Annotated in this window: 117 protein-coding genes, 1 tRNA gene and 1 pseudogene (2 of these 119 cut by a window edge); 108 read left to right on the forward strand and 11 right to left on the reverse strand. The window is 50.8% G+C overall.

Annotated features, from left to right (window positions below; genetic code table 11):
- Positions 1 to 347 carry the final stretch of an aldo/keto reductase gene (locus tag NSU14_RS10875; RefSeq protein ID WP_340944760.1) on the forward strand. Its footprint begins 637 nt before the window's first position, so only the last 347 of its 984 coding nucleotides appear in the window; its start codon lies beyond the left edge, outside the window; the stop codon is at positions 345 to 347.
- 121 nt (positions 348 to 468) lie between these two features.
- On the opposite strand, the gene NSU14_RS10880 is transcribed toward NSU14_RS10875, so the two are convergent.
- Positions 469 to 699: a hypothetical protein gene (locus NSU14_RS10880; protein WP_042138207.1), complete on the reverse strand. Its 231-nt coding sequence runs from the start codon at positions 697 to 699 to the stop codon at positions 469 to 471.
- A gap of 240 nt (positions 700 to 939) precedes the next feature.
- On the opposite strand from NSU14_RS10880, the gene NSU14_RS10885 reads away from it, so the two are divergent.
- Together NSU14_RS10885 and NSU14_RS10890 are read left to right on the forward strand one after the other, a co-directional pair.
- Positions 940 to 1779 carry a DegV family protein gene (locus NSU14_RS10885; RefSeq protein ID WP_042138205.1) on the forward strand — a complete coding sequence of 280 codons (840 nt, stop codon included), beginning with the start codon at positions 940 to 942 and terminating at the stop codon, positions 1777 to 1779.
- A 201-nt stretch (positions 1780 to 1980) separates the two neighbouring features.
- On the forward strand, positions 1981 to 2334 hold the full coding sequence (locus tag NSU14_RS10890) for a hypothetical protein (protein WP_042138203.1): 354 nt from the start codon (positions 1981 to 1983) through the stop codon (positions 2332 to 2334).
- A gap of 278 nt (positions 2335 to 2612) precedes the next feature.
- On the opposite strand, the gene NSU14_RS10895 is transcribed toward NSU14_RS10890, so the two are convergent.
- The 6 genes from NSU14_RS10895 to NSU14_RS10920 all read right to left on the reverse strand — a co-directional run bounded on the left by NSU14_RS10895 (position 2613) and on the right by NSU14_RS10920 (position 6081).
- Positions 2613 to 2915: a hypothetical protein gene (locus tag NSU14_RS10895; protein ID WP_340944763.1), complete on the reverse strand. Its 303-nt coding sequence runs from the start codon at positions 2913 to 2915 to the stop codon at positions 2613 to 2615.
- The gene (locus NSU14_RS10900) at positions 2905 to 3546 is read right to left on the reverse strand and encodes a hypothetical protein (RefSeq protein ID WP_340944766.1); all 642 of its coding nucleotides are present in this window, start codon (positions 3544 to 3546) and stop codon (positions 2905 to 2907) included. Before NSU14_RS10900 ends, NSU14_RS10895 begins: the two co-directional genes overlap by 11 nt.
- A 219-nt stretch (positions 3547 to 3765) precedes the next feature.
- Entirely contained in the window at positions 3766 to 3984 is a 219-nt protein-coding gene (locus NSU14_RS10905) for a hypothetical protein (RefSeq protein WP_042138200.1), read from the reverse strand.
- Between the two features lie 548 nt (positions 3985 to 4532).
- Positions 4533 to 4820, reverse strand: coding sequence for a YxcD family protein (locus NSU14_RS10910; protein ID WP_042138197.1), 288 nt, complete (start codon positions 4818 to 4820; stop codon positions 4533 to 4535).
- On the reverse strand, positions 4820 to 5245 hold the full coding sequence (locus tag NSU14_RS10915) for a membrane protein (RefSeq protein WP_039309423.1): 426 nt from the start codon (positions 5243 to 5245) through the stop codon (positions 4820 to 4822). Before NSU14_RS10915 ends, NSU14_RS10910 begins: the two co-directional genes overlap by 1 nt.
- A 257-nt stretch (positions 5246 to 5502) precedes the next feature.
- Positions 5503 to 6081 (reverse strand): beta-class carbonic anhydrase, encoded by a 579-nt coding sequence (locus NSU14_RS10920; protein ID WP_340944768.1) that lies wholly within the window; start codon positions 6079 to 6081, stop codon positions 5503 to 5505.
- 276 nt (positions 6082 to 6357) lie between these two features.
- Between NSU14_RS10920 and NSU14_RS10925 the strand changes: the two genes are divergently transcribed.
- The 9 genes from NSU14_RS10925 to NSU14_RS10965 all read left to right on the forward strand — a co-directional run bounded on the left by NSU14_RS10925 (position 6358) and on the right by NSU14_RS10965 (position 13875).
- Positions 6358 to 7875: a carboxypeptidase M32 gene (locus tag NSU14_RS10925; protein ID WP_340944770.1), complete on the forward strand. Its 1518-nt coding sequence runs from the start codon at positions 6358 to 6360 to the stop codon at positions 7873 to 7875.
- A 93-nt stretch (positions 7876 to 7968) separates the two neighbouring features.
- Positions 7969 to 8616, forward strand: coding sequence for a PAQR family membrane homeostasis protein TrhA (gene trhA, locus NSU14_RS10930; protein WP_039309379.1), 648 nt, complete (start codon positions 7969 to 7971; stop codon positions 8614 to 8616).
- A gap of 148 nt (positions 8617 to 8764) precedes the next feature.
- Positions 8765 to 9121 (forward strand): putative DNA-binding protein, encoded by a 357-nt coding sequence (locus NSU14_RS10935; protein WP_039309377.1) that lies wholly within the window; start codon positions 8765 to 8767, stop codon positions 9119 to 9121.
- Between the two features lie 21 nt (positions 9122 to 9142).
- A complete protein-coding gene (ffh, locus tag NSU14_RS10940) occupies positions 9143 to 10531 on the forward strand; it encodes a signal recognition particle protein (RefSeq protein ID WP_042138192.1) in 1389 nt (462 codons plus the stop codon).
- A gap of 409 nt (positions 10532 to 10940) precedes the next feature.
- Entirely contained in the window at positions 10941 to 11213 is a 273-nt protein-coding gene (rpsP, locus tag NSU14_RS10945; RefSeq protein ID WP_019910363.1) for a 30S ribosomal protein S16, read from the forward strand.
- A gap of 22 nt (positions 11214 to 11235) precedes the next feature.
- On the forward strand, positions 11236 to 11466 hold the full coding sequence (locus NSU14_RS10950) for a KH domain-containing protein (protein ID WP_019910364.1): 231 nt from the start codon (positions 11236 to 11238) through the stop codon (positions 11464 to 11466).
- Between the two features lie 93 nt (positions 11467 to 11559).
- On the forward strand, positions 11560 to 12084 hold the full coding sequence (gene rimM, locus NSU14_RS10955) for a ribosome maturation factor RimM (protein WP_039309371.1): 525 nt from the start codon (positions 11560 to 11562) through the stop codon (positions 12082 to 12084).
- Positions 12084 to 12872, forward strand: a complete 789-nt coding sequence (trmD, locus tag NSU14_RS10960; RefSeq protein WP_340948923.1) for a tRNA (guanosine(37)-N1)-methyltransferase TrmD — start codon at positions 12084 to 12086, stop codon at positions 12870 to 12872. Before rimM ends, trmD begins: the two co-directional genes overlap by 1 nt.
- 924 nt (positions 12873 to 13796) lie before the next feature.
- A tRNA-Pro gene (locus NSU14_RS10965) sits at positions 13797 to 13875 on the forward strand.
- A 67-nt stretch (positions 13876 to 13942) separates the two neighbouring features.
- Here NSU14_RS10965 and NSU14_RS10970 read toward each other — a convergent pair.
- Entirely contained in the window at positions 13943 to 14137 is a 195-nt protein-coding gene (locus tag NSU14_RS10970) for a hypothetical protein (protein WP_039309369.1), read from the reverse strand.
- Positions 14138 to 14366: 229 nt separating this feature from the next.
- On the opposite strand from NSU14_RS10970, the gene NSU14_RS10975 reads away from it, so the two are divergent.
- Positions 14367 to 14624 carry a hypothetical protein gene (locus tag NSU14_RS10975; protein ID WP_042138189.1) on the forward strand — a complete coding sequence of 86 codons (258 nt, stop codon included), beginning with the start codon at positions 14367 to 14369 and terminating at the stop codon, positions 14622 to 14624.
- 52 nt (positions 14625 to 14676) lie between these two features.
- Here the strand turns inward: NSU14_RS10975 and NSU14_RS10980 are convergent, their stop codons facing one another.
- Positions 14677 to 15627 (reverse strand): hypothetical protein, encoded by a 951-nt coding sequence (locus NSU14_RS10980; protein ID WP_340944774.1) that lies wholly within the window; start codon positions 15625 to 15627, stop codon positions 14677 to 14679.
- 255 nt (positions 15628 to 15882) lie between these two features.
- On the opposite strand from NSU14_RS10980, the gene NSU14_RS10985 reads away from it, so the two are divergent.
- The 11 genes and pseudogenes from NSU14_RS10985 to NSU14_RS11035 all read left to right on the forward strand — a co-directional run bounded on the left by NSU14_RS10985 (position 15883) and on the right by NSU14_RS11035 (position 25735).
- Positions 15883 to 16203 (forward strand): hypothetical protein, encoded by a 321-nt coding sequence (locus tag NSU14_RS10985; protein ID WP_156118659.1) that lies wholly within the window; start codon positions 15883 to 15885, stop codon positions 16201 to 16203.
- 242 nt (positions 16204 to 16445) lie between these two features.
- Positions 16446 to 16790 (forward strand): 50S ribosomal protein L19, encoded by a 345-nt coding sequence (gene rplS, locus NSU14_RS10990; protein WP_039309361.1) that lies wholly within the window; start codon positions 16446 to 16448, stop codon positions 16788 to 16790.
- Positions 16791 to 16995: 205 nt separating this feature from the next.
- Positions 16996 to 17616: a signal peptidase I gene (gene lepB / locus NSU14_RS10995; RefSeq protein ID WP_076246963.1), complete on the forward strand. Its 621-nt coding sequence runs from the start codon at positions 16996 to 16998 to the stop codon at positions 17614 to 17616.
- A 29-nt stretch (positions 17617 to 17645) separates the two neighbouring features.
- Entirely contained in the window at positions 17646 to 18506 is an 861-nt protein-coding gene (gene ylqF, locus NSU14_RS11000; protein ID WP_039309356.1) for a ribosome biogenesis GTPase YlqF, read from the forward strand.
- 637 nt (positions 18507 to 19143) lie between these two features.
- Positions 19144 to 19755: a ribonuclease HII gene (locus NSU14_RS11005; protein WP_340948925.1), complete on the forward strand. Its 612-nt coding sequence runs from the start codon at positions 19144 to 19146 to the stop codon at positions 19753 to 19755.
- A 68-nt stretch (positions 19756 to 19823) separates the two neighbouring features.
- Positions 19824 to 22028: a DNA ligase gene (locus tag NSU14_RS11010; RefSeq protein WP_340944777.1), complete on the forward strand. Its 2205-nt coding sequence runs from the start codon at positions 19824 to 19826 to the stop codon at positions 22026 to 22028.
- The gene (locus NSU14_RS11015; RefSeq protein WP_039295123.1) at positions 22025 to 22327 is read left to right on the forward strand and encodes an EscU/YscU/HrcU family type III secretion system export apparatus switch protein; all 303 of its coding nucleotides are present in this window, start codon (positions 22025 to 22027) and stop codon (positions 22325 to 22327) included. The genes NSU14_RS11010 and NSU14_RS11015 overlap by 4 nt, the downstream gene beginning before the upstream one ends.
- 17 nt (positions 22328 to 22344) lie before the next feature.
- Entirely contained in the window at positions 22345 to 22710 is a 366-nt protein-coding gene (locus NSU14_RS11020) for a YraN family protein (RefSeq protein WP_340944781.1), read from the forward strand.
- A 133-nt stretch (positions 22711 to 22843) separates the two neighbouring features.
- A complete protein-coding gene (locus NSU14_RS11025; RefSeq protein ID WP_052421921.1) occupies positions 22844 to 23257 on the forward strand; it encodes a hypothetical protein in 414 nt (137 codons plus the stop codon).
- 35 nt (positions 23258 to 23292) lie between these two features.
- Positions 23293 to 23802: a phosphoesterase gene (locus tag NSU14_RS11030; protein ID WP_340944786.1), complete on the forward strand. Its 510-nt coding sequence runs from the start codon at positions 23293 to 23295 to the stop codon at positions 23800 to 23802.
- Positions 23803 to 24015: 213 nt separating this feature from the next.
- Positions 24016 to 25735 (forward strand): annotated as a pseudogene (locus NSU14_RS11035) (YifB family Mg chelatase-like AAA ATPase).
- Between the two features lie 403 nt (positions 25736 to 26138).
- Here NSU14_RS11035 and NSU14_RS11040 read toward each other — a convergent pair.
- Positions 26139 to 26567, reverse strand: a complete 429-nt coding sequence (locus tag NSU14_RS11040) for an organic hydroperoxide resistance protein (RefSeq protein ID WP_039295134.1) — start codon at positions 26565 to 26567, stop codon at positions 26139 to 26141.
- Between the two features lie 148 nt (positions 26568 to 26715).
- Between NSU14_RS11040 and NSU14_RS11045 the strand changes: the two genes are divergently transcribed.
- The 80 genes from NSU14_RS11045 to NSU14_RS11440 all read left to right on the forward strand — a co-directional run bounded on the left by NSU14_RS11045 (position 26716) and on the right by NSU14_RS11440 (position 109283).
- Positions 26716 to 27183, forward strand: coding sequence for a MarR family winged helix-turn-helix transcriptional regulator (locus tag NSU14_RS11045; protein WP_042138172.1), 468 nt, complete (start codon positions 26716 to 26718; stop codon positions 27181 to 27183).
- A 358-nt stretch (positions 27184 to 27541) separates the two neighbouring features.
- Positions 27542 to 28699, forward strand: a complete 1158-nt coding sequence (gene sucC / locus NSU14_RS11050) for an ADP-forming succinate--CoA ligase subunit beta (protein WP_076246949.1) — start codon at positions 27542 to 27544, stop codon at positions 28697 to 28699.
- A 35-nt stretch (positions 28700 to 28734) separates the two neighbouring features.
- Entirely contained in the window at positions 28735 to 29664 is a 930-nt protein-coding gene (gene sucD / locus NSU14_RS11055) for a succinate--CoA ligase subunit alpha (protein ID WP_042138171.1), read from the forward strand.
- Between the two features lie 184 nt (positions 29665 to 29848).
- Positions 29849 to 30967: a DNA-processing protein DprA gene (dprA, locus tag NSU14_RS11060; protein ID WP_340944791.1), complete on the forward strand. Its 1119-nt coding sequence runs from the start codon at positions 29849 to 29851 to the stop codon at positions 30965 to 30967.
- A 99-nt stretch (positions 30968 to 31066) separates the two neighbouring features.
- Entirely contained in the window at positions 31067 to 33163 is a 2097-nt protein-coding gene (gene topA, locus NSU14_RS11065; protein WP_039295145.1) for a type I DNA topoisomerase, read from the forward strand.
- A 23-nt stretch (positions 33164 to 33186) separates the two neighbouring features.
- Entirely contained in the window at positions 33187 to 34566 is a 1380-nt protein-coding gene (trmFO, locus tag NSU14_RS11070; RefSeq protein WP_076246945.1) for an FADH(2)-oxidizing methylenetetrahydrofolate--tRNA-(uracil(54)-C(5))-methyltransferase TrmFO, read from the forward strand.
- A gap of 145 nt (positions 34567 to 34711) precedes the next feature.
- The gene (hslV, locus tag NSU14_RS11075; RefSeq protein WP_039295147.1) at positions 34712 to 35254 is read left to right on the forward strand and encodes an ATP-dependent protease subunit HslV; all 543 of its coding nucleotides are present in this window, start codon (positions 34712 to 34714) and stop codon (positions 35252 to 35254) included.
- Positions 35255 to 35287: 33 nt separating this feature from the next.
- Positions 35288 to 36688: an ATP-dependent protease ATPase subunit HslU gene (gene hslU / locus NSU14_RS11080; RefSeq protein ID WP_076246943.1), complete on the forward strand. Its 1401-nt coding sequence runs from the start codon at positions 35288 to 35290 to the stop codon at positions 36686 to 36688.
- Positions 36689 to 37063: 375 nt separating this feature from the next.
- Complete coding sequence (gene flgB / locus NSU14_RS11085) at positions 37064 to 37471, forward strand: flagellar basal body rod protein FlgB (RefSeq protein ID WP_042138163.1); 408 nt, start codon at positions 37064 to 37066, stop codon at positions 37469 to 37471.
- A 6-nt stretch (positions 37472 to 37477) separates the two neighbouring features.
- Complete coding sequence (gene flgC, locus NSU14_RS11090) at positions 37478 to 37924, forward strand: flagellar basal body rod protein FlgC (protein WP_042138162.1); 447 nt, start codon at positions 37478 to 37480, stop codon at positions 37922 to 37924.
- Positions 37925 to 37948: 24 nt separating this feature from the next.
- Positions 37949 to 38257 carry a flagellar hook-basal body complex protein FliE gene (fliE, locus tag NSU14_RS11095; RefSeq protein ID WP_039295158.1) on the forward strand — a complete coding sequence of 103 codons (309 nt, stop codon included), beginning with the start codon at positions 37949 to 37951 and terminating at the stop codon, positions 38255 to 38257.
- A 34-nt stretch (positions 38258 to 38291) separates the two neighbouring features.
- Positions 38292 to 39881, forward strand: a complete 1590-nt coding sequence (gene fliF, locus NSU14_RS11100; RefSeq protein WP_042138161.1) for a flagellar basal-body MS-ring/collar protein FliF — start codon at positions 38292 to 38294, stop codon at positions 39879 to 39881.
- Between the two features lie 4 nt (positions 39882 to 39885).
- Complete coding sequence (gene fliG, locus NSU14_RS11105; protein ID WP_042138160.1) at positions 39886 to 40902, forward strand: flagellar motor switch protein FliG; 1017 nt, start codon at positions 39886 to 39888, stop codon at positions 40900 to 40902.
- Positions 40895 to 41743: a FliH/SctL family protein gene (locus NSU14_RS11110; protein WP_042138157.1), complete on the forward strand. Its 849-nt coding sequence runs from the start codon at positions 40895 to 40897 to the stop codon at positions 41741 to 41743. Before fliG ends, NSU14_RS11110 begins: the two co-directional genes overlap by 8 nt.
- Positions 41736 to 43049 carry a flagellar protein export ATPase FliI gene (gene fliI, locus NSU14_RS11115; RefSeq protein WP_042141293.1) on the forward strand — a complete coding sequence of 438 codons (1314 nt, stop codon included), beginning with the start codon at positions 41736 to 41738 and terminating at the stop codon, positions 43047 to 43049. Before NSU14_RS11110 ends, fliI begins: the two co-directional genes overlap by 8 nt.
- A gap of 6 nt (positions 43050 to 43055) precedes the next feature.
- On the forward strand, positions 43056 to 43499 hold the full coding sequence (gene fliJ, locus NSU14_RS11120) for a flagellar export protein FliJ (RefSeq protein ID WP_039295167.1): 444 nt from the start codon (positions 43056 to 43058) through the stop codon (positions 43497 to 43499).
- Positions 43500 to 43517: 18 nt separating this feature from the next.
- Positions 43518 to 44474: a magnesium transporter MgtE N-terminal domain-containing protein gene (locus NSU14_RS11125; protein WP_231575158.1), complete on the forward strand. Its 957-nt coding sequence runs from the start codon at positions 43518 to 43520 to the stop codon at positions 44472 to 44474.
- A gap of 22 nt (positions 44475 to 44496) precedes the next feature.
- Complete coding sequence (locus NSU14_RS11130) at positions 44497 to 45957, forward strand: flagellar hook-length control protein FliK (RefSeq protein WP_340944796.1); 1461 nt, start codon at positions 44497 to 44499, stop codon at positions 45955 to 45957.
- Positions 45958 to 45983: 26 nt separating this feature from the next.
- The gene (gene flgD / locus NSU14_RS11135) at positions 45984 to 46469 is read left to right on the forward strand and encodes a flagellar hook assembly protein FlgD (protein ID WP_042138154.1); all 486 of its coding nucleotides are present in this window, start codon (positions 45984 to 45986) and stop codon (positions 46467 to 46469) included.
- A complete protein-coding gene (locus NSU14_RS11140) occupies positions 46466 to 46849 on the forward strand; it encodes a TIGR02530 family flagellar biosynthesis protein (RefSeq protein ID WP_042138152.1) in 384 nt (127 codons plus the stop codon). Before flgD ends, NSU14_RS11140 begins: the two co-directional genes overlap by 4 nt.
- A 124-nt stretch (positions 46850 to 46973) precedes the next feature.
- Entirely contained in the window at positions 46974 to 47792 is an 819-nt protein-coding gene (gene flgG / locus NSU14_RS11145) for a flagellar basal body rod protein FlgG (protein ID WP_039295174.1), read from the forward strand.
- Between the two features lie 122 nt (positions 47793 to 47914).
- Positions 47915 to 48139 (forward strand): flagellar FlbD family protein, encoded by a 225-nt coding sequence (locus tag NSU14_RS11150; protein ID WP_039295177.1) that lies wholly within the window; start codon positions 47915 to 47917, stop codon positions 48137 to 48139.
- Complete coding sequence (locus tag NSU14_RS11155; RefSeq protein WP_039295180.1) at positions 48136 to 48603, forward strand: flagellar basal body-associated FliL family protein; 468 nt, start codon at positions 48136 to 48138, stop codon at positions 48601 to 48603. Before NSU14_RS11150 ends, NSU14_RS11155 begins: the two co-directional genes overlap by 4 nt.
- Before the next feature lie 40 nt (positions 48604 to 48643).
- Positions 48644 to 49642, forward strand: coding sequence for a flagellar motor switch protein FliM (gene fliM / locus NSU14_RS11160; RefSeq protein WP_042138150.1), 999 nt, complete (start codon positions 48644 to 48646; stop codon positions 49640 to 49642).
- On the forward strand, positions 49632 to 50942 hold the full coding sequence (gene fliY, locus NSU14_RS11165) for a flagellar motor switch phosphatase FliY (protein ID WP_076246935.1): 1311 nt from the start codon (positions 49632 to 49634) through the stop codon (positions 50940 to 50942). Before fliM ends, fliY begins: the two co-directional genes overlap by 11 nt.
- 26 nt (positions 50943 to 50968) lie before the next feature.
- A complete protein-coding gene (locus tag NSU14_RS11170) occupies positions 50969 to 51334 on the forward strand; it encodes a response regulator (RefSeq protein ID WP_019910416.1) in 366 nt (121 codons plus the stop codon).
- A gap of 9 nt (positions 51335 to 51343) precedes the next feature.
- Positions 51344 to 51874 carry a flagellar biosynthetic protein FliO gene (locus tag NSU14_RS11175; RefSeq protein WP_039295189.1) on the forward strand — a complete coding sequence of 177 codons (531 nt, stop codon included), beginning with the start codon at positions 51344 to 51346 and terminating at the stop codon, positions 51872 to 51874.
- Entirely contained in the window at positions 51871 to 52635 is a 765-nt protein-coding gene (fliP, locus tag NSU14_RS11180) for a flagellar type III secretion system pore protein FliP (protein ID WP_039295192.1), read from the forward strand. The genes NSU14_RS11175 and fliP overlap by 4 nt, the downstream gene beginning before the upstream one ends.
- Positions 52636 to 52657: 22 nt before the next feature.
- The gene (gene fliQ / locus NSU14_RS11185; protein ID WP_036692523.1) at positions 52658 to 52927 is read left to right on the forward strand and encodes a flagellar biosynthesis protein FliQ; all 270 of its coding nucleotides are present in this window, start codon (positions 52658 to 52660) and stop codon (positions 52925 to 52927) included.
- 4 nt (positions 52928 to 52931) lie between these two features.
- The gene (gene fliR, locus NSU14_RS11190; protein WP_039295194.1) at positions 52932 to 53723 is read left to right on the forward strand and encodes a flagellar biosynthetic protein FliR; all 792 of its coding nucleotides are present in this window, start codon (positions 52932 to 52934) and stop codon (positions 53721 to 53723) included.
- A gap of 22 nt (positions 53724 to 53745) precedes the next feature.
- Positions 53746 to 54840, forward strand: a complete 1095-nt coding sequence (gene flhB / locus NSU14_RS11195; RefSeq protein WP_039295197.1) for a flagellar biosynthesis protein FlhB — start codon at positions 53746 to 53748, stop codon at positions 54838 to 54840.
- Positions 54841 to 54911: 71 nt separating this feature from the next.
- Entirely contained in the window at positions 54912 to 56894 is a 1983-nt protein-coding gene (flhA, locus tag NSU14_RS11200) for a flagellar biosynthesis protein FlhA (protein ID WP_371916295.1), read from the forward strand.
- Positions 56891 to 58303 carry a flagellar biosynthesis protein FlhF gene (flhF, locus tag NSU14_RS11205; protein WP_076246933.1) on the forward strand — a complete coding sequence of 471 codons (1413 nt, stop codon included), beginning with the start codon at positions 56891 to 56893 and terminating at the stop codon, positions 58301 to 58303. Before flhA ends, flhF begins: the two co-directional genes overlap by 4 nt.
- On the forward strand, positions 58300 to 59181 hold the full coding sequence (locus NSU14_RS11210; protein ID WP_042138144.1) for a MinD/ParA family protein: 882 nt from the start codon (positions 58300 to 58302) through the stop codon (positions 59179 to 59181). The genes flhF and NSU14_RS11210 overlap by 4 nt, the downstream gene beginning before the upstream one ends.
- Before the next feature lie 35 nt (positions 59182 to 59216).
- A complete protein-coding gene (locus tag NSU14_RS11215; protein ID WP_076246932.1) occupies positions 59217 to 60632 on the forward strand; it encodes a protein-glutamate methylesterase/protein-glutamine glutaminase in 1416 nt (471 codons plus the stop codon).
- A 34-nt stretch (positions 60633 to 60666) separates the two neighbouring features.
- A complete protein-coding gene (locus tag NSU14_RS11220) occupies positions 60667 to 62751 on the forward strand; it encodes a chemotaxis protein CheA (protein ID WP_076246930.1) in 2085 nt (694 codons plus the stop codon).
- Between the two features lie 27 nt (positions 62752 to 62778).
- The gene (locus NSU14_RS11225) at positions 62779 to 63240 is read left to right on the forward strand and encodes a chemotaxis protein CheW (RefSeq protein ID WP_039295214.1); all 462 of its coding nucleotides are present in this window, start codon (positions 62779 to 62781) and stop codon (positions 63238 to 63240) included.
- Between the two features lie 36 nt (positions 63241 to 63276).
- On the forward strand, positions 63277 to 63870 hold the full coding sequence (locus NSU14_RS11230; RefSeq protein WP_216626453.1) for a chemotaxis protein CheC: 594 nt from the start codon (positions 63277 to 63279) through the stop codon (positions 63868 to 63870).
- Entirely contained in the window at positions 63863 to 64360 is a 498-nt protein-coding gene (locus NSU14_RS11235; RefSeq protein WP_042138138.1) for a chemotaxis protein CheD, read from the forward strand. Before NSU14_RS11230 ends, NSU14_RS11235 begins: the two co-directional genes overlap by 8 nt.
- A 2-nt stretch (positions 64361 to 64362) precedes the next feature.
- On the forward strand, positions 64363 to 64779 hold the full coding sequence (locus NSU14_RS11240) for a hypothetical protein (protein ID WP_042138137.1): 417 nt from the start codon (positions 64363 to 64365) through the stop codon (positions 64777 to 64779).
- 77 nt (positions 64780 to 64856) lie between these two features.
- A complete protein-coding gene (locus NSU14_RS11245; protein WP_042138136.1) occupies positions 64857 to 65645 on the forward strand; it encodes a FliA/WhiG family RNA polymerase sigma factor in 789 nt (262 codons plus the stop codon).
- Between the two features lie 30 nt (positions 65646 to 65675).
- On the forward strand, positions 65676 to 67079 hold the full coding sequence (locus tag NSU14_RS11250; protein ID WP_340944803.1) for a DUF342 domain-containing protein: 1404 nt from the start codon (positions 65676 to 65678) through the stop codon (positions 67077 to 67079).
- Positions 67080 to 67145: 66 nt separating this feature from the next.
- On the forward strand, positions 67146 to 67454 hold the full coding sequence (locus NSU14_RS11255) for a hypothetical protein (protein WP_340944805.1): 309 nt from the start codon (positions 67146 to 67148) through the stop codon (positions 67452 to 67454).
- A 61-nt stretch (positions 67455 to 67515) separates the two neighbouring features.
- Entirely contained in the window at positions 67516 to 68094 is a 579-nt protein-coding gene (locus tag NSU14_RS11260) for a hypothetical protein (RefSeq protein WP_042138129.1), read from the forward strand.
- Positions 68091 to 68726 carry a hypothetical protein gene (locus tag NSU14_RS11265; RefSeq protein ID WP_340944806.1) on the forward strand — a complete coding sequence of 212 codons (636 nt, stop codon included), beginning with the start codon at positions 68091 to 68093 and terminating at the stop codon, positions 68724 to 68726. Before NSU14_RS11260 ends, NSU14_RS11265 begins: the two co-directional genes overlap by 4 nt.
- 197 nt (positions 68727 to 68923) lie before the next feature.
- The gene (rpsB, locus tag NSU14_RS11270; RefSeq protein WP_036692565.1) at positions 68924 to 69625 is read left to right on the forward strand and encodes a 30S ribosomal protein S2; all 702 of its coding nucleotides are present in this window, start codon (positions 68924 to 68926) and stop codon (positions 69623 to 69625) included.
- A 135-nt stretch (positions 69626 to 69760) separates the two neighbouring features.
- On the forward strand, positions 69761 to 70411 hold the full coding sequence (tsf, locus tag NSU14_RS11275) for a translation elongation factor Ts (RefSeq protein WP_039295244.1): 651 nt from the start codon (positions 69761 to 69763) through the stop codon (positions 70409 to 70411).
- Between the two features lie 107 nt (positions 70412 to 70518).
- A complete protein-coding gene (gene pyrH / locus NSU14_RS11280; RefSeq protein WP_039295247.1) occupies positions 70519 to 71247 on the forward strand; it encodes a UMP kinase in 729 nt (242 codons plus the stop codon).
- Complete coding sequence (gene frr / locus NSU14_RS11285) at positions 71247 to 71801, forward strand: ribosome recycling factor (RefSeq protein WP_039295250.1); 555 nt, start codon at positions 71247 to 71249, stop codon at positions 71799 to 71801. Before pyrH ends, frr begins: the two co-directional genes overlap by 1 nt.
- Positions 71802 to 71879: 78 nt before the next feature.
- Positions 71880 to 72647, forward strand: coding sequence for an isoprenyl transferase (locus NSU14_RS11290; RefSeq protein ID WP_039295253.1), 768 nt, complete (start codon positions 71880 to 71882; stop codon positions 72645 to 72647).
- Between the two features lie 21 nt (positions 72648 to 72668).
- A complete protein-coding gene (locus NSU14_RS11295) occupies positions 72669 to 73472 on the forward strand; it encodes a phosphatidate cytidylyltransferase (RefSeq protein WP_042138125.1) in 804 nt (267 codons plus the stop codon).
- A 22-nt stretch (positions 73473 to 73494) separates the two neighbouring features.
- On the forward strand, positions 73495 to 74634 hold the full coding sequence (locus tag NSU14_RS11300) for a 1-deoxy-D-xylulose-5-phosphate reductoisomerase (RefSeq protein ID WP_042138124.1): 1140 nt from the start codon (positions 73495 to 73497) through the stop codon (positions 74632 to 74634).
- A 150-nt stretch (positions 74635 to 74784) separates the two neighbouring features.
- Positions 74785 to 76059 carry an RIP metalloprotease RseP gene (gene rseP, locus NSU14_RS11305; protein WP_042138122.1) on the forward strand — a complete coding sequence of 425 codons (1275 nt, stop codon included), beginning with the start codon at positions 74785 to 74787 and terminating at the stop codon, positions 76057 to 76059.
- A gap of 99 nt (positions 76060 to 76158) precedes the next feature.
- On the forward strand, positions 76159 to 77607 hold the full coding sequence (proS, locus tag NSU14_RS11310) for a proline--tRNA ligase (RefSeq protein WP_340944808.1): 1449 nt from the start codon (positions 76159 to 76161) through the stop codon (positions 77605 to 77607).
- Between the two features lie 160 nt (positions 77608 to 77767).
- Positions 77768 to 82093, forward strand: a complete 4326-nt coding sequence (locus NSU14_RS11315; RefSeq protein ID WP_340944810.1) for a PolC-type DNA polymerase III — start codon at positions 77768 to 77770, stop codon at positions 82091 to 82093.
- Positions 82094 to 82273: 180 nt separating this feature from the next.
- Positions 82274 to 82741 (forward strand): ribosome maturation factor RimP, encoded by a 468-nt coding sequence (gene rimP / locus NSU14_RS11320; RefSeq protein WP_039295269.1) that lies wholly within the window; start codon positions 82274 to 82276, stop codon positions 82739 to 82741.
- A 26-nt stretch (positions 82742 to 82767) separates the two neighbouring features.
- Positions 82768 to 83865 carry a transcription termination factor NusA gene (gene nusA, locus NSU14_RS11325; protein WP_039295270.1) on the forward strand — a complete coding sequence of 366 codons (1098 nt, stop codon included), beginning with the start codon at positions 82768 to 82770 and terminating at the stop codon, positions 83863 to 83865.
- A 30-nt stretch (positions 83866 to 83895) separates the two neighbouring features.
- A complete protein-coding gene (gene rnpM, locus NSU14_RS11330) occupies positions 83896 to 84204 on the forward strand; it encodes an RNase P modulator RnpM (RefSeq protein WP_036692616.1) in 309 nt (102 codons plus the stop codon).
- A complete protein-coding gene (locus tag NSU14_RS11335) occupies positions 84197 to 84520 on the forward strand; it encodes a YlxQ family RNA-binding protein (RefSeq protein ID WP_039295273.1) in 324 nt (107 codons plus the stop codon). The genes rnpM and NSU14_RS11335 overlap by 8 nt, the downstream gene beginning before the upstream one ends.
- Positions 84513 to 87218 (forward strand): translation initiation factor IF-2, encoded by a 2706-nt coding sequence (gene infB / locus NSU14_RS11340; RefSeq protein WP_340948926.1) that lies wholly within the window; start codon positions 84513 to 84515, stop codon positions 87216 to 87218. The genes NSU14_RS11335 and infB overlap by 8 nt, the downstream gene beginning before the upstream one ends.
- 18 nt (positions 87219 to 87236) lie before the next feature.
- Positions 87237 to 87584, forward strand: a complete 348-nt coding sequence (gene rbfA / locus NSU14_RS11345; RefSeq protein ID WP_039294844.1) for a 30S ribosome-binding factor RbfA — start codon at positions 87237 to 87239, stop codon at positions 87582 to 87584.
- A 27-nt stretch (positions 87585 to 87611) separates the two neighbouring features.
- Positions 87612 to 88592 carry a DHH family phosphoesterase gene (locus NSU14_RS11350; protein WP_039294842.1) on the forward strand — a complete coding sequence of 327 codons (981 nt, stop codon included), beginning with the start codon at positions 87612 to 87614 and terminating at the stop codon, positions 88590 to 88592.
- Positions 88589 to 89503 carry a tRNA pseudouridine(55) synthase TruB gene (gene truB, locus NSU14_RS11355; protein WP_042138116.1) on the forward strand — a complete coding sequence of 305 codons (915 nt, stop codon included), beginning with the start codon at positions 88589 to 88591 and terminating at the stop codon, positions 89501 to 89503. Before NSU14_RS11350 ends, truB begins: the two co-directional genes overlap by 4 nt.
- Positions 89504 to 89540: 37 nt before the next feature.
- Complete coding sequence (locus NSU14_RS11360) at positions 89541 to 90488, forward strand: bifunctional riboflavin kinase/FAD synthetase (RefSeq protein ID WP_042138114.1); 948 nt, start codon at positions 89541 to 89543, stop codon at positions 90486 to 90488.
- 150 nt (positions 90489 to 90638) lie between these two features.
- On the forward strand, positions 90639 to 90908 hold the full coding sequence (gene rpsO / locus NSU14_RS11365; protein ID WP_019910460.1) for a 30S ribosomal protein S15: 270 nt from the start codon (positions 90639 to 90641) through the stop codon (positions 90906 to 90908).
- Positions 90909 to 91130: 222 nt separating this feature from the next.
- Entirely contained in the window at positions 91131 to 93233 is a 2103-nt protein-coding gene (pnp, locus tag NSU14_RS11370) for a polyribonucleotide nucleotidyltransferase (RefSeq protein ID WP_039294832.1), read from the forward strand.
- A gap of 257 nt (positions 93234 to 93490) precedes the next feature.
- The gene (locus tag NSU14_RS11375; RefSeq protein ID WP_340944814.1) at positions 93491 to 94477 is read left to right on the forward strand and encodes a polysaccharide deacetylase family protein; all 987 of its coding nucleotides are present in this window, start codon (positions 93491 to 93493) and stop codon (positions 94475 to 94477) included.
- Between the two features lie 79 nt (positions 94478 to 94556).
- Positions 94557 to 95822, forward strand: coding sequence for a M16 family metallopeptidase (locus tag NSU14_RS11380; protein ID WP_042138111.1), 1266 nt, complete (start codon positions 94557 to 94559; stop codon positions 95820 to 95822).
- Positions 95800 to 96246 carry a dUTP diphosphatase gene (gene dut, locus NSU14_RS11385; protein WP_179093590.1) on the forward strand — a complete coding sequence of 149 codons (447 nt, stop codon included), beginning with the start codon at positions 95800 to 95802 and terminating at the stop codon, positions 96244 to 96246. Before NSU14_RS11380 ends, dut begins: the two co-directional genes overlap by 23 nt.
- 426 nt (positions 96247 to 96672) lie before the next feature.
- Positions 96673 to 97569 (forward strand): dipicolinate synthase subunit DpsA, encoded by an 897-nt coding sequence (gene dpsA / locus NSU14_RS11390; protein ID WP_042138106.1) that lies wholly within the window; start codon positions 96673 to 96675, stop codon positions 97567 to 97569.
- Positions 97570 to 98166, forward strand: a complete 597-nt coding sequence (locus NSU14_RS11395) for a dipicolinate synthase subunit B (RefSeq protein ID WP_039294817.1) — start codon at positions 97570 to 97572, stop codon at positions 98164 to 98166.
- A gap of 134 nt (positions 98167 to 98300) precedes the next feature.
- Positions 98301 to 99200, forward strand: coding sequence for a dipicolinate synthase subunit DpsA (gene dpsA / locus NSU14_RS11400; protein ID WP_340944816.1), 900 nt, complete (start codon positions 98301 to 98303; stop codon positions 99198 to 99200).
- A 135-nt stretch (positions 99201 to 99335) separates the two neighbouring features.
- Complete coding sequence (dapG, locus tag NSU14_RS11405) at positions 99336 to 100556, forward strand: aspartate kinase (RefSeq protein ID WP_039294812.1); 1221 nt, start codon at positions 99336 to 99338, stop codon at positions 100554 to 100556.
- Positions 100531 to 101448, forward strand: coding sequence for a 4-hydroxy-tetrahydrodipicolinate synthase (gene dapA, locus NSU14_RS11410; RefSeq protein ID WP_340944817.1), 918 nt, complete (start codon positions 100531 to 100533; stop codon positions 101446 to 101448). Before dapG ends, dapA begins: the two co-directional genes overlap by 26 nt.
- Before the next feature lie 577 nt (positions 101449 to 102025).
- Entirely contained in the window at positions 102026 to 103705 is a 1680-nt protein-coding gene (locus NSU14_RS11415) for a ribonuclease J (RefSeq protein ID WP_039294807.1), read from the forward strand.
- A gap of 166 nt (positions 103706 to 103871) precedes the next feature.
- Positions 103872 to 104369 (forward strand): RNA polymerase sigma factor, encoded by a 498-nt coding sequence (locus NSU14_RS11420; RefSeq protein ID WP_340944819.1) that lies wholly within the window; start codon positions 103872 to 103874, stop codon positions 104367 to 104369.
- Positions 104366 to 105385, forward strand: coding sequence for an anti sigma factor C-terminal domain-containing protein (locus tag NSU14_RS11425; protein WP_340944820.1), 1020 nt, complete (start codon positions 104366 to 104368; stop codon positions 105383 to 105385). Before NSU14_RS11420 ends, NSU14_RS11425 begins: the two co-directional genes overlap by 4 nt.
- 178 nt (positions 105386 to 105563) lie before the next feature.
- Complete coding sequence (locus NSU14_RS11430; protein WP_231575430.1) at positions 105564 to 106298, forward strand: ClpP family protease; 735 nt, start codon at positions 105564 to 105566, stop codon at positions 106296 to 106298.
- Positions 106295 to 106510 (forward strand): YlzJ-like family protein, encoded by a 216-nt coding sequence (locus NSU14_RS11435; protein WP_042138098.1) that lies wholly within the window; start codon positions 106295 to 106297, stop codon positions 106508 to 106510. The genes NSU14_RS11430 and NSU14_RS11435 overlap by 4 nt, the downstream gene beginning before the upstream one ends.
- Positions 106511 to 106604: 94 nt before the next feature.
- Positions 106605 to 109283, forward strand: coding sequence for an FtsK/SpoIIIE family DNA translocase (locus tag NSU14_RS11440; RefSeq protein WP_042138096.1), 2679 nt, complete (start codon positions 106605 to 106607; stop codon positions 109281 to 109283).
- Between the two features lie 74 nt (positions 109284 to 109357).
- Here NSU14_RS11440 and NSU14_RS11445 read toward each other — a convergent pair whose 3' ends face one another.
- On the reverse strand, positions 109358 to 111334 hold the full coding sequence (locus NSU14_RS11445; protein ID WP_340944821.1) for an AraC family transcriptional regulator: 1977 nt from the start codon (positions 111332 to 111334) through the stop codon (positions 109358 to 109360).
- A 173-nt stretch (positions 111335 to 111507) separates the two neighbouring features.
- Between NSU14_RS11445 and sleB the strand changes: the two genes are divergently transcribed.
- From sleB to ymfI, 4 genes are all read left to right on the forward strand, one after another.
- Complete coding sequence (sleB, locus tag NSU14_RS11450) at positions 111508 to 112374, forward strand: spore cortex-lytic enzyme (protein WP_340944822.1); 867 nt, start codon at positions 111508 to 111510, stop codon at positions 112372 to 112374.
- A gap of 184 nt (positions 112375 to 112558) precedes the next feature.
- Positions 112559 to 113839, forward strand: a complete 1281-nt coding sequence (gene yfmF / locus NSU14_RS11455) for an EF-P 5-aminopentanol modification-associated protein YfmF (RefSeq protein ID WP_445670012.1) — start codon at positions 112559 to 112561, stop codon at positions 113837 to 113839.
- Positions 113840 to 113841: 2 nt separating this feature from the next.
- Positions 113842 to 115122, forward strand: a complete 1281-nt coding sequence (gene yfmH, locus NSU14_RS11460) for an EF-P 5-aminopentanol modification-associated protein YfmH (RefSeq protein ID WP_340944823.1) — start codon at positions 113842 to 113844, stop codon at positions 115120 to 115122.
- Positions 115122 to 115343, forward strand: the 5' portion of a protein-coding gene (gene ymfI / locus NSU14_RS11465) for an elongation factor P 5-aminopentanone reductase (RefSeq protein WP_340944824.1). It continues 546 nt past the right edge of the window; only the first 222 of its 768 coding nucleotides appear in the window; its start codon is at positions 115122 to 115124; the stop codon falls past the right edge of the window. Before yfmH ends, ymfI begins: the two co-directional genes overlap by 1 nt.

The following is a 115343-nucleotide window of genomic DNA, read 5'->3' on the forward strand; positions in this document are numbered from 1 at the left end:
TTCAGAGCTTCGAGGATCTGGCCGAGGATGATTACCGCCGCAACTCCCCCCGTTTCCAGGGGGATAATTTCAAGAAGAATCTGGATCTGGTGGAACGCATCAAGCAGATTGCTGCCGGGAAGGGCTGCGAGCCCTCTCAGCTTGCGCTGGCCTGGCTGCTGAAGCTAGGGGAGGACATCGTGCCGATCCCGGGAACGAAACGGACGAAGTATCTGGAAGAGAACGTAGGTGCACTGGACATAGAGCTGACCGCTGAGGAGCTGCAGCAGATTGATGAGGCTGCGCCTCAAGGGGCTGCCTCCGGCATGCGTTATCCGGAGCAGAGTATGCGAAGCTTGAATCTGTAGCAGCTGCACTTAGGGAACCAGCTAAGAGTGTGCGTTGTATGATAAAAGAGGAGCCGCGTAAGGTATGCGGCTCCTCTTTTTTGGATGCGGTAATGTTCAGCTGCTCCCTATAAAGGGCAAGCTACTTATTCCGTTCAGGGTTCTGCGGCTTCACGCGGGCGGGTCTGGATACCCAATTGCTGCGGTTCATCGGCTTCACTGTATCAATCCGCGGATTCGGAGTTTCCTCAGCGCTGATGTTCTCTGCCGCAGCCGTCTCTGCTGTACCTTCGGATTCTACGTTAGCGGGGGTCTTTTTGGACAGGCCGGCACCATTATGTTTGCCTCTGTTCCACACTTTGTTCTTGCTCATCGTTACACTCCATTTCTATTCACTTATGCATAAACCATATCATAAGACGGGAAGTTAAGAAAGAACCTGATGCAGCTAATAATAGTCGCAGAGAGTAACAATCCTTCAGGCAGAATAGTCTGCTGAGCTGTGAAAAATAGCACTAAGCACAAAAAAACGCTTTTGACAAGTTATAAATTGTACTATTGGTTTACATAAAAGGTGACTATACTAGTATAGAATTGAAAGGAGAGCACCCTGATGCCCATCAAGATTATAACGGATAGCGGTTCCGATTTACCCCCAGATTACGTAGAGCAGTACGACATTTCTATTGTCCATTTGCCGGTTCATTTCGGACATGAACTCATGCCTTATGATACGGACGCGAAGACTTTTTATGCGAAGATGCATGAAGCGAAGGAATTGCCGACTACGGCGAGCCCAAGTCCACAGGTATTCCTGGACAATTTCAAACAAGTGGAAGCAGGCACTGATATTATGGTCATCTGCATGTCCTCCAATATCAGCAGTACTTATCAGACCGCAATGATCGCCAAGGAGATGTACGAGGAAGAAGGACATCCGAATGCGATTGAAATTATAGATTCCAAACTTTTTTCAGGCGGACTGACACTGATTGTGGCTATGGCAGCGAAATGGTCGCTGACGGCAGCAAGTCTGGCTGAATTGAAAGATAAAGTGATGCACAAGGTTGAAGAGACCACCGCTTATTTCACACTGGATACTCTGGAGAATGTGATCAAAGGCGGGCGGCTGAGCCGGATCTCCGGTGCCGTGGCTTCTGTACTGAACATTAAGCTGCTGCTGAAGATCAGCGAAGAGGGAACCGTTGAAGTGGTCGAGAAGACCCGTGGACTTCCTAAGGCGCTGAGTCATCTGCTGGCCAAGCTTGATCAGAAGCAGCATGATTATGAACAGGCGGTAATCGCCATAGTCCATAGCAATTGCGAGATGCTGGCGCTGGAAATCAAGGAGCGTATTCTGGAGAAGCATCCCTTCAAAGAAATTTTGCTGTCCACCATGGGACCTGTGATGGGTACATATGCAGGACAGGGCGGAATCGGCGTTGCTTTTTAGGCTGCTGCAGATTTAATGGAGAATAAGTGAATAGCTAAGCCGTATACAAGGACTTTCCGGTGTACGGCTTTTTAGTTTGCTTTGGTATAGAGGCGGAGGAATTACAGCAAGCGGGGTGGAGGGACGGCAGCGGGCTAGGCACCCTGAGCTGGGCATGTGCATAGAATGTAGCAAATCCATTTATACGGAGGTTAAACATTCATGTCGACATATCATAGTGGCCCGCAAACAGCGGTTATCTATCAGGCTGACCCTGCGGTGGTCCAGCATCTGCACGGTGTCCGCGATTCTCTGCACCAGTCCTGCAAGCCTTATTTGAACCATAATGTGAAGGTACAGACCATCGATGGACAGATGCATGAAGGCACCATTGCCGGCATGGACAGCAAACATCTGTACCTCACGGTGACTATAACTACAGAAACGGGACGCGGATACTACAATCCGTATTACAAGCCTTATCCAGGTCCAGGTTATCCGTATCCGGGGCCGGTAAATAATAATGTCATCCTGCCGCTGGTATTATTCGAACTGCTGGCAATTTCGTTAATCTGAGCCGGGTGCGGGCCGGAGAGTTGCCCGGATGCGTGCTTGACCGCTGCGGCTATTGTAATAAGTAGAGTAAGTAGAGGGAATAACCTGCTCATGCAAAAATAACCGGATCAGCATCTTACCGATCCGGTTATTGTGATGCGGTTTCTGCATGTAATAAGCTGCCGGATGATTTATCTGGCAGTTGAAGTGCTGCTGACCGGCTTCAGCGCAGAACCTGATGTGAGGGTGTACTAGAACCCGCAGGATGAAATGCGGTCAAGTTCCAGTGACTGTGCTTCTTATTTGCCGCCTGAATCACCGCTGCTGAGGCTGATGCTATCGGCTTGAGCTGTGCCTGATTTCATTGTGTACTGGATGATGTCGCCTGCCTTTAGTGTGGACAAGGCGATCGTAGCCTCTGTACGCTTGCCATCGGTAAAAGTAATAGAGATAAGCTTCGTATCCGATGTCACCGTAACAACGGTGGTCTCTTCAGAGAAGCTCATCTGCGCACCGCCCTGTCCCTGCGGTCTGCCGCCTTGGCCGCCACCGTACTGGCCACTGCCCTGGCCGCCGCCTCCCGCTCCCGGCTCACCGCTCACTGCCCGGGCTGCCCGAAGGCTCCGCGCCTTGCGGGGCTCCCGCTGGTGCTGCTCCATCCTGCGGAGCAGCGGATGGCGCTTCGGCTGTATACAGAGTAATCTTGCTGCCGCTGATACTCTTGATCTTGCCGAAGCTCATGGCGGCGCCGGGAGTCTTCCCGCCGCTGCCGCCACCATCTGCGGCAGCTGGCTTCGCGCCCGCGGCCGGGGTTGCTGCCGGCTTCGCGCCAGCGGCAGCCCCTGGCTTGTCCGGCGCGCCTGAGGGAGCGCCGCCAGCACTGCCCGGAGCAGCGCCGCCCGCTGCTCCGCCTCCGGCACCCGCAGGCGCGTCGCCCCCGGGTGCTCCGCCTGCAGGCCCGCCGTCTTGGCTTCCGGCGGGCCGTTCACCCGCCTTGCCGTCCTGCGGCGGGGCAGCCTGACCGTCCGGCTGGGCACCCGGAGTCTGCGGCGGCTTCACGTCATCTCCCGGGCCGGGCAGCGGGAGAGGGCTGGCGCTGGCCTCCGGCGCCGCCGTCAGCCCGCCCCCACCGGCAACAAGTCCGCTCTTCAGCTCAATCCTTGACGCAGTTAGCGTACCTTCGGTCAGCGTAACTGTAAGGATATCGCCTGTCTGCAGATCTGCCAGAGGCAAAGCACCGGCGGCTCCTCCAGAAGAGGAGCCGGTTTTTGTGGTGACGGATGGAATTACAAACTTCGTATTCTCATCAACGGTAATGACTACTGTCTCGTCTGTAAACTGAAGAGCGGATGTGGAGGGGGCGCCACTGGCGTTGCTTCCTGTCGCGCCATCGCCCGCTGCAATACCAGAAGTACCCGCTGCATCATCCCCGGCCAGATCAAATTCAGCAACTCAGGGCTCTTGGATACCGCCTGATTGAGCCTTATAGAGCGTAATTTCGTTTCCGCTGATGCTGATGATTTTTCCAGTGAAGCTCTGGGCAGCAGTGGCTTCTGTGCTATCTGGACTGGCTACCGGAATAGTCTCTTCCTGTGCCTTGTTGCCGCAGCCTGACAAGAGCAGTGCAGACAGCAGCGTGCCTGTGCACAGGCATTTTGTTAATCTCGACATGATCTCTGGTCCTCCTAGACATAATGTGAGCCCAAGCCTGAACATATGTATTCGTACAAAGTTGCATCAGGGCTATAGACTCTCAGTTTGTGAGCTTCTGCAGTGCCGTCAAGCTTCGCTCATACCCCGTATCATCAGCTGTGACTTCCCCGGCAAGCAAATGTTCTGAGATAATATACCAGCTGTTCCTGAAAGAAAAATGAAAGGTGCATGCTCGCTGATTCGCTGATAACAGAGGTCTCGCGATTTCTCTCCAGAGCAATGATAGTTGGAAATAAGGCACTTAATTCAACACATATTCCGATAATTACGATTTTGCATATCATTAAGTGTTGTTTCTCCAACTATTCCGGCGATAATAATGACTTCGCCAGTAATAGATGCTGTTTTTCCACTTAGTCGGACCCCAACCCCAACCCCAACCCCAACCCCAACCCCAACCCCAACCCCAACCCCAACCCCAACCCCAACCCCAACCCCAACCCCAACCCCAACCCCAACCCCAAAAAAACCGCCCGCTTAATGCATCAGCGGACGGCGTATGAGTTTTACAAAGTGACAACAGCGGTGATTTCTTCGTCCAGCTCCAGGCGTACATTTTCACGGTAAGCGCGGATGCCGTATTCGCTGTGCAGATAACGCAGAATCGATTCAATCAGATTGGATTCGACCAGGAACTGGCTGCGGCCCTGGACCCAGACCTCTGCGGTATAGCCGGTGTCTTCGTCCCAGCTAAGCTCCACCCGGACTTCCTCCACCCGTACAGCTTTGCGTTCAGCCATATGCAGGCAGATTGCATTGATAATCTCGTCCATACTGAGTACGGTAACACTCATTAGTAGCGCCCGTCTCTTTCCTGCATTCTGCGCCGTTCCTGTCTGCGCCGGAAGAAGGACATGATCATCATAACGACCAGATAAATGGCCAGCATGTTAATGAAGAGGCCGATGATATTGCCGAAAGCGCCCATGCCGGAGAACATTCCGCCGAAGAGGAAGCCGGCGATCCCGCCGATCATCAGGCCTTTCATCAGGCTGCCGCCGCTGAAGAATCCGCGGTTTGCATTCGTTGTGCTTCCGGCTGTGGTGCCTTTGGTGCTATCACTTTGTTTCACATTGTTTGTTGTTGATTTCTTCGGGGTAGTGGTGAATCCCCGGCTTCCCGATTTGAAGCCGCCGCCACGGCGGGCATCTGCAAAGTCAGGAGCAGTTACGGCAAAGAACAGAGTGAAGGCCATGACGATCATCATTACACGTTTCATTGATTTCATTTAGTACGAGAACCTCCCAGAAGTGTGGTAAATACAGACATTCCAGAATCTGCAGCGGACAAAACCATTCTTTTAACGATTAGCATCCGTCTTGTTCACATTAGTTTCTGTGTGTCTGCCCGGTAATACGCAGGTTATCCTCAGGAGGTTTCAATTTTTAATAATCACAAATAGAAATGTTAACTGGCTTCAAGGTTCCGGCAGGCAAAAAAAAGTGCGTGGATCCAGGATCCACGCAAACAGCAGTTTCAGAGAGTTGCCTTATACTCCGCGTATCCATCCGAGACAAGCTCAAGCGCTCCGGTTGCCGGATCGATGATCATGCCGTGAATAGGTACGTTTGGGGGGAGTAAGGGATGGCGCTTGATCAGCTCCACAGTCTGAATTACCCCTTCCTCCACATTGTCAAACCCGCGCAGCCATTTGGTCAGCTTAATTCCCGAATTCTCCAAAGTATCGAGCACCTGCTCCGAAACACCGCGTTCCTTAATAGAATTGATCATCCGGTCCGCATTCAGGGAGGCCATGCCGCATTCATAATGCCCGACGACGATAACTTCATCCGCATCCAGCTCATACAGCGCAACCATTACGCTGCGCATTACGCTTCCGAACGGCTGGGAGATGACGGCTCCGGCATTTTTGATGATTTTGACATCGCCGTTCTTGAAATTCATCGCTTTGGGCAGAAGCTCAACTAACCGGGTATCCATGCAGGTGATGATCAGCATTTTTTTATCCGGAAATCGGCTGGTCAGATAGGCTTCGTATTCTTTTTCCTCAACAAAATGCTTGTTAAATTTCATAATTTCTGTGACCTGACTCATGAGCATGCTGCCTCCTCAAAGTTAAATGATAATAGACTTCTTCTGAAATCCCCTCGTACAGCTCCCCCTTGGGAAGCTTACGCAATAAGTTGTTATCCATTCTACATCTTCTTGCCGCGAACTTAAAGTCAGTAATCAGAATTCCCCGGGTTCACGGTATTCATTAGAATATAAGTATTTCAAATTGAAGATGTCTATTCTGAATTTGATTATAGCCATTAATAAAAGTATCATCAAGAGGAGTGGATAAATTAGACAAGGGCAGGTGCTCAACCAATGGAACAATTGGTCAAAGAAGAGTGGGATAAATTTAAAGAGCTATTATTCAAAATCAGAGGCTATTATGAAGCTATTGGGCTCCTGGGCTGGGATTTGCGTACAGGTGCGCCGCGTAAAGGTGTGGAGATGCGATCAGCCACGCTTGGCATGCTGAGTGCAGAAGCGTTCAAATTGCAGGTATCGGAGGAGATCGGTGCTTTTACCGAATTCTTCAGCCGTCCGGAAGTGATGAGCCAGTTAAGCGATAATGAGAACAAGATCGTGAAGGATACCCGCAAAGAGTACAGCCGCAGTAAGAGCATTCCTTCCAAAAAATTCGAGGAGTACTCTGTCCTGACCGCCCATGCCCAGACCATCTGGGAAGAAGCCAAGGATAACAATGATTTTGCCTCCTTCGAGCCTTACCTGACCAAGATTGTTGAGTTCAAACAGGAGTTTATCGATTATTGGGGAGTAGAAGGCTCACGTTATGATACGCTGCTGGATATGTATGAACCGGATCTGACGGTGGCCAAAGTGGACGACATCTTCAGCCGTCTGCGCAGCCGTCTTGTTCCTCTTGCCGAAGCGATCAGCGCGTCGCCGAACAAGCCGGATACGGAATTCCTGAGTCAGATTTTCCCCAAAGAGCAGCAGGAGAAGTTCGGCCTCTTCCTGCTTGAGCAGATGGGCTACGACTTTGAGGCAGGACGTCTGGATGAAAGTGTGCATCCGTTCGCTACGGGCCTGAATCCCGGCGATGTGCGCATCACAACAAACTATCTGCTGGATAATGTGACCAGTTCGATCTTCAGCTCATTGCATGAGGGCGGACATGCCCTGTACGAGCAGAATTTCGGTGAAGAGATTATTGGTACACCGCTGGCTCAAGGCGCATCCATGGGGATTCACGAGTCCCAGTCCAGACTATGGGAGAATATGATTGGACGCAGCCGGGCTTTTTGGCAACGTTACTACGGCGATTTGCAGCAGCATTTCCCGGAACAGCTTGCTAATGTGGAAATGGAGGATTTCTACCGCGCCATCAACAGTGTAGGCAATTCCTTCATCCGCATCGAAGCCGATGAGCTGACGTACAACCTGCATATTATTGTACGCTACGAAATCGAGAAGCTTATTTTCAATGAAGGGCTTGAAGTGAAGGATCTGCCGAAGACCTGGAACGCGAAGTATCAGGAATATCTCGGCATAACCCCTCCTACGGATGCGCTTGGCGTACTGCAGGATGTTCACTGGTCGGGAGGAGACTTCGGATATTTCGCTTCTTATTCGCTGGGCAACATGTACGCGGCCCAAATGCTCAATACGCTGCGCAAGGAGCTTCCGGAGTTCGAGGAGCTGATTGCTGCCGGAAACCTGCTGCCGATCAAAGAATGGCTCACCGACAAAATCTACCGCTACGGTCAGAGCCTGACACCCTCGCAGATTATCGAGCAGGTAACAGGGGAACCGCTGAACCCGGATTATCTGGCGGATTATCTGGAAGCAAAGTACACTGACCTGTACAAGCTGTAAACGGAGAAGTATTCCTTGCGGCTGCCGTAAGCTGGAAGGACCTCAGGGAAAGAGCTATAATAGAAGGAAACCGCAAATGGAAGGAATAGTGGGATGGCTAATACTCACACTTACAGCCGCAAGGAAGAGGTTGCGAACGCGATTACACACGGGATTGGTGCAGTGTTAAGTATTGCTGCGCTGGTTCTGCTGGTCGTATATGCTGTCCAGAATGGTACGGCCTGGCATGTTGTCAGTTTCTCCATATATGGGGTAACTATGCTGCTGCTGTATTTTAATTCAACAATGGTGCATAGTCTTAGGGACGGCAAGGCGAAGGATTTCTTTGAATTCCTCGACCACTCCTCGATTTATTTGTTTATCGCCGGAACGTATACACCCTTTATGCTGGTGGCGATCCGGGGGCCGCTGGGCTGGACTTTATTCGGGATCGCCTGGGGAGTAGCGGTATTCGGCGTCTTTTTCAAAGCGTTTTTCGTCAAAAAGTTCCTGTTCATGTCGACCATATTCTACATCGCCATGGGCTGGATGATCGTGATCGCCTGGAGCCCTCTGTCTGAGGTTGTGGCCAGCGGCGGCATGACTCTGTTGATGGTAGGCGGTCTGCTGTACACGCTTGGCACAGTTTTTTATGTGTGGCGCGGCTTCCCGTACCATCATGCCATCTGGCATTTGTTCGTGCTTGCAGGGACGATTCTTCACTTCTTCGTTGTATTCTTATACATCCTGCCGATTCACTAAGCAGGCCGGAATTTACCTCCGAAATGCCGGTTTCGGGCAAAGAAAAGGATGACAAGCAAAAAGGCTTGACATCTTTCTTTGTTTTCGGTATCATAAGGGACGTTGTGAAGCTGTAAAGTGTTTTTCCTTGACGAAGGGAGTGCCCTTAATGAGTCAGGAGAATAGGCTCGAGAAAACCAACCGGATCAACCTGCTATTTGCTTTCTACGAACGGCTGCTTACTGACAAGCAGCAAACGTTTCTCAAATATTATTTCCACGATGATTTCTCCCTGGGAGAGATTGCTGCGGAATTTGAAATCAGCCGTCAAGCTGTGTATGAGCATATTAAGCGGGCGGAGCAAGTTCTTGAGAATTATGAAGAGAAGCTTGGACTGCTGTCCAAACATGAAGACCGCAACAGATATTTAGAAGAACTGCGCAGACTGCCGGACAATGGGATGCTGCCTGAGCAATATAAACTGCGGTTCACGGACATCGTGGATCGTTTGCAGAGGTTAGAGTAGCATGAAGGGAGCAAGCCGCATATGGCATTTGAAGGTTTAACCGGAAGATTGCAGAATGTGTTCAGCAAACTGCGCGGCAAAGGGAAAGTATCCGAAGAAGACGTAAACGAAGCCATGCGCGAAGTGCGGCTGGCCCTTCTGGAAGCCGATGTTAACTTCAAAGTCGTCAAGGACTTCGTGTCCAAGGTGAAAGAGAAGTCCGTCGGCAAGGAAGTGATGGACAGCTTCACGCCAGGCATGGTCATTATCGACATCGTTAATAAGGAACTGACTGAGCTGATGGGCGGAAGTCAGGCGAAGCTGGCGAAGTCGAACAAGCCGCCGACCGTCATTATGATGACGGGTCTGCAAGGTGCGGGTAAGACAACCACTTCGGGTAAGCTGGCGAAGCTGCTGCAGAAGGGCAATCACCGCCCGCTGCTCGTAGCGGCTGACATCTACCGTCCTGCGGCGATCAAGCAGCTGCAGGTGCTGGGAGAGCAAATCAAGGTTCCGGTCTTCTCGCTGGGTGATCAGACAAGTCCGGTGGAAATCGCCAGACAAGGTGTTCAGCATGCGAAGGACAATAACCTCGATTATGTCATTATCGATACTGCAGGCCGCCTGCATATTGATGAAGAGCTGATGGAAGAGCTGAAGCAGATACATAACGTCGTAACTCCGGACGAAGTGCTGCTTGTAGTCGATGCCATGACCGGTCAGGATGCCGTGAATGTGGCTGACAGCTTCAACAAGCAGCTGGAGCTTACCGGCGTAGTGCTGACGAAGCTTGATGGTGACACCCGTGGTGGTGCCGCGTTGTCCGTTAAGGCCGTAACCGGCTGCCCGATCAAATTCGCTGCTCTTGGCGAGAAGATCGATGCGCTGGAGCCGTTCCATCCGGAACGTATGGCATCACGGATACTCGGTATGGGCGACATGCTGTCGCTGATCGAGAAGGCTCAGGCCAATATCGATACCGAGAAAGCGAAGGAAATGGAACGTAAGATGCGTAATGCGGAATTTACGTTCGACGATTTCCTGGAGCAGATGGATCAGGTCAAGAAGCTTGGCCCGATCGACCAGATTCTTGATATGCTGCCTGGCATGAACAAAGCCAAAGGCATGAAGGATCTGAAAGTTGACGATAAGCAGATGGGACGCGTCGAAGCCATTGTTCATTCCATGACCAAGGCCGAGAAGGCCCAGCCTGAGATCATCAACCACAACCGCCGCAAGCGTATTGCTGCCGGCAGCGGTACCAACGTCGCCGAGGTTAACCGGCTCATCAAGCAGTTCGATGAAATGCGCAAGATGATGAAGCAGTTCTCCGGCATGATGGGCGGCGGAGGCAAGGGCGGCAAGAAGAACGCCATGAAGCAGCTTAAAGGCCTTGGCGGCAAGGGCGGTATGAAGTTCCCTTTCCGTTGATCTCTATAAGGTTTACCATAGATCAGATATAGTACAACATCAGATGATTGCAAGAGTTTTGATCTTTATAGATCAGACATAGTACAACATCAGATGATCGAGAGTGGTTTTGATCCTAGTCTCTTGATCTCAGTCTCTTGATCTTTTAATCTTTTAATCTCTACCCTGTATCAAGGTAACGCCGCAGTCAAGCGTATCCCGCAGGGAGGAAAAGCGGTCTTATCCCGAACAACCCCAGGCCCTCCAGTCTGAACGCCTACGCCAGTTGCATTTAGCCGGGTGTCCAGAGGGCAGAGCCCTTGGGGCCCTCCCTTGGAAGGGAGGGTTTGGGAGGGATCGAAAAGCCTTGATAAAGGTTTGTCCCAAAGGTTAATAATAATTCCGATATTCTTATAAGGAGGTGAATTTCGTGGCAGTACGTATTCGTTTGAAAAGAATGGGAGCACATAAAGCGCCTTTCTACCGTGTAGTGGTTTCCGATTCCCGGTCCCCTCGTGACGGTCGTTTTATCGAGGAAATCGGTTATTATAATCCGATTGAAGTACCGGCAGTCGTTAAGATTGATGAGGAAAAAGCTCTTAAATGGCTTCAAACAGGTGCACAAGCATCTGATACCGTCCGCAACCTGCTTTCTAAGGCTGGCGTGATGAAGAAGTTCCATGAGCTGAAGCAACAGAAATAATGACTGATTGCGAGGGTCCTCTATGGAAGAATTAGTTGGTGTTATTGCTAAGGCTTTAGTGGATCATCCAGAGGATGTGACCGTACGGACCGTGGAGAAGGATCACCTGATTGTCTATGAGCTCTCCGTACATCCTGATGATGTCGGTAAGGTCATCGGCAAGCAGGGGCGGATCGCCAAAGCGCTTCGTACCGTAGTTACATCTGCAGCAGTCAAGAGCGATAAACGCGTTACCGTAGATATTTTATCTTAAGTGTGCGTACAATGAGGGGCTAGGGATAGTATATCCCGGCTCCTTTTTGTTGAAATATATAGATAGTCGAAACTTGTCAAAGGAGAGGATCACATGACGGAAGAGTTAACAGTAGGCAGACTGGTGAATACCCACGGTATCCGCGGAGAGGTCAAAATCCTGTCGCATACCGATTTCCCGGAAGTGCGCTTTGCACCCGGCAAAAAGCTGCTGCTGATTCCGGCGGACGGAAGCCCGAAATTCGAGGTGACGGTAGAATCCGCGAAAGAACACAAAGGTATGTATATAGCCAAGCTGAAGGGCTATACCAATATTAATGAGGTTGAGAAATATAAGGGCAGTATGCTTAAAGTGCCAAGCGATGACCTGGTGGAACTGCCGGAGAATGAATATTATTTCCACCAAATCGTTGGCTGTGAAGTGTACACCGATGAAGACGCCAGCCAGCCGCTGGGTACAATCACGGAGATTCTGCAGCCTGGTGCCAATGACGTCTGGGTGGTGAAGCCGGCCAAAGGCCAGGATATCCTGATTCCGGTCATCAATGATGTAGTGCTTGACGTGGATATCGAGGCCAAAAAAATCACGGTGCACATTATGGAAGGGCTGCTTCCATGATCCGGATTGATGTGCTGACACTCTTTCCGGAGATGTGTGAAGGTGTATTCGGCACAAGCATACTCGGCAAAGCCCGTGACAAAGGCATCGTATCGCTGAATGCCGTGAACTTCCGTGATTTCTCAGGAAACAAGCATAACAGCGTGGATGATACGCCATATGGCGGAGGCGGGGGGATGGTGCTTAAGCCAGACCCGATCTTTGCGGCGGTTGAGCATGTGCTGGCCGAGACCAGCGCTGAAGCAGGTGCGGCTGAATCCGCTATAGACCCGCCGGCGAAGCCGCGGATAATTCTCATGTGTCCGCAGGGCCAGACGTATAATCAGCAGATCGCCGAGGAGCTGGCGCAGGAGCAGCATCTGATTTTCATCTGCGGGCATTATGAAGGCTATGATGAGCGGATCCGCGAGCATCTGGTGACGGACGAGCTATCGATTGGCGACTATGTACTGACTGGCGGTGAATTGCCCGCCCTGACTGTCATTGACTCGGTCGTGCGGCTGCAGCCGGGGGCGCTGGGTAACGAGACCTCTGCAGTAACCGACTCCTTCAGCACGGGGCTGCTGGAATATCCCCATTATACCCGTCCTGCGGAATTCCGCGGCTGGAAGGTGCCTGATATGCTTCTGAGCGGACATCATGCCAACATTGAGGTATGGCGGCGCGAGCAGGCGCTGCAGCGCACACTTGAGCGCAGACCGGACCTGCTGGAGACAGCAGAGCTTTCGGCGAAAGACAAGCTGACACTGAAGCGGCTGCAGGAGCAGGCAAGCCTGAATAACAAATAAATGAAAATTGGGCCCGGAGAAGAGTCATAGATAGCGTCTTTTTAACGTATATTACGTTAGGGAGGCGTTTTTTGCTATGTGCTGAGAAGTGGAGACTGATCAAATCCATAGAACAAATTAGCAGACACAGAAGATTCACACAAAAAATAAGAGCGGATGTGCGTTAATGCCCTTTTTTTAGGGTAATGAATAGAGGTGCCGCGATCATACATGCAGCTTTAGACGCAGCTAGCTTAATTATCGAAAGGAATGACTGAAAGTGACTACGAATACGCATGAACCCTTCAAGCCAGCCGTGGACACTGTCCACAAGGAGGCGGAGCCGCTCCGCACAGTAAGCGATATTATTGATTTCTATAAGAATCGTAAATCGTAACCCTCTAACTCAAGGAATGAACAAGACCCTGGAAGCAGGTTCCATAGGCTCGGTGATACTGTAGCAGAGCACACAAATAACCGCTAAAGACAGACGGACCCTAAGTTCGCTGGCTTTAGCGGTTATTTATTTCGTGATGGAGTGTAGAGAAACAGATCTATAGACACAAAACAACCCGTCTACATTCTGATCCCATAAAAAAAGACCGTCCGTAGACGGTCTTTCTACCCGAGGCGCTAGTTTGTACCTTTGATCCGTATCCCGCGCCACCAGGGCCAGTGATTCAGCCGTTGGTCCGGGTAAGGGATACGTTCAGCATGTCATGCTTGATGTGAACGCACCTCCTTTCCTTGTGCCAAGAGTATAGCATAGCTTATATGAAAAATCCATAAAATTTGAATAATAGTTTTAAAAAAATAAATATAAAATGTACTTGAAAGTAAAATAATTCTGCGGTATATATAAAATATAAACAGGAAGTAACCGTTTTCGGGCATATTGTTAAAAGAGGGCGCGTATCTTATTTTGTAGGCAAGCATACATAGATGTCGGGGTATAGCGCAGCCAGGTAGCGCGCATCCTTGGGGTGGATGAGGCCGCAGGTTCGAATCCTGTTACTCCGATCCAAAAAACACTTCCGTCAGGGCCGTTAGCTCTGTGGAAGTGTTTTTAACTTTTATGCGAATAACGCCGGTTAAGCTCTGCCCCTGTCCCTATCCTGGCGGGTAAGCATGATGATCCCGGTGACCAGTGAATATACAGCAACAACCATAAGCAGTACAATAGCCCAAGTATAATTGCGCACCGTGTAGGTGAGCGATGTGAATATGATGAACCAGGCGATACGAAGTACTCCTTCATTAATGAAACGTCTGCCTGCTGTGCTCATGATTCCTGCCTCCTTATGAATTGTAGATTATTGTTCACAATCGTAAGCGCTTCAATTCGTATTATTATCTTAATAATACCCCTTTTCTTCGAAAAATGATACACAATGTTCACAAGTTCTTGAATTCACAGCTGCAATAATTATAGACATTTGCCTCATGGCTATTGCCGTTACCGGCTTATCCCTCCCCTCATAAGATACAGAAACACGATTGAGGAGGAATCAGCAGATGGAAGCTTATTATAATTGTCTCCATTGTAAAAATAAGCGGGTGCGCATTATGACCACTGACGGCAAACGTCATGAAGGGGTTATTGTGGATGTGGACCAGAACAATGTGTATCTGAAAACAAAAGGCAACGGCAAAATGAAAACCTCGGCATTCTATCCGGGGGGCGCAGGGAATTATTATGGGGGGTACTTCGGCTATGGCAGCGAAATCCTTACACTCAGCCTGTTTACTTTGCTGGCCATTGCGCTGATCTGATAAGAGCACAAATTAAAAAGTGGGCTCCTGGAAAACAGGAACGCCCACTTTTCTAATTATTAACGGATATTGCTCCAATCTGGGTAGTTAGCGTTACCAGCGGACCGCCGCCGTTATAATCCTGCTTGCCGCCTGCAGCGCCGGCTATATGGCCCAGCTCACTCTCTGCTTCCACAGTACATTGTACTGAACTGGCAAGATCGGCGGATATTTTACCTATATCGCTTTCAGCTTTAAGACTACTGCCGCTATCCATACTGGAAATACCAAGCTCGATACTTCCTGTATTAGACTTAATTGAAGATTTGCCTGTGAAAACAGTATCCTGAAGAATGATGCTTCCGACATTGCTGACGATATCAAAGGTACCCTGCAGACCGCGGAGCTGTGTGGAGCCTACATTATTATTGATCTCAACATGGTTCACTGTATCCGGAAGCTCAACTACATAATTAATACTGAAGTCTGAATGCCCGTATTCATTCTGTGACCAGTCCCAGAGATTCTTCTTCGGGCTATCCTCTCCGTGAGCGGAGACGGTCAGCACGCCACCTTTATGTTCAATCGATACTTCAGCGTGGTCAAGTACCTCGGAAGCGGCGTCGTTAGACGAACGTTCGTGGACAACAACGGTGGCTTTGACAACAATCTTGTCCCCGGAAGCGGGAACTAAGCTGATTTCACCCAGAACATTATCAAGCTTAAATACAGAGGCTGAACCCGCCGGCAGGGAGGTGGAGAATTCTCTGCTGATACCCTCATCATTAATCTTTTGTTCAATCCTGTCTGTTGTCGTCTGGACTGCATCTCCTAGCGAGACGGTTGCCTTTCCGATGCTCTGCTTAACCGCCTCTGCGGCTTCCTGCTGGAAGTTTCCGGACAGACGCTGCTCCAGCTGATGATCTGCTGCCTCTTTACCGGGAAGCTCCCTGCATCCGGCCAGTAAAGCGATGGAAAAGACGGCTACTGCTGCAACAATTGCGGTGTTGTGATTTTTCTTCAATATATATACCCTCCTGAAGGTTAGTAATTTGCTTATGTATATTAATTATTATATATTATGGAAAATATATGGATAACGGGCTGGCGGCGGGTTGCTGTACTGGACCATAGTCCAGTACAGCATGTTGACTACATTTTGATGATGCAATATGTTAAACTAGCGTTAGATCTAAAGACCGGAATAATCATTCCTGGCAGCTGGAACAGACCGACACAGAAGGTAAGGCGGAACCAGGTCTGTTTACTATTTTGACTGATGAAGTCAGAGGAGCGGATGAGCCAAATGCAATATGCGGCGGTCTTCATTATTTTGTTGGTTGGTGCAGTTGTTTATGTAATTTCCCGCAACCGGATGAACAGGGAGCAGCCTCAAGCACCAATAACGGTTAAAGCCAGCAACGTAATATCTATGGAAGGGCACCGCAAGGCTAAGCAGAACGCTGCAGATCAGCTTTGCTCTTCCTGTAAGAAGAGAAACGGCAAGCTGGTTTTTTATGCCCAGGATAACGGAAGTGTGGTCGGACTCTGCAAGGATTGCAAGGTCAAAGCGAAGAAACGGGATATGCTGCCACTCTAAACAAGTAGCAACGCTATGCCGTCCTTAACAGGACGGTACCGTTTCAGCGAGAAATAGAAGGGGAATTTATAGTGCGAAGCATATATATTCTTCTATATTGAATTTTATACTTGTCTTTATTTCTGCCGTGTGGTAATATTATTTCTGTTGTGTGGAATACGGTGGTCCTCTGCGGATAATGAGGGAGAGCAATGGCTCTCCGGAAGAGGCAAGAACACCTGTACGGAAGGAGGAAGTCCTAAATGAATATCCTACAAGCAATTACGCAAGAGCAACTTCGCAAAGATATCCCGAGTTTTCGCCCGGGTGACACTTTGAAGGTGCATGTAAAAGTTATCGAAGGAACTCGTGAACGGATCCAGTTGTTCGAAGGCGTTGTAATCAAACGTCGCGGCGGTGGTATCGGTGAGACTTTTACAGTTCGTAAAATCTCTTATGGTGTTGGTGTGGAAAGAACATTCCCAATCAACTCCCCTAAGCTCGAGAAAATTGAAGTGGCTCGCCGTGGTAAAGTTCGTCGTGCGAAGCTGTACTATCTTCGTGAACTTCGCGGTAAAGCTGCAAGAATTAAAGAAATCCGTCGCTAGAATAGCGGCAAGTGAAAGGGGCTTGAGTTCAAGCCCCTTTCGTTTATTCTTACTATGTAATGAAAACATTGATTTAAGAAATATGTGCCTTAGGAACAGCTTCTCCGAAAAGGCCTCCTGAAGGAGTAATCGCGGGGGAGTTTTTGGCAGGAGTTTTTTTGTATTGTATAGTGGAGATAACAACATATGGAGAGGACGGTGAACTATGCAGCAGGATTTGCAGCCCGGGCAAGGTGAGATCATAGAATCTGACGGCCAAAGCCCCCGGAAGCCAAAAAATGAAGTCCTGGAATGGATTAAAGCGATAGCAATTGCATTGGTTCTGGTTATTCTAATACGCTGGCTTTTGTTCAAACCGTTTATCGTGGACGGACCTTCCATGCAGCCTAACTTCCATACTGGCGAACGGGTTATTGTTAATGAAATTCTCTATGATATTCGTACACCTCAGCGTGGTGAAGTCATCGTATTCCATGTGCCGTCTGAAGGCAGAGACTTCATTAAGCGTGTCATCGGTGTAGCAGGCGATACGGTGAAAGTTGAAGGGGATGTCGTAACTGTGAACGGCGAACCGGTAAATGAAACGTATATCCAGGGTGCAATTGATGATGCGCATAATAACAACTCTTTGTACAACAATAAGAACTTCCCGAATGAAGACTTTACGGATGGCACAGTGCCTGAAGGACATGTGTTTGTGATGGGGGACAACCGCTCAGACAGTACAGACAGCCGGATGATCGGTTATGTGCCGCTGGGTGATATTGTCGGCCGTGCGGACCTTATTTTCTGGCCGGTCAAAGATATTACAGTAATTAACCATTAAGCTGACAGAAGTCAAAGGAGGTGACGGCAATGGCCATTCAATGGTTTCCTGGTCATATGACGAAGGCTAGACGGCAAATTGAGGATAAGCTGAAGCTGATTGATATTGCAATAGAACTGCTTGATTCCCGTCTGCCGCTTTCCAGCCGCAATCCGATGATTGACGATATTTTGCGGGATAAGCCAAGGCTGATTATTCTGAATAAAGCGGATCTGGCCGATCCGGAAGCAACGCGCAAGTGGCTTGCTTACTTCAAGGAACAGGGCCATGTTGCCTATCCTGTGGATGCTTCTACCGGGACAGGCATTAAGGAGATTCCTGAGCAGGTTAAGCTGCTGCTGAAGGAAAAGATTGACCGGCAGATTTCCAGGGGAATTAACCCGCGGGCAATGCGCGCATTGATCGTCGGTATTCCCAACGTAGGCAAATCGACACTCATTAACCGGATGGCGGGCAGAAGTATCGCGATTACCGGAGACCGTCCAGGGGTCACCAAGGGCCAGCAATGGATTAAGACAGGCGGGAATCTGGAGCTTCTGGATACCCCGGGTATCCTCTGGCCGAAGTTCGAGGACCAGGTGGTAGGCTATAAGCTGGCGGTAACCGGAGCGATCAAGGAAGAAATCCTGAACATTGAGGATATCGCGTTCTATGCGGTAAAATATCTGGTGAAGGATTACGGCAGCCGGTTCCAGGAGCGTTTTGGCATCGACAAGCTGCCTGAGGATCTGGAGAACCCGGACGAGATCGTTGCTGTGATGGAAGCGGTAGGACGTAAACGTGGCTGTCTGCTCAGCGGCGGACGCGTAGATCTGGAGAAGGCTTCACGCGCACTCCTGCATGAGCTGCGCGCCGGCAAGCTTGGACGATTTACGCTGGAGACGCCTTAACTAAAGAATGAATTTTGGAATGGAAGAGCCATCCGTGTTTGTGGACTGGCTCTTTTTTTGCGTGGCAGGACGGGGAGTTGGCGATGGGGACGGGTAAGTGCGGAGAACTGTTGTACTTAATGCAACTATGGGTTATGGATAACTGGGTGTTCCGCTGGATTGTTGTATGAAATACAATAATAATCCCGTTAAGCCGCTTGGAGGAGGGGGAATGCTGCAATCTATACAACATTTTTGGGATTGGAGCGGAACTAATGAAGGAAAAGTTGTATTTGCTGCAAGAATGTTAATTGGGGGACTGTTACGATGCAGCGGCTAACCCGGCTATTTAATGGCAAGCAAGGATAGATAGAAACGCAAAAGAATAACGAAAGCGAAAAGAAGTGTTTTGGACTTGAAGGAGCGACAGCGAGCAATTGTGTTAATCAGTTTCAACTGCGGATAGAGGATTAGATCAAGTAATCCCGTGTTACCAAGCGGCCGGAAATCGAAATATCCAACGCAGGGAGAGCTGAGCTTCAAGTCCAAAAATCATTATAATGACGGATGACCATAATGGCCGCGTATGTTAAGCTGGCTAGTAGAGGAACTGGATAAATTGCTGATTGGCAGGTGGATAGAAGTGAGCACAATAGATATGCTGTTGTATGAAAAAGAAGGCTGGGAGCTGTCTTATCAGCACATTGCCGGTGTAGATGAAGTGGGCCGGGGCTGCTTGTTCGGGGATGTGGTGGCTGCTGCGGTAATTTTGCCGGCCGGGCTGATTATTGAGGGTGTGGATGATTCCAAGAAGCTGACGGCCAAGAAGCGTGACGCCTTGTATGAGATTATTATGGATCAGGCACTGGCGGTAAGTGTAGGGCATGTAGAATCGGCGGTGATCGATGAAATAAATATTAAGCAGGCTTCGCGTCTGGCTATGCGCAAGGCGGTTGAAGGATTAATCCAGCAGCCCGATTATATGCTGATTGATGCAGAGAAAGTGGACTTGCCTTTGCCGCAGCGTTCGATCATCAAGGGGGATGCCAGCAGCCAGTCTATTGCTGCCGCCTCGATTGTAGCTAAGGTTACACGCGACCGGCTTTGTGAAGGCTTGTGGGAGGAATTATACCCGGATTACGGGATCAAATTACATAAAGGATACGCAACCAAGCTGCACCGGGAACAGATCAAGACGCTGGGTGTAACGCCTATGCACCGGCGCAGCTTCATCGGTAATATTCTTGCCGAGCAGCAGACATTGTTCTAAGGATAGATGCAGTTATCAAAAGGACAAATAATTCCGATATTATATAGAAGAGACAGGAGGCGGACAACATGAATATCGGATCACTCATTCGCGGCTTGCTCGGGGACAGCAAGGCGGGAGAGCCTAAATCTGTAGAGCTTAAGGAAGGTCAGGTTGTTCGCGGCGTTGTACTCAGTGTGTCTGATTCAGGCAAGGAAGCCGTGGTGCAGATTCAGGGGACGCCTGTCCGTGCTGAGCTGGAAACACCGCTTACGCCTGGACAGACCCTGAACCTGCAAGTGGGTACACCTGGTGAGAACGGATTGCCGGTGCTGAAGCCTGTCTCACTGGGTGAAGCGGCCCTGGCCTCACCGCAGAGTATGGGGGAAGCTATTGAATCGCTTGGCCTTACGAATTCGAAGGCAGGGCGGGAGATTGTTCAGGCGATGCAGTCCGGCGGATTGGCATTGACCAAAGAGACGGCGGCGAAGCTGGATGCGGTCATGAATGCCAAGCCGCCTGGTGTGCCAGCCTCGGAATGGCTGGAAGCGGCCGTTATCTCCGTGAAGCGCGGGTTGCCGGTTACGGCTGAGACGGTGAAGGGGCTGCAGCAGGCGGTATTCGGTCCGAAGCTGCATCAGCTGCTGGCCACGCTGGAATCGGAGCTGAACGTGTGGGCCCAGCAGGGTGATGCTGGTAAGAGTGCAGAAACGGCAGGAGGGAATAAATCTGCGGCAGGAGTGCTCACAGGCGGCACCACAGCTCCTGTTACCGGAAATACGGTAACGGCTGGTGTGCTGCCGGGAGTCAATGCAGATGCTGACCTTCCGGCATCGAAAGCTGGCACAACAGGTAATAGTGCTCCTTCGGGGGCAGCCGGTTCTGTAGAGACCCAGTCTGAATCAGGAATGGTAAGTAACACTGGGAGTAATAATGGTAACGTCAATGCTGGCAATACGCAAGCAATAGGAAGTGCTGGACAGGCTGCTGCAGCTTTGAATGCAGATGCTGCAGCAGAGGGGGAAGTGCCTGGAGGCCTGGCGCAGAAACTGCCGTTGTCCGAGGCGGCGTCCGCCAATAAGGCTGTATCCGCAGGAGATGCAGAGCCTGCGGGAGCAGCAGCGGCCAAAGGAAACGGCAGCACTGACCCGGCAGGCTCAGGTGCTGCTGCGGCTGGGCGGAACGAAGCCACAGGAGTGCGGGAAGGTGCGGGGGCGGCTGCGGCTGGCCGGAACGAAGCAGCAGGACCGCGGGAAGGCGCGGGGGCGGCTGTGGCTGGCCGGAACGAAGCTGCAGGAGTGCGGGAAGGCTCTGGAGCCGCTGCGCAGGTAAGCAGTGCTCCGCAGCCGCAGAGCACATCATCGGGCACTGCCCTGCTCGCGAAGCTGCAGGGCGTGCTCACCGAGCTGCGCGTCACGCTGCCGCAGCTCGCTACAGCCCCGCCCGCCTCCGGCGCGGCGGGCGAAGGCCCTGCGGCCGCGCAGCCGCCGCAGGGCAATGCCGCCCCGCCAGCACCGGCGGGGCAAGGGCAAGTCCCCGCTGCGCCGCGCGGGGACACCTCTGCTGCGGCTGCGCAGCCGCAGCAGGGCACGGCGCCCGCCCCCGACACGGAGTCGTGGGTGGGGCGGGTGCTGAAGCTGCTCGGTGCGGAGCACGAGCAGCAGGCCGTGCGCGGCGGCGTTGCCGCGGCTGCGCACGGGCGTGAGGCAGCGCTGCCGGCTGCGGCGCTGCAAGGGGCGTCCGGCGGCGCGGAGGATGCGGCCGGTACGCTCAAGGGCGTGCTGCTGCAGGTTCTCGGCAGCAGCGAGGTCCCGGCCGCGGTCAAGGAAGCCGCGGGCCAGCTGGTGCAGCAGCTGACTGGCCAGCAGCTGCTGCTGAATACAGACCGCACCGCGCCGTTCGCGCAGGTGACGATGTTCCTGCCGCTGCGGGGGCAGGACGGCCAGGAGACGGCTTCCGTCCATATCCAGTCCCGGCGCGGCCGCAAAGGCGAGCTGGATGCGGCGAACTGCCGCCTGTGGTTTGATCTGGATATGAAGCAGCTCGGCCAGACTATGGTGGATGTACAGGTCGTTGACCGGATTGTCAGCCTAAAGCTGCATAATAATGAACCCTGGGTGCTGGAGCTGCTGGAAGGGCGCCGTGAGGACATTAAGACAGCGGTTGAATCTATAGGGTACCAGCTGTCCAGCCTGCGCACGGAGCCGTTGCCCGAGCTGACCACGGCTGTAGCTCCTGCCAAACAGTCCGATTATGTTCCAGATTCCTACAAAGGAGTCGATTACCGCATATGAGTGAGTCTGAACATAAGGTTTCACAGAACCTCAAAAAGGCGGTTGCCCTTAAATATATCCCCGGCCAAAGCGAAGCCCCGGTTGTTGTTGCCAAAGGACAAGGCTCGGTAGCCGATATCATTCTGCAAAAAGCCAAGGAAAACGGGGTTGCTGTGCAGGAGGATGCCGCGCTGGTGGAGGTCCTCTCTAAGCTGGATCTGGATCAGCAGATTCCGCCTCAGCTATACCAGCTGGTCGCGGAGATTCTGAGTTATGTGTATCAGAGTGACCGTTCTGCCGGGGAACGGAGACCGAAGTGAGTCACGGGGCGGACAGGATGAATTATACCCGCAGGCAAAAAGGGACTGCTGCCGAGCAGGCGGCAAGTCTGTATCTGTCCTCCCGGGGATACATAATCAGGGAATGCAACTGGCGCTGCCGCAGCGGAGAGCTTGATATAATTGCTGAATATGAAGAGGGAATTGTCTTCATTGAAGTGCGCAGCCGGAGCAGGGCAGGTGTGCAGGGAACCCCGGAGGAGTCAGTGGATGAACGCAAAATCCGCCAGGTGAGAAATACAGCCCAGGTGTATTTACATATGCAGGGTCTGCATGATGCGGTGATTTCCTTTGATGTAATCGCCGTACAGCTAAATAGAGATTTAAGTATTGCTTCACTACGGCATATCCGTGAGGCCTTTTAGCTCTTTTTTTGCCTGTATTCAACGATTCTGCTTATTTATCCTTGACATATCATGGGCTCCATGGGTCATTTCTTGAAAGAAATGGGTAAACATTAGTGTAACTTTTAATGTCACCATGAGGAGGGCTGTCCGAGTGAGAAATCAACCGATTGATATACAGGTAAGTTTTACTTGCCAGCATTGCGAGCACAGAGTCGTAGCGGAATTGGGCGGAGAGCCTCTGTCCGTTGTCTGCTGCAGCAATTGTAATAAGACATTTACCGTTATGCGGCCTGCAATAGCGGAAGAGATATTAATTGACTGGGAGCATGAGGCTTTATTCCATAAAATGCGTGCGGAAAAAACGGAAAGCAGCAACAGCAGCCTGTTGTCACTTGTCATCAATGTCATCGAGCTGCTTACCTGGAAGGATAAGGGGAACGGTCAGGTAGAGGCCATTAAGGAAATGCGTCAATGGCTGATCGAGCATGAGGAAACCCCTCCTTTGGCCGAGTTAATTCAGGTTGACGTGAATCGGCGTTCGTCCAAGAGAAACTGGAATAAATGAACCATTCCTGAAGTACTTGAAATGGGGGAGCTGTTTTGACTAATGTCTTTTTCACCTCGGATCATCATTTTGGCCATAAGCTGATCATAGATTTCGAATCCCGTCCCTTTGGCAGTGCCGGGGAGATGGACCAGTCGATGATTGCCAGCTGGAACGCTGTGGTGGGCAAAGGGGATAAGGTATTTCATCTGGGGGATTTCTCCTTCTTGAATCAGGAGGCTACCCGGAATATCGTTTCTGCGCTGAACGGCTACAAAATCCTGATTCTCGGTAATCATGACCGCGGACGCGGGCGTAATTGGTGGCTGGAAGCCGGACTTGACGAGGTCAGTGAATACCCGATCATTTATAAAGAGTTTTTTATGCTCTCCCATGAACCTATGTATATGAACAAGCATATGCCTTACGTAAATGTGCATGGCCATATTCATGGACAGAAATATGAAGGCAACAGCCATTTTAACATTTGTGTAGAGCACTGGAATTATGCGCCGCTGTCCTTTGAACAGATCAGGGATGCCGTTGTGGCCAGTGAGGAAGGCTGAACAAATTGATTCTCTAGTCATAGATGCACAATTATGCAAGACGGATGGGAATTGGGATTTGTGCAGCGGCTTGTGCGAAATAGTCCTTGCATGATAGAAGGGGCAATAGGTATACTCAACATAATAAAGCTAACGGAAAAAAGAGGAAGCACCCTTTTTCTTGGAAATAAACGCCCGTTCCGGGCGTATTTCAGGAGGAGAGGTGTTTTTTTTGTGTACGGAAAGATGCATAGTGCATGTTTGTACGGTATTGAAGGCGTAATGATCGGCGTGGAAATTGATCTGGCGAACGGGCTGCCGCAGACGATAATCATCGGATTGCCGGATTCTGCTGTGAGGGAAGCGGTAGAGAGAGTCCGGGCTGCGGTTAAAAACTGCGGCTACAGCTATCCTCAGCAGCGCGTTACGATCAATCTGGCACCTGCAGATCTGCGCAAGGAGGGATCGGCGTTCGATCTGGCCATCGCCCTGGGGATTCTGACAACAAGCGGCCAGCTTATTATGCCGGATGCCGGGAAAATGCTGCTCATCGGAGAATTGGCGCTGGACGGCAGTCTGCGTCCGGTGAATGGGGTGTTATCTATGGTAGAGGCAGCGCGCCGGGCAGGGTTTCAGGCAGTCCTCGTACCACCGGGAAATGCGGCCGAAGCAGCGCTGATAACGGGAATCCGTGTATATACAGCCGGACATTTGCGCGAGTTGTCACCGTCAGCTGCCGGTGTTCAGGCTTCTCCATTTGCGGTAGAGCCAGCTCCAGGACTGGAGCCGCGATTACCTACAGAAGTGCCGGATTCGGAAGTTCAGGAACTACCCATGCCGCAGACAGAGCTGCCGTTTCCGGTATCGGTTAGCAATGAGCCGTCCCCGAGGAACCGCCCGCCAGTTCAGGTGCTGACGCTGGACCATCTGAGATATCAGCCGGTAGGGAACAAGGTTCTTGCGCCGAGCCGGGAGGATCATCTGATGAAGGAGGATTACAGCGATGTAATTGGACAGAATCACGTGAAGCGCGCGCTCACTATTGCCGCTGCCGGAATGCATAATATTATCTTGATCGGCCCTCCGGGGACAGGCAAAACGATGCTGATTAAACGCCTTCCCGGCATTCTCCCTGACCTGAGCGATGATGAATCGCTGGAGGTGATGAAGATATTCAGTGCCGCCGGTAAGCTGAGGGACAGCAAATGGGGCCTGATGCGCCTCCGCCCCTTTCGTTCCCCGCATCACACGATTTCGGCTGCCGGACTGATTGGCGGAGGGGGAATACCGAAGCCGGGAGAAGTCAGTCTGGCACACCGCGGAATTCTGTTTCTGGACGAGCTGCCTGAATTCTCCCGTACGGTGCTTGAGGTGCTCGGAGGACGGGGTAGTGACCATCAGCCGGGCCAGAGCGTCGTTCACATTTCCCGCCCAGTTTCTGCTCGCCTGCTCCATGAACCCCTGCATGTGCGGGTTTCTCGGGAACGGCAGCTCACAGCAGCGGTGTACCTGCAGTCCGGCCCGAATCGCCCAGTACCGGGCCAAAATCTCAGGACCGCTGCTGGACCGGATGGACATGCAGGTTGATGTCCCCCGCCCGAAAGAATGGGACCGGAATGTGCCGGCGTTGTCTACAGCGCGGATGCGTGAGGACGTTCTGCGGGCTCAGGCTATTCAAGCTAAGCGTTACCGGCACCTGCCGATCTCCTGGAACAGTGAGCTTTCCGGAGCGGCGTTACGCCGTTACGCAGATCTAAGGCATGAAGAGAGTATGCTGCTGAACCATATTCTGGAGAGTCTAGGCCTCAGCATGCGGGCGCATGACCGGATCATTAAGCTGGCCCGCACCATCGCCGATCTGGAAGGGGCAGAGGAGATTGGTTCTGCGCATCTTGCCGAAGCTGTCCAGTACCGTAATCTGGACCGCCAGGTGACGGCAGAGGAGGAATACTAAGTGAGCGTTATCTTGTTCATTCAAGCCTGAAATGATCGGGAACTGGTTATCTAAAGGATTCTGAGTCTGTTTGACATACAAATCTGCCGTATCTGCATATATAAAGGAATTTCACTCCATCAGCTGGTAGTCACCCAAGAGTCGTGCTGAGTTTCCGCCGGGAAACGCACATCATTAACTCTTTTGAAAGTTAATTGTAGTGCGGGTTAGATAGAATACTCGAAGACAAATGGATAGATTAACACGGGACCCAAAGCATAAAGTTTGCCGATCAACGGCAAACACCCTGCCCGGGGCCGCCGGACAGGGCGTTTACTTTAAAGAAAGTATGGCTATATAAAGGGCAGGCTGGGGATAGAACATGTATACCCGGTCTTGTAATTATACTGAGCAGCAGTATGTCTTACAGCACATTCAGTTCAACTTCTATATTGCCGCGGGTAGCGCGGGAGTAAGGGCATGCGCCGTGAGCTGCTTCTACCAGCTGTACTGCAGTGTCGTGATCTACGCCTTTGACCAGAACATCCATCTTCACGGCAATGCCGAATCCGCCGTCTTCAACTTTACCGAAGCTTACGGTTGCTGTTACTTCACTGCCCTCAATCTTTATTTTACCCATACGGGCAACCATATTCAGTGCACTGTCGAAACATGCGGAATAGCCTGCTGCGAACAGCTGCTCAGGGTTAGTGCCTTCACCGCCGGCGCCGCCCATTTCGCGTGGTGTGCTGATGGTAAGGTTCAGCTTAGGACTTTCAGATTCAATATATCCTTGTCTTCCGCCAACCGCTTTTACTGTAGTTTCATACATTTTCTGTTGAATAGTCATCATTATAAATCGCTCCCGTTCGTTTTCATAATGTATTGTACACAACTTAATTTAACACAATTAAAATAAAAGTCAATCTATTTTCCGCTATTAACATGATATTATGAATGAATTGTGATAAACTAATGTCACAAAGGCAGGTGAAGAAGATATGCAAGAAGAAACTATGACCCCTCCGGAGCTAATGCTTGAGAATCAGCTCTGCTTTACGATTTATGCCTGTTCGCGTGAATTTACGAAGCTGTACCAGCCTCACCTGGACAAGATCGGATTAACGTATTCGCAGTACCTGGTTATGCTTGTCCTCTGGGAGAGACGGCAATGTACGGTCAAGGAGCTTGGTGAAGCTCTGTTCCTGGACTCCGGTACGCTGACTCCGCTGCTCAAGAGACTGCAGGCTGCAGGCCTGATTCTGCGCGAACGTTCCTTGCAGGACGAGCGGAAGGTGTTAATTTCATTAACCGCACAAGGTTTGGCACTACAGCAGGATGCGATGTGCATTCCCGGTAAAATGGCCGAAGGCACCATGCTCTCCCCCGAGGAGTTTGTTGGACTGCTTGGCCAGTTCAAAGACCTGCTCGCCCGTGTTCATGAGAGCAATATTAGCAATTCGAAATAGTCTATCAGCACAAAGTCAATGCAATCGTTCGCATTCCGGCATGAAATCGAGCGAAAATGTATGTATAAATAGTGAAAGTTTTTAAGGAAAGCGCTTATAAAACATGTTACAATATTCTGGGTTTCACATTCTGGCATATAGGTAATTATAGATATCACTCTGTAATATGTTCTATATGCCACTAGCAGAAAACTGTACCGTTTACGGATTTAGTATTCAGGCGGCGGTTTTCTGCATGTGCCGGGATATTGCCAGTTTTCACCGGTCTGGACCCGGCTTTGGACAATCAAAACGGAATGCGGAATGGCTGCAGGCTGCCTGCTACACGGCCACCGCAAAACTTTAGGAGGCTTCCGGTATGAATATCCACGAGTATCAGGGAAAAGAAGTACTTAAGAAGTACGGTGTAGCCGTACCGAACGGAAAAGTAGCTTATACAGTGGAGGAAGCAGTGGAAGCTGCCGCAGCGCTGAGTACACCGGTAGTTGTAGTCAAAGCCCAGATTCATGCAGGCGGACGCGGTAAAGCCGGCGGCGTCAAGGTGGCGAAGAACAGTGATGAGGTTCGTGCCTATGCGGCTGAAATCCTCGGCAAGACGCTGGTCACCCACCAGACGGGACCCGAAGGCAAGGTAGTGAAGCGGCTGCTGATTGAAGAGGGCTGCCAGATTGTTAAAGAGTATTATATCGGACTGGTTGTAGACCGTGGTTCCGGGCGGGTAGTCATGATGGCTTCCGAGGAAGGCGGTACAGAGATCGAAGAGGTGGCGGCCACACATCCGGAGAAGATTTTCAAGGAAATCATTGATCCTGCAGTGGGACTACAGACCTTCCAGGCGCGTAAACTGGCTTACAGCATAGCCATACCTTCAGAGCTGGTAAATAAAGCTGTCAAGTTCATGCAAGCGCTATATCTGGCTTTTGTGGATAAAGATTGCTCCATCGCGGAGATTAATCCGCTGGTTGTAACGGCTGACGGAAATGTGATGGCGCTCGATGCTAAGCTGAATTTCGATTCCAACGCGCTGTTCCGGCATAAGGATATTCTGGAGCTCCGTGACCTGGACGAAGAGGATGCCAAAGAGATTGAAGCTTCCAGATACGATCTTAGCTATATTGCGCTTGACGGCAACATCGGCTGTATGGTGAATGGTGCGGGGCTCGCGATGGCTACCATGGATATTATTAAATATTACGGCGGAGAACCGGCCAACTTCCTGGATGTAGGGGGCGGCGCAACCACAGAGAAGGTAACCGAAGCTTTCAAGATCATCCTCTCGGATGATAAGGTAAGCGGGATTTTCGTTAATATTTTCGGCGGAATCATGCGCTGTGATGTCATTGCTACCGGTGTAGTTGAGGCAGCAAGACAGCTCGGGTTAACGAAGCCGCTGGTTGTACGTCTTGAAGGCACGAATGTAGCACTGGGCAAAGAAATTCTCGCCGGGTCGGGACTGAATATAGTTGCTGCCGATTCCATGGCTGACGGTGCCCGTAAAATTGTTGCTCTGGTGTAATATTCGACAATAAAAGTGAGGATGTGACCTGACGCATGAGCATTCTTGTAGATAAACATACGAAAGTCATCACACAGGGAATTACGGGCGCTACGGGCTTATTTCATACTAAAGGGGCACTGGATTACGGCACCCAGATGGTAGGCGGGGTAACCCCGGGCAAGGGAGGAACCTTTGTTCAGATCACGCTTGACAATGGCACGGAAGCCAGTCTCCCGGTATTTGATACGGTCGTTGCCGCCAAAGCAGCTACAGGTGCAACCGCCAGTGTGATCTATGTACCGCCTGCCTTCGCGGCTGATTCCATAATGGAAGCTGTGGATGCTGAAATGGAACTTGTCATTTGTATCACAGAAGGCATTCCTGTGTTGGATATGGTTAAAGTATCAAGATATATGGAGGGCCGTTCTACTGTATTGATTGGTCCCAACTGTCCGGGGGTTATCACGCCAGGAGAATGTAAAATCGGGATTATGCCGGGTTATATTCATATGCCTGGTTATGTAGGGGTTGTCTCGCGGAGCGGAACATTAACCTATGAAGCTGTACATCAGCTGACGGAGCGTGGTATCGGCCAGTCTTCGGCTGTAGGTATCGGCGGGGATCCGGTCAAGGGATCGGAGTTCATTGATATTCTGAAGCTGTTTAATGATGACCCGGGCACCAAAGCAGTCATCATGATCGGAGAGATCGGCGGGACGGCAGAGGAAGAAGCGGCTCAGTGGATTAAAGAGAATATGACAAAGCCTGTAGTCGGCTTTATCGGGGGCGTTACTGCGCCTCCCGGCAAACGGATGGGCCATGCCGGGGCGATTATTTCAGGCGGCAAAGGAACGGCCAGCGAGAAGATCGCTGTGCTGGAGTCCTGCGGGATCAAGGTCGCGCCAACGCCTGCGGAGATGGGCTCTACGCTCGTCAGTGTGCTTGAGGAACGCGGCATTCTGAATGCTTTCACCACCCACTAGAGCTCAGTCTGCAGAATCACAGAAAGATCACTGCTTTTACCGCTGATTCATGTATAATCATTTTAAAGGTAAGCAACCTTTTGTCCCGGAGTACCGGGGTGAAGGGTTGCTTTTTTTTGTCTTTTTTCGGCAGTTTATGTAATCATTAAGGAAGGCTGGCCCTTCCGTATAGGAGAGAGTGCATATGGAAACGCGGGATCTGCTGTTCGGTTTGAATGAAGTAGAAGGCATTGGATGGAAAAGTATGGACAGAATACGCCAGGCGGGCCTTTTAACGAATGAAGCTTTGTCCTGTTCCGTTACAGATTGGGAGCGGGCCGGAATCAGCGGCAAAATTTCGGCCAGACTTAACGCTGTCTTTAATGAAGAATGGATTCTGCAGCGCCGCTCTTTAATGGAAGCAAGCGGGGTTTCGATGGTGACTTTGCTGGATGAAGGGTACCCTGTCCAGTTAAAGGAAACCCCTCAGCCGCCTTGGGTTTTGTATTATCGCGGCCGTCTGGAGCTGGCTTCCCGTCCTTCTGTAGCTATGGTTGGTACCCGTGTGCCTACTGCCTATGGACGCAAGATTGGTGAAATGCTGGCTGAACAGCTCAGTGCGGCCGGTCTCACGGTTATAAGCGGCCTGGCGAGAGGGATTGACAGTGTCTGTCACGAAGCTGCATTGACGGGAGCCGGAAGTACCATTGCGGTGGTCGCAACGGGGCTGGATAAGGTCTATCCGCCTGAGAACCGTGAGCTGGAGCAGCAGATTTCACGTGTCGGGCTTGTGCTTAGCGAATATCCGCTGGGCACCCCGAGCCATCCCGGGTTATTTCCGCAGCGCAACCGGATTATCGCCGGACTGTCGCTCGGCACGGTGGTGGTCGAAGCAGACAGCCGAAGCGGTTCCCTGATTACCGCCGACGCTGCGCTAGAAGCAGGAAGGGATGTGTTTGCTGTCCCGGGTCCGCTCACCTCGCCCAAGAGCAGAGGCGCATTAGAGCTGATTAAACAAGGTGCGAAGGTGGTAACAAGCTCCGCGGATATCGTGGAAGAATACTTAGCTTATCTGCCTGGAAAGGGTACTTCAGGGACTCCGGCAAGCGGTTCCGGGCCTTCCGCCGGAGACGGGTTAATCGAAAAGAAATTGACAAGTGAGGAGTTACACCTTTACCATATACTGCATCAAGGCCCCTTTACACTCGATGAGCTCCTGGCGTCCACGAGGTGGGATTTTGGACATTTGCATTCAGTTCTGTTATCTTTAATCATAAAAAAAGCGGTAACACAATTGCCGGGTGCAATTTATAAGGTAATTTAATATAGAAGTAACCGTGTTAAGCATAGACTCTTGATTTCCGCCGGGCCTGAGGGCAGGTTCAGGAGGATATATGCTTACAAACTTTTGGGAGGAAAACCTATGGCAGATGCGTTGGTTATTGTAGAGTCACCGGCAAAAGCAAAAACGATTGGTAAATATCTGGGCAGTAAATATATTGTAAAGGCATCAATGGGACATATCAGAGATTTGCCGAAAAGTCAGATTGGTGTGGAAGTGGAGAATGATTTCAACCCCAAATATATAACGATCCGCGGCAAAGGCTCTATCTTGAAGGAACTCAAGGATGCCAGCAAAAAAGTGAAAAAAGTCTATCTCGCAGCTGACCCGGACCGCGAAGGTGAAGCTATTGCCTGGCATTTGGCGCATGCGCTGGATTTGGACAACACACAGGAATGCCGGGTTGTCTTTAATGAGATTACGAAGCAGGCAGTGAAGGATGCTTTCAAGACTCCGCGCAAAATTAACATGGATCTTGTGAATGCCCAGCAGGCCCGCCGTATTCTGGACCGGCTCGTCGGATACAAGATTAGCCCCCTATTATGGAAGAAAGTCAAAAAAGGCCTGTCCGCAGGACGGGTACAATCGGTAGCTGTGAAGATTATTATGGACCGCGAGAACGAAATCTCTGCTTTTGTTCCCACAGAATACTGGAGTATTACTGCGAAGCTGGGCATCCGCGATTCCCTGTTCGAAGCCAAGTTCCACAAGCTCAATGGCGACAAAAAAGAGCTGGGCCAGGAGAGCGATGTACAGGAAGTATTGGATGCTATTAAGAATTCCGCCTTCCAGGTTAAAGAGGTAAAAGAGAAAGAAAGACAACGGCATCCTTCCGCTCCGTTTACAACAAGCTCACTGCAGCAGGAAGCTGCGCGTAAGCTGGGCTTCCGCGCATCCAAGACCATGTCTGTTGCTCAGCAGCTCTATGAGGGGGTTGAGCTGGGCAAGGAAGGCACTGTCGGTTTAATTACCTATATGCGTACGGATTCCACCCGTCTGTCTGCTACGGCCCAGGAAGAAGCTAAGGAGCTGATCCTCTCCAAATACGGTGAGAAGTTCGTTCCCGAGACACCGCGCCAGTATTCCAAGAAAGCTGCGGGAGCCCAGGATGCGCATGAAGCGATCCGTCCTACCTCGGCGCTCCGTGAGCCTGACATGGTCAAAGAATTCCTGAGCCGTGACCAGTTCCGCCTGTATAAACTGGTTTGGGAGCGTTTTGTTTCCAGTCAAATGTCTTCAGCCCTGCTTGATACGCTGTCTGTGGATATTACAGCAGGCACTGCGATTTTCAGAGCCGTCGGGTCCAAGGTTTCTTTCCCGGGCTTCATGAAGGTATACGTAGAAGGCAATGATGACGGCACAACGGATGAGGAGAAGTATCTGCCGCCGCTTAAGGCCGGCGATGACTTAACCAAGCATGATATCGAGCCGAAGCAGCATTTCACTCAGCCGCCTCCAAGATATACGGAAGCGCGTCTGGTCAAAACGCTGGAAGAACTGGGGATCGGCCGTCCGAGTACGTATGCGCCAACACTGGAGACGATCCAGAAGCGCGGATATGTAGCGATTGAAGAGAAGAAGTTCATGCCGACCGAACTCGGTGAGCTGATCATAGAGCAAATGGAAGAGTTCTTCCCGGAAATTCTGGATGTGGAATTCACAGCCCATATGGAAGGGGATCTTGACCATGTGGAGGAAGGTGCTGAGGACTGGGTGAAAGTGCTGGCCCAGTTCTATGAATCTTTTGAGAAACGTCTCCTCTACGCCGAAGAAGAAATGAAGGAAATTGAGATTGAAGATGAAGTTTCCGATGAGCTATGCGAGAAATGCGGGAAGCCGATGGTCTACAAGCTGGGCCGTTTCGGTAAATTCCTGGCCTGCTCCGGATTCCCGGACTGCCGTAATACGAAGCCGATCATCAAGGATATCGGAGTAAGCTGTCCGAAATGTCATGAGGGTAAGGTTGTTGAGCGCCGCAGCAAGAAAGGCCGTGTCTTCTACGGCTGCGATCAGTATCCGGGCTGTGACTTTGTATCCTGGGATAGACCGTCGGTTAAACCATGTCCTGTCTGCGGCTCCTGGATGGTAGAGAAGCGCAACAAACAGGGAACTAAGCTGCAATGCACTTCTTGTGATCATACCGAGGCAGTGCTGGACAACGAAGAGCTGGCAGAATAATTGTGTTACAGGAGGAAAGGAAATTGACTGATATAGCTAAAGTAACTGTGATTGGAGCCGGACTTGCCGGCAGTGAAGCCGCCTGGCAGATTGCCTCGCGCGGGGTTCCGGTCAGATTATATGAGATGCGTCCGGTTGTGAAGACACCGGCGCATCATACGGACCAGTTCGCCGAACTGGTCTGCAGTAACTCTCTGCGGGCCAACGGCCTTGGCAATGCGGTAGGTGTGCTCAAGGAGGAAATGCGCCGTTTGGACTCGCTGGTACTAGGGGCAGCCGACCGGCATGCGGTTCCGGCCGGAGGCGCACTTGCCGTAGACCGCGATGGATTCTCCGGTGAGATTACATCAATGCTGCATAATCACCCTCTGGTAGAAGTCATAAATGAAGAACTTGCGCATATACCGGAGGAAGGGATTGTTGTCATTGCGACAGGCCCGCTGACCTCTCCGGCACTCTCCGCTGAGATTAAAGGGCTGCTTGGCGAGGAGTATTTCTACTTCTATGATGCGGCTGCCCCGATTGTCGAGAAGGACACCATTGATATGAGCAAGGTGTATTTGGCCTCCCGATACGACAAAGGTGAAGCTGCATACCTGAACTGTCCGATGACGGAAGAGGAATTCGATGTTTTTTATGATGCACTGATCTCGGCTGAGACTGCCGCACTCAAAGATTTTGAGAAAGAGATTTACTTCGAAGGCTGTATGCCGATCGAGATTATGATGAAGCGCGGCAAGCAGACAGCGCTCTTCGGGCCGATGAAGCCCGTAGGTCTGATGAATCCTCATACAGGGAAGCTTCCTTACGCGGTTGTGCAACTTCGTCAGGATAATGCAGCGGGAACGCTTTATAACCTGGTTGGCTTCCAGACCCATTTGAAGTGGGGCGAACAAAAACGCGTGTTTTCACTTATCCCCGGGCTTGAGAACGCAGAGTATGTCCGTTATGGTGTCATGCACCGCAATACATTTATCAATTCTCCCAAGCTTCTGCATCCTACCTATCAAATGAAGGGACGGGAAAGACTGTTCTTTGCCGGCCAGATGACAGGGGTTGAAGGTTATGTGGAGTCTGCGGCTTCAGGTATGATCGCCGGTATGAATGCTGCCAGAGCGGCACTCGGTGAGGACGGTCTGGTCTTCCCGCAGGATACTGTGCTGGGCAGCATGCCGGCCTACATTACTTCCGCAGATCCCGAGCATTTCCAGCCGATGAACGCCAACTTTGGCTTGCTGCCAAAGCTTGAAACGAGATTCCGCAGTAAAAAAGAGAAAAACGAACGCCTGGCTTACCGTGCGCTGGACAGTCTTGCTGCCTATGCTGCAGACAAAGGCCTGGCCTATACTGAGCCGGAGGTCGTAGAACCTCAGCTTACCGAAGCGGAAAGTCCGGCACAATAAAACTTAAACGCAAGCTTCCGGGACGGTTTGTCCGAAGCTGGTCCGGAAGCTTATGCCATAACACTAAGTGTATGCTTCCGGATCAGGTTTCTTCCAAGCTGTTTCGGGATGCTAACGCTCACAAAAATTTAGGAGGGTGCCCATTATGTTACCCAGCTTTCATGCGACTACGATTTGTGCGGTAAGACATGACGGCCATGCCGCGATTGCCGGCGATGGTCAGGTTACATTCGGAGAGAGTGTCATTATGAAGACGACGGCCAAGAAGGTCCGCCGCCTGTACAGAGGACAAGTAATTGCCGGTTTTGCGGGCTCCGTAGCGGATGCGATTACTTTGTTTGAGAAGTTTGAGGGTAAGCTGGAAGAGCATCACGGCAATCTGCAGCGGGCTGCAGTAGAACTGGCCAAGGACTGGCGCCAGGATCGTATCCTGCGCAAGCTGGAAGCGCTCATGATCGTGATGGACAAGGAAGGCATGCTGCTTATTTCCGGTAACGGCGAAATTATTGAACCCGATGATGACGTGTTGGCAATTGGCTCCGGCGGTAACTTTGCGCTGGCTTCCGGTCGCGCGCTCAAACGTCATGCATCGCACCTGGGCGCAGCGGATATTGCCAGAGAAGCTCTGCAGATCGCTTCCGAGATCTGTGTGTATACCAACTCCAATATTATTGTCGAACAATTATAGGCATGGTGCCATAGAAAGAGGGAGGAAGTCACAATGGTGAATCAATCGCTTACACCCCGCCAGATCGTAGCAGAGCTGGATAAATATATCGTAGGTCAGAAACAGGCTAAGAAATCGGTGGCCGTTGCTCTCCGCAACCGGTATCGGCGCAGCCTTTTATCCGAAGAGCTCCGGGATGAGGTTGTTCCTAAGAATATTCTCATGATTGGTCCTACAGGTGTCGGCAAAACGGAGATCGCACGGCGTCTGGCCAAGCTGGTCAATGCACCGTTCATCAAAGTGGAAGCCACTAAATTTACCGAAGTCGGCTACGTAGGCCGTGATGTGGAATCGATGGTCCGTGACCTGGTAGAGACCTCAATCCGTATGGTGAAGCTGGAACGCACCGAGAAGGTCAAGGACCGTGCTGAAGAACTGGCGAACGACCGCATTGTAGCAATACTGGTTCCTTCGATCTCGAAGGGCAAAACGCAGCGCAATCCGTTCGAGATGATTTTTGGCGGCAATAACGGCGGTGGGGAGGAAGCCAAAGAAGAGCCGGAGGACGGTAGTCTGAGCGAGCGGCGCAGAGGCATTAAGTTCAAGCTGCTGGCGGGTCAGCTTGAGGACGATATCATTGAAATCGATGTGGAAGACACCACTCCTTCGATGATGGATATGTTTGCCGGCCAAGGAAATGACCAGATGGGCATGAACATGCAGGAAATGTTCGGCAGCCTGCTGCCTAAGCGTACGAAGAAGCGCAAGCTGCCGATCCGTGAAGCCCGTAAGGTGCTGATTCAGGATGAGGCTGCCAAGCTGATTGATACGGATGATATGATTCAGGAGTCGGTAGCCCGCGCAGAGCAGTCCGGTATTATTTTTATCGATGAGATTGATAAGGTGGCCAGCCAGGGTAAAGGCTCCGGTCCGGATGTATCCCGTGAAGGGGTGCAGCGCGATATCCTGCCTATCGTTGAAGGTTCCACTGTGATGACCAAATACGGGCCTGTGAAGACGGATTACGTATTATTCATCGCTGCCGGAGCTTTTCATATTGCCAAGCCTTCGGACCTAATTCCTGAGCTTCAGGGACGTTTCCCGATCCGTGTGGAGCTGAGTAGTCTTACTCTTGAGGATTTTGTCTCTATTCTGACCGAACCGGAGAACGCGCTGACGAAGCAATATGTTCATCTGCTGCAGACCGAGAACATCGAAATTCAGTTCCAGAAGGAAGCGATTCAGGAAATTGCCAAAATCGCCGCTTCCGTGAATCAGAATATGGAGAATATCGGGGCCCGTCGCCTGCATACGATTCTGGAGAAGCTGCTGGAGGACCTATCCTTCGAAGCGCCGGAGCTGACACTGGAGACAATGGTCATTACTCCGGAGTATGTTCGCGAAAAACTGGCAGGAATCGCCCAGGATCGCGATTTAAGCCAATATATCCTTTAAAGCGACAGTGCGATATCCCGCTAAATTAGGTATTAAGAATTATAGCTATGCAAATTTAATTCGAAAAACGTGCATGAAGAGTTAAATAATAGTAATTAAAAGAATTATTTGGAATAAAAAAGGTAGAAAATTGTAAAAACATGCTTTAAGCCCTCTCTTTTCAGAAAAGATAGGGCTTATTTCTTATTGTAATAATATACAAATTCTAAGAGAATCAATGTATGTGAGATTGACATAAGAATCATCCATCGACAGCGTTCGACCTGCACTCGACAAATTAATGAAAATTTTAGCTTTTTTTGTCGAAAGTAAGCAGGAATTCGGGGGAAGTTGTGGAATTCTTTTCATTATGATAGGTTTGGAAGGGGGATTACCATGGGTTTGCTGAACAGTGTCAGTTTTCAAAGATTACAGGGAGGCCTAGATGCCGCCACCAAACGACAAAGTGTTCTGGCTAATAACGTTGCAAATGTTGATACGCCGAATTTCAAACGCTCTGATGTCAGTTTTGAAAGTTTCCTGAGACAACAGGAGAGCGGTGTGAAACCTACGCTGAGTGCGAAAGTATCAGACTCCCGGCATTTCCAATTTGGAACAGTAACCGGCGTGCCAACTGCTGTTGTCAGCACAGATGAGACTACTTCTATGAACAACAACGGCAATAATGTGGATATGGACCGCGAACAGGCACTGAGCGCCGAGAACCAGCTGAGGTATAACTCTTACGTTGAACAGTTGAACAGTCAGATTACTATGATGCGTACAGTTGTGCAGGGAGGGTAATAAATAATGAACTTTGGTAGCAGCTTTGGAATAAGCGCCTCGGCATTGACTGCCCAGCGCCTGCGGATGGATGTGATCTCCTCCAATATCGCAAATGCCGAGACAACCAGGGCTTCCGTGGTTGACGGCAAAGCCGTACCTTACCGCCGTAAGCTTGTAGTGCTGGAAACAGCCCAGGCTGATAGCTTCTCTAACATACTAGATTCAAAAATGAGCGGCGGCAGCGAAGGTGTTAAAGTGAAGTCGATTATTGAGGATACTTCACCGCTGAAGCCCGTATACAATCCAAGTCATCCGGATGCTGATGTTGACGGATATGTGTACATGCCGAATGTGGATCTTACGAAGGAAATGGTGGACATGCTGTCTGCCTCACGTTCTTATGAAGCGAATGTAACGATGCTTAATGCGTCCAAAGCGATGGTGGGTAAGGCGCTCGAAATCGGCCGTTAATTGAATTGATTAGGAGGAGAATAATTGATACAGAACTTATTGATTGGAACTCAGGCTGTACAGCCGCTGGCTATGAAACCCGTAGCATCAGAGGCTTCAGCCGTCTCCGAAACGGGACAAAGCTTTGGTTCATACCTGGAGAATGCCCTTAATCAGGTGGCGGACCAGGAGCAGCAGGCTAAAGACATGAGTAACAAATTTGTTTTGGGAGAAGTCAACATTGATGAAGCTATGATTTCGTCCCAACAGGCATTGCTGAGTTTGCAGTTGACTACACAAGTCCGGAACAAAGTAATTGAAGCCTATCAGGAAATTATGAGAACTCAAATCTAAATGATCCTAGCTACGTTTCGGATGGGGTGACACTGTGAATGAAAGATTGGCCCAGTACCGGGAGAAGATCACCCTGTATTGGAACAGATTCAGCGGTAAACAGAAAATATTGTTTTTCTCCACTCTGTTTATCATCATAATAATAATCGTAGTTTTGACCATGCAATTATCAAAGACAGAATATGAAGTTGCTTTTCAGGATCTGGACAGTACCGATTCCGCGGGAGTTATGACTTATTTGGATACTTCGGGGATTCCTTACCGTTTAAGTCCGGATGGAAAGAGTATATCAGTACCCAGTACTGACGCCGCGCGCATCAAGATAGCCATTGGCTCGCAGGGGATCGTACAGGAAGGTTCGATCGGGTACAAAGTATTTGATGAATCTTCTTCGATGATTGGGACTACAGACAGTGAATTCAACGTGAAGTATAATAATGCCCTTAACGGCGAAGTTGAGCAGCTGATGAGAAGAATGCAGGGGATTAAAGATGTCAAGGTTCTGATTACCCTGCCGAAGGAAACTGTGTTTGCCTCTCAGGAGGATCAGGAGAAAGCGTTGGCTTCCGTGGTGCTTAGCTTCAATCCCGGATTTAGGCCTACACAGGATAATATCGACGGGTACTTCAATCTCGTAAAGACCGCTGTGCCGAATTTGCCGGTTGACAACATTACGATTACTAATAATGAAGTCGAATTGATGCCGACATCCAAAGGCGGACAAGCTGGCGTGTCCAGCCAGGTTGAAGAGAACTTCGCTTTGCAGAAGAAATTCGAAGATGATGTCAAGAAAGATGTCAAGCAATTCCTGAGTACGCTCACGGGTCCCGATAAAGTGGATGTTCTGGTGTTCTCCAAGCTCAATTTCGATAAGGAAAACCGTCAGGAAGAAATCGTACTGCCGGTAGATGCGGAGAATATGAAAGGGATTGAGATCAGTTCGCAAATTATCAGCAATACTTATTCGGGTCAAGGGAATACATCCGGTGGGGTTGCTGGTACAGGGTCGGAAGATGTCTCTGGATATCCTTCGGGGACTGACTCGGGTACTTCTTCTTCTGAGGAATCGTCGGAGACCAGGAACTATGAAGTGAATCGAATCACCAAAGATATTATTGCAAGCCCATATACTGTTAAAGATTTAACCATTAATGTAGCAGTTGAACCACCTAATGGGCAAACAACTTTGGATGATACAACTTCAGCGGCGATCCAGAATATTCTGGTCAATATTGTCCGTGCTTCGTTGGCAGATTCAGGTATTACTTATACAGACGCCGATTTAACCAAAAAAGTTTCGGTGTTCTCGCAACAATTTGGCAGTACGGCGGCGGATGCAGCATCCGGCGGACTGGCTAACTGGATGATCTGGGCAATTGGCGGAGCCGCATTGCTGGTCGGTGCGGGCGGCGGTTACCTCATCTACCGCAGCCGCAAGAATAAGCAGGAGGAAGAAGCGGAAGATGATATTCCGCTGCAGGTTCCTACCGAGTTTCCTTCTATTAATATGGAGAGCGTGACGAATGAAAGTCAGGTCCGCAAGCAGCTGGAAAGTCTGGCGAAGAAAAAGCCGGATGAATTCGTAAACCTGCTGCGTACATGGCTTGCTGAAGAACAGAGGTGAAGGAATGGCAAAAGCTAGCCAGCAGGGACTTAGCGGCCGTCAAAAGGCGGCGATCCTGCTTATCACACTAGGGCCTGAAGTATCGGCACAAATTTTTAAACATTTAAGAGATGAGGAAATCGAGCAGCTGACTCTGGAAATTGCGAATGTCCGCAAGGTGGACAGCGTGGAGAAAGAGTCGATCATGTCAGAATTCCATCAAATCTGTCTTGCTCAAGAATATATCTCTCAAGGCGGTATTAACTATGCCAAGGAGATACTCGAGAAAGCACTGGGTTCAGCCAAAGCGCTTGAAGTTATTAACCGACTGACGGCGACGCTGCAGGTAAGACCGTTCGATTTTGCGCGCAAAGCAGACCCGAACCAGATTCTCAACTTTATCCAGAACGAAAATGTCCAGACTATTGCACTAGTACTCTCTTATTTGCAGTTTGAACAAGCTGCCTCTATCCTGTCTTCCCTGCCTCAGGAGAAGCAGGCCGAGGTTGCCCGGAGAATAGCGATTATGGACAGCACTTCTCCTGAGGTGGTCACCCAGATTGAACGGGTTCTGGAACAGAAGCTGTCGGCTACAGTTACCCAGGATTACACAAATGCGGGCGGTATTGAATCGATTGTACAGATTCTGAACGGTGTTGACCGTGGTACGGAACGTACCATTCTCGACTCGCTGGAAATACAGGATCCGGAGTTGGCGGAAGAAATCAAGAAGCGGATGTTCGTCTTCGAGGATATCGTCAATGTGGACAACCGTTCAATCCAGCGCATCATCAAAGATATCGACAATGCAGATTTGCAGCTCGCGCTCAAGGTGGCCAGCGAGGAAGTGCGGGATGTTATTTTCCGCAATATGTCCAAGCGTATGGCCGAAACCTTCCGCGAAGAAATGGAATACATGGGTCCTGTGCGGCTGCGTGATGTGGAAGAAGCACAGACCCGCATCGTAGGCACGATCCGCAGACTCGAAGAGTCTGGTGAAATTATCATCGCCCGTGGCGGAGGAGATGACATTATTGTCTAAGCTGATCAAACATTCTCAATATGTTCCGGTAGATGTGCTGAAGCGGCTGGAGCAGGCCAGACATCATGCAGGACTTACCGAAGATCCTGTTGCCGAGGAGGCTCCTGGCGAAGTCCACTATCAGGATCCCGCCAGGGAAGCGGCAGAGCAGGCACGCAAGCAAATGCTGAAAGATGCCCAGGAGTTTGCTGAAGGGCAGGTCCGCAGTGCATCTCAGGAAGCTGAGAATATTATGGAATCAGCACGGAATGAAGCTGAAGAATGGTGGCGGCAGCGCAGGGAGCAGGACGAGCATCTTGTGGAAGCCGTCAAGTCCGAAGGGTTTCAGCAAGGCTACCAGGAAGGTCTCGCCCATGCGGAGCAGGAGATGTCCCAGCGGCTTGCCGAGATGATGGAGGAAGCAAGAACTGTACTTCAGGAAGCGTACCGGGCAAGAGATGTGATTATTCAGGAAGCTGAACCTTTTCTGGTAGAGTTGAGCTGCGATATTGCCGAGAAAATAGTGGACAAGCAGCTGACCGTGGAACCGCAATTTGCAATGGAGCTGATCCGCAAGAATCTGGCCCGCAAGCGCGAGCAGGGGTTGATTTCCTTATGTGTCTCTCCGGCACAGTTCGCGTTTGTCAACGCAGCGCGAGAAGAGCTTTCACTCGCCGTGGACTCACAGGCTGAGCTGCAGATTCTTCCGGATTCAACGGTTAAGGATCAGGGCTGTGTCATCCGCTCCTCCTTTGGCAGCATCGACGCACGTGTGGATACCCAGCTGGCTGAGATCAAAAAAGAACTGCTGCGAATCGCCCTGGACGTAGGTGAACACAGAAATGGGGAAGACGATGCTTGACAGCGGAAGATACAAAGAACAGCTGCGTAATTTTGACCCGGTCCGGATTAACGGCAAGGTTACCCAGGTCATCGGACTGATGGTGGAGTCGGAAGGCCCGGATGCCAGCATCGGTGATGTGTGCTTTATTTATCCCGCCAAAGGAACTAAGCCGCTTCAGGCAGAGGTCGTCGGATTTCGTGACAACAAGGTGCTGCTGATGCCGCTTGGAGAACTGCAGGCCATCGGGCCTGGCTGTGATGTTGTCGGCACAGGCAAGCCGCTGAGTGTACAGGTAGGCTCGGAGCTGCTGGGCAAGGTGCTTGACGGTTTGGGCCAGCCGCTTGACGGCTCACTCATTCCTGCCCGAATGCCGCACAGCTCGACCTTCAACATTCCTTCCAACCCGCTTAACCGTCCGCGAGTAGCTGAACCTATCAGCATCGGGGTCAGAGCGATTGACGGACTTCTCACCATCGGTAAAGGACAGCGGGTCGGCATTTTTGCAGGCTCTGGTGTCGGCAAAAGTACACTGATGGGAATGATCGCCCGTAACACTTCGGCAGATGTGAATGTTATTGCCCTTATCGGTGAGCGGGGCAGAGAAGTGCTTGATTTCATTGAGCGCGACCTGGGGCCGGAAGGGCTGCAGCGTTCGGTGGTTATCGTGGCTACTTCGGATCAGCCGGCGCTGATCCGGATCAAAGGTGCCTTGATTGCCACTACAATCGCCGAATATTTCCGAGACCGCGGACTGAATGTCATGCTGATGATGGACTCGGTTACCCGTTATGCCATGGCTCAGCGCGAGGTTGGGCTGGCGGTAGGTGAACCTCCTGCAATGAGAGGGTACACCCCGTCGGTGTTTGCCAGTCTTCCTAAACTGCTGGAGCGGGCCGGAACTGGCCCCACAGGGTCCATCACCGCATTTTATACAGTGCTGGTTGACGGTGACGATATGAACGAGCCGATCGCCGATGCTGTGCGCGGTATCCTGGATGGACATATTGTCCTGAACCGGAATATCGCGAATAAAGGACATTTCCCGGCAATCGATGTTCTCTCCAGCATCAGCCGTGTGATGAAGGATATAGCACCGGAAGAGCAGATTGCTGCAGCAGAGAATGTAAAGCGCCTTATGGCAGTCTATAAGGATTCCGAGGATCTGATCAATATCGGAGCTTACCAAAGAGGCTCGAACGCCCAAATTGATGAATCGATGCATTACATCGACAGCATCTGGGATTTCACCAAGCAAAAAGTGAATGAGAAGGTAACCCTTAGCGATGTGCAGCAGTCTTTAATTTCACAGTTCTCGAGGAGTTGATTGATCATGAGATTCCATTATACTTTTCAAAAAGTGGTGGACTTGAAGGGTAACGAAAAAACACAGGCAGAGTGGATGCTCTCAAGCGCGCTCGGAGAACTGCAGGCACAGGAAAAAAGCCTTGATGAATTAATTATACAGCGCAATGCGGTAATGTCGTCTTTACAGAGTGCAGCTGAGCAAAAGACACCTATGGCTAAGCTTCGCGAAATGCAGGATTATGTGGATTATCTGGATAAGTGCATTGCCCGCAAGCATTCCGATATCAGCCGGGCGCATATAGAGGTTCAGAGCAAGCAGGATCATCTCAGTACCAAGGTTCTGGATGAGAAGGTATGGCTCAAGGCCAAAGACAAAGCACAAACAGCATTTCTGCAGAATATGAGTTTACGGGAACAAAACGAACTGGATGAGATGGCTACCGTCCGCTTCGCGATGAAATCCCTCTAACCCGGGAGGTTTCCGCTAGTGGCAAATAATCAAATGGAACTTGAAGATGAAGGGTCGGCAGGTAAATTCGAGCGTTTTTTATTCTTGATGATTCCGATCATCTTCACGCTTGTACTGCTTGGAGTACTGTTGACCCTATTTAATATGGACATCCGGAATAATGTCCTTGAGATTGCGAACAAGATTCCTGTGGTGGAGAAATGGGTGCCAGAACCTGCCCCGGATCCGGATTCAGATACCGCCGGAGAAACCGCAGATGATCCGCAAGCTGAAAGTAAAGAGCAGGCTGCGAGTTCGGAGAGCACAATTAAAGAGCTGAAGTCTCAGCTTAACGCGCAGGCAGCGCAGCTGAAACAGGCAGAAGAAGACAAGGCGTCCGAGGCTAACAAAGCTGAGGCGCTTCAGAAGCAGATTGACGGGATGAAGGAAGAAGCGGCGGCAGTTGCAGCAACGGAGGAAGAGGAAGATCCATATCTCAAGCAGGTTACGGATCTGGCCAAGCTGTATGCGGGAATGAAGGCCTCCAAAGCTGCACCGATTATGGAGAACTTGACCACAGATGAAATGGTCCAAATCTTCAGTGTGATGAGCAATGCCAGCAAAACGGCCATCTTGGAAAAAATGGACCCGAAAAAAGCTGCGGATGTATCTATAAAGCTAAAAGAAACAACGAATTCAACCGATATGGCTATTGCAGCCCTTCAATCGAGACTGAAACAGGATGAAGCCGGTACAACCAAGGCTGCAGCCTCAGCCAATCTTGATCAGGAGAAGCTCAGCCAGACTTTTACCTCAATGCCTGCTGCTGACGCGGCTACACTGCTGGGTTCAATGTACAGCATTAGCCCGGATAAGGTCATCACCATACTGAATACAGTCAGTGATACTGTCCGCTCCTCTATCCTGGGGGAGATGACCAAGAATGACAGCGCACAGACAGCCAAAATTGTAAACCGGCTGATGGGCGGTAAATAACACTTGAAGGGAGGTGAAAAAGATGAGTTTAATCGTACAATCATTAAGTGCAGGTAACCTGGCTGCTGCCGGTGGAACGTCAACGGGTACCAGTGGAACTGCCAGTACGGCTACACCTTTTGCCCAGACGCTTGTACAAAGCATGGGAGGCACTACTGCTAAAGGGACGGAAGCACCTGTATTAGGCAATCTGGCTTCCTTGCTGCAGGGTCTTCTGAACGCGGTACAGACCAAGGGTGAAGAGTCCGCCAGTACGGACGCCAAGAAATCAGAACTTCTGGAAGGTCTAACTCAGGACATGGAGAATCTGGATGCAAGTCTGGAGGCTGATCCCGCACTGCTTGCTGCTCTTCAAGGGTGGATTCTTCAAGTGTCGGCGCTCTTATCCGGTAATACTCCGGCTGAACAGACAGATGCATCAGACACTGGAGCAGTAGCATCAACAGGTCTGTCGCCTCTTGCCCAGAACCCGGAAACCCTGCGCTTTGCAGTCCAGGATGAGCTGAACAGCCTGGTCCAACTGGTTCAGGATGCAGCTGTAAGCGGAAGTGAAGAAACAGTAGCCAAAGGTGCTGCACTGTTGAATCAATTCTCGGCTATTCTGGCTGAAAGCGTGCCTGCCGATAACAAACCGAAGCTTAAGACAGTAAGTACAACAGAGGTTTCGTCATCATCGCTTAAGCAGGCATCCGGAACAGAAACCAAACAGAATGTTGATGATAGTAGAAGAGTAGTTTCAAACATCCGTACATTTTTAGATGCCGCAGTTAAGACGGAATCTGCTCCAGTACCAGCAGCAGTAAACGGTACAACCGTAACTGCAGAAGAGAGCCCTCAGGTTCCTGCCACTGGTATAGCTCCAGTGAAGGAGACGGCAACTGCCGAGGAAGCTTTGCCTGCCGTCAAAACATCAGCTGGCGAACCTGAAATCGTTACAGCAGGCCAGTTGTCAATCAGTAACGGAATTTCCGCACCACTGAAAGCACCATCCTCTCCAGTGCCGGTTCAGCAATTCGCTCAGGAAATGAACACTTTTATCAGCGGTAAATTGGAGATCGTCAAAAAGGGCGGAGTAGCTGAGGCTACAATCACCTTATTCCCGGAGAATCTTGGACAAGTCGATGTGAAAATATCGATGCAAAATGGTAATCTGGTTGCCCAATTCCTGACCCAGCATAGCGGGACGAAGGATATTCTTGAGCAGCAGATGAACCAGCTTCGTTTAGCTTTACAGTCCCAAGGCCTTCAGGTAGAAAGGCTTGAGGTAACCCAGAACAACCCATCGGCTCAGTCACAATGGACCGGACAGCAGGGTCAACAGACGGGAGCTGGCGGACAACAGCAGGGCAGACGCTCTAGAGAGCGCCAGGAAGAATCAGCAGATGCGGTACTAGCCGCAGAGCTTAATGGAGAATGGAAAGATTGGGTCTCGGCAACGCAGCAAGATAATAATCAGAACGGCAGTTTTTCGGCCAAAGTATAATAACTGGACAAGCGAGGTGAAATGAAATGGCAACAACGAATCCCGTTTCCGGCAGTAACTCATGGAATTACGTTTCGGATAATTCAACTACCAAGACAACAGGCAGCTCGACACTGGGCAAGGATCAATTTCTTAAAATATTGATTACCCAGCTGCAGAATCAGGACCCGATGCAGCCGATGGAGGATAAGGAATTTATCGCCCAGATGGCCCAGTTCTCATCTGTCGAACAGCTAATGAACATTTCCACCCAGCTTACGGCACTGAATCAGTCACTAGGTTCTGTATCCGGTCTGATCGGCAAAGATGTCACTTGGATGGATGCCCAAACCAAATTACCGAAATCAGGCAATGTAGCATCCATTGTTGTGAGCAGCGGTGTACAGTACGCGGTTGTAGGCAGTGAGCGGATCGCCTTATCAGATATCACACAAATTCAGAATCCCTCTGCTGAACCGGCAGCGGGCGGTGATACTTCAACGGGCGGCGGGGAGAGCGGGGCGACCACATGAGCGACAGACTGACAATAGGCCAGCTGTATCCGGCGAGTGTACACCCTTCAACGCTGCAACGTCAGCAGTCAGCCAAGAGCTCTGTAAGCTCTGAAGCTTCATTTGAGAGCGTGCTGCAGAAGAATATACTGAAGTTCAGCAATCATGCGGCAAAGCGGCTTGAACAGCGGGGGATTGAGCTTGGCAGCCGCCAATTGGACCAAATCTCGTCTGCGGTAGACAAGGCAGCAGCCAAGGGCAGCAAAGAATCGCTGATCCTGATGAAAGATATGGCGTTAATCGTAAGTGTTGCGAACCGTACCGTAGTTACAGCTATGGATGGGAAGTCTATGAAAGATAATGTATTTACGCAGATTGACAGTGCAGTAATTATTTCATGAACCGGCTGGTCCTAACTGGAGAGCCGGAATGTCCGCCGACCGACTGACGCGGGCATCACTCCAATTTCCATCATTCTAATTTTAAGAGTCTGCAAAGACTCTAAATCCGGGAGGACGACAAATAATGTTAAGATCTATGTATTCAGGAGTATCAGGTATGCGCGGGTTCCAGACTAAGCTGGACGTTATCGGTAACAATATTGCCAACGTCAACACCATCGGCTTCAAATCAGGCCGCGTAATGTTCAAGGACATCATGAGCCAAACGGTATCCGGTGTTACGGCACCTGTTGAAGGCGGACAAGGCGGGGTTAATGCCAAACAGATCGGGCTAGGGGTAAGCATTGGTTCTGTGGACACGATGCATTTGGCGGGCAGTGCCATGACTACTAATAACCCTACGGATCTGCGGATTGATGGGGATGGATTCTTCCTAGTGGGTCTGACTGATGATCAGGAGACACCATTTCTGACACGTGCTGGCGACTTTCATGTGGATTCTAACCGGAATCTTGTGACCTCGGATGGAATGCATGTGCTTAGTTCAGGTGGAGAAGCTATTCAATTAGATGAAGGTGCTACCGCATTCTCCATCTCCAATGATGGTACGATTTTGCAAACGTTGGAGGACGGAACAATAAATTCAGATTTAGTGATCGGTGTTGCCAAAGTTAGCAACCCGCAAGGTCTTGAGAAAATCGGCGGCAATCTGTACCGGATGACGTTGAATGCCAACGCAGAGGGAGCGCTGGAACCGACTACTGCCAACAATGCTGAAGTAGGAACAGGCTCAATTGTTGCCGGCCAGCTGGAAATGTCTAACGTCGATCTGACGAACGAGTTCACGGAGATGATCGTGTCACAACGTGGTTTCCAGGCGAACTCACGTATTATTACAACTTCAGATGAAGTACTCCAGGAAGTTGTTAACCTCAAGCGTTAAGTTTTTGAGAATATGAGGGTTAGTCATAAACTTGCTGTATAATAGTAACTTTCCGCCTGAGGCGGTATTGTTATTATAGTCGTGGGGGGGACTCCTCCCCCTATTTTGTTAGGAGGCCTGTTATGATTTCGGTAACAAGATTGAATGGGGCGGCGATGTGGTTAAATGCCCTGCTGGTTGAAATGGTTGAAGAATCCCCGGATACGTATATCACGCTCGTAACCGGCAAAAGGCTGATTGTGCTTGAAAAGGCTGATGAAGTCATTGAGAAGATCAAGGAATACAACAGGGACATAGGCACACATGCTGCCACCATTAAAGTCCAATCGATGGAGGAGCTTTCATGAAGAAGATGATGCCATGGCTCATTACGATTTTACTGGCGATTACGCTCATTGTAGTAGCCGCATTTTTACTAATGGACAGGTTTTTCCCCAGTGATGCGAATGATGTAAATCAGGCTGTCCAGAACGTGGAAGCCAAGAGACTAAGCGCGGATGAAATCGTCGCCTTGACGGCGGAGATCACTGATATCAAAACTAATCTTGCCGATCCCGATTATATCCTTTCAGTTGACATCGCGTTTCAGCTAGATTCAGCGAAGTCCAAGGAAGAATTCGAAAAGATAAAAGCTATTAAAATTGCACCGCTTATTATCAAAGCGATTGCCGATGCCCGGCCTGAGGATTTAAACGGGGCCAGCGGCAAAGATCAATTCAGCAGCAAACTGGTGAACATAATCAATAAGAATTTGACTGAAGGCACGATTACCCAGATCGAATTCACCAAATTCATCTTGGCACCAATGTAACTGCTGGCGGGATAATTCTTTGATGGGGGGGTGATTGAAATTGGTTGATGTACTATCACAAAATGAAATTGATGCTCTGCTCGCTGCACTCTCATCCGGTGAAATGGATGCCGATGAACTAAAAAAAGAAGAAACCCAGAAAAAAATCCGCTCTTACGATTTCAAACGGGCCGTACGCTTCTCCAAAGATCATATCCGCAGTCTTACCCGGATCCATGATAACTTTGCCCGCTACCTTACAACGTACTTTTCGGCCCAATTGCGCACTTTTGTACAAATCAGTGTCGTTCAAGTAGAGCAGCTCCCTTATGATGAGTTTATCCGCTCTATACCCAAAATGACGATACTGAATATTTTTGAAGCCGAACCTTTAGAGGGCCGAATGGTTATGGAGGTGCATCCGAATATTGCCTTTGCCATGCTGGACAGACTGCTTGGCGGATTTGGTACAGCACCTTCGAAGATTAACGCCCTGACTGAAATCGAAACGACAATTATGGAGAGAATTTTCAGCAGATGTTTCGAAAGTCTGCAGGAAGCCTGGAAGACAGTTCTGGACATCCATCCACGGATGGAAGCACTGGAAACGAATCCGCAGTTTATGCAAATTGTATCGCCAAATGAAACGATTGCCCTTATCTCCCTCAGCACCAAAATTGGAGATACCACCGGGATGATCAACCTCTGTATCCCTCACGTTGTTCTTGAGCCGATTATGTCGAGGCTGTCTGTTCACCAGTGGTTTGTATCCGAGAAGAAGGTGCGGGATGAGATAGAGCTTGAAGCCATCCGGGCAAGAGTTCACCGGGCTCAGCTTCCGATAGTAGCAGAGCTGGGTGAATCGAGGTTATCTATTGCTGAATTTCTCGGGCTCAGTGTCGGCGACGTGATTTCTCTTAACAAGACTGTGGATTCCGGACTGTCAATCAAGGTAGGGGACAAGCTGAAATTCATCGGAAGTCCTGGGATAATCAAAGAACGTGTGGCTGTGCAAATAGACGAGATTGTCAGCGAAGGGGTTGAAGAGTTTGACGAGTAAAGATTATTTGTCCCAAGAAGAGATAGATGCTCTTCTTAGACAGTCTGCGGAAGGTAACCTGGCTCCCTCGCCGAAGACAGTGGATGATTATTTAACACCTTTTGAACAGGATGCGCTGGGAGAGATCGGTAATATCACATTCGGCAGTGCAGCGACTGCGCTGTCCACTCTGCTCGGCAAAAAGGTTGATATCACGACTCCTAAGGTATCGATTATTACCCGCAGTGAGTTCGAGGAAGCATTCCCTAAACCTCATGTCGCAGTTCATGTACAGTATGTGGACGGTTTCCAGGGGATCAATTCACTGGTCATCAAGATCAGGGATGCACAGGTCATTGCCGATTTAATGCTTGGCGGTGAAGGAGAACCCAAAGACGAGGAATTGAATGAAATTCATATCAGCGCCGTGCAGGAAGCCATGAATCAGATGATGGGCTCATCCGCTACTTCCATGTCGACTATATTTAACAGATTCGTCAATATTTCTCCTCCGGGCATCGATATTCTAAATATGTCCAGTGGAGAAGGGGTTGGAAGCCTGCCGGATGATGAAACATTAATCCAGATTTCGTTCCGGCTGAAGATCGGCGATTTGATCGATTCCACGATTATGCAGCTGCTGCCTGTGCCTTTCGCCAAAGACATGGTGACCATGCTATTGGGCGATGTCAGCCAGGCTGACCAGGAAGCGGCCGTTACGTCGACCGCAACACCTCCCAAACCCGCCGCCGTACCAGAACCTGCTCCGGCAGCACCTCCGGTACAGCAGCAGATGCCGGCACCTGACCCTGGAGGGATCCCTCCTCAATATCCGCCGCAGGGGATGCCGCCATATCCGGGAATGCCTGAAGGTGGCTATTATTATCCTCCGGCCGGTATGCCAGCCTATGGAATGCCGGGTATGCCGCCTTACGGAATGCCGCCTCAAGGAATGCCATATCCGCAGGCGCCGCCGCAGAATTCTGCACCTAATCGCAATGTGAATGTGCAGCCGGTACAATTTGCCAACCTCAGTGCAGGGGCTTTTGGCAATATTGACGAAAATAATTTAAATTTATTGATGGACATACCACTGAGAGTGACCGTAGAATTAGGAAGGACCCAGAAGCAGATCAAAGATATTCTGGAAATGTCGCAAGGTTCGATAATCGAACTGGACAAACTGGCGGGCGAGCCTGTTGACATTCTGGTTAACAACAAGCTCATTGCCAAAGGGGAAGTCGTAGTTATAGACGAAAACTTCGGTGTCCGCGTTACGGATATCGTCAGCCAGTGGGACCGTATACAAAAATTACAATAAGCATACTTAGGGAGGATTTTGTAAAAATGGCTAACCGAATTCTAATCGTGGACGATGCAGCATTTATGAGAATGATGATCCGGGACATTTTGTCGAAGAACGGATTTGAGGTAGTGGGTGAAGCCCAGGACGGTTCACAGGCTATAGAGAAATTTAAGGAACTGCGTCCGGATCTGATCACGATGGATATCACCATGCCTGAAATGGACGGAATCGCCGCCCTAAAAGAAATCAAAAAAGTAGATGCCAATGCCAAAGTCATCATGTGTTCAGCCATGGGTCAGCAGGCTATGGTCATTGATGCAATTCAAGCCGGAGCGAAGGACTTTATCGTTAAGCCTTTCCAGGCTGACCGTGTAATTGAAGCTATCAACAAAACGTTGGGTGTGTAGGAATCAGGTATGTTAGCCAATTCCGGAACGCTCGGAGACGGTAGTAATGCCCTGCTGAATTTGCTCAAAGTTGTATTTGTTCTTGCAGTAATTGTCATTCTTATCGTGCTGCTGATCCGTTTTCTGGGACGCCGCAATCAGACAATGATGAGCGGCCGTTCCATCCGTACACTTGGTGCGATGGGGCTCGGTCCGAATAAGTCGATTCAGATCATCGAACTCGGCGGCAGCCTCTATCTGATCGGAGTGGGTGAGAATATATCCATGATGGATAAAATCACCGATCCGGCAGAAGTTGCTTTAATCATTTCCGCATTCGAAGATCAAACGTCAGGAACTGACAATTTTATTACACCGCTTATCGCCAAAATCAAATCCAAGCTGCGCGGTGAAGTCCCGTCCCAGGAAATTGAACTTAATGAGACTTCGTCTTTCTATGAGACGCTGCAGTCCAAGCTTGCGCTTGCGCCTGAGCGTAAAGAGAAGCTCGAAGAGCTGCTGCGGGATGAAGACCTTAAGAATGAGTCGAGGGATTTATGAAAAAAAAGCTGATTCTTTCGTTACTGCTTCTAGGTATATTCAGTATTGTTCTTCTGCATCCGGTTCACGCGGATCCTATTCCCAACATTAGTATTCAGGTCGGTGATAACGATACTGCAAGCGGTGGCACGAGTTCAATTTCCATACTGCTGCTGGTAACGGTTCTGAGCATAGCTCCTTCATTTCTGGTGTTAATGACGAGCTTTACCCGGATAGTGATCGTACTGGGGTTCGTAAGAACTTCGCTCGGTACGCAGCAAATGCCCCCAAACCAGGTGCTTGTGGGACTGGCTTTGTTCCTGACCCTGTTCATTATGTCACCGACACTGGCAACAGTGAATGAAACGGCCTTACAGCCGTATATGAAAGGCACGCTGACCCAGAGCGAGGCGCTCAATAAAGCGCAGGAACCGCTGAAGGAATTTATGTTCAAGCAGACCAATACCAAGGACCTGCTGCTGTTCATGAACTATACCGGCAACAATGCAACGGTCAAACCGGCCAGCTACAATGATATCCCTTTGACAGTTATGGTACCGGCGTTTGCGATTGGTGAGATGAAAAAAGCATTTATGATGGGCTTTATGATTTTTATACCCTTTCTCATTATTGATATCGTAGTATCCAGCACGCTAATGGCCATGGGGATGATGATGCTGCCGCCGGTCATGATATCCTTGCCTTTCAAAATTATGCTCTTTGTGCTAGTGGACGGCTGGTACCTAGTAGTCAAATCACTGCTGCTAAGTTTTAACACCTGACCCTTAAGAGGAGGCGTAAGGGATGAATGCGGAGTTTATTATCGGTCTAGCCGGCCAAGCCGTATATTTGGTGCTGGAAACCAGCGCACCCATGCTGATTCTTGGTCTGGTGGTAGGACTGATCGTCAGTATATTTCAAGCCACAACCCAGATTCAGGAGCAAACCCTGGCGTTTGTTCCCAAAATCGTTGCCGTACTGCTCGCATTACTGCTATTCGGTCCGTGGATTATAACGAAGCTGGTGGATTTCACCAGTCAAATTTTGGGCAGCCTCTATATGTATATCGGTTGAGATTATGAATATAGAGACCCTGCTGCAAAGTTTTCCTGTCTTTCTGCTGATTTTTTGTCGAATTACAGCCTTTTTTGTTGTCGTCCCTGTCTTTTCTTCGCAAAGTGTGCCGACAACATTCAAAATTGGTTTGTCTTTTTTTGTTTCCATGGTTATCTTCAGTTCAGGCGGGATGAACGTCACCGTTCCGCAGGATCTCAATTTTATTCTGCTGATCGTCAGAGAAGCTTTAATCGGACTGCTGCTTGGATTTGTCGCGTATCTGATGTTTATGACGATTCAGACGGCGGGTTCTTTTATCGATATTCAGATCGGGTTTGGTATCGCCAATGTAATTGACCCGATGACTGGTGCATCTGCTCCTATCATCGGTAACTTCAAGTATATGATTGCGCTGCTGCTGTTTCTGGCGATGAACGGACATCACTATTTGCTGGATGCCATTGTTTACAGTTATAAATGGGTGCCGATCGACAATGACCTGTTCCTCAAAATGATCGACGGAAGCTTGTCGGAATTCCTGATACGCACCTTCGCACAATCCTTCATGCTGGCCTTTCAAATGTCGGCGCCGCTGGTTACCGCATTATTCTTAACGGATGTGGGTCTGGCCTTTCTGGCGAGAACCGCTCCGCAATATAATGTGTTCGTCATCGGGGTTCCGCTCAAAATCATTGTAGGTCTGGCGCTGCTTCTTATACTGATGCCGGGGCTGGCTGTGCTGTTCCAGAATCTCTTCGACATTATGTTTGAGTCCATGCATAACTTACTTGGCCTCGTGGGGAAGAGTCCTTAGGTAACGGTAAGGAGAGAGTGTCATGGCTAAGCCAAAACGATATAAATTAAATCTTCAGCTGTTCGGGGGAGATAAGACTGAGAAGGCCACCCCGAAGAAACGGCAGGACGCCCGCAAGAAAGGGCAGGTTGCCAAGAGCGCGGAGATGTCTGGCGCAGTGGTGCTGTTCTCGGCATTGTTGTCGCTGAGCATTTTCGGCGGTTTCATGAAAGAACGCTTTGTCAAGCTGTTCACAGATGTGTTTCAGAACCGGATGATGATGGAAGTAACAGCGGAGAATATCTCCAAGCTGTTCAACCAGTACGGGCTGCAGATTCTGATTCTGCTGGCTCCCCTGCTGGGCATCACCTTCCTTCTGGCGCTTGTGGCCAACTTCGCGCAGGTGGGTTTTATGGCTAGCGGTGCAGGGATTACACCTAAGTTCGAGAAGATCAATCCGATCAAAGGCTTCAAGAATATTTTCTCCATGCGTTCGTTTGTTGAGTTCCTCAAGTCGATCTTCAAGCTGGTGCTGATAGCCTATCTGGTCTACAGCACGCTCTGGGGGGAGAAGGAGAGCTTCGCTTCCCTCGCACGTGTTAGTGCTGAAAGTGTGTTCGGCTTCGCTGCGAAGCTGACCATGAGCCTGGGCATCAAGATTGCGGCGGCTCTTTTTATCATGGCCGTTCTGGACTATATCTATCAGAAATACGAGCATGAGAAAAGTCTGAAAATGTCCAAGCAGGATATTAAGGACGAGTACAAAAAGATGGAGGGCGACCCCATCATTAAAGGTAAAATCAGGGAACGCCAGCGCAGAATGGCGATGCAGCGGATGATGCAGGAGGTCCCTAAGGCCGATGTTATCATCACAAACCCGACCCACTTTGCGGTTGCCCTGAAGTATGACGGTTCCAAAATGGAGGCTCCGCAGATTATAGCCAAGGGCCAGGATTATGTGGCGCTCCGTATCAGGGAGCTGGCCAAGGAGCATGGTGTTGTGACTATGGAGAATAAGCCGCTGGCACGGGCGCTATTCCAGAGAGCGGAAATCGGTGATGTGGTTCCGGCCGATTTGTTCCAGGCTGTTGCCGAAGTGCTGGCCTATGTATACAAGCTTAAAGGTAAGAGGAGATAAGCCGGGGGAGGTTAAGGACATTGAAAGCTAGAGATCTAACAGTTCTACTGGGCGTTATCGGCATTGTGCTTATGATGATTCTGCCCATCCCTGTCTGGCTTCTGGATGTACTGTTAATTGTCAATATCTCAATAGCCCTGACCATTATATTGGTCGCAATGAATACGAAGGATCCGCTGCAGTTCTCGATTTTCCCTTCATTACTCTTGATCACTACACTGTTCCGGTTAGCCTTGAATATCTCCACCACCAAACTGATTCTTGGTGATGGTCATGCAGGTGAGGTGGTAGCTACATTCGGAAGCTGGATTGCAGGGGGACAAATCGCTATAGGTTTCATCGTCTTCCTGATTCTGGTTGTTGTGCAGTTCATTGTTATCACCAAAGGCTCTGAGCGCGTTGCAGAGGTGGGGGCACGCTTTACACTGGATGCGATGCCTGGTAAACAGATGAGTATCGATGCGGATTTGAATGCAGGGATGATCAATGAGCAGCAGGCGCGTGAACGCCGGCGTAATGTTGAGCGCGAAGCGGATTTCTTCGGAGCCATGGATGGTGCGAGTAAATTCGTTAAAGGTGACGCCATTGCCAGTATTATCATCCTGCTGATCAATCTGATCGGCGGCTTTATTATCGGGATGACAATTCACGGAATGTCCTTCCAGGATGCACTTTCAACCTACTCCATACTAACGATCGGGGATGGCCTGGTCAGCCAGATTCCGGCACTGCTTATTTCCACCGCTTCCGGTCTGATCGTAACCCGGGCGGCTTCGGAAGGCAATCTGGCTGAGGATCTGACTGGACAATTGCTGTCTTATCCGAAGCTTCTATATATTGTAGCAGTGACCATTGCTTTTCTGGGTTTCTTCACCCCGATCACGGTGATGTCTACATTGCCTCTGGCGGGTCTGATGGCTTATGCGGCCTACAGCATGGGGCAGAAGGCCAGCAGGCAGCAGATTGCCGATGAACAGCTGGTAGAGGAGAAGCAGATTGAAGAAGTGCGCAGTCCCGAAAGTGTCATTAATCTGCTGACGGTTGACCCGATCGAGTTCGAATTTGGCTATGGCCTGATCCCTTTGGCGGATACGGGACAGGGCGGCGATCTGCTAGACCGTATCATCATGATTCGACGGCAATGTGCGCTTGAGATGGGTCTAGTCGTGCCGGTTATTCGTATTCGCGACAATATTCAACTAAAACCGAATGAATATGTCATCAAAATTAAAGGAAATAACGTTGGCGGCGGTGAATTATTACTTAATCACTATCTTGCCATGAGTCCCGGTTATGATGACGAGTCGATTAGCGGGATTGAGACTATCGAACCATCGTTTGGATTACCTGCATTATGGATTGATGAATCTGTTAAAGAACGTGCGGAATTATCCGGTTATACCGTAGTGGATCCGCCTTCTGTTGTAGCCACGCATTTGACAGAGCTAATCAAACGTCACGGTCATGAGCTGCTGGGACGCCAGGAGACCAAACAGCTGGTCGATAATCTCAGAGAGAACTATCCCGTTCTGGTGGACGAACTCATTCCTTCCATACTGGCGGTTGGTGATATTCAGAAAGTCCTTGGCAAGCTGCTCCGTGAGAAGATTTCCATCCGGGATCTGGTAACGATCTTCGAGACTCTGGCGGATTATGGCACATACACCAAGGATCCTGATATTCTGACGGAATATGTCCGGCAGTCCCTGTCCAGGCAGATTACACAGCAATTCTCACAATCGGGTGAAACATTGCGTGTAATTACGGTAGGTCCCACACTTGAAAAGAAGATTACCGAAAGTGTTCAGCAGACAGAGCAAGGCAGCTATTTGGCACTTGATCCTGTTTCCACTCAAACCGTCTATCAGCGGCTTACGGAGCAGATCAACCGTCTCCTGCAATCCGGACAGCAGCCGATCGTCTTAACATCTCCTACCATTAGAATGTACTTGCGGCAGGTGATTGAACGGACGATGCAGGATATCCCGGTATTGTCTTACAGCGAGCTCGAGCCAAATATTGAAATTCAAAGCGTTGGGGTGGTGAATTTATGAGAGTGAAGCGTTATGTGGTCGATACGATGCCTGACGCCATGCATTCCATCCGCAGCGAACTTGGAAGCGACGCCGTCATTTTAAGCACCAAAGAGGTTAAAGTCGGCGGATTTATGGGCATGTTCACCAAAAAGAAAATTGAAGTCGTGGCAGCCGTTGAGAATACGCAGAAGCCGGCCGTGCCGGAGAAAGCACCTGCTCAACCGATGAATATACCACGAAGCGCTGTTCCGCAAGCTTACCAAAAGGCGGCTTCAGCATCTGCTCCTCAGGCTGGGCCGGTGAAAGAAACAACATCAGCCCGATCATTTGCCGAGATTGCCGCTGCACTTTCTGATCATGGTGATCAGGGCGGCGGAGGGGTTGCTGTGCTCCCGGCACTGTCGAAGACATATGAGCCGGACATTACGGCAGTCGAACCCGCCAACGTGCCGCAGCCGGTTTCAACTCCGGAGGAGAGCCGTAGAGCTCTCTCGGCAATCTATGATTCACTTGCCGCTGAAGAGCCTGCCCCTGGCGGTGTTCCTGCACAAGAGAGCGATGTCCTTCGTGAAATCAGGGATATGAAGCACTGGATGGAACGTATCGCGCGTTATTCCTCCGGGGCAGCTGAATTGCCGGATGCGCTGGAAGTGCTCAAAGGCCGTCTGATTGATCAGGAAACAGATGCTGTACTTGTGGATGAATGGATTGGAAATGTTCTGGAGCGCTACCGGGGAGAAGGCAGCGGCTGGAGTGCTGATCGCTTTGGCGAGGCGCTGGAAGAGCAGATCGGTGAATTCCTGGCCGGACGCATCGGCAAAGGAATTGCTCCGGATACAAAGATCGTATACATTGCCGGACCTACAGGTGTAGGCAAGACAACGACCATTGCCAAACTGGCGGCGGAGCAGCTGTTTAAGCAGGGCCGAAAAGTGGGCCTGATTACCTCGGACACCTACCGGATTTCAGCAGTCGAGCAGCTTAGAACATACGCATCCATTCTGAATATGCCGCTGGAGGTTGTCCAGTCGCCCGGGGATCTGCAAAGAGCCATGTTCCGCCTGGAGGGCTGTGATCTGGTACTTATGGATACTGCAGGCCGGAACTACCGCAATGAAATGCTGGTGGCCGAACTGCAGAGTCTGCTTGCCAAGGAGCTCAAAAGCGAAACCTTCCTGGTGCTCAGCCTGACCTCCAAAAGCCGCGACATGAAAAAGATCGCTGAGCACTTTGGCAGATACCCGCTGGATAAGGTTATTTTCACGAAGCTGGATGAAACAGGCAGCTATGGCCCGCTCTTCAATGTTCTGAATGATTTTCCGCTAAAGCTCTCTTATATTACGAATGGCCAGAATGTTCCTGATGATCTTCTGATGGCTACCAGAGAGCAGATTACCGGAATGCTGCTGGGAACAGGGGGCGAGTGATGGATCAGGCGCAAGCTTTAAGACGGTTAGTATCCAGCCAGGATTCCAGGCAGCTCACCGGCAGCGGAGTCTCTGCCCGGATCATTACCGTATGCAGCGGAAAGGGGGGAGTCGGAAAGTCGAATTTCACCCTTAACTTTGCACTTGCACTGAAATCCCTGGGGCGGAGAGTTCTGTTGTTCGATGCCGATATCGGCATGGCTAACATTGACGTGCTAATGGGCGTGTCAGCGAAATACAATCTGTACCATCTGCTTAAGCGGGAAGCCGATATCGGACAGATCATTCAGTTGGGTCCGGATTCTTTACCTTTTATCGCAGGCGGTTCCGGTATGGATGAGCTGTTCTCACTCTCAGAAGCTGATCTGGACTACTTTACCGCTCAGATTGCGCAAATTGCCGACACGATGGACTTTATACTCTTTGACACAGGGGCTGGATTGTCGAAGGAAACGATGAAGTTTATCACTTCTGCAGATGACTGCCTGGTTGTCACGACGCCTGAGCCAACCGCCATTACGGATGCATACGCGCTGATGAAAGTTGTTCATAATTCGCATCCTGAGGTTTCATTCCGGCTGATTGTCAATCAGGCGGGGGATGAACGGGAAGCAAGAGTGACCAGTGATAAAATCCGCATGGCCGCCAGCCGGTTTCTGCAGCTCGAACTCCCGTTTTTGGGCTATATAAGCAGTGATCCCCATGTAGTTCAGGCAGTGAAGAAACAAATTCCATTCTCAGTGGCTTTTCCGAACAGTATAGCAGCTAAAGATGTGCACCGGCTTGCGCTGAGCTATCTGGCTGTTGATTCAGTAGAAACCGCTAAAGTACAGGGCATCAAGGGATTTATCAGCAAGTGGTTGAAACGAAACAAATAATTGTTCTGAATTTGAGGGACAGAGGTGGAAATGCTATGAGGCCATACAAGGTTTTGGTCGTTGATGATTCCGCTTTTATGCGTAAAATCATTTCCGATTTAATTGAAAATGATCCTGACTTTCAGGTAACAGCAACGGCGTCCAACGGCCGTGAAGCTATCGAGAAAGTGAATGAGCTCCGGCCGGATCTGGTAACCATGGATGTGGAAATGCCGGAAATGAATGGTCTGGAGGCGCTGAAAATAATAATGGCCCAGCGGCCGCTTCCAGTCATTATGCTGTCAGGCATTAATGAAGAGGGGATGAAGGAAACAATTCTGGCGCTGGAATGGGGGGCTTTCGATTTCATCCGAAAGCCGTCCATTTCAAACTCCCAGGATATTATCGCAGTCGGGGAGTCACTCCGTGAGCAGATGAAGGAAGCCATGCTGGCGCGCGAACAGCGTGAAGCACGCGCTTCTGCTCACAAGGCTCCTGAACTGCCGCCTGCTGATCAGACGGTTCTGCCAGCGCCGCCTCCTGCTCCGCGAACGGTCATAGAACCAGTGAAACGGAAGGCAGAGCCGCTGAAGAAAGAAACGGAATCCCTGCGCAAGCCGGTCCAGAGTACACTGAAGCCAAAAGGGAAAGCACCTCTGGAGCTGGCGGCAGACAAGAATCCGCCAGTGAAAGGCCCTGGCAGTGAAGTTACGAAGCGGCTGGGCAAGCCGGCTCCGGCAGTGCCACCACCTGCCTCCGAACGCTTCAGAAGCCGGACCCGAGGGGATGCGGGAGCAGTATTGCCTGATCTGCGGTCTGCTGCCGCTGAGACGGCCGCAGGAGGCTTCATTGATCCTCCTGTAGCGCATGCAGGCCCTGTGAACGGAAACAGGGGTCTGCGCAAGCTGGTTGCTGTAGGATGCTCTACCGGCGGTCCCCGGGCGCTGAAGGCGTTCCTGGAGAACATTCCCGGTGATTTTCCGGCACCGATTGTCATTGTTCAGCATATGCCGCCTAATTTCACCAAATCGCTGGCCCAGCGGCTGAATACCTTCAGCGCACTGGAGGTTGCTGAAGCGGAGCATGGCATGATTCTGCGGCAGGGAGCTGCGTATATTGCTCCCGGCGGTTATCATCTGAAGGTTGCTCCGGCAGCCGGCGGCCAATATGTGATTGAGCTTACCAAGGAAGAAGCGCGCAACGGACATCGGCCTTCTGTAGATACGCTGTTCGAATCGGTACTGCGGCTTACCTCGCTTGAACGTCATGCGGTCATTATGACCGGGATGGGCAGCGACGGGGCCCGTATGATGAAGGCACTCTATGACTCGGGTGTGACGTCAACCTTTGCCGAGAGTGAAGAGACCTGTGTCGTTTACGGAATGCCGCGGTCTGCAGTGGAGCTACAGTGCGTGAAACATATCCTGCCTTTGCAAGAAATTGCTCCAAGGCTGGTGCAAGCCGTTAAATAAAGGAAAAGCGAACTCGAAGGGGAGGTGCTCGTTAGTGGACATGAACCAATATTTATCCATGTTTATTGATGAGTCAAATGATCATCTGCAGTCATTGAACGAAAGCATGATGGGGCTGGAAGCAAATCCTGAAGATCTGAGTATTGTCCAGGTGATTTTCCGCTCTGCCCATACCTTGAAAGGTATGGCGGCTACGATGGGTTTTGAGGATTTGGCTTCGCTTACGCACCAAATGGAGAATGTGCTTGATCTGGTGCGTAACAATAAACTGCGGATGCAGGATTTCATTTTTGACACCCTGTTCAAGAGTATTGATGCTCTGGAATCCATGGTGGAGGACATCACAGGCGGAGGAGAGGGGAAGGCTGATGTATCGGCAATTGTATCCTCTCTCCAGGCTATCGTCCGGGGAGAAGTTCCCGCTGCCGGCGGAGCTGCTGCTGAAGTCACTGCGGCTGCTGCCGGCAATGCCACGGATGCCCAGGTGTTTCTGGATGAATTCCAGTACTCTGTGCTGGAGCAGTCTCTGCAGGAAGGCCATCAGGTGCTGTATGTTGATGTTGCCATCCGCAAGGACTGTCAGCTCAAGGCAGTGCGTGCATATATGGTCTTCGACCTTCTGGAGCGTTCAGGAGAAGTTGTTAAGTCTTTCCCTTCGGTTCAGGACATAGAGCAGGAGAAATTCGATTACGGATTCTCCCTCTACTACATAACCCAAAAGGATGCCAGTGAAATTCAGAAGATGATCCTGAATTTGTCGGAGATCGATACGGTTACAGCCGTAGCACTTGATCAGGAATCCCTGCGCCAGATGGGACAGGAAAGTGTTGCAGCTACCGCAGAAGCGCCTGCCCCTGCTCCGGTGCAGGAGGCTGCTCAGGCTGCCTCTAATGCTTCACCGGCTGCTTCCGCACATGGCAAGGAAGAGAATAAGACAGCACCGGCCAGAGCAGGCGGAGCGCCTTCTCCTTCCCGCACGATCCGTGTGGACATCGAGCGTCTGGATGTACTCATGAATCTGTTCAGTGAGCTGCTCATTGACCGCGTTCGGCTGGAACAGCTGGCTTCCGAAGTGCAGAACGGGGATCTTACCGAAACGGTTGAACATATGGGCCGGGTCAGCGGGGATCTGCAGAACATAGTGATGAAGCTGCGCATGGTGCCGGTGGATACCGTATTTAACCGGTTCCCGCGGATGGTGCGCGATCTCGCCAAATCGCTTGACAAGAAAGTTGATCTGATCGTTACCGGTGCTGAAACAGAGCTGGACCGTACCGTAATTGATGAGATTGGTGATCCGCTTGTGCATTTGCTGCGTAATGCAGTAGACCACGGTGTTGAGTCCATAGCAGACCGTGTCGCTGCCGGCAAGCCGGAGACAGGGACCGTCCACCTCCGGGCTTTCCATAGCGGCAACCATGTCTTCATCGAGATTGAAGAGGACGGCAGAGGCATCTATCCGAAGAAGATTCTGGGGTCTGCAGTTAAGAAAGGCGCCATTACCCAGGAGCAGGCCAATGCGATGTCTGATGATGAAGCGTATCAGCTTCTGTTTGCACCGGGCTTCAGTACGGCAGAGGTAATCTCTGACGTATCGGGCCGCGGCGTCGGTCTGGATGTAGTCAAAGCAAAGATCTCCTCCCTGGGCGGCAACGTCACCATTTACTCTACACCGGGTAAAGGGACGAACTTCTCCGTTCAGCTCCCGCTGACCCTGTCGATTATCGCAGCCATGCTGGTTCGTCTGGGTTCAGAGAAATATGCAATTCCGCTCTCTTCCATAGTAGAGACAGGGATTGTCAAACAGTCTCAGATCCGTACCATTCACGGTAACAGAATGCTGGAATTCCGGGGCAGCCATATTCCGCTCGTTTCACTGAGCAAGATCTTCTCTATTCCGGACTATGATGAAAGCACCGAAGAGGAAACAGAGATTGTGGTTGTACGCAAGGGAGAGCGTCTTGTTGCCTTGGCGGTTCAAGACTTTATCGGGCAGAATGAGATTGTCATCAAGAATCTGGGCAAGTATCTGCCGGATGTTCAAGGCATTTCCGGAGCCACTATTCTTGGTGATGGACAAGTTGCACTTATTATCGATCCGAATGCTTTTATTAAATAATCAGGATAGAACAGGGAGGTTCATTCCATGGCTGAAGATATCAAAGTCATAGTATTTAAGCTTGGCACTGAAGAATACGGCATTGAAGTGGAGAAGGTCCAGACCATTGAGCGTATGATGCCCATTACCCGCGTGCCCAAGACCTATTCTTTTATCAAAGGTGTAATCAATCTGCGCGGTGTAGTCATCCCCGTTATTGATCTGCGCGGCCGTTTCAGTATTGAGGAAGCAGAGCATACAGACCAGACCCGGATCATTATTGTGAATGTGAATGAGATGGAAGTAGGCTTCATCGTCGATTCTGCGAATGATGTTATTGATTTGAACCGTGACATTATTGATACACCACCGGATGTCGTAGGCGGAATCAAAGCGAAGTATCTGGACGGGGTGGCCAAAATTGGAGAAGACCGTCTGCTGATTATGCTTAACTTGTCCGAAGTGCTGAACAAGGGCGAAATCGTGCAACTGGAAAGCCTGGAGGGCTAGCCAGTGGAGCTATTCAAAAACTTCAAGGATTTCAAAATGGATGTGCTGAAAGAAGTCGGGAATATTGGAGCCGGTAACGCCGCCACCGCGTTGTCTCAGCTGCTTAATAAGCCGATTGATATGGCTGTACCCAAGGTGCAGCTTCTCAGTTTTGAGGAGATTACCGATAAGGTCGGCGGAGCTGAAGAATTGGTGTATGCTGTATTCCTCCGTGTAGAAGGTGAAGCTCCGGGCAACCTGTTCTTCATTCTTTCTCCGGAAGCTGCGACCAACCTGCTCAGCCGGATTGCCGGAATTGAGATTTCAGGCGGTGAAGAGCTCAGTGAAATGGAGTTATCCGCACTGAGCGAAATCGGCAATATCCTTGCCGGCTCCTACCTTTCATCACTGGCTGACTTTACCTCACTCTCCATGTATCCGACAGTACCGGCGCTTGCTATGGATATGGCCGGGGCAATTCTTGGATACGGGCTGCTGCAGTTCGGTCAGATGGGTGATGATGCGCTGCTGATCGATACGACGTTCCTGGAAGGCCAAAATGAGATTGAAGGGCAATTTTTCCTTATTCCCGATCCCGAATCATTCCCCAAAATATTCAAGGCATTAGGAGTACCGTTTGATAATGATTGAAGAACAGAGCATTATTAAAGTAGGCATGGCGGATCTTAACATAGGCAGCCAGGACAGTCTTATCCGTACGACCGGTCTTGGTTCCTGTGTTGGCCTGACACTGTTTGATCCCGGCAAAAGACTTGCAGGCATGGCACATGTCATGCTGCCCTCGTCAGATATTGCCCGGGAAGGACAGCTGAATATTGCCAAGTTTGCCGATACCGCTGTGCCTGAGCTTTTATCCCGCCTGCTGGCGCTAGGGGCGGTCCGGAGCCGGATTGTGGCCAAGATGGCCGGAGGCTCGCAGATGTTCGCATTTGCCGGGGGGAGTGACACCATGAGGATCGGGCCTCGTAATGTGGAATCCTGCAAACTAGCATTGGACGCATTGAACATTCCGCTGATCGCGGAGGACACGGGTGGCAATTATGGACGTACGATAGAAATCGCCTGCAATACCGGGGTGCTCTTTATCCGCAGCGTTCAAAAAGGCCCGAAGGAAATATAGCCATGAGCAAGAAAATATTATTAAGCACAGGTCTCGGGTTGATTGGATTTCTATTTACGTTTCTTACAAACTACGGACATAATTTAGTTGGAACCAGCCTGATCCGGGGAATATATGGATTTATTATCTGGTTTGTGCTTGCTTTCCTTCTAAGATGGGTATTGGGTGTTATTATTGGGAAATCCTCTGAATCTTCAGACCTTGAAGCCGGATTTGAAGATAACGGTGAGGCACTTGGTGCCAAGCTTGATATTCAGACGCCGGAAGAGGATCAGGAATTGAAGGACCTGCTGACACCGAAGCCGGAAGCGGGAAGTGTGGACTTGAGTGGTTTCACACCTCTGCAGCCTCCAAAACTGGTCTCTATGAAAGATCCTGAAGAATTGGCCAAGGCCGTTCGTCACCTGAAAGAAGAATAAGCGAGTGCTGCGGCGAAAGTCCGTAATCTTGCGCCGCATGGTACCCGCTGACTAAACTTTGGGAAGGGTGAAAGCCGTTGAACGAGCATAAAGCTGCTCAGTCAGAAACAGATGGACTATGGGAACAATGGAAAGAGCAAGGTGATCCTGAGGCCAAAAAAAAGCTGATTGAGAGTTATCTCCATATTGTAGATTACGTATCCAGCCGTCTGGCAGTGGGACTGCCCAAAAATGTATCCAAAGATGACTTGGCCAGCAATGGTGTGATGGGACTGATTGATGCCATCGAGAAATTCGACTACAAGCGGGGACTGCAATTTCAGACCTATGCTTCCTGGCGGGTAAGAGGAGCGATCCTTGACTCTCTGCGGCAAAGTGACTGGGTTCCCAGATCCGTGCGAGAAAAAGCGAAAAAAATCGAGGATGCCTACCAGCAGCTGGAACAGAAGTATTTGAGATCCGTTAGTGACGATGAAATGAGCCAGTATCTTAACATTACTGAAACGGAGTTTCAGACTATGCTGCAGGATGTTGCAGTCATGTCGCTCTGCTCATTAGAAGATCCTATTCGTGAAGAAGAATCAGAGACACGTATGTCTATTCTGGTGGATGATAAGGCTAAGAATCCGGACCGTAAAGTAAATGAGTTCTATCTGCGTGATACGCTGACTAAAGGCATCGAGAAATTAACAGTGAAAGAACGGACCGTCGTGTCCCTTTTATATTATGAGGATTTATCTTTGAGCGAGATCGCTGAAGTGATGTCACTCTCTCCTTCGCGGATCTCACAGCTTCATTCGAAGGCTATTTTGCGGCTAAGAGGAACACTTGAGAAGAACCGTGATCTTCTTATGCAAAATGATTAACCGGGCGCCGGTGACAAGGGGGAGCAGAATTTGATCGGTCAATATGTTTTGGGCCAATACCTGAGTATTACGTTTTCGGATGATAAAGGGATTGCTTACCTCCAGTTCATCAAGAAGGATGAGAATTTCTCCTGTACAATAGAAGATCTTGAAAGCTTCCTGGTCAGTCACAACATTCGATTTGGCATCCAGCGGGATATTGTTCAGCGGATCTGCAGCAACCCGGAAGAATATTTCTGGAAAAGGGTGCCGATCGCAATCGGCCAGCCTGCTGTCAACGGCAAGGATGGACGGATGGTACTGACCGTGGATCTGGAGGAAGACCGTAAGCCGCTGGAGAAAGAAGATGGCAAGGTTGACTATAAGGATCTGGTCCGGCTTCACAATGTGAGGAAGGGCCAGCTTATAGCCAGAATCATACCGGCAGAGAATGGTGTAAGCGGAAAGACAGTGACCGGGGAGGAGCTTCCGTATAGAGCAGGGAAGCAAGCCCATTTCAAGGTTGGCAAGAATGTACTGGTGGATCAGGAAGAGACCTCTATGTATTCGGCGATAGATGGATTGGTTACGCTGACAGACAAGGGCAAGATCAATGTATTTCCTGTATATGAGGTCAATGGTGATGTGGATTACAGTACAGGGAATATTGATTTTGTCGGGACGGTTGTCATTCGCGGCAATGTGCTTACCGGCTTCACCGTCAAATCCGCCGGAGATATCCGAGTGGTTGGCGGGGTGGAAGGTGCCGAGCTGATATCCGGCGGCTCCATCGAAATTACCGGCGGAATTATCGGCTATAACAAAGGCCTCGTAAGCGCCGGGAAAAATGTCAAAGTCTCATTTATCCAGGATGGCAATGTGGTGGCCGGAGAAGATGTAATTGTCTCGCAAAGCATTATGCATTCCAACATTCGCGCAGGCCGTGATGTGCTCTGTAACGGTGCCAAAGGTTTGATTGTAGGCGGGATAGTACAGGCAGGCGATAAAGTTGTCGCACGAACCATCGGCAATACAATGTCGACGGCTACAGCGGTTGAGGTGGGCGTTGTTCCCGAGCTGAGAAATGAGATTAATGAGCTGCGCCAGGAATTGCGTCACCTTCTTGAGAATGAAGACAAGACCAATAAGGCATTATACCTTCTCAATCAGTTGGCGAACAACGGTCAGCTTTCCCCGGATAAGGTGGCGCTCCGCGTGAAGCTCAATGCGACCAAGCAATCCCATATGCGTGATGAAAAGAGAATTAAGGAACGCGTACTCGAGATTGAGCGGATGCTTGAGGATACAGGCAGGGCACGGGTGGATGTGATCAAAACAATCTATGGAGGATCAAAGATTGTTATTGGCAGGTATACCAGATTCGTTAAAGATCCTACAGAACGGGTATCCTTTGTTTACAGTGAAGGGGATATATCGATAATACCGTACATTTAAGCAGGCAGGCAGCGGGAGCGGCCTGCTATTCCTTGATTCTATATGGACTATGGGAGATGAGATCTGATGAGTCTGAAACCGGTGGAACTACAAATCGCCCTGCCCCGGACACATGATGCAGCTAAAGTTCAGAACAGCCAGCAGCAGCGTCCGGCGCTTGACCAGCAGCAATTGGCAGGCCAGAACGTCAAGCATAGCCAGGAAATCGCCATGCGCAGCAGTGAGGTGGACGAATCTTCGGAATCAGCACTGCGGGACGGGGGTAAGGAGAAGCAGCCGGACAGCCACGCTGATCCGCGTCAGCCAAGGAAGCCTGAGACCGTCCACGATGCCGAGCATCCTTATAAGGGACACCGGATAGATTTCAGTCTTTGAGTCCAGTTAAACTATTGATGAGTAAGCTTCTATGAATTGAATGTAAAAGGAGATTAGACACTTGGACCCATGGGTATATATCGTGCTGGTAGGCGCTGTCGCTATCGTTTATGCCCTGAGACTGCCGGCAAAGGCCAGCAAGGAAGACTCGGATGAGAAGAAGAGCCTCAAGGAGACGGAGGCCGCGCTGGAGTTATATATGGCAGATATCGAACATGAGAATACAGAACTGCTTCAGCTGGTCGGCAGCATCAAAGCGCAGTCGCAGAGTAACAAAACAGCCCTGCAGGAAGAGATTGGCACACTGCGTGAGCAGGTGGCTGAGCTTAGTAAGAGCCTGCTGCTTCTGGATGCCCGGCTGACCGCTGAAGAGAAAGGCCTGCTTCAGCTTGCCGCAACCTTCTCAAGGGAGCCTTCGGCTGCCCAGTCTGCGGAGAATGCTTCTGCAGCCCCAACTGCTGAAGCTGAAATTCAGCCTGCCAGGCAAAAGCCGGTCAGCTCCATAAAGCTGAGATATCCGCGATTGTTCGAACTGCATGAACAAGGAAAATCGATAGATTCTATCGCCAAGACTGCAGGTCTCCAGCGGGGCGAGGTCCAGCTGATTCTGCAGTTGGCCCATCAGGAGGAATCGGTATGATCAAGAACCGGTTCTTCATGCTCGGGTTAGGCATCGGTCTGATTGCCGGCGCACTGCTGCTGCAGCTGATGATTGCCGGGAAGGCTGCTCCGCTCACCAAAGAACAGCTGATCAAGGAAGCGGAGCGACTGAATTTGACCGTGGTGGATCATGTGCAGTCCCCAGATGAAGGGGCGGCCAGCGGGGAAGAGGAAGCACAGGAAGGCAATTCTGCGGGAACGCCCGAGTCTTCCCAGATCCCCGCAGAGGAGGCGGCAACTGCTTCTCCGGCTCCTGCGGCCACACCTAAAGCCGCAGTGGAGCCGAGTGCAGCTGTGACTCCCGGCAAGCCGTCAGCGCCAGTACAGCCGGAGAGCAGTGCTGCAGACACGGGCATTGTAGCTCCAGCCAGTCCGGAAGCGCCTGCGGTTGCAGTGAACGGCGATATTTCTGTGCGGATTCCTACAGGAATTACACTCGCCCAAACTGCGGATGTGCTGGCCGGTGCCGGAGTTATTCAAGATAAAGCGGAGTTTCTTAAGAAGGCGAACAGCCGTAAAGTGAACAAGATTATCCAATACGGCAGCTACAATTTTGCCAAGGGCGAGAGCATGGACTCTATTATTGATAAGCTGATTACTGTGAAGAAATAAGTGTTTTACGATAAGAAATTTATAAATTCACAGTAATCGTTGCATAGAATAATTTAATATGGTATAGTAATTGACGGTGTTAAAACACACGCCGGTTGATTTCGACAAGAGGTGCTTTCTTCTGAAGAAAGTCTTGTAGAAAGATGACACGCGGCGGAGGAGACACACAATAAACCAAAATTAGGAGGTGTGTGAAGATGGCAGTAATTTCCATGAAGCAGCTTCTCGAAGCTGGGGTACACTTCGGTCATCAGACTCGTCGTTGGAATCCAAAGATGGATCGTTATATCTTCACTGAAAGAAACGGAATTTACATTATTGACTTACAGAAAACAGTCAAAAAGGTAGAGGAAGCTTACAACTTTGTAAAGAGCGTCGCTGGCGACAACGGCACAATCCTATTCGTAGGAACAAAGAAACAAGCACAGGATTCCGTAAAAGAAGAAGCTGAACGTTCAGGTATGTTCTTCATTAACCAACGTTGGCTCGGTGGTACCCTGACTAACTTCCAGACTATTCAGAAGCGTATTGACCGCCTGAAGAAATTGGAAGCTTGGGAAGAAGACGGTACCTTCGCAGTATTGCCTAAGAAAGAAGTTATCCTTCTCCGCAAAGAGAAAGATCGTCTTGAGAAATTCCTGGGCGGTATCAAGAACATGAAAGGTCTTCCAAGCGCGCTGTTCATCATTGACCCGCGTAAAGAGCGTATTGCTGTAGCAGAAGCTCGCAAATTGGGTATTCCTATCGTAGCTATCGTTGATACTAACTGCGATCCGGACGAAATCGACTACGTAATTCCAGGCAATGACGACGCTATCCGCGCCGTGAAGCTCTTGACTGGTAAAATGGCTGACGCTGTTGTTGAAGCTCATCAGGGCGAAGACACAACTACTGCTTAAGTAGTATCCGGGACATAAACAAGAACTTAAATGAAAAGGGTGGTTGGCAGGTGGATAACCTCTCACTGCCCTTTTTTTAGGATAATGGGCCTTGAGCCCGCGTATGACAACGACAATTATCTGGAGGGAATAACAATGGCAGTAGATGCAAAGGCAGTAAAGGAACTTCGTGAAAGAACAGGAGCAGGAATGCTCGATTGTAAAAAGGCCCTTGAAGAAGCAAACAACGATATCACAAAAGCGGCTGAATTGCTTCGTGAAAAAGGTTTGTCCGCAGCAGCTAACAAAGCTGGTCGTATCGCTACTGAAGGTACAGTAGAATCTTACATCCACGCTGGCGGCCGTATCGGCGTTCTGGTAGAAATCAACTGCGAAACTGACTTCGTTGGTAAAACAGATTCCTTCAAAGATTTCGCCCGCGATATCGCAATGCAAATCGCAGCAGCGAACCCGCTGTATGTTCGCCGTGAAGAAGTGCCGGCTGCAGATGTTGAGAAAGAAAAAGAAATTCTTAAGAACCAGGCGCTGAACGAAGGCAAGCCTGAAAAAATCGTTGAAAAAATGGTTGAAGGCCGCATCAGCAAGTTCTATGAAGAATATTGCCTGCTTGAACAGCCTTTCGTTAAAGACCCGGACAAGACTATTTCCCAATTGCTGAACGAAAAAATCAGCACTATTGGCGAAAACATCTCCATCCGCCGTTTCGTTCGTTACGAGCTGGGTGAAGGTCTTGAGAAGAAAGTCGATAACTTTGTTGAAGAAGTAATGGCACAAGTGAACCAATAATAGCTGAGAAGCATTTTGTAATAAGAACTGAATAAAGGCAAGCATCAAAAGAGCGGAACACATATCACGTAGTGTTCCGTCTTTTGTAAGAAAGTGAGGGTATACAATTGGAACAGCCGGTATTTAAGAGAGTAGTCCTTAAGGTTAGCGGTGAATCACTTGCCGGACAGAATGGCTATGGCATCGATGCCGAAACGATCATCTCCATCGCGGAGCAGGTCAAGGAAGTCGTTGAGCTTGGAGTTCAGGTTGCCATTGTGTGCGGCGGAGGTAACATCTGGCGCGGAATCGCGGGAAGTGCAAGCGGCATTGACCGGGCGACAGCGGATTATATGGGAATGCTGGCAACCGTCATGAACTCGCTGGCACTGCAGGATGCCCTGGAGCAGATTGATGTCCCTACACGGGTTCAGACCTCCATTGCCATGCAGCAAATTGCTGAGCCTTATATCCGCCGCCGGGCAATCCGGCATCTGGAAAAGGGCCGTGTAGTTATTTTTGCCGCAGGAACAGGGAATCCGTTCTTCTCGACGGATACAACGGCAGCGCTCAGAGCGGCCGAGATTGAAGCCGAAGTGATTCTGATGGCGAAGAACAAGGTGGATGGTGTCTATTCCGCGGATCCGTTCAAGGACAGCACTGCCGTGAAATACGAGCAGCTTACTTACATGGATATTCTGAACAAGAACCTGGGTGTTATGGATTCCACCGCTTCCTCTCTCTGCATGGATAATAATATACCGCTCATTGTGTTTGCTATTACAGAGCAAGGCAATATTAAACGTGTCGTTCTCGGCGAAAAGATCGGGACGATTGTTAAAGGGAGTGTAAATTAATGCCACAATCGGTGAAGAAAAATGCCGAAGAGCGTATGGAAAAAGCGATTTTGTCGCTAAAACGCGATTTGGCTACACTGCGGGCAGGACGTGCTTCGACGTCACTGCTGGATCGCATTCAAGTGGAGTACTACGGTGCTCCGACTCCTCTTAATCAGCTGGCTAACATCAGCACACCGGATTCCCGGACACTGCTGATCCAGCCGTGGGACAAAACATCGATGTCTGACATCGAGCGGGCGATTATGAAGTCTGATATCGGGATTACGCCAGCCAATGACGGTACAATCATCCGTTTGTCCATTCCACCGCTTACTGAAGAACGCCGCGGCGAGCTTGTAAAGTTCACCAAGAAGTTCGGAGAAGAAGCGAAGGTAGCTATCCGTAACATCCGCCGCGATGCGAACGATGACATCAAGAAGATGGAGAAGAACGGCATTTCGGAAGACGAATCACATGGACATCAGGAAGATATCCAGAAATCAACGGATAAGTTCATAGCTGAAGTCGATAAAGTGCTCTTGTCCAAAGAAAAAGAGATTATGGAAGTATAATGAAATTCAAGAGACTTCAGGCCCCTCCGTCTATGGTGGGGTTTGTCTCTTTCTGATAAGAGCTTGGAGGAAACGGAAATGATCAAACGGATTCAAGAATGGCTGAGCCGTAAAGACAGGCAGGAGCCAGTCGAGATTTCACCGGATAATATTCCCCGGCATGTAGCTGTAATTATGGATGGCAACGGACGCTGGGCGAAACGGCGCGGCTTGCCCCGTATTGTGGGTCATCAGAACGGGATGAAGGCGGTCAAACGTGCGACAATCGCGGCGAATGACCTGGGAGTAGAGTTCTTGACCATGTACGCTTTCTCCACGGAGAACTGGAAGCGGCCGAAGGATGAGGTTGATTTCCTGATGCGCTTGCCTGTGGAATTTCTGGCCATTGAACTGGATGAACTGATTGAGAAGAATGTACAGGTACGTGTAATGGGGGATACCGAGGCTTTGCCTTCCCATACCCGCAGGGCGATGGAAGAAGCGGTTGCCCGGACCGAAGGGAATACCGGACTTATACTTAATTTTGCACTGAACTACGGTGGCCGTAAAGAGATTGAAGACTGTATGCGCGGCTTGGGCAAGGATATCCAGGCAGGTATTCTGACACCTGATGAGATTACTTCAGCACTGATTGACAGCAGACTCTTATCCGGCGGACTGCCTGACCCTGATCTGCTGATCCGTACGAGCGGCGAAATGCGCCTCAGTAACTTTATGCTCTGGCAGATTGCCTACAGTGAATTATGGTTTACAGATGTGTACTGGCCGGAGTTTGACAAGACGCATCTGATGCAGGCTGTGGCAGAATATCAACGCCGCACACGCCGTTATGGTGGATTGAAGTAGCCTGATGGGAGATGGGAATCTTTGAAGCAGCGATTGATTACCGGAATTGTTGCCGGAGCCTTGTTTTTGGGCTTGTGCCTTTTGGGAGGCTGGCCGTATCAGCTGTTGCTGACTGCCATGGCCCTCATCGGCTATTATGAATTTGTAAAAATGACAGGTACAGCAACCTTCGGAGGGACTGCTGTACTTGGTTATGCGTCCGTAGTATGCTTCATGATCCCCTGGAACCTGCTGGGGACTTCCGAGTTATTATCGTGGGAGCAGGGAATCTGGCTGCTTATGCTGTTATTCCTGCTGGTTACGGTCTTCAGCAAGAACAAGCTGGATATTAAGATCACCGCTTTGATGTTCACCGGCATTGTATACATAGGGATGGGCTTCTCTTATATGGCTATCGCCCGCGGTGCGGGAGATGGACATGGGCTTCTCTGGACGTTTCTGCTGCTGTGCTGCATCTGGGGAAGTGATGCCGGAGCGTATTTTGTCGGCCGAAGCTTCGGACGCAATAAGCTCTGGCCGGCGATTAGTCCTAACAAAACTATCGAAGGTGCCCTTGGCGGAGTATTAATCTCTGCCGTGATTTCAATTGTTTTTGCCCTATTGGTTCCTGATCTGCTGACAATCGGACGCGCACTGCTTATCGGGGTTTCCTGCGCCGTTCTGGGTCAGCTCGGAGATCTTGTACAGTCTGCTTATAAACGGGTGTACGGTATTAAGGATTCAGGCTCGTTGCTGCCTGGTCATGGAGGCATCCTGGACCGCTGTGACAGCTGGATTATCGTATTTCCTTTCGTACATATCGTAATGCTGATGCCTTACTATTAACGACAGGAAGAAGGTTTCAACTGTGAAAAGAATCAGTATTCTCGGCTCTACGGGTTCAGTCGGCACCCAGACACTCGATGTCGTAGCCATGCATCCGGAAGCCTTTGTAGTGGACGGGCTGGCAGCGGGAACGAATACCCGGCTGCTGCTGGAGCAGGTCCGCCGCTTCCATCCGCGCCGCGTTTCTGTGTCTACACCGGAGCTTGCAGCGGAGATCAGATCCAGTCTGCCTGCCGGCGTAGAGCTCTACAGCGGACGTGAAGGTCTGGTGGAGATTGCCGCCGGCGGTGACGCTGAGACGGTTGTGACTGCCCTCGTGGGCAGTGTGGGTCTGCAGTCTACAATGGCGGCTATTGAAGCCGGCAGACATATTGGACTGGCCAACAAGGAAACGCTGGTTACCGCCGGACACCTGGTTACGGAGCTGGCGGGCCGCAAAGGCGTCAAGCTGCTGCCGGTTGACAGCGAGCATTCAGCCATTTTTCAATGCTTAAACGGCGAGAACCGCGAAGATGTTGCCTCGATTACCATCACAGCATCCGGAGGATCTTTCCGTGATTATACGCGAGCACAGCTTAAGAATGTTACTGTAGAGGATGCGCTGCGCCACCCGAACTGGAGCATGGGGGCCAAGATTACGATTGATTCGGCAACCATGGTTAACAAAGGGCTGGAAGTAATCGAAGCGCATCATCTGTTTGCCCTCCCGTATGAACAGATTAATGTGCTGCTGCATCCGGAGAGCATTATTCACTCCTATGTGGAATTCCGTGACAGCAGTATCATAGCGCAGCTGGGAACGCCGGATATGCGGGTTCCGATTCAATATGCACTCACCTATCCGGACCGCTGGCAGTCGCCTGCTGAGCGGCTGTCGCTGGCCAAAGTAGCCAGTCTCACTTTCCGTGAGATGGACTATGAGCGCTTCCCCGCCCTGAAGCTGGCTATCGACTGCGGCACCATGGGAGGTACGGCTACAACCGCCTTCAATGCAGCGAATGAGATTGCCGTTGCCCGTTTCCTGCGCGGCGAGATTCCGTTCCTGCGGATTGACGAGATTATTGATGAAGTCCTTCAGCGCCATGAGAATGCGGCTCATCCGAATCTGGAGCAGATTCAGCACTGTGATACGGTGACCCGGGAACTTGCGGCTGTGCTGTAAGAGGACAAGGCGCATTTTGTATTCCGGAAATATTTGTTATGCCCTGAAAAATAGGGGTGGACTGTTGATTCTCTTGTGCCTTACCTTGGAATAATGATAAATTAAGAGGACATACTTCGGTCTTACACCTAAAGGGGGGAATGTTTCGCAATGGAGATGGTAAGAGTCGTTTTTTTGACGGTATTTATGTTCTTTGTTCTGGTGACCGTCCATGAATGGGGACATTATTATTTTGCCAAACGCGCCGGAATTCTTGTGAGGGAATTTGCTATCGGTTTCGGTCCGAAACTGTTTTCTTATAAACGCAATGAAACCCAGTTCACGCTTCGCCTGCTGCCGTTTGGGGGATATGCCCGGATGGCCGGAGAGGATCCGGAAATGATTGAGATCGGTCCCGGACAGACCATTGCGGTCAGACTGGGCCAGGATAATAAGGTGAAGAATATTTACCTGGATTCACTGGATACACGCAGAAATGTAATCCGCGGTGAAGCACAATTCACGGATCTTGAGAATGAGCTGAAAATCCGTCTCGATGTGGATGGTGAAGTAACCACATACGACGTACATCCGCAGGCGATGATGATTAAGGGAAGCCAGCAGACGCAGATCGCGCCCAAAGACCGCCAGTTCGGCAGTAAAAGCGTGGGCCAGCGCGCGGTGGCGATCTTGGCCGGTCCGGTGATGAACTTCATTCTGGCTTTTGTGCTGTTCGCACTTCATCTGCAAATGGCCGGTATCCAGGTGGAGAATCCGACCTATGTGAAGATCGGTGATGTAAGTGAAGGAATGCCGGCCCAGGAAGCCGGTCTGCAGAAAGGCGACATTGTCGTAGCCGTTAACGGCGAAACTATCGGTGGAGATTACCAGAAAATGATCTCGCTCACCTCTGCGTCCAAGGGCAAAGAGATGAAGTGGACACTGCAGCGCGGCGATGAAACGCTTAATGTAGCTATGATTCCCCGCAGTATGGAAGGGGAGGAAGGCGGCAAAGTCGGGATCACTCCGGAACTTCCTACTCGCAAGGCCGGGGTTGGTGAGACTATCACCAAGTCAGGAACTGCCATGGTGGATACCACGAAGCTGATCTTCATCGGCTTCAAGCAGCTGATCAACAAGTTCAATATGGATGATATCTCCGGACCCGTGGGAACCTTCCAGCTGACCGGACAGATTGCCCAGCAGGGGATTCAGTATTTGACTTATTGGGCGGCTATTCTCAGCCTGTATCTCGGGATCTTCAACCTGCTGCCGATTCCTGCACTTGACGGAAGCCGGCTCGTGTTTCTCGGCGTGGAGGCGCTGCGCGGTAAGCCGGTGGACCCGAACCGCGAAGGCATGGTCCATTTCGTAGGCTTTGCGCTGCTGTTCCTGGTGATGATTGCTGTGACTTATAATGATATATTACGCCTCATAAGCGGCTGATTTGTTCACATTACATTCTTTTGGGGTCCCCGCAAAGCTCTTGACAGCTTCACTTGTTAACCGGCGCTTTGCGGGGCGAATTTAGGAGGATCTCTTTACATGGCAAAAGACAAGCAGTTCGTTACGGAAATCACGCCGCAGGGCGAAGATTTCTCACGCTGGTATATTGATGTGATCAAAAAAGCGGACCTGATGGATTATTCTCCGGTCCGCGGCTGTATTGTGTTCAAACCGGACGGCTACGAGATCTGGGAACATATCCAGGAGGAGATGAACCGCCGCCTCAAGGAAACCGGACACCGCAATGCCTACTTCCCGCTGTTTATTCCGGAGAGCTTTTTCCAGAAGGAGAAAGAACATGTTGAGGGCTTCAATCCGGAGCTGCCTTGGGTGACTGAAGCTGGTGGCGATGTGCTGGAAGAACGTCTGGCAATCCGTCCTACTTCCGAGACCATGTTCGGCCACATGTATTCCAAATGGATTCAGTCCTACCGTGACCTTCCGGTGCTGATTAACCAATGGGCTAATGTAGTCCGCTGGGAAAAACGTACACTGCCGTTCATCCGTACTACGGAATTCCTCTGGCAGGAAGGCCATACCGCGCATGAGAATGAGACGGAAGCGCGTGAAGAAACGATGAAGATGCTGGATAACTACCGTGATTTCGTAGAGACTTTTCTGGCGATTCCGGTGGTTACCGGACAGAAGACACCATCCGAGCGGTTCGCTGGTGCGGTAGATACGTATTCCATTGAAGCAATGATGAAAGATGGACGGGCTGTGCAGGCGGCTACCTCGCATTATCTGGGTACCAAGTTCGCAGTTGCCTTTGATATCCAATACTTAAGCCGTGATAATGTACTTGAATATGCACATACAACCTCATGGGGCTCTACAACCCGTCTAATCGGCTCACTGATCATGGTGCATGGGGATGACCGCGGACTGGCTTTGCCGCCGAAGGTAGCGCCTACTCAGGTCATTATGATTCCGATCGGGCCGCCTAAGACCCGTGAAGCAGTGATCGGGCGCACAGATGAGCTGTTCAAAGAGCTGAAGAGTGCCGGAATCCGCGTACGTGTTGACGACCGCGCTGATGTTACACCGGGCTGGAAGTTTAATGAATACGAAATGCGCGGTGTACCGGTACGTCTGGAGCTTGGACCGCGTGATATGGAGAACGGAGTCTGCGTAATCGTATCCCGGATCAGCGGAGAGAAGAAGATTATCCAGCAGGAGAATCTGGTTGAAGAAGTGAAGGCTATGCTGGAGCAGGTTCACCAGGAAATGTTCGAGCGGGCTCTGAAGTTCCGTGAGGATCATTTCTATTCTGTAGATACCTTAGAGCAAATGAAGGAATCCATGGAAGAGAAGCGCGGCTTTGCACTTGCAGGCTGGTGCGGCTCGGAGGAATGTGAATCCAAGGTGAAGGAAGAAACAGGCGCAGGCAGCCGTAATATTCCGTTCAATCCGTCCGAAACGAAAGAGACTTGTATTTGCTGCGGTCAGCCGGCCCTGCATACAGTTGTATTCGCCAAAGCGTATTAAGCGGCAACTTCAATTTTTATTTGATCCTTTATATTAGCTTCTGGCGAGAGGAGTCGGCGGGCCGCAATTACCCAATGCTTTTTGAACCGGAAGCTTTTCTTACTATAATAGAATTATAATATGGGTATAGCTAATTATTGCCGAGTTAGGTGGGGAAACCATGGAGCTAAACGTGGAGAGAAGAAAAAGGTTCGAGCTGTTAATGAAGCAGGGGGAAATTCCACCGGCCATTATTGATCCCTACTTTTTGGACGGGCAGATCGAGCGTGTGGAAATCAGCCGCGGTAACCGTGACTGGCATATTGTAATTGCGAAAGACAGCCTGGTTCCGGCCCAGACCTACCGGACCTTTGTCCTTAGAATGCGTGAGAAGCTGCAGCATATTGCCAAAGTCAGCTTCTTGTTCCTATATGATGACACAATCAACAGAGCGGATATTGTACAGGAGTACTGGGGAATGTTCCTCGAGTGGGTCCAGCGAGAGATCCCATCCGTTAACGGATGGCTGACGCGCTCCAGTCAGGACCTGCAGGACGGTATGCTTTTGCTTAGCCTGAGTGATTCCATGTCTCTTGAACTGGCCCGTAAAAAGGGCATCGAAGCAGCCATTATTAAATATTATGATAAATATTTCGGGCTTACCCTTAAGGTGAAGCTGCAGATTGCCGAGAACGAGAGCAAAGCGGATGCCTACGAGGAATTCCAGCAGAAACTCCAGCAGGAACAGCGTGAACTGGTAGAGATGATGATGATGGCCAGCGAACCGGACGAGCCTGAGGAACCCGGTGATCCGAATGAGGTAATTAAGCTTCAGATCGGATATGAGATCAAAGAGCAGGCCGTATCGATTCTGGACATCCAGGATGAAGAGAAGAAGATCACGATTCAAGGTACGATTTTTGGACTCGACACCAAAGAGCTGCGTAACGGCAACACGCTCTATACCTTCTGCATCACCGACTTCACCGACTCACTGCAGATGAAGATGTTTGCGAAGACCAAGGAAGACCTTAAAGTGATGGGGCAGCTGGCCAACGGTAAGTGGGTGCGGGCACGCGGCAAAGTTGAATACGACCGCTTCATGCAAATTCCGGAACTGGTGATGATCCCGTCGGATTTGTCGGAAGTCTCTGCACCGCCGGCGCGTAAGGACAATGCCAAGCAGAAGCGGGTGGAATTCCATCTGCATACCACAATGAGTACGATGGATGCAGTGGCAACCATCACCGATTATGTCAAAACCGCTGCGAAATGGGGACACCCGGCACTGGCTGTTACGGATCACGGTAATGTCCAGAGCTTCCCGGATGCGAACCATGCTGCACATAAGCATAAGCTCAAAATGCTCTATGGTGTGGAAGCCAACGTCGTAAATGATGCTGTAAACATCGTGGAGAATGCACAGCCCCTGGAGCTCAAAACAGCAACCTATGTCGTATTTGACATCGAAACCACCGGTCTGTCGATCACGCGCAACAATATTACAGAGCTTGCAGCAATTAAAATGTGCGAAGGCAAAGAGCTGGACCGTTATACAACCTTCGTTAATCCGCATGAAAAGATTCCTTACCATATCCAGCAGCTGACCAACATTACCGATGAAATGGTCAAAGACGCTCCTGATCTGGAACCTGTACTCAAAGAGTTCGTTGAGTTTATCGGCGACAGCATTCTGGTAGCCCACAATGCACGGTTTGATATGGGGTTCATTCAGGCTTCCCTGAAGAAGCTGGGACAGCCGCAGCTGCCGAATCCTTCGCTGGATACGCTGGAGCTTGCGCGTTTGCTCTTCCCGACGATGAAGAACCACCGGCTCAATACACTCGCTGACAAGTACAAAGTGCTGCTGGAGAGCCATCACCGGGCGGTGGACGATACGATTGCCCTGGGCGGTATCCTTAATGGATTACTCGCGGATGCGGAAAAGATGAAAGGGTTAACCCGGCTTGACCGGCTGAATGATTATGTAGGCAATGACCTCTCGAATGTACGGCCGTTTCACTGCGGCATTTATGCATTGAATCCGACCGGCAAAAAGAATCTCTACAAGCTGATCTCCATGTCGCACACGGAGTATTATAAACGGGTACCCTGTATCCCCAAATCGAAGCTTGAGGAACACCGGGACGGGCTGATTGTCATCTCCGGCTGTGAGCGCGGTGAGTTCTTTGAAGCGGTGCTGAACAAGACGGTGGAGGAGGCCATTGAGGTCGCCCAGTTCTATGACGTTCTGGAGATTCAGCCGCTGACCATGTACATGCATCTGGTGGATAAAGGCTTCGTGGCCAGCGCCGAGGATTTACGCGGTGTTGTGCGCAAGATATGTGAAATCGGCGACCAGATGAACAAGCCGGTCATTGCCACCGGCAACGTGCATTACCTGGAGCCGCGTGACAAGCTGTTCCGTGATATTACAATTCACGGGATTACCGGCTTCAGTCCGCTGAAGGACCAGCGTAAACCAGATGCCCATTTCAGGACCACCGAGGAAATGCTTACGGAATTTGAGTTCCTGGGCCCGGAAAAAGCGATGGAGGTCGTGGTCACCAATACCGTGGAGCTGGCCGAACGTTTCGAGGAATATGATCTGTTCCCGAGCGAGCTGTTCACCCCGATTATTGAAGGAGCGGATGATGAGATCCGCAATACCTGCTATGAGACAGCCAAATCAATTTACGGCGAGGATTTGCCGGAGGTTGTAGTAGCCCGTCTGGAGAAGGAACTCGCCCCGATTATTAAATACGGCTTCTCTGCCAACTATCTGATCTCGGAACGGCTCGTTAAAAAGTCGAACCAGGATGGATATCTCGTCGGCTCGCGTGGATCGGTAGGGTCGTCCGTTGTTGCAACGTTCCTTGGTATTTCTGAGGTTAATCCGCTGCCGGCCCACTATATCTGCACGAATTCGGAGTGCAGGCATAGTGAATGGTTCCTTGACGGCAGCGTGCCGAGCGGTTTCGACCTGCCGGACAAGGCCTGTCCGGACTGCGGCGGGAATCTGAAGGGTGAAGGCCAGGATATCCCGTTTGAGACGTTCCTGGGCTTCAAGGGGGATAAGGTTCCCGATATCGACCTTAACTTCTCCGGGGAGTATCAGCCGAATGCCCACAATTTTACCAAAACAATGTTTGGACCTGACAATGTATTCCGGGCAGGCACCATCGGTACCGTAGCTGAGAAGACCGCCTTCGGGTTCACAAAGAAATATGAAGAGCATCACCAGAAACGCTGGCGCGGAGCCGAGATAGGCCGTCTGGCGGCAGGCTGCACGGGTGTGAAGCGCAGTACGGGGCAGCATCCCGGCGGTATCGTTGTTTTGCCGGATTATATGGAGATTGAAGATATTACCCCTGTGCAGTTCCCGGCGGATGATGTTACGGCTGAGTGGAAAACAACCCATTTTGACTATCATGCCTTCGATGCCAACCTGTTGAAGCTTGATATTCTGGGCCATGATGATCCGACCATGATGCGCATGCTGCAGGATCTGACCGGCGTGGACCCGACCACCATTCCGATGAATGATCCGAAGGTGATGAGCATGTTCAACTCCACAGATGCGCTCGGGGTAAGACCGGATCAGATCCGGACCCCTGTAGCTACCTACGGAGTACCGGAAATGGGGACGAAATTCGTCCGCCAGATGCTCGTGGAAGCCAAGCCTTCCAGCTTTGCCGACTTGCTGCAGATTTCAGGCTTGTCCCACGGGACCGGTGTGTGGCTGGGGAATGCCCAGGAGCTCATCAAGAACAATACCTGCAACATCAAGACGGTTATCGGCTGCCGTGATGATATCATGCTCTACCTGATTTATAAGGCCGATATGGATGCCAGCCTGGCCTTCAAAATTACGGAAAGTGTGCGTAAAGGGAAGGGGCTTCCGCCCGAGTGGATCGAAGAGATGAAGAAATGCAAGGTGCCGCAGTGGTACATTGATTCCTGTCTCAAAATCCAATACATGTTCCCGAAGGCGCATGCGGCAGCGTATGTCATCTCTGCAGTGCGGACCGCCTTCTTCAAGCTGTATTATCCGATTGAATATTATGCGACTTACTTCTCTGTCCGTGCCGCTGATTTCGATATTGAACTCTGCTGCAAGGGATATGAGGCCATTGGTCGCCAGATTGTAGAGATCGAGCAAAAAGGCTTCCAGGCGCTGCCGAAGGAAAAAGCGATGCTTCCGGTACTGGAAATGGCACTGGAGATGACTGCCCGCGGCTTCACCTTCAAAAATATCGATCTGTACCGTTCCGATGCCACCAAATTCACCGTTGACGGCACCAGCCTGATTCCGCCGTTCTCTTCGCTTGCGGGTATTGGTGACAATGCCGCGATCAATATTGCGGCAGCCAAGGATGCCGGCGAATTCCTCTCCATTGAGGACTTCCAGCAGAAATCCAAAGCCAGTAAAACGGTGATTGAGCTGCTTAACGGAATGGGCTGCTTCCGCGGATTGCCGGAGAGCAACCAGCTGTCATTATTCTAAATTTCGCTGCAAATCATGCTTTGAAATAAGGGAGTCAAGGGCTGGTACTTGTCAGTGCAGACTCACTATGGTATAATTTTTTTGGTAATAATGAGATAAGTCCGTTGTGTAAAGAGTGGGGAAACCCACTCTTTATCTTTGGTATATAGCAAAAGACAAGTTCGTGGAGGTAATCTTCTTTTGAGCACACCCAAATCCAAAATTAAACAGACGGTAGAGCAACTGCTTGGGTCCTATCTCGAGGACAATGGTTTCGAACTGGTGGACGTTGAATACGTGAAAGAAGGCTCCAATTGGTTCCTGCGCGTATTCGTAGATAAAGAAGGCGGCATCGATATCGATGACTGCGGCACCATCAGCGAATATATCAGCCAGAAGCTGGATGAGAATGATCCGTTTCCCGAAGCTTATTTCCTTGAGGTTTCCTCGCCCGGAGCTGAACGTCCGCTCAAGAAAGCTGCGGATGTTGCCAAAGCGGTTGGCAAGGATGTATATGTAACGGTGTATGAGCCGATTCAAGGACTCAAAGAATTCGAAGGTCGTTTGCTCTCGTTCGAGAACGAGGAACTGCTCATCTCCGCGGGCAAAAAAGAACATGTAGTACCGTACGCCAAGGTCGCCAGTGCGAGATTGGCCATTATTTTTTAACGTCTTGAAAGGGGGACCGGAATTTCATGAGTATGGAGTTTATCGAAGCTATGAATGAACTGGAAAGGGAGAAAGGCATCAGCAAGGATGTGCTGTTTGAAGCCATCGAAGCTGCGCTGATCTCCAGCTATAAACGCAATTTCAATGCGGCGCAGAATGTGCGTGTGGATATGAACCGCAACACAGGTGTAATCAAGGTTTTTGCCCGCAAGCTGATTGTGGAGGAGGTTCTGGACTCACGGACAGAGATTTCTCTGCCGGGAGCCCGGGAGATCAACCCGCATTTCCAGCTGGAGGATATTGCCGAACTCGAAGTTACACCGCGTGATTTCGGGCGCATAGCTGCCCAGACTGCCAAGCAGGTTGTTACACAGCGTATCCGCGAAGCGGAACGCGGACTTATCTATAACGCTTTTATTGACAAGGAAGATGATATTGTTACCGGCCTTGTCCAGCGTCAGGATATGCGCAACATTTATGTGGATCTTGGTAAAATCGAGGCGGTTCTGCCGCTGGGCGAGCTTATGCCGGGCGAGAAATTCAAGCAGAGCGAGCGTATCAAGGCTTATATCACCAAGGTGGAGAATACGACCAAAGGACCGCAGATCATGCTGTCCCGCAGTCATCCGGGTCTGCTGAAGCGTCTGTTCGAGCTGGAAGTGCCGGAGATTTTTGACGGAGTGGTGGAGATTCGTTCCGTTGCCCGCGAAGCCGGCTTCCGTTCCAAAATCGCCGTGTTCTCGCGTAACCCTGAAGTCGATCCCGTTGGTTCCTGCGTAGGCCCTAGAGGTACACGTGTTCAGACCATCGTAACCGAACTTCGCGGCGAGAAGATTGATATCGTACGGTATTCCGAGCTCGTGCAGGAGTATGTGGCCAATGCGCTCAGCCCGTCCAAAGTGCTTGAAGTTCAGGTCTTTGAAGCTGAGAAAATGGCGCGTGTCATCGTTCCTGATTATCAATTGTCGCTGGCGATCGGCATCAAAGGGCAGAATGCCCGTCTTGCTGCTAAGCTGACCGGCTGGAAAATTGATATCAAGAGTGAGACTCAGGCAGAGCAGGAATACGGCAGACCCAGAACTTCTAATGATGAAATGCATCAGGATTCCGTCTCCATCGATTAATGAATCTGCTGACTGACGGGAGGCGCTACTATGAAGCAAAGAAAGGTGCCGCTGCGCAAATGCGTTGCCAGCCAAGAGATGATGCCCAAAAAAGAGCTGATTCGCGTGGTGAGAACGCCTGAGGGTGAAGTGCTCATTGACCTGACGGGCAAGAAGTCGGGCCGTGGTGCTTATATCTGCGGTAAACTGGAATACTTTAAGCTGGCACAAAAGACCAAAGCACTTGACCGAGCATTGAAATGTCAAGTGAGTCCTGAAATCTACGCCCAGCTTGCCCGGGATTTTGCATCCGTGGAGGAGCAATTTTTGGCAGCGAAGGATAGTGAGGACAATGAGTAAGACTCTTTCTTATTTAGGGCTTGCGATGAGAGCAGGCAAGATTGTCACCGGCGACGAGGCTGTGCTTAAGGCAGTGCGGTCTTCAGAGGCGAGGCTGGTCGTCCTGGCAGGTGACGCTTCAGATAATACCCAAAAGAAGTTCCGCGATAAGTGCGGGACCTACGATATTCCACTAGTAATCGCATTTCACCGGGATGAACTCGGTGCAAGTATTGGTAAAGACCAGCGCGTAGTGCTGGCCGTTACGGATAAAGGATTCGCGGAAATGATCTCCAGAACGCTTGGAGATACTGTCGGAGGTGGAGTTATTGACTAAAGAAGACAATAAGGATAAACTGCGCGTGTATGAATACGCGAAGTCACTGAACATGAGCAGTAAAGAAATCATTACAATTCTGAAGCGTTTGAATGTCCCTGTGAATAATCATATGAGTGTCATGGAGAATGGCTCCGTGAACAAAGTTGAACAGTTCTTCAAGGACATCAAGTCAAACGCTGCAGCCAAGCGGGACACCGGCACCAGCAGCCGTCCGGTAACCACCGGCGCGGTAACAGCCGAACCCCAAAGTGCTCAGAATGCCAACAAAAATCAACCGGAAAAGCAGGTAGGTATGAACAGTAACCAAAACAACAACCAATCGACGACGTCCCCAAGGCCCCAAAGCGGACAAGATTCCCGCAGAACACAAACAACAGGTACAGCTCAGAATTCACGCCCGCAAGGCAGTTCCACTGGTAGCCGCCCGCAAGGCAGTTCCACTGGCAGCCGCCCGCAAGGCAGCTCAACCACTGGCAGCCGCCCGCAAGGCAGCTCCACCGGCGGCAGCCGTCCGCAAGGCAGCTCGACTGGCGGTAGCCGTCCACAAGGCAGCTCCACCGGCGGCAGCCGTCCGCAGGGCAGCTCCACTGGCGGCAGCCGTCCGCAGGGCAGCTCCACTGGCGGCAGCCGTCCGCAGGGCAGCTCCACCACTGGCAGCCGTCCGCAAGGTCAAGGCGGCGCACCCCGTACAGGTGACCGTCCACAAGGTCAAGGTACTGCACCACGCACGGGCGACCGCCCGCAGGGTCAAGGCAACGCAGGCGGAGATTTCTCCCGCGGCGGCGACAGAGGTCCGAAGAAGAATGCTACTGGCGGCAGACCGAACAATAACAGCGGCCAGAAACGTTTTGATGACGGCAAAGGCGGCAACTTCCGCGGCCGTGGCGGCAAGAACAACCGCGGCAGAAACCAGCCGATGGTACACCGTGAGAAGATTGACAACACACCGAAGAAGATTATTGTCCGCGGCAGCATGACGGTTGGTGAGACCGCGAAGCTGCTTCACAAGGATGCTTCGGAAGTGATTAAGAAGCTGATCTCGATGGGCGTTATGGCCACGATCAATCAGGAGCTTGACATCGACACGATCCTTCTTCTGGCCGGCGAGTTCGGTGTAGAAGTAGAAGTGAAGATCCCGGTAGATGAAGACAGCTTCGAAACCGTGGAAGAGAACGATTCCGACGATGATCTGCAGTCCCGTCCTCCGGTTGTAACGATCATGGGTCACGTTGACCATGGTAAAACAACCTTGCTCGATGCCATCCGTTCCACGAACGTAACTGGCGGAGAAGCAGGCGGAATTACGCAGCACATCGGTGCTTACCAAGTCGAAATCAACCACAAGAAAATCACGTTCCTTGATACACCGGGCCATGAAGCGTTCACCGCTATGCGTGCCCGTGGTGCCCAGGTTACGGATATGACGATTATCGTTGTAGCTGCCGATGACGGTGTTATGCCGCAGACGGTAGAAGCAATCAACCATGCCAAGGCGGCCGGACTTCCGATCATTGTTGCAGTTAACAAGATCGACAAGCCAGGTGCGGACCCTGATAAGGTGAAGCAGGAGCTTACAAGCTATGAGCTGGTTCCGGAAGAGTGGGGCGGCGATACGATCTTCGTCAACCTGTCGGCCAAACAGCGCATCAACCTGGAAGAGCTGCTGGAAATGATTCTGCTCGTTGCTGAAGTAAATGAGTACAAAGCGAACCCGGACAAACGGGCACGCGGTACTGTTATAGAAGCTGAGCTTGACAAAAACCGTGGACCGGTTGCCCGTATTCTCGTACAGAACGGTACGCTGAAAGTCGGCGACGCCTTTGTAGCAGGTAACTGCTTCGGACGCGTACGTGCCATGGTCAATGACAAGGGACGCAAAATCAAAGAAGCGGGACCTTCCACACCAGTGGAAATTACCGGTTTGACTGAAGTGCCGCAGGCGGGCGATCCGTTTATGGCCTTTGAAGATGAGCGCAAGGCCCGTGCGATTGCGGACAGACGTTCGACTACGCAGCGCCAGTCTGAGCTGAACACGAACACCCGTGTAACATTGGATGATCTGTTCAAGCACATCAAGGACGGAGAGATCAAAGATCTCAACGTGATTATCAAGGGTGACGTACAAGGTTCGGTAGAGGCGCTGAAAGGCTCCCTGGCCAAGATCGAAGTTGAAGGTGTTCGCGTGAAGATCCTTCACAGCGGTGCCGGAGCGATTACGGAATCCGACATTACCTTGGCAGCAGCATCCAACGCTATTGTCATCGGCTTCAATGTTCGTCCGGATACCCAGACGAAAGCTGCAGCGGAGCAGGAGAAAGTGGATGTGCGTCTGCATAACATCATCTACAATGTAATCGAAGAAATTGAAAGTGCCATGAAGGGGATGCTTGATCCCATCTACAAAGAGAATGTTATCGGCCATGCTGAAGTGCGCAATGTGTTCAAAATCAGCAAAGTGGGTACCATTGCAGGTTGTATGGTTACTTCCGGCAAAATTGCCCGCAACGCTGAAATGCGCCTGATCCGCAGCGGTATCGTTGTCTTCACAGGCAAGATCGACACCTTGAAACGTTTCAAAGATGATGCTAAAGAAGTGGCGCAGGGTTATGAATGCGGCATAACTTTGGAACGCTATAATGATGTCGTTGAAGGCGACATTATCGAAGCGTTCATTATGGAAACGGTAGAGCGCTAAGCGAAGAGGTGAATATAGATGTCTAAAATCAGAGCCGGACGGGTTGGCGAACAGATTAAGAAAGAACTGAGCCAGCTCATCCAAAGCGGACTAAAGGACCCGCGCGTCGGGTTCGTAACTGTAACTGGCGTAGATGTGACAAATGATTTGTCACAGGCCAAGGTATACCTGAGCGTATTCGGGGACGAGGAGCAGAAGTCAGACTCGCTCAAGGCGATTGAGAAAGCTAACGGCTTTCTCCGCTCGGAGCTTGGCAAAGCAATCCGCCTGCGCCATACTCCAGAGCTGATCTTCAAGATTGACGAATCCGTTGCTTACGGAAGTCATATTGAGAAGCTGCTCGGAGAAATCGGCAAAACCGAATAGAGCTACGGAACATAAAGGAGACGGCGAATGCAGAGCTATGAACAAAGTCTCCAGCAGACCCGTAAGTTTCTGCTGGAACACGACGATTATCTTGTAGTGTCGCATGTTCAGCCGGACGGAGATGCAGTCAGCTCCACCCTCGCGGTGGGCTGGCTTCTCTCATGTCTGGGCAAAAAATATTGTATGCTGAACGAGGGCCAGATTCCGCAGCGTATGGAATATTTATGGCATGCCGATCAAATTGTCAATCTGTCTGCTGCGGGCGAACTGCCGCGCCAGTACAGCAATGTCATTTGTGTCGACTGTGCGGATTTTCAGCGTGTAGGACTTACCCAGCGTCATTTCACCAGTGATGCACTTATCGTAAATATAGATCATCATCCCACCAATAATGGGTACGGTGCCGTAACGCTCATCAAGCCGGATGCGGCTGCGACAGCAGAGATTCTGTTCGACCTGCTGAAGACGTTTGAGGTGGAATGGGATATCGATATTGCCACGGCCATTTATACCGGACTCTTAACAGATACCGGCGGTTTCCGTTATAACAACACTTCTCCTAAAGTGATGGCAGCTGTATCCGAACTGCTGGCATTAGGCGTGAATGGACCTGAACTGGCTGAGACCCTGCTTGAAGAGATGACTCTCCCGCAGGTGAAGGTGCTCAACCGGGCACTTAGTACACTGCAGCTCAGTCCTGAAGGGGATATTGCCTGGGTGTACGTCACACCGCAGGATATGCTGGATTGTAATGCGGCCAACGAGGATCTTGAAGGGATTGTCAATTATCCGCGTAATATCCGCGGTGTTGAAGTAGGCATTCTGTTCAAGGTAATCGATGAGCATGCGGTGAAGGCCAGCCTGCGTTCAGCAGGTAAGGTCGATGTCGCGGCGCTGGCGCAGGTCTTCGGCGGCGGCGGGCACACGCGTGCTGCGGGAGCCCGCATTAACGGAAGTCTTGAAGAGGCGGTAGCGCAGGTGCTTGAGGAGGTTAAACGTCATCTATGAGTGAACTTACAGGTGTTCTGGCCGTATATAAGCCGGCAGGGTTCACTTCACATGATGTTGTGGCCAAGGCGCGGCGGATTCTCGGCATGAAGCGGATAGGACATACCGGTACACTTGATCCCCAGGTGACCGGAGTGCTGCCGCTGTGCCTAGGACGGGCCACGCGGGTGGTTGAGTACATCCAGGAGCTTCCCAAGGAGTATGTTGCTACGCTGCGGCTGGGACTTGCCAGTGATACAGAGGATTTAACAGGGACGATTACGGAATCAGTTGAAGAGGTTCAGGTTACGGAAGCTGAAGTGCTGGCTGTCCTGAATTCCTTCAAAGGTGTGATTTCACAGGTTCCCCCGATGTATTCCGCAGTGAAGGTGGATGGCAAGCGTCTGTACGAGTTAGCCAGAGAAGGCAAGACGGTGGAACGTAAGAGCCGTGAAGTGGAAATTTATGAGATTGAAATGCAGGATATGGTCTGGAGCGGCAATTATCCCGATATCACGTTCCGGGTATTATGCTCCAAAGGAACGTACATCCGTACCCTATGCGTGGATATCGGGCGTGCGCTAGGAGTGCCGGGTGTGATGGTGAAGCTGGAGCGGACCATGTCGGCAGGGATATCTGCCAGTCATTGCCTGACCCTGGAGCAAATTGCTGAACATAAGGAAGCAGGTACGCTGGAAGAGCATTTAATTGCCGCCGATGAGGCGATTTCGCATTTGCCCAAACATATGGTAGCCGAGGAGAAGAAGAAAGCCGCCCTGCAAGGGCAGCGTCTGTCGCCCCGCTTTGTGGCACCTGAAGTGAAGGGCAGCGGAGATTTCCGGCTCTATGATCTGCAAGGGGAGTTTCTGGGCATCTATGCTTTAGAAGCTACCGGTGCGATTGCTCCTGTTAAAGTGTTTGCACAGGCTTAAACTTTTAATTTATTTGTGAATGTAGGTGAGAAACAGCGTGAGAACCGTAACCTTAAGCTATCCTATGTTGCCGGAGACGGCAGCAGAGTGGGCGCAGCCTCAAGTAGTTGCCCTGGGGCAGTTCGACGGACTGCACCGCGGACATGCCAGCGTCATAACATCTGCTGTAGCTCTTGCCCGCCAGGCAGGTGTACCTGCAGCTGTCATGACCTTTTACCCCCATCCTAAGGATGTTATGGGTAAAGGTGACTATGAAGGATATTTGACACCTTCCAGGGACAAGCAGGAGCTGCTTGCCGGGATGGGCGTTGATATTTTATATATTATTGCATTTAATGAAGAACTCTCCCGGGTTAGCCCGGTGGACTTTGTCTCTGTAATGCTGCTGCCGCTGCAGATTGTAACCGCCGTTGTCGGTTTCGACTTCCGGTTCGGCTACAAGGGCGAAGGTGATGCGGATACGCTTCGGGAGCTGGGGCAGGGTGTTATGAATGTAGAAACGGTCTCCCCGTTTCTTCTCGAAGGGGAGAAGGTCAGCAGCTCCGGCATCCGCAAGTGCCTGCTGACCGGGGAACTGGATAAAGCCAATGCCTGGTTTGGACGTTGTTATCACCTGCGCGGAATTGTAGGTCATGGAGAGAAGCGGGGCCGGACCATCGGGTTTCCAACGGCGAACCTGCAGCTCGAAGACCGCTATGTCATTCCGGCCAAAGGCGTGTATGCCGTCAAGGTATTTTACAAGGAAGATGTATTGTACGGTGTGATGAATGTCGGCGTGAAGCCTACGTTTCATGACGGGATGATTGCTCCAAGCTTCGAAGTGCATCTGTTTGATTTTGCGGGAGATATTTACGGGCAGGAGCTTAAGGTAGAGCTGGTCTCCTTTATCCGTTCTGAACGCAAGTTTGAGTCCATCCAGGCCTTGATCGCCCAGATCGGCGCAGATGCCGAGACAGCCAAAGGGCTTCTGGGATATCATTCCTAATCTTTCCCGGACATGCCGTTTACTTTTGTCTATGAAGGTGCTATACTGATTAACGTTGCTGGAATGACAGCAGCATAACCTTAGCTTGGTTGCTTGTTCTCACCGACGGTGACGAGGCTACTGGCGATTATAATGAAGGAGGTGAACAGGATGGCATTGACTCAAGAACGTAAACACCAATTGATCGACGAGCACAAAACTCACGAATCCGATACTGGATCCCCTGAGGTGCAAGTTGCTATCCTTACGGAGAACATCGTTAATTTGACTGACCACTTGCGTACGCACAAGAAGGATCATCATTCCCGTCGCGGACTGCTGAAGATGGTTGGACAACGTCGTAAACTGCTGGCGTATTTGAAGAACAAAGACATCAGACGTTACAGCGCCCTGATCGAAAAACTGGGATTGCGTCGTTAATTTTCCATAAGTAGAACCCTAAAGCAGCCTGGTTGTATACCGTATGTCCTTCTTACGAGCGACAGCGGGACAGCCGGGTTGCTTTTTGAAAATTTAGGGTAAACTTTTACAGTAGATAAGTGGATATTATTCGCAAAAACGGCTAGATCACCTCATGGAGGACAAGCCGTTTTTGCTTGTAGAACATACAGAACAAATTACTATCATTCAAGGAGGGGTTTTATGGAACAACGTGTGGAAATGCAGCTGGGCGGAAGACGCCTTGTGCTGGAAACAGGCCGTCTGGCCAAACAAGCGAACGCAGCCGTTATGGTGCGGTACGGAGATACTTCAGTATTGTGTACGGTTACAGCATCCAGTGAGCCTAAAGATCTTGATTTCTTCCCGCTTACGGTTAACTACGAAGAAAGATTGTACGCAGTGGGTAAAATCCCGGGCGGATTCATCAAGCGTGAAGGACGTCCAAGTGAAAAGGCGATCCTGTCGAGCCGTCTGACCGACCGTCCGATTCGTCCATTGTTCCCTGAAGGATTCCGCAATGACGTGCAAGTCTTGAACCTGGTTATGAGCGTGGATCAGGACTGTGCGCCTGATATTGCAGCTATGATCGGTACTTCCGCTGCTCTGAGTATTTCCGATGTGCCTTTCAACGGTCCAATCGGAGGCGTAGCTGTAGGACGTATTAACGGTGAATTCATCATCAACCCTGATGTAGCCCAGCAGGCAATCAGCGATATCTATGTCGTTGTAGCCGGTACTAAGGACGCTATCATGATGGTTGAAGCTGAAGCCAATGAAGTTACTGAAGATGTAATGCTAGAAGCGATCATGTTCGGACATGATGAAGTCCGCAAGATCGTAGCTGTGATTGAACAGCTCGTAGCCGTTGCCGGCAAAGAAAAGATGGCTGTGAAGCTGCATGCGGTTAACGCTGATGTAAACGCGCAGGTTCGTGCCTATGCGGAGAGCCGTCTGGTTGACGCCGTGAAGATTGCCGAGAAGCATGCCCGTCAGGATGCTATCGATCTGGTTAATAATGAAACGGTGGAGTATTTCGCAGAGAAATACATAGAGACACCAGAACTTCTTAAAGATGTTAAGGAAGTGCTGCATGATATCGTGAAGGACGAAGTAAGACGTCTGATCACCCATGATAAGGTACGTCCGGATGGCCGTAAGCTGGATGAGATTCGTCCGATTGAATGCGATACAGCGCTGCTGCCGCGTACACACGGTTCCGGTCTGTTCACACGCGGACAAACACAGATCCTTAGCGTTTGTACACTGGGCGCGCTGGGGGATGTACAGATTCTTGACGGAATCGATCCGGCTGAAACCAAACGTTTTATGCATCATTACAACTTCCCTCCGTTCAGCGTAGGGGAAGCCCGTCCGCTGAGAGCACCGGGACGCCGCGAAATCGGCCACGGCGCACTGGGTGAACGCGCATTGTCCAAAGTGATCCCAAGTGAAACTGAATTCCCGTACACCATCCGTCTCGTATCGGAAGCCATCGAATCCAATGGTTCGACTTCCCAGGCGAGTATCTGTGCCAGTATCCTGGCGATGATGGATGCAGGGGTGCCAATCAAGGCGCCGGTAGCCGGTGTTGCGATGGGTCTGATCAAAGACGGAGAGCATGTCTCCATCCTGACAGATATTCAGGGTATGGAAGATCACCTCGGCGATATGGACTTTAAGGTAGCGGGAACAGCGGAAGGCGTAACGGCGATTCAGATGGATATCAAAATCGACGGCATCGACCGTAAAATTCTGCAGGATGCGCTTCAGCAGGCCAAAGAAGGACGTATGTTCATCTTGGGTAAAATGAATGAAGCAATCTCTGCGCCTAGAACAAGCCTGTCCAAATATGCTCCAAAAATCATTATCATCAACATCAATCCGGACAAAATCCGCGATGTTATCGGTGCTGGCGGTAAGATCATTAACAAAATCATTGAAGAAACCGGCGTAAAGATCGACATCGAGCAGGATGGCCGTGTCTTCATCGGCTCCTCCAACGAAGAGATGATCCAGAAGGCCCGCGGCATTATCGAAGGCATTGTGCGTGAAGTACAGGTCGGCGAAATTTATGTCGGTACTGTTAGACGTATCGAGAAGTTCGGCGCATTCGTTGAACTGATTCCTGGTAAAGACGGCCTCGTGCATATTTCCCAGCTGTCCACAGAACGTGTGGCTAAAGTGGAAGATGTTGTTGCCATCGGCGATACCATTACCGTTAAGGTAACCGAAATCGACCAGCAGGGCCGCGTCAATCTGTCGCGCAAAGCTGTGCTGACTTCGGAAAGTGGAGCGAAGGCGTAAGAAATAGCATCGCCTGCGGTTTTCCGGTAATCTAATTAAATGTATGAAGAAGAGACAGAAGCATTACCGTTCTGGCTCTTTTTTTCTAGCAATTAACCGGCAGTACTCAGGTGCGGATTGTATATGGCAGTGGGCTGCCTCTATGCGTTTATGCATATTCGGCGCTTTTCATACATAGGCTGGGACAAAGCGTCCTTGCACTTTTACCCTTGTGCCGGGACGGATCAGACCGTTTCTGCCGGGGAGGAAAGACGTCAATGAAGACGGACAAAGCAGCGCTTGTGCTGGCCTGCATTGCAGTAGTAATCGGGATCGGCAGCACGAATGGACCGGTCAAAGAGATGATTGCCGGGCTTAAGCCGCAGGCCGATAAGGCTGTGCTGAGCTATGCGCCAAAGGAAACGAACGATGAATTGCGCGCGCAGATTGCCGGAAAGGCAGCGGAGCTGAATGCGCAGCCTGTTGATGCTGTCGTTGACCGGGTGTGGAAAGCCATACCGGGGTACAACGGACTTGAGGTGGATGTGGAGGCAACCTACCGGAACGCGCTTTTGCGGGGGCCGGCGGACAGCCTTAGACTGGTGTACCGCCAGACAGAGCCGAAGGTATCGCTGAGTGATCTGGGAGCGCAGCCGATCTACCGGGGCAATCCGGCCAAACCGATGGTGTCGCTGATGATTAATGTAGCGTGGGGGAACGAGTATATTGTGCCGATGCTGGATATTCTGGATGCGGAGAAGGTCAAGGTAACCTTTTTTCTGGATGGAAGCTGGCTTAGTCATAACAAGGAGCTTGCAGCCGAAATGCTGAAGCGCGGACATGAAGTGGAGAACCATGCCTACACCCATCCCAACATGAGTACACTCAGCCGCGCGCGGGCAACGGCCGAGATTGAGAAGACACAGAAGCTGCTGAAGGATAGCCTGGGGGTAACCAACAAATGGTTTGCTCCGCCTTCAGGTGATTTTAATCAGCAGACGGTGGAGATTGCAGCTTCGCTGGGACTAAAAACGGTCTTATGGACGCTTGATACGGTCGATTGGCGACATCCTTCTCCGGATTCGGTTATTGCCAAGATCAGCAGCAAAGCGGAGCCCGGAACCCTGGTACTGATGCACCCTACAGACTCCTCTTCCCAGGCGCTGAGGGGAATGATCCGGGGGATTAGAGCCAAGGGTCTGCAGCTGGGAACCGTCAGTCAGACACTCTCAACAGAGCGTATTACACCTCGGGAAGTTGAGTGAACGGATTATTTCTGATAGGATAAGAGGCGCGAATAATAAATACAGACAGATACAGGGGCTGTGCCAGGAGGATTTTACATTGGACAAAATATTATTATCGAACGGACTTCGGGTGGTTACCGAGAAAATCCCTACCGGAAGATCCGTATCCTTCGGAATCTGGGTCAAGACAGGCTCACGCAATGAGAACCCGCTGAACAACGGGATTTCCCATTTTATCGAGCATATGCTCTTCAAGGGAACTGACCGGTACAGCGCGAAGGAGATCGCCGAACAGTTTGATGCGATTGGCGGCAACGTTAACGCGTTTACCTCGAAGGAATATACATGCTATTATGCCAAAGTGCTGGATGAGCATCTGCCGATTGCTGTGGATGTGCTTGCGGATATGTTTTTCCGTTCACGGATGGATGCCGAAGAGCTGGCCAAGGAGAAGAATGTCATTCTGGAGGAAATCTCCATGTGCGAGGACACGCCGGATGATCTGGTCCATGAGCTGATGTGTGCCGCTGCATACGGCGAACACCCGCTGGCTTACACGATACTCGGACTCAAGGAACGTCTGCTGGAAATGACGCCGGATGACCTGCGTGCATACATGAAAGAGCAGTATACGATCGAGAATACAGTAATCAGCGTAGCCGGAAATATTAATGACGGGCTGATTGAGTTGCTGGAGCAGCATTTTGGCTCATTCGCGAACCACGGTGAATCGCCTTCGCTGACTGAACCGGATTATCAGGGGGAGCTGGTCTTCCACAAGAAGAAAACAGAGCAGAATCACATCTGCATCTCCTTGCCCGGTGTGAAGAGCGGCGGCCCTCTGCAGTATCCCATGGCTCTGCTGAACAATGCCTTCGGCGGCGGCATGAGCTCGCGGCTGTTCCAGGAAATCCGTGAGAAGCGCGGTCTGGCGTACTCAGTATTTTCGTATCATAGTGCCCAGGCCGACAGCGGCTTGTTCACCGTATATGCCGGCACAGCGCCGAAGCAGACCAAAGAGGTTACCGAGCTGATCAAAGAAATGCTGCACGATCTTGCTGTGAACGGCCTGAGTGAGGATGAACTCCGCAAAGGCAAGGAGCAGCTGAAAGGCAGTCTGATTCTGAGTCTGGAAAGCACCAGCAGCCGGATGAACCGGATGGGCAAAAACGAGCTGATGCTTGGACGGCAGGATACCCTCGATGAGATGATTGCCAAAATAGGGGCCGTGACCATGGAGGATATCAATGCGCTGCTGGACTTTATGTTCGCACAGCCGTTGTCTCTGGCTATGGTAGGCTCAACAGATAAAGCGATAGCCAATGTTAGGAGAGATGATCTTGTCTTATTACGTTCAAATTAACAAGCTTCCCGGGAATGAGGATGTGCAGCTGCCCTGCAAAATGTCCGAACAGGCCTCAGGGTATGACCTGTATGCCGCTGTAGCAGAGGCTGTGGTGCTTGCTCCGGGCGAGCGTGCATTAATCCCCACTGGAATCTCCCTGGCCATGCCGGACGGGCTGGAGGCGCAGATCCGTCCGCGCAGCGGCCTGGCCCTGAAGCACGGCATTACCTGCCTGAATACCCCGGGTACCATCGATGCGGATTACCGTGGTGAGATTAAGGTGCTGCTGATCAACCTGGGTCAGGAGCCGTTTGCGATTGCCCGCAATGAGCGGATTGCCCAAATGGTATTCCAGGCTGTGCCATCTGTAACGCTGGTGGAAGTCAGTGAGCTCTCTGAAACGGAGCGCGGCGCCGGCGGCTTTGGACATACGGGTAAATAATTAGCGGGATCAATATTTATGATTAATTTAAAAAGCTTGCGGAACTGCACTTTCCTGGTGCGTAACCGCAAGCTTTTTTTATATTTTGTCATATGCATAGATGATTTAGCTTCTATTTGGCTGAGCCGTTAGTCTGTCTTGCACAGGTATCTCATACTGCTTCTCCCGCGGGTAATCCCGGTGATCGATAATATCCTGAACCGTTGTATAGGCTTCGATATCAGGGGGAATTGCATTAGCCGGATCGCGGCTGGGGTCGGGGAGGGTGGATTTTAAATTTTTAGTTGATTACAGATTGAATATTGCAGAAACCCAGTGATTTATTTCGGCGCTGGCTGGAATTCATCTCCGCTCTTCACCCATCCGCACCACACGGCATAAGATGCTCTATAGTCGAATGTGTATGTGGAAAGGAGCGTCATCCCTATGCTTACTGGCATCAGGATCGTGTTCCTGGGCGGGGACGCGAGACAAATTGAAGTGATTCGGAAATGTGTGGAAATGGATGGGTCGGTAAGCGCTGCCGGATTCGATAAGTGGGATGCCCCAAGCCCGGGGGTTAACCTGGAACAAATGTCGGCAGAATTACTCAGCAGCGCAGATGTGCTGGTGCTGCCGGCTGTCGGCTGCGATGATGAGGGTTATATTAATGCGGTATTCGCTTCAGAACGCCTGCAGCTGCTGGAAGAGCATATTGCTGCGCTGCCGTCCCGGGCTATCGTGTATACCGGCATGGCCAAAAGCTATTTGCGCGGCCTGTGTGCCAGACATTCACTCAAGCTGGTGGAGCTGCTGAACCGGGACGATGTGGCTATTTACAATTCAATCCCCACAGCTGAGGGTGCACTGGTTATGGCCATACAGAATACCGATTTCACCATCCATGGTTCTACCTCCATGGTGCTCGGAATGGGCAGGACGGGATTCACCATGGCCAGGGCACTGCAAGGCATGGGTGCAAGTGTAAAAGTAGGTGTAAGGAAACAGGAGCATTACGCAAGGGCAGAGGAAATGGGCTGGAAGCCGTTTATGACCGGAGATCTGCTGCTTCACGTACCGGAAGCGGATCTGATCTTCAATACCATTCCGAGCATGATTATTAACGCACAGGTTCTATCGCGTCTTCAGCGGCACTGCGTGATCATCGATCTGGCTTCCGCACCGGGCGGGTGCGATTTCCGCTATGCCGAGAAGCGCGGGATCAAGGCGATGCTGGCACCGGGACTTCCCGGTATTGTGGCCCCCAAGAGCGCCGGAATCATTATGGCTAATGCACTGGTACAGTCGTTATCAGGCGAGACTTCAATCAGGGGGGACGAATAAATGGATTGGCATGGAAAAACAGTTGGTTATGCAATTACCGGCTCTCACTGCACCTTTGCCGAGGTAATGCCGCAGATTCAGCGGTTCATGGATGGCGGCGCCAACGTGGTGCCGATTGTATCGGCATCTGTGCTGAACACGGATACGCGCTTTGGCACATCGGAAAATTGGTTAAAACAGTTGAAAGATATAACGGGGAATGATATCATTTCTACAATTGTTGAAGCGGAACCGCTGGGTCCTTCGAAGCTGCTGGATGTACTTACGATTGCTCCCTGCACAGGGAACACAACAAGCAAACTGGCGAATGCCATGACGGACAGTCCGGTGCTGATGGCTGCCAAATCGCAGATGCGCAACGGGCGTCCGCTGGTGCTGGCGATCTCCACCAACGATGGGCTGGGCCTGAATGCGGCGAATATAGCTAAGCTGCTGGTAACTAAGAATATTTATTTTGTGCCATTCGGCCAGGATAATCCGGTTGCAAAGCCTAACTCGCTTGTCGCCCGGATGGACCTTATTCCTGAGGCTTGTTATGCAGCCCTGCAAGGCAGCCAGCTGCAGCCTATGATTATCGAACGGTTTCATTCAGCATAGCATTACGGCTCTTCACAGCAGCCAAGCACATACGTAACATATCTGCCGTCCTCATCTTGAGGGCGGTTCAACACTTTATTCAGCAGGTTAAGGCTGGAGCATTGATCAGGGTTGAGGAAAGGGGCATCTTCCTTATGCTTACTGGCATCAGGATCGTATTCCTGGGCGGGGACGCAAGACAGCTCGAAGTGATCCGCAGATGCGTAGAGATGAATGCGGCGGTAAGTGCCGCGGGGTTCGACCAGTGGGAGACTCCGGTTCCGGGGGTGAGTCTGGAACCGATGTCGGCAGAACTGCTCGGCACAGCCGATGTACTGGTGCTGCCCGTGGCAGGATGCGATGAGGAAGGAAAGCTTAACGCGCTGTATTCCTCCGGTCCGCTGCAGCTGCTGGATGAACATATCGCGGCGCTGCGGGCAGATTGTATAGTATATACTGGTATGGCCAAAAGTTATTTGCGCGCCTTGTGTTCCAGGCATTCACTGAAGCTAGTGGAGCTGCTGGACAGGGATGATGTGGCGATATACAATTCTATCCCTACAGCGGAAGGCGCGCTGGTAATAGCTATTCAGAATACCGATTTCACCATACATGGCTCCAATTCATTGGTGCTGGGCATGGGCAGAACCGGTTTCACGATGGCTAGAACCCTGCAAGGCCTTGGAGCCAGAGTATCCGTGGGGGTCAGGAAGCCGGAGCATTACGCCCGTGCTGAAGAAATGGGCTGGAAGCCTTTTATGACCGGGACACTGCAGCTTCATGTGGATGATATTGACCTTATCTTCAATACCGTTCCCGGCATGATTCTTACGGCAGAGGTTCTTTCGCGTGTGCCCAGGCAGTGTGTAATTATTGATCTGGCTTCGGCTCCGGGCTGCTGTGATTTCCGGTACGCGGAGAAGCGCGGGATTAAGGCAATCCTGGCTCCGGGCCTTCCAGGAATTGTCGCACCGGCAAGTGCAGGGAAGATTATGGCTGGCGCATTGCTGCAGTCGATTTCGGACGAGGTTCTGCATACGCTAGGCAATGAATGAACCGTTAGAGATTAACACTTGTATTCAGTATTTCAAGGTATGCACCCAGCGCAGCAAGAGCCGTTCTCTATGATGGTAACAGCTATTCTGCGTATTTATCAGCGCTTGCTTAGAGAAGTAATGGAGGAATTATAAATGGGTATTTTGGTGCAAAAATTCGGCGGAACCTCGCTCTCCACACCGGTGGCCAGAGAACATGTAATCCGTCATGTCAAACGGGAGCTGGCCAGCGGGTTCAGCCTGGTGGTTGTAGTCTCGGCAATGGGCCGCAAAGGTGAGCCTTATGCTACAGATACACTGCTGGATCTGGCGGCTCAAAGCGGGAACTCGCTGCCCGACCGCGAACGTGATCTGCTGATGTGCTGCGGGGAGATTATCTCGGCGGCCAACCTCTGCGGACTGCTGGAGCAGGAAGGAATCCGTTCTACCGTGCTTACGGGGGCGCAGGCGGGATTTGTAACAGACAGCAGCTACGGCAACGCAAGAATTCTGGATGTGCGGACAGAACGCATTCTACGCGAACTGCGTGAGCATAAAGTAGTAATAGTAACCGGGTTCCAGGGTCAAACCGAAGCCGGTGATTTCACAACCCTTGGCCGAGGAGGAAGCGATACTTCGGCTACAGCGCTCGGTGCTGCACTGCGTGCGGATATGGTGGATATTTATACCGATGTTGACGGCATTCTGACCGCTGATCCGCGGATTGTCGAAGATGCCAAGCAGCTAACTTATGTCAGTTATACGGAAATCTGTAATATGGCCTATCAGGGAGCCAAGGTAATTCATCCCCGGGCTGTAGAAATCGCTATGCAGGCTCAGATTCCGGTACGTGTACGGTCAACGTTCTCCGAAGCAGAAGGGACGCTTGTTACCCATCCTGAAGGCTTCAGCGATGTTTCGCACGGAGTCGTTGACCGTTTTGTCACGGGCGTTGCGTATGTCAGCAACATTACACAGATCTCCGTGGAATGTCCGGACGGCAACGGAACAGGCGTACAGCTGCAGATTTTCAAAAGCATGGCGGATAACGGGATCAGCGTAGACTTCATTAATGTGACTCCATCCGAGGCACTGTACACTGTGTTTGATGACAAATCGGAGAAGGCAATCTCTGTGCTGCAGGAGCTGGGGCTGCGTCCTAGGAGCTTGTCCGGCTGTGCGAAGGTATCCGTTATCGGCGGAGGCATCAATGGGGTGCCGGGAATCATGGCCCGTATTGTTGAAGCGCTCAGCTCGCAAAATATTCAGATTCTGCAATCCGCAGACTCCAATACAACGATTTGGGTTCTGGTGAAGAAGGAAGATATGGTGCAGTCGGTTCGCGCCCTGCATGCCAAGTTTGAATTGCACCGCTGACAAGGAGGAATTCAAAGTGGACTTCGGAAGACTAATAACCGCAATGGTAACCCCGTTTGACGGGGACGGAGAAATCAACTGGGAAGCAACTTCAAGGCTTGTCGATTACCTGATAGAAGAACAGAAGTCCGCTGCGCTGGTAGTCTGCGGAACAACGGGTGAATCGCCTACCTTAACCGATGATGAGAAGCTGAAGCTGTTTTCTTTTGTCAAAAAGCAGGCAGGCGGACGCTGCAAAATCATCGCCGGAACCGGCAGCAACAGTACCAGACATTCCATCGAGCTCACGAAGGAAGCCGAGAAAATCGGCGTGGACGGTGTGCTTCTGGTCGTCCCTTATTACAACAAACCTAATCAGGAAGGGCTCTACCGGCATTTCTCGTCCATTGCCGCCGAGACTTCGCTGCCTTGCATCTTATACAATGTACCAAGCCGCACTACGGTGAGCCTAAGTGTCGCAACCACACTGCGTCTGGCCGAGATTCCGAACATTGTCGCTACGAAGGAATGTGTCTCGGTGGATCAGATCACCCTGATTGCCTCGGCCTGCCCGGATGATTTCCATGTCTACTCAGGGGATGATTCTGCGGGTCTGGCCACGCTTGCTGTGGGCGGCCACGGTATTATCAGCGTAGCCAGCCACATTGTCGGGGCGCAGATGCTGGAGATGATCGAAGCCTTCACTTCCGGGAATGTCCGCCGTGCCGGTGAGCTCCACCGGACGCTGTTTCCTGTGTTCAAGGGGTTGTTCGAATGCCCGCAGCCGCTGCCGAATCCTTCGGCGGTGAAATATGCGCTGGGTCTGCGCGGGATCGACGTAGGTTCAGTCCGGCTGCCGCTGGTTTCTCCGACGGAAGAGGAAGCAGCTTTTATTGCAGCTTTGCTTAAATAGGTATCAATCCAGTATTTCTTAAGCAGATATATATCGCTGACCGTCCGCTCTACAGAGCGGGCGGTTTTTTATTTTGTCAGATCCGTATAAAGACTATGTAAAAAAACGCAAGCCATATACCGCTTTTTTGCTTGTCTTTTCCTCAAATAATGGCTGTTTGTTAAGGAAAGAATAGGACTAGGATCAGGATGACTTGTCTTTTGCCAAAAAAATCATGTATAATGTCCTTAAGTGATTCGGTGCGGTTAAAATAAAATATGCGGTAATCTTCCGTCAATGTAATTTTACATTGTGAGACAGGATAGGTCCTTGGATAAGTCTGTGCTAAACATGCCGGATTTTCGCGCGAGGGGCGCGGTGATGAAATTTTGACGGCGTTTGCCCGCTTCAAGACGATATTACTGCCCGGTTCGGGAGTTTCGCCTTGCGCAATTATACAGACTTATCGGAATTTCTTTGTCGAATAAGGAAAGTTAACAGCAATTTGAAGAAAGTCTACAGCGCCGCTGAAATAATTGAAGCTTATTGTTTACAAATAAAAGTATGACGTCCAACATCATAGGAGGGTTAGATTCATTTGTCGAAAAAAAACAACAACGATAAATTGTCGATATTCGCATTAGGCGGAGTCGGCGAGATCGGAAAAAACATGTACGTTATTCAGTACGGCAACGACATTGTAGTCGTGGATGCCGGTCTGAAATTCCCGGAAGAAGATATGCTCGGTATTGATATTGTAATACCTGACATCTCGTACCTGACTGAGAACCGTGACAAAGTAAGAGGGATTGTGCTTACCCACGGACATGAGGATCACATTGGCGGATTGTCTTATGTGCTCAAGAACCTGAATGTTCCTGTCTATGGAACAAGACTTACACTTGGCCTTGTGGATAACAAGCTCAAGGAAGCGAACCTGCTGGGTGAAACCAAACGGATTCTGATCAACGAAGATTCGGAAATTGAGCTTGGCACCTCGCTTAAGGTAACATTCTTCAGAACCAACCACAGTATTCCTGATTCCGTCGGTGTATGCATCGAGACGCCGGAAGGCAATGTTGTCCACACAGGTGACTTCAAATTCGACCACACGCCAGTTAACGGTCAATTTGCGAACCTGCACCGGATGGCCGAAATCGGATCGAAGGGTGTGCTTGCACTGCTGTCTGACAGTACCAATGCCGAAAAGCCGGGCTTTACACCTTCGGAGAAGAATGTCGGTATTGTTCTGGAAGATATTTTCCGTAAAGCTGAACAGCGTGTAGTTGTAGCAACCTTTGCTTCCAACGTGCACCGTATCCAGCAGGTGGTGAATGCAGCAGAATCGACAGGCCGCAAGATTACTGTAATCGGACGCAGTATGGTTAACGTAGTTTCCATTGCTTCCGAGCTCGGTTACCTGTACATTCCTGACGGTATGCTGATTGAACCGGAAGAAATGAACAGAATGGCCGGCAACCGTGTAGTTGTGCTTTGCACAGGCAGCCAGGGCGAACCAATGTCCGCGCTGACCCGTATGGCGCGCTCCAGTCACCGCAAGGTAGACATTATGCCGGGCGATACTGTTATTATTGCAGCTACACCAGTACCGGGTAATGAGAAGTATGTAGGCCGTACCATTGATGAACTCTTCCGTCTTGGCGCCAATGTAATTTACAGCGGCTCCAACTCCGGTGTTCACGTATCCGGTCACGGCAGCCAGGAAGAGCTGAAGCTGATGCTCAACCTGATGAAGCCGAAATTCTTCATTCCGATTCACGGTGAGTTCCGTATGCAGCGCAGACATGCAATTCTTGCAGAGTCCGTCGGTGTAGAACCAAGCAACATCTTCATCACGGAGCTTGGCGAAGTGATTGAAATTTCCGGAGGAGCAGCACGCAGAGCCGGCAAGGTTACTGCAGGCAACGTGCTCATTGATGGACTTGGTGTCGGCGATGTCGGCAATATCGTACTGCGTGACCGTAAGCTCTTGTCCCAGGACGGAATTCTGGTTGTAGTGGTAACACTCAGCAAGCAGAATGGAGCTATTGTCTCCGGACCGGATATCATTTCCCGCGGTTTTGTCTACGTGCGGGAGTCTGAAGGTCTCCTGGACGAAGCTAACCGGATTGTATCCGGTACGCTGCAGCGTCTGATGAGCGAGAAGGTCAATGAGTGGGCTTCTCTGAAGACCAGTGTCAAAGACTCGCTTGGCCGTTTCCTCTACGAGCAGACACGCCGCAGACCGATGATCCTTCCGATCATCATGGAAGTATAATTCAAAGCTTCATTTAGAATATATGCAGGGCAATAGCCCCTTCTCCCCGGAAATATTGGACGGTTTCCTGGGGAGGAGGGGCTTTTTGTGCAGCTATAAGATTTTTTTTGCCGGCGGACACAACATTTAAGGAGCTCAATCGTTATACTGCCAAGGGGGTGTGAAAGTGGGGGCTGGAAACAAAGAGCAGCTGCTCCAATCCAAAATGGCAGAAATACGCAGATATTTAATCCGGCTGGGTGCCGGAAGTGCAGATGCGGAAGACATCGTACAGGATACAATATACAAAGCCTTACTGTATGTTGACGGGATTGACGGCCATAAGTTCAGTGCCTGGCTCTATAAGGTAGCGATTAACAGCTATTATGATCTGTGCCGGAGGCAGGCCCGGTTCCGGTATTCCGAAGAAATTCACGATTATGAAGCGCCGGAGAGCGAACTGCCGGAGTCCATGCTGCTGCAGCAGGAGCAAAAAATACTTATTGAGAAGATCCTCGGCAGGATGAACCCGGCGAACCGCCAGCTGATTCTGCTGAAGTATGAAATGGAGTTCTCCTATAAACAAATTGCTGCGCTCTTGGGAGTCACAGAAGGTACAGTGAAGGCTTCTCTGTACCGTGCCAGGCAGCAGTTTCAACACATTTACGGAGGTGAGGCTGAATGACAGCCCCATGGGAAGGACAAGAGGATCAGAATCTGGCCCTGACACTAAAAAAAGCTAAACGTAAAAGCATAATCCGCAGTATTGTTATTTCACTGCTCGTTACCCTTATTACATTGACCGCGATATTTTTCGGTGCGGCACAGCTGGTGGCCCACCGCTCCGCTGAGACAAAGATGAGTGAATGGAAATATCTGATGATTAGCAGTCCCAATGAATATACGTCCAGCTATAGAGACAACCGCGGATTCCTATCTGGAGTGCTGGAAATGAATACTTATAAGATCATTGAAGGCGTACCTGTTCCGTGGAATGAGAAATGGTTCAATTATAACGAGTGGTGGTTTCCGTTTGCTACCGGAGCTTATGGGGGAACAACCAATCTGCAGGAGTCAGCGCCCCCGGGAAATCCGGACAGCCAGGCGTTCAGACGGCAGTATAACCCGCACAATGGGCAAAAGGAGATGGCCTATTACATTCCGGGCGTGGAATACGACAGTTCAATCCTCAATGACCTTAACCTGCTTACCGCGATGGAACCGGATGAATTGGCTGAGATGGCGCTGTCTTTTGATCAACCCTATTCCTTCGAGGAGGTGAAAAGAATGCTTCCTAAAGAGGCCAGACCTGTATGGTATTGGGTGGATACGTATGACGAAAGTTCCGGGTTCTATCTGAAATCCCACGAGGGTTGGGATGGCGTAATGATAAGTCCGCAGCCTGTATCATCTTCCTCAGGCATTTATGGGTTCGGCACCGGACCCAATGATAATGGCGGTGAGGTATCGCCGGTGGATTTTCTGGGATGGCTTCAATCCGGGCTGGAGTATAAAGACAATTATTATAGCGAATACAGCCGGATCAGCCGGTACCTCAAAAAGGATAAGGCTGAGCCTGACGCGGCAGATGTCCGGATTCTGGGAGTTGTTGTCACCGGCTCTGCCGCAGGTCTGAAGAGCTTGAATGGACAACCCTATATCCGGGGGGCAGTGCTTGGTGCCGTAGCAGATCCCTATTAACTTGAACAAACACAGACTGATATTTTATAACCGGATTTGCATAAGGGAGTCCCCCGGAATGTCATACTACCAGGAGATAGTATGGCTGCAGCGGATGGGTGCTGTAAGCAGAAAGGGGGAGCTGCGCACAATGGACTTCACAGAAGCAAGCATGAACAGCGGCAAGAACGAAGAGATTATGCCTGGAGAGATCAAACCCGGGGTCAGTGAACCTGTGCTGCCCGGACCGGTGGGGGTGCTGAAGGAGCTGGGGCAAACGGCGGTTCCTACAGGGGAGCCGGATATTTTCTGCATGACGATTATCGGCCAGATCGAAGGACATTTCGTATTGCCGCCGCATAATAAAACTACGAAATATGAACACATCATTCCCCAGCTGGTTGCCGCCGAGCAGAATAAGAATATTAAAGGGCTGCTGATTATCCTGAACACCGTCGGAGGGGATGTGGAGGCCGGGCTGGCCATTGCCGAGATGATTGCCTCCTTGTCCAAGCCAACTGTGACAGTGGTAATCGGCGGCGGCCATAGCATTGGCGTCCCGATCGCGGTATCCTCCAGCTATTCCATTATTGCCGAGAGTGCAACGATGACGATTCATCCGATCAGGATGAACGGTCTCGTGATTGGAGTGCCGCAAACCTTCGAATATATGGAGCGGATGCAGGAGCGGATGGTTAAATTTGTAACTTCGCATTCCCGTATTACAGAGTCGCAATTTAAAGACCTGATGTTCAAAACCGGAGAGCTGAACCGTGACATCGGTACCGCTGTCGGCGGACAGGATGCCGTGAAATATGGTCTTATGGATGAGGTGGGCGGTATAGGAGCTGCTCTGGCCCATCTGAACCAAATGATTGCGGGAAACGTTTCGCTTTCGCCTGATCATCTGGCGCCGGGAGGACTGACTCAATGACCTTTTATACGATTCTGCCGATGGAGCAGGTGTTTGAGGGTGCACTTAATTATGCGCTGCCGGTGCAGGAGGTCAGCTATCAAGGGATGCTGATGCAGGTCGAACCGCTTGAAGGCGGTCAGGCGCGGATTGTCAGGCTGCTTCAGTGTCCGCTGCACAGGTATCTGGAGGCAGCCCTGTCCCCCGGATCGGTCATTCAATTAGACAAATAAATGCGAACATACTGCCTATAGATGCATTTTCTGACAAAAGAGAACATAGGTACGCCACGCCATTATATGGTATAATGTTGTGGGGGTGGCTGGCGTGGCTAAAAAAAGAAAAAAGAAAAAGAAAAAAGCGCTGCTGGGCAGCGTTTTAAAATATGAAATCTATGGAATTCTGCTTATTACGATCTCCGTCATTGCTTTGTCAGGTGAAGCGGCTGTAGGGCGCTCTCTTTCAAGTATGGCGGGATACTTACTCGGCAGATTCTATTTTGTGCTGCCGCTGGCCGGCATTTTCTATGGACTGATGGTCATGATTCACCGTAAATGGCCGTCCACCTGGAACAGCCGGTATACCGGCGGGCTGTTGCTGCTGCTGTCCATGTGCCTGATGAGTACGATTTCGGCTATGCAGCAGAAGCTGGGACCGATCGGAATGCTGCATCCGGGCAATGTGCTGGCCCAAATACATAATGACCTCTCGGGTTCACTGTCTCCGGGCGCTGGTGAGAGCAGCGTGTACATGCTCGGCAAGGACATCAGCGGAGGGTACATCGGAGCGCTGGAGTATGCAGCTCTACTGTGGCTGTTCGGCAATCTGGGCGCCAAGCTGCTTATGATTGTTCTGCTGGCGATCAGCTTCATGCTGATTACCAATCTGTCGTATGTGGAGCTGTTTACGCTGCTCCGGGTAAGAGCGGTTAAGCTGGTGGAAGGAATAAAGCTCAGATCAGCCAACCGCCCTGCAGCGGTTCCGGTAGTGCCCAGAGCTGCAAGAAACAGCACACCTGCTGCACCGCAGCCGGCAGATGATGATGACTACTACGAAGACGATGAAGAAGAGAACAATAATCAGCTGCCTAGACGTGCACAGCCGAACCTGCTGGGAAGAGTGGCCGGCTGGTTCAGCGGCTCCGCCCGTAATCAGCAGCAGCCCGGGACGGAAGAATATGATGACGGGGAACTGCCGGATGTAATCCTGACAGAACCGCGGAACGGTCCGATAATATCCGGGCTTGCGGCCGGCAGGGGAATGCCGCCGGAAGATTTCGGCGAGGATGAATTCCCCGAAGAAGATCTGGAGCCGGTTACCCCGATCATCCGCGACTTCTTCGAGCACATCCGCTCGGAAGGTCTGAATGCGGAGGACCGGGAGGAGTGGAGCGAGTTCTCGCCGGCTGCACGCGGCGGCGGTGTTACAGGAGCGGGCGATGAGGCTCTCCCTGCTGCTGCCGGACATCCTGCACTTGCGGATGAAGCTGCAGAGGACGGACTTCCTGTAGAGCTGGAAGGGCTGCTGGGAACGGCAGAGAATGGTGAAGTGGTTCCGGCAGTTCCGCCACCTCCTCCGCCCAAGCCGTACAAGCTTCCATCCTTCCGGCTGCTGGCCAAGCCTAATAACGGAGCCAAGGCCGGAGACCAGAATGACTACATGCAGACGGCCCGTAAGCTGGAAGCTACACTTGAGAGCTTCGGTGTCCGGGCGAAGGTGCTTGAGGTTGTCCGGGGACCGGCTGTTACCCGGTATGAGATTCAACCGGATATCGGCGTGAAGGTCAGCCGGATTGTCAATCTTACCGATGATATCGCGCTGGCGCTGGCAGCCAAGGATATCCGGATGGAAGCGCCGATTCCGGGCAAGTCAGCCATCGGTATTGAAGTGCCGAACTCCGAGGTCTCAATTGTAACCATGCGTGAAGTAATGGAGACGCAGATTTTTCAGGAGGCAGAGTCACGGTTGTCGATTGCGTTCGGACGGGATATCTCCGGTCAGACGATTATAGGCAATCTGGCCAAGATGCCCCATCTGCTGGTAGCGGGGGCTACCGGTTCCGGTAAATCCGTCTGCATTAACGGCATTATTACCAGTATCCTGTATAAGGCGAAGCCTAATGAAGTAAAGTTCCTCATGGTTGACCCTAAGATGGTTGAGCTGAATGTATATAACGGCATTCCGCATCTGCTTGCGCCGGTGGTTACCGATCCCAAGCGGGCCAGTCTTGCCTTGAAGAAGATAGTGGTGGAGATGGAGAAGCGGTATGAGCTGTTCTCCAAGTCAGGCACGCGTAATATGGAAGGCTATAATACATTAATGAAAGATAATCCGGCAGCGGTATTGCCCTACATTGTAGTAATTGTGGACGAGCTTGCCGATCTGATGATGGTGGCGGCGAATGATGTCGAAGATGCGATCTGCCGGCTTGCCCAGATGGCGCGGGCGGCGGGAATTCATCTGATCATCGCCACACAGCGTCCTTCCGTGGACGTCATTACCGGACTGATTAAGGCGAATATTCCTTCGCGGATTGCATTTGGAGTATCTTCGAATGTGGATTCACGGACCATTCTGGATATGCCGGGTGCAGAGAAGCTGCTGGGACGGGGGGATATGCTGTTCCTGCCAATGGGAGCTTCCAAGCCGATTCGTGTCCAGGGGGCCTTCATGAGCGATCAGGAGGTCGAAACCATTGTACAGTATGTAAGCAGCCAGGGTGAAGCGAATTATGATGAATCCCTTGTTCCTGAAGTGGATGATACCCTATCGGAGGATCAGGATCCGCAGGATGAATTATATGAACAAGCCGTCCAGATTGTGCTGGAAGCCAAGCAAGCCTCGGTGTCTCTGCTTCAGCGGCGCATGCGGGTCGGTTACACCCGTGCTGCACGTTTAATTGATGCCATGGAGGCAAGAAGCGTGATCGGGCCTTACGAGGGCAGCAAGCCCCGTGAGGTGCTGATGTCCCTTGAACAGTATCAGCATAACAGAATCAGTTCATAACCCAAAAAAGATGACCCGTAGAAGTAGATACGGGTCATCTTTTTTAAGTTAGGCAATTTGTGGTCAATCTAAAATTATTTCACCCGGGGTGCTGCAAGCAGTTTGTCCACAATGAAATCAAGCTGTGCGTTCAGCGAATAGATATCGCTGTAATAGGATAATCCGAAGTCAATCTCCATCAGGCGGCCTTCTTTGACTGCCGGAATGCTGTTCCAGAGCGGATCGGCAGTCAGATCAGCCATCCCATCGTAGGAAGAACGGAAGATATAATCTCCACTGTAATCGGCCAGAACTTCAAAGGATACGGAATCACCGCCCATATCGCTCTTGGAATCAATTTTTTGCTGGAGAATCTCAGGCGCCTTCATTCCGAGATATTCATAAATGACCTGTGAACCCCGGCCATATTGTTTGCTCATGACCACTACCATGCTGCGGTCTGCGCCGCCTTCCATGATGGAGACCGTTGAACCGAGAATTCCCGCTTCCTGCAGCTTCTGCTTACTGTCCTCCACTTTGGCATTGAAGCTGTTCAAAAGGCCGGTAGCCTGTTCTTCCTTGCCGAAAATATGTCCAATGAACCTTACCCGCTCATCGGTCGTCATCTTCTCATAAGGGACCAGCACTGTCGGTGCGATGTCATGCAGTGCTGCATAGGTCTCCTCAGAAGGAACAATGATCAGATCGGGATCCAGCGAGAGTACAGCCTCAGGACTAGCCTCAAACCAGGTGCCCAGTTTCTGTACATCCTTCAATTCATTCTCAAAGGCTGCGCCTTCGGATACATCAGATACACCTATGGGTTTGATACCAAGTGCGAGGACATCGCCCAGCAGATACAGTACTACCACACGCTGGGGATCGGCTGGAACCTCTACGTCTCCTTTGACGGTGGAGATGGTCCGGGTCTGGGCCTCGGCTGCAGTGTTATCAGGGGATGTTGTAGCGGCTGCAGTCGCAGCAGGCGAAGCGGCTCCTGAGTTGCTGGCATTGCCCGCTGTAGTGTTGTTGGCACCTCCTGCGGAACACGCGCTTAACACTATGGTGAAGCATAACAACAAGGTGAGCATTAGGGATGGTTTAGCCGTTCTGAACATGGGTGACGCTCCTTTTGGGTTATATTGATAATGATTATCATCATCAATATATCGGAGAGTGTCTTCCCAGGCAATGTCATAAGCGGACACAGCGGATGGTATTTCCGGCCAGTTTGACACGGTTAGCAGGGAATTTTTGTACCTTACCGGCGAGGTGCCGAAATGCTTTTTGAACATTTTCCCGAAATGATATGCATCCGGGTAGCCGACGGCAAGCGCAATATCATGCAGCGTGGACTCTGTATTCAGTAGCAGCTCCCGGGCTTTGTCCATACGGATCTGTATCATATACTGGGCAGGGCTGGTCTGAAGCCTCATCCGGAAAAGCCTCGACAAGGTTCTCGGGCTCATCCCGAGTGTGCCGGCGAGTGCATCCAGCGTGAATGGTTTGCTGTAACTGTCGTGCATGTAGCGTACTGCCTGGTCCAGCGAATCCGCTTTGAGGGGCTGAATATCCTGCGCATGGAGCTGACGGAGCAGCTCATGGACCCATTGATAGAACAAGGCTTTGGCATGCAGATGCTCGAGTACGCCGCCTTGCTGCCATTCGCCATACATCTGGATCAGGATCTCGTACAGCGGAAGCGGATTGCCTGGAGTGAAATTGTAAATTTTGCTAAAAGGCCGGCTGCGCTCCATAAGTGCTGTAAGATTCCGCCGTCCGGGGAGCGTAAGTGTGGATCTGTACAAAATTAAGTAATAATCCAGGATTTCCTGTGTCTTGAGCACTTTGATCATCATGCCTTTGCCGCCATGAATGACACTGGAGCCGCTGATTTCAAATGAAATTTCATCTATAAGCACAGTTGCACTGCCGCGTATGACATACATATATGTACTGGCTGGAAGGCGGTACAGCAGCGGAGGTTCTCCCGAAGTGAAAGAGGCCTTGCGGATATCAATAACTTCTATTAAAGCGTGGTTCCACAGTATGATATGGTCCTTCAGATTCATGATTCTTCTCAACTCCTGTTGGTTCATAACCCAAGTATAGTTGATAATTGTTCTCAGTTGCAATGGATTTGCTCTTGCCAGTCTTACGGTAATGCATAGGATGTCTTGTGAGTCGTCATAATAACTTTAGCCATTCATGCAGAACTTACAAGAGAAAGGTAGAGCGAACCCCCATGACAAAACATAAGCAGTGGATCTTTGCCGCACTAACCCTTGCCTTGGCCGCCGCACCATTTGCCGGCGTATTCTTTGAAGAACGCGGCGTGACGTACGCCCAATCGTATGCAGCAGCACCGGTTATAACGGAATTTCCTGACGAAGGGGAAGAAGCATTACCCGCTTTTGGCACAACGCCGCTGAAGCTTGGATCTTCCGGACAGGATGTGTATGAGCTGCAGGGGAGACTTAAGCATCTTGGCTATTATGCCGGTCCCATTGACAGCCAGTTCGGAGCCAAAACCAAAAATGCCGTCACCTGGTTCCAGTGGAAATTCGGCTTGAAATCCGACGGAGTTGTTGGTGCCAAAACAAAGCTCAAACTGTACAATGCAACAACAGCCTGGAAACCTACAGCCCCCAAGACATCGACCGCCAATAAGGATACATCATCCGGAACGGCGGCAAAAAAGAATGATACAGCCAAAACGAATACAGCTGAGCTGTCTTCCGGCAATACGATGGGGCTGTCCGAAAATGACCTGAAAATCATGGCTAATGCCGTTTACGGTGAATCACGCGGGGAGCCGTTTGAAGGACAGGTAGCGGTGGCGGCGGTTATTCTAAACCGGGTTAAATCGCCGAGCTTTCCCAACACGCCTTCGGGTGTGATTTTTCAACCCGGAGCCTTTACGGCTGTAGCTGACGGACAAATTTATCTGGAGCCTAATGAACAGGCACGCAAGGCAGTGCAGCAGGCGCTTAACGGCTGGGACCCTTCCGGCGGCTGCCTCTATTATTTCAATCCCAAGACAGCTACTTCCAAATGGATCTGGAGCCGTCCGCAGGTGAAGACGATCGGTGAGCATATTTTCTGTATGTAGCTGAAGGAATGTTTTTGCACAGCAAGGCATTAATGGCAGCATGACAGCGTCCGTATAAATCCTTTCTGAGAGCAACCGGTACGCTGTCTTCCGGTTGCTTCCTTACTTTGGAATGGTTTAGAATGGATAATACTTCATAAACTTGTTGTATAGCATCTACCCACGCCGCAAAGGAGTTTTGGACTTGACAAATAATGGATTTCAACATGGCAACGCCGCAGGCATGCGCATACACGTTCTGCCGACCAAGGCGTTCAAGACGTTCGCCATCTCACTTTATGCCGGCGTTCCGCTTGACGAAAGTACCGTCACCCCTACAGCGCTGGTTCCTTTTGTGCTCCGCCGGGGCACAGCCTCCTACCCTGAAACCACCCAGTTCCGCGAACGTCTGGAGGAGCTTTATGGTGCAGGTTTCGGCTTCGACATCTACAAACGCGGCGATTATCAGATCGTGCAGTTCCGGATGGACACGATCAATGACTCCTTCGTACAGAGCAAGGAGAGCCTGCTTGGAGAATCTTTTGCTTTTCTGGGAGAAGTATTGACCCGGCCTTTGCTGGAGGACAGAAGCTTCCGCGCGTCCTATGTGGCGACTGAACGCGAGACCGTCCGCAAGAAGCTGGAAGCGATTGTGAACGATAAAATCCGTTACGCGGCAGAACGCTGCATTGAGGAAATGTGCCGCCTTGAACCCTACCGTCTGCATCCGCTCGGACAAAGAGCCGATCTGGATGCCATTACCCCTGAATCGCTATACCAGTCCTATAATTCCTGGCTGAATGGAGCGACCCTTGATCTGTACGTGGTAGGTGATACTACACCGGAAGAAGTGGAGAAGCTGGTCATTGCCAATTTCGGCCGCGCGCATCATTCCGAATCTGCGCCGTACACCTCAGACTTCACCCCGGTAACGGTTACGGAAGTGCGGACGGTGGAGGAGAAGCTGGATGTCAATCAAGGCAAGCTGAATATGGGTATGCGTACCTCAATCACGTACAAGGATGACAGATACGCTTCTGCGCTTATGTACAACGGCATCCTCGGCGGATATCCGCATTCGAAGCTGTTCGTCAACGTGCGCGAGAAAGAGAGCCTGGCCTATTATGCTTCCTCCCGCTACGACGGGCATAAGGGCATCGGGACGATTCAATCGGGAATTGAGACCCAGAATTACGGCAAGGCCGTTGATATCATCCGCAAGCAGCTTGATGAGCTGAAGGCCGGCAATATCAGTGATCTGGAGCTGAGCCAGACCAAAGCGATGATCCGCAACCTTTTGTCCGAAATTCAGGATTCCGCATTTGAGATGATCTCGTTTGATTTCAACCGCCAGATATCCGGCAAAGACCGTTCTGCACAGGAACTGATGGACCAGGTTGACCACATCGGGGCGGAAGAAGTGAAGGCTGCGGCTGACACCTTCCAGCTTGATACGATTTATTTCCTGACAGGGAAGGAGGAATAGCGGTGGAAAAGCTCCATTACGAAAGACTTCAAGAAACACTCTATCATGAGGTTATGGATAACGGTCTGCAGGTGTATGTGCTGCCGAAGCCGTCTTTTCTCAAAACCTACGCTACCTTTGCGACCAAATACGGTTCTGTAGACAATCACTTTAAGGTAGCGGGCGGGGAAGAAACCACCGTGCCTGACGGTATCGCCCACTTCCTGGAGCACAAAATGTTCGAAGAGCCCGAAGGCGATATCTTTGCCACCTTTGCTTCCAACGGCGCATCTGCGAATGCATTCACCAGCTTTGACCAGACGGTATACCTTTTCTCGGCGACGGAGAACATTGAGCAGAATCTCAGTACGCTCGTTGATTTTGTGCAGCGTCCTTATTTCACGGATGAGAATGTGGAGAAGGAAAAAGGGATCATCGGCCAGGAGATTAACATGTATGCGGATAACCCGGACTGGCGTGTGTATTTCGGGCTGATCGAAGCGATGTATGCCAAACATCCGGTTCATATTGACATTGCCGGAACCATCGAGTCAATCGCAACCATCACCAAAGAAACGCTGTATACCTGTTACTACTCCTTCTACCATCCCAGCAATATGCTGCTGTTCATTGTCGGCGGTGTCGATCCTGAGAAGGTATTTGAACTGATCCGCAACAATCAAAAGGGTAAAAATTATGAGAAGCAGGGTGAAATCACCCGTATCTTCGAGCACGAGCCGCATGAGGTGGCATCGAAGCATGTGGAGAGCCGGCTCGCGGTCTCCATTCCCAAAATGATGTTCGGGTTCAAGGAAAAGGTGGATGGCCTCACGGGTGAGGCTGCAGTTCGCCGTGATCTGACCACCAGACTGATGCTGGATCTGCTGCTCGGCAGCAGTACGGCGCTGTATCAGAAGCTCTATGATGAGGAACTGATCTCGGACAGCTTCGGCCATGAATTTAACAGCTCCCCGCAATATGCGTTCTCGGCAATCGGCGGTGATACCAAAGATCCGGGCCTTCTGCTTGACCGGATCAAAGAAGAGGTTGGTCATATCCAGGAGACGGGCTTCGCAGAGAAGGATTTCGAGCGTGCCCGCAAAAAGAAAATCGGTGGCTATCTGCGTATGCTAAATTCGCCGGAGAGCATTGCCCATGAGTTCACCCGTTACCAGTTCCGCGGCGGAGATCTGTTCGAAGTGCTTCCCCTCTATGAATCGATCACGCTGGAGGAAGTGAATGACCGGCTGCGTAATCATGTGGACTGGGAGCAGCTGGCTGTGTCGCTTGTGGTGAGTCCTTAATGGCATTACCGGGAGAGGGCAGCAAAGCGATTGGCGAAATGACAGTGCTCATTACCGGAGGCAGCGGGGGAATCGGCGGAGCCATCGCCGAGCGATTTGCTTCGGTAGGCATGAACATTGTGATTCATTATATGAATTCGCATGAAGCGGCAAATGATGTTGCCCGGCGGTGCATGGCGCTGGGGGCAAAGGTGATGACTGTGGCTGCGGACATGAAGGAC

Origin of the sequence: Paenibacillus sp. FSL R10-2771 (assembly GCF_038000205.1) — a bacterium.
GTDB lineage: Bacteria > Bacillota > Bacilli > Paenibacillales > Paenibacillaceae > Paenibacillus_AQ > Paenibacillus_AQ phytohabitans.

Bases quoted from the DNA above. Each gene is read 5' to 3' on its own strand.
- NSU14_RS10925 (WP_340944770.1), top strand. From the start codon at position 6,358: ATGGAACAATTGGTCAAAGAAGAGTGGGATAAATTTAAAGAGCTATTA.
- NSU14_RS10910 (WP_042138197.1), bottom strand. From the start codon at position 4,820: ATGAGTGTTACCGTACTCAGTATGGACGAGATTATCAATGCAATCTGC.
- NSU14_RS11430 (WP_231575430.1), top strand. From the start codon at position 105,564: ATGCCTGGAGAGATCAAACCCGGGGTCAGTGAACCTGTGCTGCCCGGA.
- dapG (WP_039294812.1), top strand. From the start codon at position 99,336: ATGGGTATTTTGGTGCAAAAATTCGGCGGAACCTCGCTCTCCACACCG.
- fliR (WP_039295194.1), top strand. From the start codon at position 52,932: ATGAATATAGAGACCCTGCTGCAAAGTTTTCCTGTCTTTCTGCTGATT.
- NSU14_RS11005 (WP_340948925.1), top strand. From the start codon at position 19,144: ATGCTGTTGTATGAAAAAGAAGGCTGGGAGCTGTCTTATCAGCACATT.
- NSU14_RS10885 (WP_042138205.1), top strand. From the start codon at position 940: ATGCCCATCAAGATTATAACGGATAGCGGTTCCGATTTACCCCCAGAT.
- ylqF (WP_039309356.1), top strand. From the start codon at position 17,646: ATGGCCATTCAATGGTTTCCTGGTCATATGACGAAGGCTAGACGGCAA.
- dapA (WP_340944817.1), top strand. From the start codon at position 100,531: ATGCCAAGTTTGAATTGCACCGCTGACAAGGAGGAATTCAAAGTGGAC.
- tsf (WP_039295244.1), top strand. From the start codon at position 69,761: ATGGCAGTAGATGCAAAGGCAGTAAAGGAACTTCGTGAAAGAACAGGA.
- flgB (WP_042138163.1), top strand. From the start codon at position 37,064: ATGGGTTTGCTGAACAGTGTCAGTTTTCAAAGATTACAGGGAGGCCTA.
- NSU14_RS10950 (WP_019910364.1), top strand. From the start codon at position 11,236: ATGGAAGAATTAGTTGGTGTTATTGCTAAGGCTTTAGTGGATCATCCA.
- NSU14_RS11225 (WP_039295214.1), top strand. From the start codon at position 62,779: ATGGCTGAAGATATCAAAGTCATAGTATTTAAGCTTGGCACTGAAGAA.
- flgG (WP_039295174.1), top strand. From the start codon at position 46,974: ATGTTAAGATCTATGTATTCAGGAGTATCAGGTATGCGCGGGTTCCAG.
- NSU14_RS11150 (WP_039295177.1), top strand. From the start codon at position 47,915: ATGATTTCGGTAACAAGATTGAATGGGGCGGCGATGTGGTTAAATGCC.
- sucC (WP_076246949.1), top strand. From the start codon at position 27,542: ATGAATATCCACGAGTATCAGGGAAAAGAAGTACTTAAGAAGTACGGT.
- NSU14_RS11020 (WP_340944781.1), top strand. From the start codon at position 22,345: ATGAATTATACCCGCAGGCAAAAAGGGACTGCTGCCGAGCAGGCGGCA.
- NSU14_RS10920 (WP_340944768.1), bottom strand. From the start codon at position 6,081: ATGAGTCAGGTCACAGAAATTATGAAATTTAACAAGCATTTTGTTGAG.
- flgC (WP_042138162.1), top strand. From the start codon at position 37,478: ATGAACTTTGGTAGCAGCTTTGGAATAAGCGCCTCGGCATTGACTGCC.
- NSU14_RS11395 (WP_039294817.1), top strand. From the start codon at position 97,570: ATGGATTGGCATGGAAAAACAGTTGGTTATGCAATTACCGGCTCTCAC.
- NSU14_RS11130 (WP_340944796.1), top strand. From the start codon at position 44,497: ATGAGTTTAATCGTACAATCATTAAGTGCAGGTAACCTGGCTGCTGCC.
- hslV (WP_039295147.1), top strand. From the start codon at position 34,712: ATGTTACCCAGCTTTCATGCGACTACGATTTGTGCGGTAAGACATGAC.
- NSU14_RS10880 (WP_042138207.1), bottom strand. From the start codon at position 699: ATGAGCAAGAACAAAGTGTGGAACAGAGGCAAACATAATGGTGCCGGC.
- rpsO (WP_019910460.1), top strand. From the start codon at position 90,639: ATGGCATTGACTCAAGAACGTAAACACCAATTGATCGACGAGCACAAA.
- NSU14_RS10935 (WP_039309377.1), top strand. From the start codon at position 8,765: ATGAGTCAGGAGAATAGGCTCGAGAAAACCAACCGGATCAACCTGCTA.
- NSU14_RS11040 (WP_039295134.1), bottom strand. From the start codon at position 26,567: ATGATGACTATTCAACAGAAAATGTATGAAACTACAGTAAAAGCGGTT.
- NSU14_RS11170 (WP_019910416.1), top strand. From the start codon at position 50,969: ATGGCTAACCGAATTCTAATCGTGGACGATGCAGCATTTATGAGAATG.
- NSU14_RS11265 (WP_340944806.1), top strand. From the start codon at position 68,091: ATGATCAAGAACCGGTTCTTCATGCTCGGGTTAGGCATCGGTCTGATT.
- fliQ (WP_036692523.1), top strand. From the start codon at position 52,658: ATGAATGCGGAGTTTATTATCGGTCTAGCCGGCCAAGCCGTATATTTG.
- nusA (WP_039295270.1), top strand. From the start codon at position 82,768: ATGAGTATGGAGTTTATCGAAGCTATGAATGAACTGGAAAGGGAGAAA.
- flhB (WP_039295197.1), top strand. From the start codon at position 53,746: ATGGCTAAGCCAAAACGATATAAATTAAATCTTCAGCTGTTCGGGGGA.
- dprA (WP_340944791.1), top strand. From the start codon at position 29,849: ATGGAAACGCGGGATCTGCTGTTCGGTTTGAATGAAGTAGAAGGCATT.
- NSU14_RS11350 (WP_039294842.1), top strand. From the start codon at position 87,612: ATGCAGAGCTATGAACAAAGTCTCCAGCAGACCCGTAAGTTTCTGCTG.
- flgD (WP_042138154.1), top strand. From the start codon at position 45,984: ATGGCAACAACGAATCCCGTTTCCGGCAGTAACTCATGGAATTACGTT.
- pnp (WP_039294832.1), top strand. From the start codon at position 91,131: ATGGAACAACGTGTGGAAATGCAGCTGGGCGGAAGACGCCTTGTGCTG.
- fliI (WP_042141293.1), top strand. From the start codon at position 41,736: ATGCTTGACAGCGGAAGATACAAAGAACAGCTGCGTAATTTTGACCCG.
- NSU14_RS11235 (WP_042138138.1), top strand. From the start codon at position 63,863: ATGATTGAAGAACAGAGCATTATTAAAGTAGGCATGGCGGATCTTAAC.
- NSU14_RS11240 (WP_042138137.1), top strand. From the start codon at position 64,363: ATGAGCAAGAAAATATTATTAAGCACAGGTCTCGGGTTGATTGGATTT.
- fliJ (WP_039295167.1), top strand. From the start codon at position 43,056: ATGAGATTCCATTATACTTTTCAAAAAGTGGTGGACTTGAAGGGTAAC.
- sucD (WP_042138171.1), top strand. From the start codon at position 28,735: ATGAGCATTCTTGTAGATAAACATACGAAAGTCATCACACAGGGAATT.
- NSU14_RS11445 (WP_340944821.1), bottom strand. From the start codon at position 111,334: ATGAATCTGAAGGACCATATCATACTGTGGAACCACGCTTTAATAGAA.
- trhA (WP_039309379.1), top strand. From the start codon at position 7,969: ATGGCTAATACTCACACTTACAGCCGCAAGGAAGAGGTTGCGAACGCG.
- NSU14_RS11155 (WP_039295180.1), top strand. From the start codon at position 48,136: ATGAAGAAGATGATGCCATGGCTCATTACGATTTTACTGGCGATTACG.
- NSU14_RS11435 (WP_042138098.1), top strand. From the start codon at position 106,295: ATGACCTTTTATACGATTCTGCCGATGGAGCAGGTGTTTGAGGGTGCA.
- NSU14_RS10970 (WP_039309369.1), bottom strand. From the start codon at position 14,137: ATGAGCACAGCAGGCAGACGTTTCATTAATGAAGGAGTACTTCGTATC.
- NSU14_RS11175 (WP_039295189.1), top strand. From the start codon at position 51,344: ATGTTAGCCAATTCCGGAACGCTCGGAGACGGTAGTAATGCCCTGCTG.
- NSU14_RS11425 (WP_340944820.1), top strand. From the start codon at position 104,366: ATGACAGCCCCATGGGAAGGACAAGAGGATCAGAATCTGGCCCTGACA.
- rplS (WP_039309361.1), top strand. From the start codon at position 16,446: ATGAATATCCTACAAGCAATTACGCAAGAGCAACTTCGCAAAGATATC.
- fliG (WP_042138160.1), top strand. From the start codon at position 39,886: ATGGCAAAAGCTAGCCAGCAGGGACTTAGCGGCCGTCAAAAGGCGGCG.
- NSU14_RS10905 (WP_042138200.1), bottom strand. From the start codon at position 3,984: ATGTCGAGATTAACAAAATGCCTGTGCACAGGCACGCTGCTGTCTGCA.
- NSU14_RS10915 (WP_039309423.1), bottom strand. From the start codon at position 5,245: ATGAAACGTGTAATGATGATCGTCATGGCCTTCACTCTGTTCTTTGCC.
- NSU14_RS11230 (WP_216626453.1), top strand. From the start codon at position 63,277: ATGGATGTGCTGAAAGAAGTCGGGAATATTGGAGCCGGTAACGCCGCC.
- flhA (WP_371916295.1), top strand. From the start codon at position 54,912: ATGATGATTCTGCCCATCCCTGTCTGGCTTCTGGATGTACTGTTAATT.
- NSU14_RS11045 (WP_042138172.1), top strand. From the start codon at position 26,716: ATGCAAGAAGAAACTATGACCCCTCCGGAGCTAATGCTTGAGAATCAG.
- NSU14_RS11010 (WP_340944777.1), top strand. From the start codon at position 19,824: ATGAATATCGGATCACTCATTCGCGGCTTGCTCGGGGACAGCAAGGCG.
- rpsB (WP_036692565.1), top strand. From the start codon at position 68,924: ATGGCAGTAATTTCCATGAAGCAGCTTCTCGAAGCTGGGGTACACTTC.
- rseP (WP_042138122.1), top strand. From the start codon at position 74,785: ATGGAGATGGTAAGAGTCGTTTTTTTGACGGTATTTATGTTCTTTGTT.
- rbfA (WP_039294844.1), top strand. From the start codon at position 87,237: ATGTCTAAAATCAGAGCCGGACGGGTTGGCGAACAGATTAAGAAAGAA.
- NSU14_RS11255 (WP_340944805.1), top strand. From the start codon at position 67,146: ATGAGTCTGAAACCGGTGGAACTACAAATCGCCCTGCCCCGGACACAT.
- dpsA (WP_042138106.1), top strand. From the start codon at position 96,673: ATGCTTACTGGCATCAGGATCGTGTTCCTGGGCGGGGACGCGAGACAA.
- rnpM (WP_036692616.1), top strand. From the start codon at position 83,896: ATGAAGCAAAGAAAGGTGCCGCTGCGCAAATGCGTTGCCAGCCAAGAG.
- frr (WP_039295250.1), top strand. From the start codon at position 71,247: ATGCCACAATCGGTGAAGAAAAATGCCGAAGAGCGTATGGAAAAAGCG.
- NSU14_RS11335 (WP_039295273.1), top strand. From the start codon at position 84,197: ATGAGTAAGACTCTTTCTTATTTAGGGCTTGCGATGAGAGCAGGCAAG.
- NSU14_RS10985 (WP_156118659.1), top strand. From the start codon at position 15,883: ATGAAGTCAGAGGAGCGGATGAGCCAAATGCAATATGCGGCGGTCTTC.
- fliP (WP_039295192.1), top strand. From the start codon at position 51,871: ATGAAAAAAAAGCTGATTCTTTCGTTACTGCTTCTAGGTATATTCAGT.
- NSU14_RS11140 (WP_042138152.1), top strand. From the start codon at position 46,466: ATGAGCGACAGACTGACAATAGGCCAGCTGTATCCGGCGAGTGTACAC.
- rimM (WP_039309371.1), top strand. From the start codon at position 11,560: ATGACGGAAGAGTTAACAGTAGGCAGACTGGTGAATACCCACGGTATC.
- truB (WP_042138116.1), top strand. From the start codon at position 88,589: ATGAGTGAACTTACAGGTGTTCTGGCCGTATATAAGCCGGCAGGGTTC.
- NSU14_RS10975 (WP_042138189.1), top strand. From the start codon at position 14,367: ATGGAAGCTTATTATAATTGTCTCCATTGTAAAAATAAGCGGGTGCGC.
- NSU14_RS10890 (WP_042138203.1), top strand. From the start codon at position 1,981: ATGTCGACATATCATAGTGGCCCGCAAACAGCGGTTATCTATCAGGCT.
- NSU14_RS11215 (WP_076246932.1), top strand. From the start codon at position 59,217: ATGAGGCCATACAAGGTTTTGGTCGTTGATGATTCCGCTTTTATGCGT.
- topA (WP_039295145.1), top strand. From the start codon at position 31,067: ATGGCAGATGCGTTGGTTATTGTAGAGTCACCGGCAAAAGCAAAAACG.
- ffh (WP_042138192.1), top strand. From the start codon at position 9,143: ATGGCATTTGAAGGTTTAACCGGAAGATTGCAGAATGTGTTCAGCAAA.
- NSU14_RS11315 (WP_340944810.1), top strand. From the start codon at position 77,768: ATGGAGCTAAACGTGGAGAGAAGAAAAAGGTTCGAGCTGTTAATGAAG.
- flhF (WP_076246933.1), top strand. From the start codon at position 56,891: ATGAGAGTGAAGCGTTATGTGGTCGATACGATGCCTGACGCCATGCAT.
- proS (WP_340944808.1), top strand. From the start codon at position 76,159: ATGGCAAAAGACAAGCAGTTCGTTACGGAAATCACGCCGCAGGGCGAA.
- NSU14_RS11290 (WP_039295253.1), top strand. From the start codon at position 71,880: ATGATCAAACGGATTCAAGAATGGCTGAGCCGTAAAGACAGGCAGGAG.
- dpsA (WP_340944816.1), top strand. From the start codon at position 98,301: ATGCTTACTGGCATCAGGATCGTATTCCTGGGCGGGGACGCAAGACAG.
- lepB (WP_076246963.1), top strand. From the start codon at position 16,996: ATGCAGCAGGATTTGCAGCCCGGGCAAGGTGAGATCATAGAATCTGAC.
- NSU14_RS11015 (WP_039295123.1), top strand. From the start codon at position 22,025: ATGAGTGAGTCTGAACATAAGGTTTCACAGAACCTCAAAAAGGCGGTT.
- sleB (WP_340944822.1), top strand. From the start codon at position 111,508: ATGACAAAACATAAGCAGTGGATCTTTGCCGCACTAACCCTTGCCTTG.
- hslU (WP_076246943.1), top strand. From the start codon at position 35,288: ATGGTGAATCAATCGCTTACACCCCGCCAGATCGTAGCAGAGCTGGAT.
- NSU14_RS11375 (WP_340944814.1), top strand. From the start codon at position 93,491: ATGAAGACGGACAAAGCAGCGCTTGTGCTGGCCTGCATTGCAGTAGTA.